Source organism: Amycolatopsis sp. NPDC051758, assembly GCF_044453095.1.
Classification (GTDB): domain Bacteria; phylum Actinomycetota; class Actinomycetes; order Mycobacteriales; family Pseudonocardiaceae; genus Amycolatopsis.
Genome location: NZ_JBITCJ010000002.1, coordinates 1047872 through 1158839, shown reverse-complemented (window position 1 = coordinate 1158839; position 110968 = coordinate 1047872). Strand labels below are relative to the sequence as shown.

Annotated in this window: 111 protein-coding genes (1 of these 111 only partly in view); 57 read left to right on the top strand and 54 right to left on the bottom strand. The window is 71.9% G+C overall.

All coding sequences use genetic code 11. From position 1 onward, the window contains the following. The first annotated feature begins 230 nt into the window (after nt 1-230). The 10 genes from ACIA5G_RS14390 (at nt 231) to ACIA5G_RS14345 (ending at nt 12103) form a co-directional block, all read left to right on the top strand. The gene (locus ACIA5G_RS14390) at nt 231-956 is read left to right on the top strand and encodes a YcnI family protein (RefSeq protein ID WP_395923319.1); all 726 of its coding nucleotides are present in this window, start codon (nt 231-233) and stop codon (nt 954-956) included. A 27-nt stretch (nt 957-983) separates the two neighbouring features. Next, entirely contained in the window at nt 984-1703 is a 720-nt protein-coding gene (locus ACIA5G_RS14385) for a transposase (RefSeq protein ID WP_395923318.1), read from the top strand. A 466-nt stretch (nt 1704-2169) separates the two neighbouring features. Next, nucleotides 2170-2988: a hypothetical protein gene (locus tag ACIA5G_RS14380; protein WP_395923317.1), complete on the top strand. Its 819-nt coding sequence runs from the start codon at nt 2170-2172 to the stop codon at nt 2986-2988. A 132-nt stretch (nt 2989-3120) separates the two neighbouring features. After that, the gene (locus ACIA5G_RS14375; RefSeq protein ID WP_395923523.1) at nt 3121-3954 is read left to right on the top strand and encodes an IS630 family transposase; all 834 of its coding nucleotides are present in this window, start codon (nt 3121-3123) and stop codon (nt 3952-3954) included. A gap of 218 nt (nt 3955-4172) precedes the next feature. Further along, on the top strand, nt 4173-5138 hold the full coding sequence (locus ACIA5G_RS14370) for a PDR/VanB family oxidoreductase (RefSeq protein WP_395923316.1): 966 nt from the start codon (nt 4173-4175) through the stop codon (nt 5136-5138). Beyond that, entirely contained in the window at nt 5139-5642 is a 504-nt protein-coding gene (locus tag ACIA5G_RS14365) for a hypothetical protein (RefSeq protein WP_395923315.1), read from the top strand. Between the two features lie 210 nt (nt 5643-5852). Next, nucleotides 5853-8165 (top strand): YncE family protein, encoded by a 2313-nt coding sequence (locus tag ACIA5G_RS14360; RefSeq protein ID WP_395923314.1) that lies wholly within the window; start codon nt 5853-5855, stop codon nt 8163-8165. Nucleotides 8166-8235: 70 nt separating this feature from the next. Further along, nucleotides 8236-9006: a DUF1775 domain-containing protein gene (locus ACIA5G_RS14355; protein ID WP_395923313.1), complete on the top strand. Its 771-nt coding sequence runs from the start codon at nt 8236-8238 to the stop codon at nt 9004-9006. Next, a complete protein-coding gene (locus ACIA5G_RS14350) occupies nt 9003-10664 on the top strand; it encodes a copper resistance protein CopC (protein ID WP_395923312.1) in 1662 nt (553 codons plus the stop codon). The genes ACIA5G_RS14355 and ACIA5G_RS14350 overlap by 4 nt, the downstream gene beginning before the upstream one ends. Nucleotides 10665-10693: 29 nt before the next feature. Continuing rightward, a complete protein-coding gene (locus ACIA5G_RS14345) occupies nt 10694-12103 on the top strand; it encodes a PepSY-associated TM helix domain-containing protein (RefSeq protein WP_395923311.1) in 1410 nt (469 codons plus the stop codon). On the opposite strand, the gene ACIA5G_RS14340 is transcribed toward ACIA5G_RS14345, so the two are convergent. After that, nucleotides 12027-12815 (bottom strand): AraC family transcriptional regulator, encoded by a 789-nt coding sequence (locus ACIA5G_RS14340; RefSeq protein WP_395923310.1) that lies wholly within the window; start codon nt 12813-12815, stop codon nt 12027-12029. The genes ACIA5G_RS14345 and ACIA5G_RS14340 overlap by 77 nt on opposite strands. 110 nt (nt 12816-12925) lie before the next feature. On the opposite strand from ACIA5G_RS14340, the gene ACIA5G_RS14335 reads away from it, so the two are divergent. Continuing rightward, a complete protein-coding gene (locus ACIA5G_RS14335) occupies nt 12926-13855 on the top strand; it encodes an NADP-dependent oxidoreductase (protein WP_395923309.1) in 930 nt (309 codons plus the stop codon). Nucleotides 13856-14045: 190 nt separating this feature from the next. Continuing rightward, entirely contained in the window at nt 14046-15659 is a 1614-nt protein-coding gene (locus ACIA5G_RS14330) for a long-chain fatty acid--CoA ligase (protein ID WP_395923308.1), read from the top strand. 6 nt (nt 15660-15665) lie between these two features. On the opposite strand, the gene ACIA5G_RS14325 is transcribed toward ACIA5G_RS14330, so the two are convergent. Next, nucleotides 15666-17450: a helix-turn-helix domain-containing protein gene (locus tag ACIA5G_RS14325; protein WP_395923307.1), complete on the bottom strand. Its 1785-nt coding sequence runs from the start codon at nt 17448-17450 to the stop codon at nt 15666-15668. Between the two features lie 142 nt (nt 17451-17592). Here ACIA5G_RS14325 and ACIA5G_RS14320 point away from each other — a divergent pair, with 142 nt between their 5' ends. The 3 genes from ACIA5G_RS14320 (at nt 17593) to ACIA5G_RS14310 (ending at nt 21619) form a co-directional block, all read left to right on the top strand. After that, complete coding sequence (locus tag ACIA5G_RS14320) at nt 17593-18981, top strand: MFS transporter (RefSeq protein ID WP_395923306.1); 1389 nt, start codon at nt 17593-17595, stop codon at nt 18979-18981. 158 nt (nt 18982-19139) lie between these two features. Beyond that, nucleotides 19140-20633: a tannase/feruloyl esterase family alpha/beta hydrolase gene (locus ACIA5G_RS14315; protein ID WP_395923522.1), complete on the top strand. Its 1494-nt coding sequence runs from the start codon at nt 19140-19142 to the stop codon at nt 20631-20633. Between the two features lie 164 nt (nt 20634-20797). Beyond that, nucleotides 20798-21619: a lysostaphin resistance A-like protein gene (locus tag ACIA5G_RS14310; RefSeq protein WP_395923304.1), complete on the top strand. Its 822-nt coding sequence runs from the start codon at nt 20798-20800 to the stop codon at nt 21617-21619. On the opposite strand, the gene ACIA5G_RS14305 is transcribed toward ACIA5G_RS14310, so the two are convergent. The 3 genes from ACIA5G_RS14305 to ACIA5G_RS14295 form a co-directional block, all read right to left on the bottom strand. Then, nucleotides 21603-22277, bottom strand: coding sequence for a response regulator (locus tag ACIA5G_RS14305; RefSeq protein WP_395923303.1), 675 nt, complete (start codon nt 22275-22277; stop codon nt 21603-21605). The genes ACIA5G_RS14310 and ACIA5G_RS14305 overlap by 17 nt on opposite strands. After that, the gene (locus tag ACIA5G_RS14300; RefSeq protein WP_395923302.1) at nt 22274-23419 is read right to left on the bottom strand and encodes a sensor histidine kinase; all 1146 of its coding nucleotides are present in this window, start codon (nt 23417-23419) and stop codon (nt 22274-22276) included. Before ACIA5G_RS14300 ends, ACIA5G_RS14305 begins: the two co-directional genes overlap by 4 nt. A 95-nt stretch (nt 23420-23514) precedes the next feature. Further along, nucleotides 23515-25071 carry an alpha/beta fold hydrolase gene (locus tag ACIA5G_RS14295; RefSeq protein ID WP_395923301.1) on the bottom strand — a complete coding sequence of 519 codons (1557 nt, stop codon included), beginning with the start codon at nt 25069-25071 and terminating at the stop codon, nt 23515-23517. Nucleotides 25072-25264: 193 nt separating this feature from the next. On the opposite strand from ACIA5G_RS14295, the gene ACIA5G_RS14290 reads away from it, so the two are divergent. After that, entirely contained in the window at nt 25265-26950 is a 1686-nt protein-coding gene (locus tag ACIA5G_RS14290) for an ArnT family glycosyltransferase (RefSeq protein WP_395923300.1), read from the top strand. 60 nt (nt 26951-27010) lie between these two features. On the opposite strand, the gene ACIA5G_RS14285 is transcribed toward ACIA5G_RS14290, so the two are convergent. Together ACIA5G_RS14285 and ACIA5G_RS14280 are read right to left on the bottom strand one after the other, a co-directional pair. Then, a complete protein-coding gene (locus ACIA5G_RS14285; RefSeq protein ID WP_395923299.1) occupies nt 27011-28225 on the bottom strand; it encodes an epoxide hydrolase family protein in 1215 nt (404 codons plus the stop codon). Nucleotides 28226-28337: 112 nt separating this feature from the next. After that, a complete protein-coding gene (locus ACIA5G_RS14280; protein WP_395923298.1) occupies nt 28338-29189 on the bottom strand; it encodes a PaaX family transcriptional regulator C-terminal domain-containing protein in 852 nt (283 codons plus the stop codon). A 118-nt stretch (nt 29190-29307) separates the two neighbouring features. On the opposite strand from ACIA5G_RS14280, the gene ACIA5G_RS14275 reads away from it, so the two are divergent. The 8 genes from ACIA5G_RS14275 to ACIA5G_RS14240 all read left to right on the top strand — a co-directional run bounded on the left by ACIA5G_RS14275 (nt 29308) and on the right by ACIA5G_RS14240 (nt 39471). Beyond that, on the top strand, nt 29308-30609 hold the full coding sequence (locus tag ACIA5G_RS14275) for an MFS transporter (RefSeq protein ID WP_395923297.1): 1302 nt from the start codon (nt 29308-29310) through the stop codon (nt 30607-30609). Nucleotides 30610-30963: 354 nt separating this feature from the next. Beyond that, nucleotides 30964-31668 (top strand): hypothetical protein, encoded by a 705-nt coding sequence (locus ACIA5G_RS14270; protein ID WP_395923296.1) that lies wholly within the window; start codon nt 30964-30966, stop codon nt 31666-31668. Nucleotides 31669-31874: 206 nt separating this feature from the next. Next, the gene (locus ACIA5G_RS14265) at nt 31875-33083 is read left to right on the top strand and encodes a serine/threonine-protein kinase (RefSeq protein ID WP_395923295.1); all 1209 of its coding nucleotides are present in this window, start codon (nt 31875-31877) and stop codon (nt 33081-33083) included. A 116-nt stretch (nt 33084-33199) separates the two neighbouring features. Then, nucleotides 33200-34939 (top strand): BCCT family transporter, encoded by a 1740-nt coding sequence (locus tag ACIA5G_RS14260; protein ID WP_395923294.1) that lies wholly within the window; start codon nt 33200-33202, stop codon nt 34937-34939. 115 nt (nt 34940-35054) lie between these two features. Next, the gene (locus ACIA5G_RS14255; protein ID WP_395923293.1) at nt 35055-35768 is read left to right on the top strand and encodes a GntR family transcriptional regulator; all 714 of its coding nucleotides are present in this window, start codon (nt 35055-35057) and stop codon (nt 35766-35768) included. Between the two features lie 35 nt (nt 35769-35803). Next, nucleotides 35804-36964: an NAD(P)/FAD-dependent oxidoreductase gene (locus ACIA5G_RS14250; RefSeq protein ID WP_395923292.1), complete on the top strand. Its 1161-nt coding sequence runs from the start codon at nt 35804-35806 to the stop codon at nt 36962-36964. Between the two features lie 68 nt (nt 36965-37032). Beyond that, a complete protein-coding gene (locus ACIA5G_RS14245) occupies nt 37033-38535 on the top strand; it encodes an AbgT family transporter (RefSeq protein WP_395923291.1) in 1503 nt (500 codons plus the stop codon). A 93-nt stretch (nt 38536-38628) separates the two neighbouring features. Continuing rightward, nucleotides 38629-39471 (top strand): SAM-dependent methyltransferase, encoded by an 843-nt coding sequence (locus tag ACIA5G_RS14240; protein WP_395923290.1) that lies wholly within the window; start codon nt 38629-38631, stop codon nt 39469-39471. 3 nt (nt 39472-39474) lie between these two features. On the opposite strand, the gene ACIA5G_RS14235 is transcribed toward ACIA5G_RS14240, so the two are convergent. After that, complete coding sequence (locus tag ACIA5G_RS14235) at nt 39475-40116, bottom strand: TetR/AcrR family transcriptional regulator (RefSeq protein ID WP_395923289.1); 642 nt, start codon at nt 40114-40116, stop codon at nt 39475-39477. A 107-nt stretch (nt 40117-40223) separates the two neighbouring features. Between ACIA5G_RS14235 and ACIA5G_RS14230 the strand changes: the two genes are divergently transcribed. Genes ACIA5G_RS14230 through ACIA5G_RS14215 form a run of 4 tightly spaced genes read left to right on the top strand, consistent with a single transcriptional unit; the run spans nt 40224 to nt 43133 of the window. Beyond that, the gene (locus ACIA5G_RS14230; protein ID WP_395923288.1) at nt 40224-41351 is read left to right on the top strand and encodes a medium chain dehydrogenase/reductase family protein; all 1128 of its coding nucleotides are present in this window, start codon (nt 40224-40226) and stop codon (nt 41349-41351) included. Continuing rightward, on the top strand, nt 41348-41968 hold the full coding sequence (locus ACIA5G_RS14225; RefSeq protein ID WP_395923521.1) for a TetR/AcrR family transcriptional regulator: 621 nt from the start codon (nt 41348-41350) through the stop codon (nt 41966-41968). Before ACIA5G_RS14230 ends, ACIA5G_RS14225 begins: the two co-directional genes overlap by 4 nt. A gap of 22 nt (nt 41969-41990) precedes the next feature. After that, nucleotides 41991-42584 (top strand): ABC transporter permease, encoded by a 594-nt coding sequence (locus ACIA5G_RS14220; protein ID WP_395923287.1) that lies wholly within the window; start codon nt 41991-41993, stop codon nt 42582-42584. A 12-nt stretch (nt 42585-42596) separates the two neighbouring features. Beyond that, nucleotides 42597-43133, top strand: a complete 537-nt coding sequence (locus ACIA5G_RS14215; protein WP_395923286.1) for an SRPBCC family protein — start codon at nt 42597-42599, stop codon at nt 43131-43133. 47 nt (nt 43134-43180) lie between these two features. Here the strand turns inward: ACIA5G_RS14215 and ACIA5G_RS14210 are convergent, their stop codons facing one another. The 4 genes from ACIA5G_RS14210 to ACIA5G_RS14195 all read right to left on the bottom strand — a co-directional run bounded on the left by ACIA5G_RS14210 (nt 43181) and on the right by ACIA5G_RS14195 (nt 46707). Then, nucleotides 43181-44122 carry a sigma-70 family RNA polymerase sigma factor gene (locus ACIA5G_RS14210; protein WP_395923285.1) on the bottom strand — a complete coding sequence of 314 codons (942 nt, stop codon included), beginning with the start codon at nt 44120-44122 and terminating at the stop codon, nt 43181-43183. A gap of 10 nt (nt 44123-44132) precedes the next feature. Further along, nucleotides 44133-45323, bottom strand: coding sequence for an NAD(P)/FAD-dependent oxidoreductase (locus ACIA5G_RS14205; protein ID WP_395923284.1), 1191 nt, complete (start codon nt 45321-45323; stop codon nt 44133-44135). Nucleotides 45324-45577: 254 nt separating this feature from the next. Continuing rightward, complete coding sequence (locus tag ACIA5G_RS14200) at nt 45578-45958, bottom strand: VOC family protein (protein WP_395923283.1); 381 nt, start codon at nt 45956-45958, stop codon at nt 45578-45580. Then, nucleotides 45955-46707: an ArsR family transcriptional regulator gene (locus tag ACIA5G_RS14195; protein ID WP_395923282.1), complete on the bottom strand. Its 753-nt coding sequence runs from the start codon at nt 46705-46707 to the stop codon at nt 45955-45957. The genes ACIA5G_RS14200 and ACIA5G_RS14195 overlap by 4 nt, the downstream gene beginning before the upstream one ends. A 49-nt stretch (nt 46708-46756) precedes the next feature. On the opposite strand from ACIA5G_RS14195, the gene ACIA5G_RS14190 reads away from it, so the two are divergent. Next, a complete protein-coding gene (locus ACIA5G_RS14190) occupies nt 46757-48040 on the top strand; it encodes an APC family permease (protein WP_395923281.1) in 1284 nt (427 codons plus the stop codon). Here ACIA5G_RS14190 and ACIA5G_RS14185 read toward each other — a convergent pair. Next, complete coding sequence (locus tag ACIA5G_RS14185) at nt 48032-48415, bottom strand: DUF6223 family protein (RefSeq protein WP_395923280.1); 384 nt, start codon at nt 48413-48415, stop codon at nt 48032-48034. The two genes, ACIA5G_RS14190 and ACIA5G_RS14185, sit on opposite strands and share 9 nt — an antisense overlap. 186 nt (nt 48416-48601) lie before the next feature. Here ACIA5G_RS14185 and ACIA5G_RS14180 point away from each other — a divergent pair, with 186 nt between their 5' ends. Both ACIA5G_RS14180 and ACIA5G_RS14175 read left to right on the top strand, forming a co-directional pair. Continuing rightward, a complete protein-coding gene (locus ACIA5G_RS14180; RefSeq protein ID WP_395923279.1) occupies nt 48602-49717 on the top strand; it encodes a sensor histidine kinase in 1116 nt (371 codons plus the stop codon). Further along, entirely contained in the window at nt 49714-50373 is a 660-nt protein-coding gene (locus tag ACIA5G_RS14175) for a response regulator (protein WP_395923278.1), read from the top strand. Before ACIA5G_RS14180 ends, ACIA5G_RS14175 begins: the two co-directional genes overlap by 4 nt. 9 nt (nt 50374-50382) lie before the next feature. Here ACIA5G_RS14175 and ACIA5G_RS14170 read toward each other — a convergent pair whose 3' ends face one another. From ACIA5G_RS14170 to ACIA5G_RS14140, 7 genes are all read right to left on the bottom strand, one after another. Then, on the bottom strand, nt 50383-51333 hold the full coding sequence (locus ACIA5G_RS14170; protein WP_395923277.1) for a hypothetical protein: 951 nt from the start codon (nt 51331-51333) through the stop codon (nt 50383-50385). Nucleotides 51334-51404: 71 nt separating this feature from the next. Next, nucleotides 51405-52280: a helix-turn-helix domain-containing protein gene (locus ACIA5G_RS14165; RefSeq protein ID WP_395923276.1), complete on the bottom strand. Its 876-nt coding sequence runs from the start codon at nt 52278-52280 to the stop codon at nt 51405-51407. A gap of 91 nt (nt 52281-52371) precedes the next feature. Beyond that, complete coding sequence (locus tag ACIA5G_RS14160; protein WP_395923275.1) at nt 52372-53607, bottom strand: RNA polymerase sigma factor; 1236 nt, start codon at nt 53605-53607, stop codon at nt 52372-52374. After that, entirely contained in the window at nt 53604-53918 is a 315-nt protein-coding gene (locus ACIA5G_RS14155; protein ID WP_395923274.1) for a YciI family protein, read from the bottom strand. The genes ACIA5G_RS14160 and ACIA5G_RS14155 overlap by 4 nt, the downstream gene beginning before the upstream one ends. Before the next feature lie 3 nt (nt 53919-53921). Further along, nucleotides 53922-54260 carry a YciI family protein gene (locus ACIA5G_RS14150; protein WP_395923273.1) on the bottom strand — a complete coding sequence of 113 codons (339 nt, stop codon included), beginning with the start codon at nt 54258-54260 and terminating at the stop codon, nt 53922-53924. 174 nt (nt 54261-54434) lie between these two features. Then, entirely contained in the window at nt 54435-55322 is an 888-nt protein-coding gene (locus ACIA5G_RS14145; RefSeq protein ID WP_395923272.1) for a lysostaphin resistance A-like protein, read from the bottom strand. A 66-nt stretch (nt 55323-55388) separates the two neighbouring features. Next, on the bottom strand, nt 55389-56306 hold the full coding sequence (locus ACIA5G_RS14140) for an alpha/beta hydrolase family protein (protein ID WP_395923271.1): 918 nt from the start codon (nt 56304-56306) through the stop codon (nt 55389-55391). A gap of 77 nt (nt 56307-56383) precedes the next feature. Here ACIA5G_RS14140 and ACIA5G_RS14135 point away from each other — a divergent pair, with 77 nt between their 5' ends. Beyond that, nucleotides 56384-56926 (top strand): helix-turn-helix domain-containing protein, encoded by a 543-nt coding sequence (locus ACIA5G_RS14135; RefSeq protein WP_395923269.1) that lies wholly within the window; start codon nt 56384-56386, stop codon nt 56924-56926. A gap of 2 nt (nt 56927-56928) precedes the next feature. Here ACIA5G_RS14135 and ACIA5G_RS14130 read toward each other — a convergent pair whose 3' ends face one another. Further along, nucleotides 56929-57543: a TetR/AcrR family transcriptional regulator gene (locus ACIA5G_RS14130; RefSeq protein ID WP_395923267.1), complete on the bottom strand. Its 615-nt coding sequence runs from the start codon at nt 57541-57543 to the stop codon at nt 56929-56931. A gap of 84 nt (nt 57544-57627) precedes the next feature. Between ACIA5G_RS14130 and ACIA5G_RS14125 the strand changes: the two genes are divergently transcribed. Further along, nucleotides 57628-59127 carry an FAD-dependent oxidoreductase gene (locus tag ACIA5G_RS14125; RefSeq protein WP_395923265.1) on the top strand — a complete coding sequence of 500 codons (1500 nt, stop codon included), beginning with the start codon at nt 57628-57630 and terminating at the stop codon, nt 59125-59127. Here ACIA5G_RS14125 and map read toward each other — a convergent pair. The 7 genes from map to ACIA5G_RS14090 are packed head-to-tail and all read right to left on the bottom strand — an operon-like array spanning nt 59124 to nt 64421. Then, nucleotides 59124-59948 (bottom strand): type I methionyl aminopeptidase, encoded by an 825-nt coding sequence (gene map / locus ACIA5G_RS14120; protein ID WP_395923263.1) that lies wholly within the window; start codon nt 59946-59948, stop codon nt 59124-59126. The two genes, ACIA5G_RS14125 and map, sit on opposite strands and share 4 nt — an antisense overlap. A gap of 54 nt (nt 59949-60002) precedes the next feature. Further along, nucleotides 60003-61304, bottom strand: coding sequence for an aldehyde dehydrogenase family protein (locus ACIA5G_RS14115; protein ID WP_395923261.1), 1302 nt, complete (start codon nt 61302-61304; stop codon nt 60003-60005). Nucleotides 61305-61307: 3 nt separating this feature from the next. Further along, nucleotides 61308-62798, bottom strand: coding sequence for a CoA transferase (locus tag ACIA5G_RS14110; RefSeq protein WP_395923259.1), 1491 nt, complete (start codon nt 62796-62798; stop codon nt 61308-61310). Then, complete coding sequence (locus ACIA5G_RS14105) at nt 62795-62944, bottom strand: 3-hydroxyacyl-CoA dehydrogenase NAD-binding domain-containing protein (protein WP_395923258.1); 150 nt, start codon at nt 62942-62944, stop codon at nt 62795-62797. The genes ACIA5G_RS14110 and ACIA5G_RS14105 overlap by 4 nt, the downstream gene beginning before the upstream one ends. Then, nucleotides 62941-63120 carry an acetoacetate decarboxylase family protein gene (locus ACIA5G_RS14100; RefSeq protein WP_395923256.1) on the bottom strand — a complete coding sequence of 60 codons (180 nt, stop codon included), beginning with the start codon at nt 63118-63120 and terminating at the stop codon, nt 62941-62943. The genes ACIA5G_RS14105 and ACIA5G_RS14100 overlap by 4 nt, the downstream gene beginning before the upstream one ends. Nucleotides 63121-63177: 57 nt before the next feature. After that, nucleotides 63178-63870 carry a nitroreductase gene (locus tag ACIA5G_RS14095; RefSeq protein ID WP_395923255.1) on the bottom strand — a complete coding sequence of 231 codons (693 nt, stop codon included), beginning with the start codon at nt 63868-63870 and terminating at the stop codon, nt 63178-63180. 5 nt (nt 63871-63875) lie between these two features. Beyond that, a complete protein-coding gene (locus ACIA5G_RS14090) occupies nt 63876-64421 on the bottom strand; it encodes a DUF4863 family protein (protein ID WP_395923254.1) in 546 nt (181 codons plus the stop codon). A gap of 119 nt (nt 64422-64540) precedes the next feature. On the opposite strand from ACIA5G_RS14090, the gene ACIA5G_RS14085 reads away from it, so the two are divergent. After that, nucleotides 64541-64852: a hypothetical protein gene (locus ACIA5G_RS14085; RefSeq protein ID WP_395923252.1), complete on the top strand. Its 312-nt coding sequence runs from the start codon at nt 64541-64543 to the stop codon at nt 64850-64852. On the opposite strand, the gene ACIA5G_RS14080 is transcribed toward ACIA5G_RS14085, so the two are convergent. Beyond that, nucleotides 64824-65978, bottom strand: a complete 1155-nt coding sequence (locus ACIA5G_RS14080; RefSeq protein WP_395923250.1) for an acyl-CoA dehydrogenase family protein — start codon at nt 65976-65978, stop codon at nt 64824-64826. The genes ACIA5G_RS14085 and ACIA5G_RS14080 overlap by 29 nt on opposite strands. A 13-nt stretch (nt 65979-65991) precedes the next feature. Next, nucleotides 65992-66846 carry a 3-hydroxybutyryl-CoA dehydrogenase gene (locus tag ACIA5G_RS14075; RefSeq protein ID WP_395923248.1) on the bottom strand — a complete coding sequence of 285 codons (855 nt, stop codon included), beginning with the start codon at nt 66844-66846 and terminating at the stop codon, nt 65992-65994. A 105-nt stretch (nt 66847-66951) separates the two neighbouring features. Between ACIA5G_RS14075 and ACIA5G_RS14070 the strand changes: the two genes are divergently transcribed. The 3 genes from ACIA5G_RS14070 (at nt 66952) to ACIA5G_RS14060 (ending at nt 70858) form a co-directional block, all read left to right on the top strand. Beyond that, nucleotides 66952-67611: a TetR/AcrR family transcriptional regulator gene (locus ACIA5G_RS14070; RefSeq protein WP_395923246.1), complete on the top strand. Its 660-nt coding sequence runs from the start codon at nt 66952-66954 to the stop codon at nt 67609-67611. Nucleotides 67612-68393: 782 nt separating this feature from the next. Then, entirely contained in the window at nt 68394-69554 is a 1161-nt protein-coding gene (locus ACIA5G_RS14065) for an MFS transporter (protein WP_395923245.1), read from the top strand. Nucleotides 69555-69661: 107 nt separating this feature from the next. Next, nucleotides 69662-70858, top strand: coding sequence for an MFS transporter (locus ACIA5G_RS14060; protein ID WP_395923243.1), 1197 nt, complete (start codon nt 69662-69664; stop codon nt 70856-70858). A 22-nt stretch (nt 70859-70880) separates the two neighbouring features. Here ACIA5G_RS14060 and ACIA5G_RS14055 read toward each other — a convergent pair whose 3' ends face one another. Together ACIA5G_RS14055 and ACIA5G_RS14050 are read right to left on the bottom strand one after the other, a co-directional pair. Further along, the gene (locus ACIA5G_RS14055; RefSeq protein WP_395923241.1) at nt 70881-71387 is read right to left on the bottom strand and encodes a roadblock/LC7 domain-containing protein; all 507 of its coding nucleotides are present in this window, start codon (nt 71385-71387) and stop codon (nt 70881-70883) included. Continuing rightward, a complete protein-coding gene (locus ACIA5G_RS14050) occupies nt 71384-71752 on the bottom strand; it encodes a hypothetical protein (protein ID WP_395923239.1) in 369 nt (122 codons plus the stop codon). Before ACIA5G_RS14050 ends, ACIA5G_RS14055 begins: the two co-directional genes overlap by 4 nt. 216 nt (nt 71753-71968) lie before the next feature. Here ACIA5G_RS14050 and ACIA5G_RS14045 point away from each other — a divergent pair, with 216 nt between their 5' ends. The 5 genes from ACIA5G_RS14045 (at nt 71969) to ACIA5G_RS14025 (ending at nt 74761) form a co-directional block, all read left to right on the top strand. Then, nucleotides 71969-72544, top strand: a complete 576-nt coding sequence (locus ACIA5G_RS14045) for a TetR/AcrR family transcriptional regulator (RefSeq protein WP_395923237.1) — start codon at nt 71969-71971, stop codon at nt 72542-72544. Then, the gene (locus ACIA5G_RS14040) at nt 72541-72972 is read left to right on the top strand and encodes a DUF3237 family protein (RefSeq protein ID WP_395923236.1); all 432 of its coding nucleotides are present in this window, start codon (nt 72541-72543) and stop codon (nt 72970-72972) included. The genes ACIA5G_RS14045 and ACIA5G_RS14040 overlap by 4 nt, the downstream gene beginning before the upstream one ends. Before the next feature lie 8 nt (nt 72973-72980). Further along, the gene (locus tag ACIA5G_RS14035; protein ID WP_395923235.1) at nt 72981-73886 is read left to right on the top strand and encodes an alpha/beta hydrolase fold domain-containing protein; all 906 of its coding nucleotides are present in this window, start codon (nt 72981-72983) and stop codon (nt 73884-73886) included. 163 nt (nt 73887-74049) lie between these two features. Further along, complete coding sequence (locus tag ACIA5G_RS14030) at nt 74050-74511, top strand: DUF5994 family protein (protein WP_395923234.1); 462 nt, start codon at nt 74050-74052, stop codon at nt 74509-74511. Nucleotides 74512-74566: 55 nt separating this feature from the next. Continuing rightward, nucleotides 74567-74761, top strand: coding sequence for a hypothetical protein (locus ACIA5G_RS14025; RefSeq protein WP_395923232.1), 195 nt, complete (start codon nt 74567-74569; stop codon nt 74759-74761). Here ACIA5G_RS14025 and ACIA5G_RS14020 read toward each other — a convergent pair whose 3' ends face one another. The 13 genes from ACIA5G_RS14020 to ACIA5G_RS13960 all read right to left on the bottom strand — a co-directional run bounded on the left by ACIA5G_RS14020 (nt 74762) and on the right by ACIA5G_RS13960 (nt 86822). Beyond that, entirely contained in the window at nt 74762-76990 is a 2229-nt protein-coding gene (locus tag ACIA5G_RS14020; RefSeq protein WP_395923230.1) for a molybdopterin-dependent oxidoreductase, read from the bottom strand. Beyond that, on the bottom strand, nt 76987-78048 hold the full coding sequence (locus ACIA5G_RS14015) for an LLM class flavin-dependent oxidoreductase (protein ID WP_395923229.1): 1062 nt from the start codon (nt 78046-78048) through the stop codon (nt 76987-76989). The genes ACIA5G_RS14020 and ACIA5G_RS14015 overlap by 4 nt, the downstream gene beginning before the upstream one ends. Further along, a complete protein-coding gene (locus ACIA5G_RS14010; RefSeq protein ID WP_395923228.1) occupies nt 78045-78398 on the bottom strand; it encodes a 4Fe-4S binding protein in 354 nt (117 codons plus the stop codon). Before ACIA5G_RS14010 ends, ACIA5G_RS14015 begins: the two co-directional genes overlap by 4 nt. Beyond that, nucleotides 78395-79879, bottom strand: coding sequence for an FAD-binding protein (locus tag ACIA5G_RS14005; protein ID WP_395923226.1), 1485 nt, complete (start codon nt 79877-79879; stop codon nt 78395-78397). The genes ACIA5G_RS14010 and ACIA5G_RS14005 overlap by 4 nt, the downstream gene beginning before the upstream one ends. Then, complete coding sequence (locus tag ACIA5G_RS14000) at nt 79876-80595, bottom strand: ABC transporter ATP-binding protein (RefSeq protein WP_395923225.1); 720 nt, start codon at nt 80593-80595, stop codon at nt 79876-79878. The genes ACIA5G_RS14005 and ACIA5G_RS14000 overlap by 4 nt, the downstream gene beginning before the upstream one ends. Continuing rightward, nucleotides 80592-81560, bottom strand: coding sequence for an aliphatic sulfonate ABC transporter substrate-binding protein (locus tag ACIA5G_RS13995; RefSeq protein WP_395923224.1), 969 nt, complete (start codon nt 81558-81560; stop codon nt 80592-80594). Before ACIA5G_RS13995 ends, ACIA5G_RS14000 begins: the two co-directional genes overlap by 4 nt. A gap of 9 nt (nt 81561-81569) precedes the next feature. Then, complete coding sequence (locus tag ACIA5G_RS13990; protein ID WP_395923222.1) at nt 81570-82400, bottom strand: ABC transporter permease subunit; 831 nt, start codon at nt 82398-82400, stop codon at nt 81570-81572. Beyond that, nucleotides 82397-83365 (bottom strand): ABC transporter substrate-binding protein, encoded by a 969-nt coding sequence (locus ACIA5G_RS13985; protein WP_395923221.1) that lies wholly within the window; start codon nt 83363-83365, stop codon nt 82397-82399. Before ACIA5G_RS13985 ends, ACIA5G_RS13990 begins: the two co-directional genes overlap by 4 nt. A 137-nt stretch (nt 83366-83502) precedes the next feature. After that, entirely contained in the window at nt 83503-84207 is a 705-nt protein-coding gene (locus tag ACIA5G_RS13980) for a DsbA family protein (RefSeq protein ID WP_395923220.1), read from the bottom strand. A 3-nt stretch (nt 84208-84210) separates the two neighbouring features. Continuing rightward, nucleotides 84211-84639 (bottom strand): cupin domain-containing protein, encoded by a 429-nt coding sequence (locus tag ACIA5G_RS13975; protein WP_395923218.1) that lies wholly within the window; start codon nt 84637-84639, stop codon nt 84211-84213. A gap of 10 nt (nt 84640-84649) precedes the next feature. Beyond that, the gene (locus tag ACIA5G_RS13970; protein ID WP_395923216.1) at nt 84650-85072 is read right to left on the bottom strand and encodes an RrF2 family transcriptional regulator; all 423 of its coding nucleotides are present in this window, start codon (nt 85070-85072) and stop codon (nt 84650-84652) included. Between the two features lie 8 nt (nt 85073-85080). Then, nucleotides 85081-85716: an alpha/beta hydrolase gene (locus ACIA5G_RS13965; RefSeq protein WP_395923215.1), complete on the bottom strand. Its 636-nt coding sequence runs from the start codon at nt 85714-85716 to the stop codon at nt 85081-85083. Then, on the bottom strand, nt 85713-86822 hold the full coding sequence (locus ACIA5G_RS13960) for an LLM class flavin-dependent oxidoreductase (protein WP_395923213.1): 1110 nt from the start codon (nt 86820-86822) through the stop codon (nt 85713-85715). The genes ACIA5G_RS13965 and ACIA5G_RS13960 overlap by 4 nt, the downstream gene beginning before the upstream one ends. Nucleotides 86823-86983: 161 nt before the next feature. On the opposite strand from ACIA5G_RS13960, the gene ACIA5G_RS13955 reads away from it, so the two are divergent. After that, a complete protein-coding gene (locus ACIA5G_RS13955; protein ID WP_395923212.1) occupies nt 86984-88120 on the top strand; it encodes an acyl-CoA dehydrogenase family protein in 1137 nt (378 codons plus the stop codon). A 4-nt stretch (nt 88121-88124) separates the two neighbouring features. Here the strand turns inward: ACIA5G_RS13955 and ACIA5G_RS13950 are convergent, their stop codons facing one another. Continuing rightward, nucleotides 88125-88877, bottom strand: coding sequence for an SDR family oxidoreductase (locus ACIA5G_RS13950; protein ID WP_395923211.1), 753 nt, complete (start codon nt 88875-88877; stop codon nt 88125-88127). A 122-nt stretch (nt 88878-88999) separates the two neighbouring features. On the opposite strand from ACIA5G_RS13950, the gene ACIA5G_RS13945 reads away from it, so the two are divergent. Beyond that, entirely contained in the window at nt 89000-89341 is a 342-nt protein-coding gene (locus ACIA5G_RS13945; protein WP_395923210.1) for a winged helix-turn-helix transcriptional regulator, read from the top strand. Nucleotides 89342-89348: 7 nt separating this feature from the next. Here the strand turns inward: ACIA5G_RS13945 and ACIA5G_RS13940 are convergent, their stop codons facing one another. Beyond that, nucleotides 89349-89996, bottom strand: a complete 648-nt coding sequence (locus ACIA5G_RS13940; RefSeq protein ID WP_395923209.1) for a phosphate signaling complex PhoU family protein — start codon at nt 89994-89996, stop codon at nt 89349-89351. A 36-nt stretch (nt 89997-90032) separates the two neighbouring features. Here ACIA5G_RS13940 and ACIA5G_RS13935 point away from each other — a divergent pair, with 36 nt between their 5' ends. Both ACIA5G_RS13935 and ACIA5G_RS13930 read left to right on the top strand, forming a co-directional pair. Then, nucleotides 90033-90524: a GNAT family N-acetyltransferase gene (locus ACIA5G_RS13935; RefSeq protein WP_395923208.1), complete on the top strand. Its 492-nt coding sequence runs from the start codon at nt 90033-90035 to the stop codon at nt 90522-90524. 18 nt (nt 90525-90542) lie between these two features. Next, on the top strand, nt 90543-91145 hold the full coding sequence (locus tag ACIA5G_RS13930) for a flavin reductase family protein (protein ID WP_395923206.1): 603 nt from the start codon (nt 90543-90545) through the stop codon (nt 91143-91145). Nucleotides 91146-91151: 6 nt separating this feature from the next. Here ACIA5G_RS13930 and ACIA5G_RS13925 read toward each other — a convergent pair whose 3' ends face one another. From ACIA5G_RS13925 to ACIA5G_RS13915, 3 genes are all read right to left on the bottom strand, one after another. Further along, nucleotides 91152-92273 carry an LLM class flavin-dependent oxidoreductase gene (locus ACIA5G_RS13925; RefSeq protein WP_395923205.1) on the bottom strand — a complete coding sequence of 374 codons (1122 nt, stop codon included), beginning with the start codon at nt 92271-92273 and terminating at the stop codon, nt 91152-91154. Continuing rightward, nucleotides 92266-93327, bottom strand: a complete 1062-nt coding sequence (locus ACIA5G_RS13920) for an LLM class flavin-dependent oxidoreductase (RefSeq protein WP_395923203.1) — start codon at nt 93325-93327, stop codon at nt 92266-92268. Before ACIA5G_RS13920 ends, ACIA5G_RS13925 begins: the two co-directional genes overlap by 8 nt. 118 nt (nt 93328-93445) lie before the next feature. Then, nucleotides 93446-94846, bottom strand: a complete 1401-nt coding sequence (locus tag ACIA5G_RS13915) for a PLP-dependent cysteine synthase family protein (RefSeq protein ID WP_395923202.1) — start codon at nt 94844-94846, stop codon at nt 93446-93448. Nucleotides 94847-95040: 194 nt separating this feature from the next. Between ACIA5G_RS13915 and ACIA5G_RS13910 the strand changes: the two genes are divergently transcribed. From ACIA5G_RS13910 to ACIA5G_RS13895, 4 genes are read left to right on the top strand one after another with little or no spacing between them, the layout of a single operon-like run. After that, the gene (locus ACIA5G_RS13910) at nt 95041-95979 is read left to right on the top strand and encodes an ABC transporter permease (protein ID WP_395923200.1); all 939 of its coding nucleotides are present in this window, start codon (nt 95041-95043) and stop codon (nt 95977-95979) included. Continuing rightward, complete coding sequence (locus tag ACIA5G_RS13905; RefSeq protein ID WP_395923198.1) at nt 95979-96974, top strand: ABC transporter permease; 996 nt, start codon at nt 95979-95981, stop codon at nt 96972-96974. The genes ACIA5G_RS13910 and ACIA5G_RS13905 overlap by 1 nt, the downstream gene beginning before the upstream one ends. 10 nt (nt 96975-96984) lie before the next feature. Further along, on the top strand, nt 96985-98667 hold the full coding sequence (locus tag ACIA5G_RS13900) for an ABC transporter substrate-binding protein (RefSeq protein ID WP_395923197.1): 1683 nt from the start codon (nt 96985-96987) through the stop codon (nt 98665-98667). Next, complete coding sequence (locus ACIA5G_RS13895; protein ID WP_395923196.1) at nt 98664-100382, top strand: ABC transporter ATP-binding protein; 1719 nt, start codon at nt 98664-98666, stop codon at nt 100380-100382. Before ACIA5G_RS13900 ends, ACIA5G_RS13895 begins: the two co-directional genes overlap by 4 nt. A 37-nt stretch (nt 100383-100419) precedes the next feature. Here the strand turns inward: ACIA5G_RS13895 and ACIA5G_RS13890 are convergent, their stop codons facing one another. Further along, the gene (locus tag ACIA5G_RS13890; RefSeq protein WP_395923194.1) at nt 100420-101685 is read right to left on the bottom strand and encodes an LLM class flavin-dependent oxidoreductase; all 1266 of its coding nucleotides are present in this window, start codon (nt 101683-101685) and stop codon (nt 100420-100422) included. Next, nucleotides 101682-102677: an LLM class flavin-dependent oxidoreductase gene (locus tag ACIA5G_RS13885; protein ID WP_395923193.1), complete on the bottom strand. Its 996-nt coding sequence runs from the start codon at nt 102675-102677 to the stop codon at nt 101682-101684. Before ACIA5G_RS13885 ends, ACIA5G_RS13890 begins: the two co-directional genes overlap by 4 nt. Before the next feature lie 114 nt (nt 102678-102791). On the opposite strand from ACIA5G_RS13885, the gene ACIA5G_RS13880 reads away from it, so the two are divergent. From ACIA5G_RS13880 to ACIA5G_RS13850, 7 genes are all read left to right on the top strand, one after another. Next, complete coding sequence (locus ACIA5G_RS13880) at nt 102792-102980, top strand: hypothetical protein (RefSeq protein ID WP_395923191.1); 189 nt, start codon at nt 102792-102794, stop codon at nt 102978-102980. A 138-nt stretch (nt 102981-103118) separates the two neighbouring features. After that, nucleotides 103119-103604, top strand: a complete 486-nt coding sequence (locus tag ACIA5G_RS13875; protein ID WP_395923190.1) for a GNAT family N-acetyltransferase — start codon at nt 103119-103121, stop codon at nt 103602-103604. Next, entirely contained in the window at nt 103601-104467 is an 867-nt protein-coding gene (locus ACIA5G_RS13870) for an amino acid ABC transporter permease (protein WP_395923188.1), read from the top strand. The genes ACIA5G_RS13875 and ACIA5G_RS13870 overlap by 4 nt, the downstream gene beginning before the upstream one ends. After that, a complete protein-coding gene (locus ACIA5G_RS13865) occupies nt 104464-105231 on the top strand; it encodes an amino acid ABC transporter ATP-binding protein (RefSeq protein WP_395923187.1) in 768 nt (255 codons plus the stop codon). The genes ACIA5G_RS13870 and ACIA5G_RS13865 overlap by 4 nt, the downstream gene beginning before the upstream one ends. 8 nt (nt 105232-105239) lie before the next feature. After that, nucleotides 105240-106178 (top strand): ABC transporter substrate-binding protein, encoded by a 939-nt coding sequence (locus ACIA5G_RS13860; protein WP_395923185.1) that lies wholly within the window; start codon nt 105240-105242, stop codon nt 106176-106178. A gap of 146 nt (nt 106179-106324) precedes the next feature. Continuing rightward, a complete protein-coding gene (locus ACIA5G_RS13855) occupies nt 106325-108724 on the top strand; it encodes an ABC transporter permease subunit (protein WP_395923184.1) in 2400 nt (799 codons plus the stop codon). Between the two features lie 27 nt (nt 108725-108751). Continuing rightward, on the top strand, nt 108752-109726 hold the full coding sequence (locus tag ACIA5G_RS13850) for a glycine betaine ABC transporter substrate-binding protein (RefSeq protein ID WP_395923182.1): 975 nt from the start codon (nt 108752-108754) through the stop codon (nt 109724-109726). A gap of 37 nt (nt 109727-109763) precedes the next feature. Here ACIA5G_RS13850 and ACIA5G_RS13845 read toward each other — a convergent pair whose 3' ends face one another. Beyond that, a complete protein-coding gene (locus ACIA5G_RS13845) occupies nt 109764-110300 on the bottom strand; it encodes a hypothetical protein (protein ID WP_395923180.1) in 537 nt (178 codons plus the stop codon). Nucleotides 110301-110404: 104 nt separating this feature from the next. Next, on the bottom strand, nt 110405-110968 hold the 3' portion of the coding sequence (locus ACIA5G_RS13840) for a GlxA family transcriptional regulator (protein ID WP_395923179.1). The gene runs 408 nt beyond the window's last position; only the last 564 of its 972 coding nucleotides appear in the window; its start codon lies off the right edge, out of view; it ends in the stop codon at nt 110405-110407.

Genomic DNA, 110968 nt, shown 5'->3' with positions numbered 1-110968 from the left:
GGTCGGTGGTGTGACACCTTTTCCGGCTGCGCGTGACCTCCGGGCGTGACCCCCGGCAGATCACCGGACGCGCCGGCGGCAGGGGAACTTCCGGTAATGGGGTGTCAACAACGGCGTGATCCACTTGTCACGTGTGCCCGCACCATTGGCCGGACCGCGGTCTCCGTTCCGCGGTCCGGTTGTGCCGGCGGTGTTCCGGTCACGACGGTGGAATCCCAGAAGGGACGAACATGCGCGCACCTTCGCTGCGCATCGGAACGCAAAAGCCGTTCCGAGCCCCGCGCCTCGTCGCAACTGTCCTCGCCGGGGTCGCGGTGACGCTGGCCTGGCCGGCGGTCGCGGCCGCCCACGTGTCCGCCACGCCGGACACCGTCGCCCCCGGGGAGCCGGCCACGATCTCCTTCCGCGTGCCCAACGAACGCGACGACGCGACGACGGTGCGGCTGGAGGTGCTGTTCCCGGCTCAGCCGGTGATCAGCTCGGCCACCCCGGAGAACCTGCCGGGCTGGAAGATCGGCGTGCACGAGCAGATGACCGCCCAGCCCGCCGGCGGCGACGAGATGGCCGGGAAGCCGGTGACGTCGATCGTGTGGGAGGGCGGGACGGTGCCGGCGGGCACCTTCCAGCAGTTCCCGGTGCGGATCGGGGAACTGCCGGCCGGTGGCACGCTCACCTTCCAGGTGCTGCAGACCTATTCGTACGGACAGGTCGTCCGCTGGGCTGACCCCGCGCAGCCGGGGCAGCCCGAGCCGGAGCACCCCGCGCCGGTGGTCACCGTGGCGCCCGCGGTCACGGCCGAATCGTCCGATGTGGACATTCTCGGCCGCGTGCTCGGCGGTGCCGCGCTCGCGGTCGCGCTGGTGGCCGCAGGTGCGGCGTGGTTCCGCAAGCGACCCGGCGGCCACCGGCCCGAGGTCGTCGACGAGACCCCGGAACGGGAGAAAGTCCAGCTGTAGGTCCGACCGAACCGGATGGGGATGGTTATGGCAGAGCGTCAGCAGGGCTCCGGCGGTGCCCGCAGTTTGTCCCCGGACGCCCTGGAACAGCTCCGGCGGAAGGCCGTGGCCGCGGTCGAATCGGGGGCCTCGCAGACGCGGGTCGCGAGCATGTTCGGGGTGTCCAGGAAAGCGGTCGGCACCTGGGTGCGGGCCTACCGGTCCGGCGGTGAGCCGACGCTGCGCCCCCGGCCCCGCGGCCGGCGCGCGGGGGAGCAGCTGGCGTTGTCCGCGGCCCAGCAGGGCCGGGTGGTCGACGTCCTGGCGGCCGGGCCGCCGGACGCGGCCGGGCTGCCGTGGCTGTTGTGGACGCGCCGGGCGGTCGCCGAGCTGATCTCCCGCGAGTTCGGGGTGGTGCTGGCGGGGACGACGATCGACAAGTACCTGCTCCGGTGGGAGCTGCTCGGCCGCGACGGCGGGTTCGGCCAGCCGCGGGGCTGTCCGCCGGGAACGCTGCTGGTGACGTGGACCCGACCGTGCTCGCCCACGGGAACCGGCGAGCTGCACGCGCTGGTCGCGGTGAGCGGCCGCGGTGTGCTGTTCTTCCTCGCCGCGGCGCAGCCGTTCGCCGGGGTCGCCGAGTTCCGGAACCGGCTGCGGATGCAGTTCGGCCGGGACGTCCGGCTGGTCGCGCACGACTGGCCGGCCGCTCGACCGGCCCTGCTCGACGAGCGCGAACCCGAAGGGGACGTTGTGGTGCCGGCCTGAGTCCGGCACGCGAGGCCTGCCGATCCGGAATTCCGGATCGGCAGGCCTTTTTTGTGCGTGCTGGGGTGTTGCCCGGGCGTAAACAGTTTCTCGATTTCCCGGATCGCAGCAGGTGATCTCGCGCAGTCGAAGTGCCATGCCTTCTCTTAAAGGGTTACAAGACATTCGGGTCTTCGTGTTCACAACCTCGGGCCGCCTTCGGCCGGCGTGTCCGGTATTTGCCCTCGGCCGCCGGCCGGGCATTTCCGTGCGGATTGTGCAGAAGTGGACGTCTGTGCTGGTCAGCGCGCTGTCGTCGGCTATGGAAACATCGGCGCAATGCAGCGTTGTGCTCGGTTTCCGCCATGCTGGTCAAAGAACCGGTAAACCTGTCACGATGCCGTCGTCGGCGTTTTCCCAGCCTGGCACATCCGGACGCGGAATACCTGAGACCGGGCCAAGAGTCCGGTTCCCGAGGAGGCGGCAAGTGCGAACCAGAACCTTGCTCACCGGCAGCACGCTGACGCTCGTTCTGCTGGCCGGGACACCCGCGTTCGCGGCGGAGTCCCCGGTGACGGCGCCGGGGTGCTCGTCCACGGTGACCGGGACGCCGGGGCAGCCGGTGGCGCTCGCCCCCGCGTCGGTCGCCCAACCCGTCGTGTCCGCACTCTCCGGCCTGGATCCGCTGGGTGTGCTGACGGGTACGTTCCGCACGGTCTGGGCGACCACCGCGCCCATCCCGGTGGGCACCGTCCCCACGGGACAGGGGGAGATCCCGGGCGGCCGGATCGCCGACGCGGTGCTCGCCCGGCTCGGCGAGATTCCCGTGCTGGCCCCGGTTCTCACGCCGTTGGTGTCCACCGTGCGCACCTCGCTCGCCTCGCTCTGCGGCATCCTCGTGCGCGGCCAGGCGCCAGGTGCTCCCGAGACCACCGCACCCGGGACGCCCGCGGGGCCGCCCGCCGGACCCGGCGCTCCGGGGGGCAGCGGCACCCCGGTGGCGGGGCGGCAGTGGACGGTCGCGGGGGTGCCCGGGCCGGTGCGGGGCGGCGGCGCGGTGTTCGGCACCCCGATCCCGGGACAGCTGCCGGGCGCCGGTTTCCCGGGCTCGGCCGGTTCCGGGGTCCCGCAGGCGGGCAGTGCGGCGCCGGTGGTGGTCGAAGCCCGGCGGTCGCTCGGGTCGGCGGAAGCGCTGCCCGAACCGCGGCCTGACGACCTGTCGTGGCCGGTCCTGGCGGCGATCCTCGTGCTGGCGGCGGTGAGCGCCCAGCTGGTGCGCCGATGGGTCCTGCGCACCTCTCGCTGACCCGCCTCGCCGCGGAGGGCGCCGTTACCCCCGGGTTACGGGCTTCGTCGCGGGAGTGGCGAGCGGTGACACCCCGTTTACGAAAGGAACTTTCCCACGAACAGCGCAACTGCGACCATTCGGGACTTGAACGTGACCGGCCGTGACGCGCGCAGCCTCCCCGCCGACGCTCTCGAGGCTCTCCGCCGTCGAGCGGTCGCGGCGGTCGAAGCGGGCGTGACGCGCGCGGAGGTCGCCCGGCTGTTCGGTGTCTCCCGCAAGACCGTCGGCGCCTGGGTCGCGGCCTACGAGCGGGAGGGCACCGAAGCGTTCCGGCCGCGGCGCCGGGGGCGGCGGCCCGGTGAACAGTTCGCGCTGTCCGCCGAGCAGCAGGCGTGGGTCGTGCGGACGATCGTCGACGGTCCGCCCGACCGGCTCGGGCTGCCGCAGCGGCTCTGGACCCGGCAGGCGATCGCCGAGCTCGTCCGCCGGGAGTTCGGCATCCTGATCAGTTCGCCGACGGTGTCCCAGTACCTCGACCGCTGGGGCCTGGTCGAGGAGCGCCGGCTGCTGGAGATGCGGCGCAGCCGGGTGCTCTCGGACCGCCCGCGGGAACCACGGCCCGGCGCCGAGCGGCTCGCGAACGCCGAGATCCTCTGGCTGGCCTGGACGCGGCCGCGCACGCCGGCGGATCCGCGGCGAGGCCCGGTGGCGGACCGGCAGAACCTGCTGACCGGCTTTCGTGACCACTTCGGCGACGTCAACCTCCTGCTCGCGCTGTCCCACCGCGGGATGGTCTATTTCCAAGCGCGGCGGGGAGCCTTCGACTCGCCGCAGGCGAACGAGTTCCTGGCCCGGCTGGCGGAGCAGTTCGGCCGGGGACTCGACGTTGTCGTCTGCGACTGGCCCGTCCGGCACGACGAGATCCTGCGCGGCTGGTCGGAGCCCGGTCCCGGCCGGCTGTCCGTGCGCTTCGCGCTCGACTGAAAACCTTTTTCCGAAACGAACGGCTTCGGCTCCTTGCGGCGCCGCCGAGAATGGGTAGTATTTGACCACAGCTCCTGCTCCCGGGGTCGCGAAAAAGTTCACCGCCCCCGCCGTGTGCCGTGAAAACGGTGATACACGGAATTCATTTCCCAGCCATGCCGCTGTTTCCGGCGGTGGTTTGACTTGTTTCCGAACCGACGCGGACAAGTGGGAGAGCCATGACCGTCAACACCCTTCCTTCGGCCGACCTCGACCTCGAAGTGCTGCTGGCGCACAAGGAGACGATCGCCGACGGCGTCGTCCGGCTGGTGTTCCGCCACCCCGCGGGGGACCAGCTGCCGGCGTGGGCGCCGGGCGCGCACGTCGACCTGCTGCTCCGGCCGGACCTCGTCCGCCAGTACTCCCTCTGCGGTGACCCCGGTGACCGCTCCGTGCTGGAGGTCGCCGTGCTGCGCGAGCGCGACGGCCGCGGAGGTTCCGCGTTTGTGCACGACGCGCTGCTCGCGGGGGACCGGGTCCGGATCCGGGCTCCCCGCAACAACTTCCCGTTCGTGCGCGCCGAGCGCTACCTGTTCGTCGCGGGCGGGATCGGCATCACGCCGTTCGTCCCGATGCTGGCGGCGGCCGAGGCGAGCGGCGTCGACTGGCAGCTGCTGTACGGCGGGCGGTCACGTTCGTCGATGGCGTTCGCCGCGGAGCTGAGGCAGCGGTACGGCGACCGGGTGCTGGTGTGGCCGCAGGACGAAGCGGGACTGCTGAACGTGCGGGGGATCTTGGGGGCCGCGGAACCCGCGACCACGGTCTACTGCTGCGGGCCCGAGCCGCTCCTGGCCGTCGCCGAAGAGGTTTGTGCCGGCCTGCCGGGACTCGCTCTCCACCTGGAACGCTTCGTTCCCAAGGAGAACACCGGCGCGGCGACCGGGTTCGACGTCGAGCTGGCCCGGTCGGGGCTGACGCTGACGGTGCCCGCCGACCGGTCGATCCTCGAAGTGGCCGAAGACGCCGGTGTCCCGGTGCTGTCGTCCTGCCGCGAAGGCACCTGCGGCACGTGCGAGACCACGGTGCTCGGCGGGGTTCCCGACCACCGCGACTCCCTGCTCACCAGGGAGGAGCGGGCGGCGAACGAAACCATGATGATCTGCGTGTCGCGGGCCCGCGGCCGGAAACTGGAGCTGGACCTCTGAATGCCTGCGACAACGAAGAAACTCGGTACCTGGGCGGCCACGCTGCTGGCCGCGGCGTCCTGCGGCTGGGCTTTGTGGACGGTGGCCGGCGACCTCGGCGAAAGCCCGCCCCGGGCGGCCCAGGTCGCGGCCCCGCGGCCGGCGTCCCCGCCCGCGTGGCCGGTCACGCCGCCTGCTTTGCCTTCCGCGGTACCACCTCCGACGTCACCCTCGGCGGTTCCCGGGCCGGAGCCCACCGGTTCCGCCCAGCCGGTTGTCGGCCCGGGAACTCCCGTGGTCACGACCTCGCCCGGCTACCCGGCCCCGCCTGTGGAGTTCCCGTCCCTGCCGGAGGAGCCGCCGTCGGTGCCGCCGACGCCAACGCCGTCCGAGCCGGAATCCCCGTCGCCGCCACCAACTGAACCTCCGCCGACCGAGCCCGCCCCACCGCTGCCCGCACCGGAATGCGATACGAGCGGGCTGCTGGGTCCGCTGCTCTGCACCGTGCTGAGCCTCCTCGGCTGATCTTCGGCCATTGCCGGGAAGCATTCAAGACAAACTCCTTCCATTCTTTTATCCGCCCGATTCTTCACTTCGGGAAGCCGTTTCCCGGCCGGACTATTTCACTTCCCGTTAACAGGAAAAATCGTTTTGTCCCGCCTTGTTCGTGATTCACTTTCTTCCGTTCGGGCGGCCCGTTTCCCGCCGGGCCGAGCAGAAACAGAAAGGAAGCCCATGTCCCCAGAAGCTCCGCCAGGAGCCCGTACGAGGCGGCGGCGTGCGAAGGCGGTCGTCGCGCTCGCTGTTGTCACCCTCGCCGCCTCCGCGGTGGCCGCGGTCCCGGCCTCGGCGCAGCAGCCCATCGGGGTCGGTCCGGTGCCGATCACGTTCCACATGAAGGACGACAACGGCAAGTGGTTCGACTCCGGGCTGAACCTGTTCGGTGACCAGTCGCTGGCCGTGGCGGAGATGCCCCGCCTCGGCACGCTGGGCGGCCTCACCACCGGGGGCGAGCTGTCCAGCCTCCTGAACTCCGATCTCACCGGCGCGGTCGGCAACCTGGCGCAGAACCTCCTCGGCCAGGTCCCGCTGCTCGGTTCGCTCGGCGGCGAACTGGGGAAGGCGCTGAACCTCGACAGCACCCTCTCGGCGGTCAAGTCGATCGGGACCACCAACCGGCAGGCCGCGCCGGCGGCCCTCAAGGCGGAGAACCTGCTCGGGCAGTTCTCCCAGCAGCTGACCACGATGCGGGCCGACCAGCCGCTCAACCTGAGCTCGCTGCCGATCGGCCTGGACCTGCAGGGCGCGCTCAACGACCTCGCCCAGTTCGCCGTCAAGGGCCCGCCGGTGACGGTGAACTTCGTGGTCGACCCCAAGGAGTCGACCGGTGCCCGCGACCCGATGGGCCTGATCGCTCCCGAAGGCGCGGAGGGCTTCCCGTACGACATGCCCGGCGGCGCGTTCTTCGGCCAGCGGTCGATCCAGCTCACCGAGCCCGGCCTGTACGCGTTCACCGACATGGTGACCCCGTACATGCTGGGCGCGGTGGTCGTCGACGACCCGCTCACCATCGGCCTCGACTTCGGCAAGGCGTCGATGGTGAACTCGCGCAACCTGGTCGTCCCGACCAACTCCGACATCGTCAACCGGCTGGTGAACACGTTCTTCAACATCACCAACCCGAACAACTGGCAGCAGTTCAAGCCGGACTCGGAGAACAAGTTCAACGCGATCCAGCCGCCGGTGCCGATCCTGCAGTACGACGCCGCGGGCAACCCGGTGCTGATCCCGAACCTGGACGCCTACTTCGACAAGAAGTTCTCGTACCCGAAGACGCTGTCGAAGGGCAATCAGCTCCCGGCGACGCCGGGCGTCGGCGAGGTGTGGGTCGACACCGAGGTCGAGGAGTGGGCCGGCAAGAAGGCGGTCGGTTCGGCCACCAAGGTCAACGTCACCAACTGGACGGTCGACCGCAAGATCGGTGCTCCGTCGATCAACATGAACAACCCGCACAACATGTGGACCGACAAGGACTACAAGTACCTCTACCAAACGGAGTGGTTCTCCAACAAGGTCGACGTCTTCGACCGGGAGACGGGCGAGTTCGTCCGGCAGACCCAGGTCGGGCAGAACCCGGCGCACGTGATGACCGAGCCGGGCAGCGACAAGCTGGTCATCGGCATCAACGCCGGCAACGAGGTCGTCGAGCTGGCACCGGGCGGCACGAGCGTGCTCCGGAAGATCACGGTCAGCCCGACCGGTGAGGTCCGGCACCCGCACGCGCACTGGACGAGCGCGGACGGCAAGACCGTCGTCACCCCGAACGTGCTGACCAACAACGCGTCGGTCATCGACATGCCGACCGGCACCGTCCGGACCGAGAAGACGGGCCAGTTCCCGATCGCCTCGAGCATGACCCCGGACTCCTCGAAGTTCTACACGGCGGACTTCCTCGGCGAATCGATCACGTGCGTTTCGCTCGCGCAGGCCGCCTGCGTGGACAACGGGCAGAAGGTGCACAGCAAGACGATCGACCTGTGGGCGAACTACAGCCCCCAGGACGGCCCGAAGAGCGGCGCGCCGTTCGGTGGGCTGACGATCCAGCTGCCGGTGAGCCCGGACGGCAAGGCCATGCTCGCGGCGAACGTGCTGTCCCAGACGGTCACGGTCATCGACCCGAGGACCGACAAGATCGTCAAGGACCTGCCGTGCACTGCGGGGTGCCACGGCATCAACTTCGGGGCCAAGAAGGGCGGTGGTTACTACGCCTACGTGTCGAACAAGTTCTCCAACGTCATGCAGATCATCGACGTCGACCCGAACGGTGACGGCGCCATCGACGACGCCAAGGTGGCGGGCCAGCTGACGCTGGACCCGACCGCGACGACCAAGATGGACGGTTCGATCGCCGGGAAGGCCGGCTACGGCGGCCAGGGCGTGCTGGCGGTTCCGCTGGTCTACAACGGATGGGCCCAGCAGAACCAGGGGAGCTGGCGGTCGCAGCTGACCTGCCGGCAGCTCGACCCCATCGGCAAGTCCACCTGCTGACCCCGCACGATTCCCGTGGTCCGGGGCCGGGACGGCACCCGGCCCCGGACCACGGCGTTCAGGAGACCCCATGTCGCACGGCCGAAAAGCCTTCTCCCGCACCATGTCCGCGTTGCTCACGGCCGTGCTCGGCGTGCTGGCGCTGTCGGCGCCCGCGGCGGCCCAAGTGTCCATAGTGCCCGACCGGGTCGCCGGCGGTGGCACGCAGACCTTCGCCTTCCGGCTGGCCAACGAGCGGGCCGACACGAAGTCCACCCGGCTCGAACTGGTCTTCCCGCAGAACCCGCCGGTCGCCTACGTCGAGGTCGCTCCGGCGCAGGGCTGGACCGCCACCGTCCGCCCGCGGCCGCTCGACCCGCCGCTGCAGGCCGGCGGCAAGGTGATCAGCCAGGCCGCCGGAACGCTCGTGTTCGAAGGCGGGGCGGTCGCGCCGAAGCAGTTCGAGCAGTTCCTCGTCACCATGGGCCCGCTGCCCGCCGACGGACGGCTGTCGTTCCAGGCGACGCAGACCTTCGCCAACGGCGCGGTTGCGCACTGGAACGAAACGACCTCGCCCGCACCGGCGATCACCTTCGGGTCCGGACCCGCCCCCGCGCCCGAACCCGCTGCCGCGCAACCGGTTCAGGGTGCTGGAGTAGCGGCTCCGGTGGATGAGGCGGCACCTGACCCGGGCGCGGTCGGCGGGCCTCCGTTCGCCGTGTTGTGGGCGGCGGTGGGACTCGCGTTCGTCGTGATCGCGGTGGTCGGGTTCCGGGCGCATCGCCGCAAGGTGAGCACGGCAGCCGGCGAACCCGAGCCCGAACTCGAACGCGCGGAGGAGACCCAGGTGGGTGCCGAATGACGAAAGTGCTGGAGCGTCCCCGCGCAGCGACCGCACCCCCACCCCGCGTGGCCGGGCGGCTCGTCGCGCTCCTGATCCTGGTCGTCGCGTGCTGGGGCACTCTGTTCGCCACCACCCCGGCGGCGACCGGCGACCCGGTGCTCGTGACGACGTCCCCCGGCAGCACCGAGGTGGTCAAGTCGCCCGACACCGTCGTGCTGACCTTCGACCGCGCGGTGCCCGCCGCCCTGGCCACCGTGCGCATCCTCGACCCCGACGGCAGCCAGGTCGTCTTCGAGCGGCCGGTCCACCCGGACGGCCGGGCGGACACGATCTCGGTGCCCATGCCCGCGGAGCGGCACGAAGGCACCTACGCGGTGGCGTGGACGCTGCCATCGAGCCGCTTGCAGCCCGTCAGCGGCTCCTTCACCTTCGACGTCTCGTACCCCATCCGGCCCGACGGTGTGCCCGAGATCGAGACGGCACACGACCCGGTGGTCACGGCCGTGTACCTGACGACGCGGACGGTGGCGATCGCGGCCATGGTCGTGCTCGCCGGCGTGGCGTTCTTCGTCGCGGCGATCGGGCCGGTCGCCGCGCGGACCCGGGCCGCCCGCCGGCTGGTCAAGACCACGTGGTGGCTGGTGGTGGCGGGCACGCTCGGCGCTCTCGTGTCATTCGGGCCGTACGCCGCTTGGGTGCCGGTGCGCGACGCGTTCGACCCGCGGCTGCTGTCGGCCACCTTCGAATCCGACGCGGGCGGGGCGCTGCTGGCCCGCCTGTACGTGCTCGTCTCCGCCACGCTCGGCCTTGCGCTGCTGATGAAGAGCCCGTCCGCGGCCACCGCCGGGGAGCGGCGGCTGCGCGGTGCCGGGGTGCTGGGCTGCGCGACAGCCGTGCTCGCCACCTGGACCTTCGCCGATCCACGGCCGCCGGGCGCGCCGTCACCCCTTGCGCTGGCCGTGGACGTCGCCCTCCTCACCGCACTCGCCCTGCCGGCCGGTGGCCTGCTGCTGTTCCGGCTGCCCGCCGTCCGTGGCACGGTGTCCCGGTTCGTCCGGCCACTGCTGGGGTGCGCCGCGTTGCTTGCCGTGGCCGGTACCGCCCAGCTCTGGTACGGCCACGACTTCGGCCGGCTCCCAGCCGGCGCGCTCGCACTGGCGTTGGTGCTCGGCGGTTTCGCTTGGCTCGGCGCCCGTCGCGCGGGCGGGCCGGTTGCGCGGCAGCGCCGGTTCAGCCGCCGGATCGCGGGTGCCGCGGGGGCGGTCTCGGTGCTCGTAGTGGCCACCGCGGCGCTGCTGGCGCTCGCCCCCGTGCACGCGCTGGCGGTCGCCGGTGAGGCGCCGGCGGCCATCCGGCACCAGGTCGCACCGACCCGGCTCGCGTACGACACCGGCAAGCCGGACGGCCAAGGCTCGGTGGACCTGGTCCTCATCCCCACCGCGGACCGGCTCGACGCGCGCGTGTCGGTGCTCGGCCCGCACCGGGAGCACACCACCATGACGGCCGCGCTCGTCCGCGGGGACCGGACGACGCCGCTGCCCGTGAACCAGGCCGGAACCGGCTACTGGACGGGACAGGCGACCGTGCCCGCACCCGGCCGGTGGGAGCTCGCGCTGACGCTGCGGGCCGGCGACGGGAGCACCCAAACGGTCAAGCAGCCCATCGACGTGCGATGAGCGTCGTATCCAGCCGCCCAGGAGCCGCCTTGTCCGCCACCCCGACCGTTCCCGCGCACCGCGCCCGCCGGCCGTCACCCTCGCCGCGGCTGAGCACCGTGCTGCAGCTCGTTTCCCGGCGGCTGCACTTCCTGGCCGGCATCGTGGTCGCGCCCTTCCTCGCGGTGCTGTGCCTGACCGGGCTCGTCTACGTGTTCAGCCCCCAGATCCACGACAGCCTCTACCGGACCGACCTGCACGTGAACGAGGTCGGCGACGTGCGGCGCCCGCTCGCCGAGCAGATCCGGGCAGCGCTGACGGCGCACCCGGAGGCGACGCTCAAGTCGGTCCTCACGCCGCCCGCGGCGGACCGCACGACCCGCGTGGTGCTCTCGGTCCCCGGTCCGGCCGGCACCCCGGACCGCACGGTGTTCGTCGACCCGTACACCGCGTTGATCAACGGGGAGCTGGCCACGGCCGAGAACCGGCTGCCCGCCAACACCTGGTTGCGCCAGCTGCACGGCAACCTGCAGCTGGGCACGCCGGGCCGGCTCTACGCCGAGCTCGCCGCGAGCTGGCTGCCCCTCATCCTCCTCGGCGGCCTGGTGCTGTGGCTCGCTCGCACGCGCCGCAAACGCCGCCTGCGCGACGTGCTCCTGCCGTCCGCCCGGGACAAGACGGGGTGGGCGCGGCTGCGCGCGGTGCACGGCTCCGCCGGGCTATGGCTCACCGTGGGCCTGCTGCTCGTCGGCGTCACCGGCCTGGCCATGACCCAGTTCGCGGGTGGCCGCGCGGACCGGGCGGCCGACCCGATCCGCCTGCGGGCCCCGGTGCTCACCGCGGCCCCGGTGCCGGTTCCTCCCGGCGCCCAGCCGATCGGCCTCGACCGCGCGACGGCGGCCGCCGAGGCGGCAGGGCTGAGTGGCGAGCTGGCCGTGAACCCGCCGTTGGCGCCGGGAGCGCCCTTCACCGTCACGGAGATCGCGGAAGGGCTGCCGCTCCACCGGGGTGCCGTCGCGATCGATCCGTACACGGCAGCGGTGACCGAAAAGCTCGGCTGGGACGACTACTCGCTGGTCGCCAAGCTCAGCACCCTGGGCACCGAGTTCCACACCGGCACGCTGTTCGGGCTCGCGAACCAGCTCGTGCTCGCGGCGCTGGCGGTGGCGACGCTCGTCCTGCTCGCGCTCGGGTACCGCATGTGGTGGATCCACAACCCGTACCGGGGACGGTGGACGTCGTTGCCGCGGCCGGTGTGGAAGCAGCTGGCGGGCTGGCCGCTGATCGCCGTCCTGCTCGGTGTTGCGCTGCTGGCGTGGCGGTTGCCCGTGCTCGGTGCGAGCCTGCCCGTGTTCCTGGCCGTCGACGCGGGCTTGAGCCGGCTCAAGTCCGACGCGGGTCGTGGGCTGCGCGCACGGTTGAGCGGTAACGACCGGGTGTCTGGCCGACCAGGTCGGTGAAGGCGTCGATGAAGCTGCCCGGGTTCGCCCAGCCCAGCCGGATCGCCGTGTCGGTGACCGAGGTGCCGTTGCCGAGTTCGAGCAGCGCCCGCTGGACGCGCAGCAGCGTGCGCCACTGGTGAAAGCTCATCGATAGCTCACTGCCGAACAGCCGGCTGAGAGTTCGTTCGCTCGAGCCGGTCCGGCGCCCGAGCTCGGCCAGCGTCGCCGGGCCGGCCGGGTCGGCGTGCAGCAGGTCGGTGACGGCCTTGAGGCGGGGGTCGGCCGGCTCCGGGAGGCGCAGGGGTTCCTGCGGCGCGCGAGCGAGCTCCGAGACGACCACCTCGAGCAGCAGCCGGGCCCGGGGACTGTCGTCCGGGTCGTGGTCGCCGATCTTCGCCAGGTAGGCCTCACGCAGCAGCGCGCTGGCCACGAACACCGAGGGCTCCGCCGGCAGCTGCTCGGCCGACGCAGCCGGAACCGTGAGCAGCCGGATGTCGGTCTCGCCGTGCGAACGGCTGCTGTGCACGAAGAACGGTGGCACCCAGGTGATGCGGTTCGCCGGCGCCACCCAGGTGCCGGCCTCGGTCGTGGTGACCAGCGCCCCGGAGGCGGCGTACCTGAGCTGACCGAAGTCGTGGAAGTGCGCCGCGACGTCCTCGCCGTGGGCCAGGGGCCCGCAGACCGCCGGATCACCGGCCCGGACGACGGGCTCGTGGACAAGTCCGGTCATGCCACTCACCCTAGCTCGCTCCGGACATGATCCAACTCTGGCGGGTTATCGGAATTTCCTGGCGCGACAACGGTGGTACGGGGTGCACGGTGGCGGCCATCGTTGAGCTCATGCGAGCCATCACCCAGCACACCCTCGGGGGCCCCGAGGTCCTCACCATCGTGGACGCGCCCGAGCCCCGGGTCCTGCCGGCCGAAGTCCTCGTCCGCGTCAAGGCGATCGGGCTGAACCCCCTGGAGCCGCGCCTGCGTGCCGGCGAATTCCCGTTGCTCGGCCAACCGCCGTTCATCCTCGGCTGGGACATCAGCGGCGTCGTCGAAGCGGCGCCGCAGACGTGGCGGTTCCGGCCCGGCGACGAGGTGTTCGGGATGCCGCTGTTCCCGCGGGCCGCGAGCGCGTACGCCGAGTTCGTGGCCGCGCCGGCGTTGCACCTGGCGCGCAAGCCGGCGGCACTCTCGCACGTCGAGGCGTCGGCGCTGCCGGTTGCCGGGCTGACGGCGTGGCAGGGCCTCGTCGACCTCGGCGGCGTGTCCGAGGGTGACCGCGTCCTGGTTCACGGCGGTGGGGGCGGGGTCGGCCACCTCGCGATCCAGATCGCGAAAGCGCTCGGCGCGCACGTGATCACGACGGCCGGCGGGAGCAAGCGGGAGTTCGTCGAAGGATTCGGCGCCGACGAGGTGATCGACTACACGGCGGTCGACTTCACCGAGGTGGTCCGCGACGTCGACGTGGTGCTCGACACGATCGGCGGCGACACCGTCGAGCGGTCCCTCGGCGTGCTCCGCCCGGGAGGGCACCTGGTGACGGCGGTCGCCGAAGAGGATCTGGCGCTCGCCGCCCGGTACGAGGCGGCCGGCCGGCACTTCAGCGGCATCGCGGTCGACCCCGATCCCGTCGCCCTGCGCGGTCTTGCCGACCTCGTCGACCAGGGCAAGCTCCGCGTCCACGTGCAGGAGACGTTCCCGTTCGACCGCATCGCCGACGCGCACCGGCTGATCGAGCGCGGTCACCTCCGGGGCAAGGTTGTCCTCACCGTCTGAGTGACCTGGGCGCTCGACGGAAAACGCCCGGACACGCGCCGGCCCTTCACCCTCGACCGGCTCGGCGCCGGCGCGCTCGCAGTGTGAGGAATCGCCGCCGGAGTGGCCGATCAAGTGGAAGGTTCGTCCCTCTCTTCGCTCCGGAACCGCCCCTAAGGTGACTCGCAGCGCCGATTCCCGAAGGAGGCACATGGACGGGTTGATGCAGCCGAGGCCGCTCACCATCGCCCACATCCTGGAGCGGGCCGAGCGGCTCTACGCGCACAAGGAGGTCGTGACGGCCGGTGCCGAGCGGCTGACGTACGCCGAGGTCGCCGGCCACACCCGGCGGCTCGCCACGGCGCTCGACACGCTCGGCGTCCCGGTCGGCGCGCGGGTCGCGACGTTCGCGAGCAACAGCCGGCGGCACCTCGAGGTCTACCTCGGGGTGCCGGCCACCAAGCGGGTGCTGCACTCGATCAACATCCGGCTGTCCGCGGAGCACCTCGAGTACATCGTCAACCACGCCGAGGACGACGTGGTGTTCGTCGATCGTGGGCTGCTGCCGCGGATCTGGCCGAGCGTCGGCCGGCTCCCGGGGGTGCGGCACTGGGTGGTGCTGCCCGACGGCAGTGACACCGAGATCCCCGCGGACCCTCGTGTCCTGGACTACGACGAGCTGATCTCCGCGGCCGATCCGTTCGCGGGCTCCTTCGAGGACACGTTTGTGCTCGCGGACGAGAACCTGGCTTCCGGGCTGTGTTACACCTCCGGGACGACCGGGCCGCCGAAAGGTGTGCTCTACAGCCACCGGTCGACGGTCCTGCACTGCCTGGGCACGCTTGCGGCCGGGCTCATCGGCCTCCGCGAGAGCGACGTCGTGCTGCCGATCGTGCCGATGTTCCACGCCAACGCCTGGGGCCTGCCCTACGGCGCGATGATGGCGGGCGCTTCGCTGGTCCTGCCCGGCGCGTCCGCGGAACCGGCGCACCTGCTGAAGCTGATGGAGGCCGAGCGGGTGACGGTCGCCGGCGCCGTTCCGACGGTGTGGACGAGCCTGGCCCCCGAACTGCGGCACTACGACCTGAGCGCGACGCGGTTCCTGCTCGGCGGCGGCTCCGCCGTTCCCTCGGCGCTGTCGGAGGTCTACCGCGCGGCGGCGGGCGTGCCCATCACCCATTCCTGGGGGATGACGGAGGTCAGCCCGGTCGGGGTCATCGGCGGGACGCGCACCCAGCACCGGGACGCGACCGCGGAGGAACAAGTGGCCGTGCGAGCCGCCCAGGGCCAGCCCCTGCCGCTGGTGAACATCCGGATCGTCGACGTCGAGACGGGCCGGGAGCTGCCGCGCGACGGGCACGCCGTCGGCGAGCTGCAGGTGGCCGGTCCCTGGGTGGCGGGTGGTTACTTCCGGGTGGCCGCCGAGGACAGCTTCACCGGCGACGGCTGGCTGCGCACCGGCGACCTGGCCACCATCGACCCCCACGGTTACCTGCGGCTCGTGGACCGGATGAAGGACCTGATCAAGTCCGGGGGTGAGTGGATCTCCTCGGTCGAGCTCGAGGCCGCCCTCGCCTCCCACCCCGACGTGGTCGAGGTCGCCGTGATCGCCCGCCCGGACCCGCGGTGGATGGAGCGTCCCGTCGCCTACGTCGTCCTGCGCGACGGCAGTGCCGCCACGGCGGACGAGCTCTTGTCGCACATCACGCCGATGGTCGCGAAGTGGTGGCTGCCCGACGAATTCGTCTTCATGACCACCCTGCCCAAGACGGGCACCGGCAAGCTCTCGAAGACCGCCCTCCGGGATTCGACGAGGATCGCCTGAGGCACTTCACGACGGGGTCGCCCGGAGCTGGTGCAGCCGGAGCCCGAGCTGCAGTTCCAGGTCGTTCTCGCGGCGCCAGTCGGTGCCGAGCACGGTGCCGGCGCGGTCGAGCCGCTTGAGCAGGGTGTTGACGTGCAGGTGCAACGCGCGGGCGGTCGCCGCGACGTTGGTGTGGTGGACGTAGTAGGCACTGAGGGTGTCGACGAGATCGGTGCCGCGGCGCCGGTCGTGCTCGAGGAGCGGGCCGATGGAGTCGGTGAGGAAGCGGTCGAGCTCGCCCGCGCGTTCGGGGTCGAAAAGCATGGCGTACAGCGCATAACGGCGGGTGGTGGCGCCCAGGTCGGTGTGCCCGAGCGCGCGCATCACCGCACCACAGCGGCTGGCCAGGGCGAAGGCGCGGGCCCAGTCGTGGCCGGTCGCCCGTTCCCCGACCACGGTGACCGGGCCGCCCAGGGTACGCCGCAGTCCATTGTGGACTTCCGTGACGGTCTGCTCGTCGTCTTCGCCGGGCAGGATCATGGTCGCCCGGCCGAGGTGTTCACCGGCCAGCCCGGCGCGGTCCCGGGCGATGTCGTGCAGGTGGCGCGAAAGATCGGTGGACGACAGCGTGGGGGAGTCCGCGACGAGGACCAGGTCCAGGCGGTCGGCGTCGATGTTGCGGGCCCGGGTGCGGGCCCGCTGGGCCGGGTTGATCCCGGGGCTGCCGACCATGAGCTCGGTCAGGAGCTCGCCGCTCAGCCGCTCGCCGGCCTCGGCGACGGCCCGCTCCTTGAGGATGAGCAGCCCGAGGATGTGCGTGGCCCGCTCGAGGGTGCGCAGGTCCATGGCGTCCGGGACGTCGTCGCCGTCAGCGGCCTGGCGGCTCCACACCAGTGCGCCGAGGTAACTGTCACCCGCCTGGATCGCCGCCACACTGCGGGTGGTTCCCCCGGCGCCGGCGGAGGTCGTGCAGCGGCCCGAGCGGCGCGCGTCCTCGACGGCTTCGGCCAGCTCGGACTCCGACGGGCTCGGGCACGCACTCGACGCCGAGTCGCGGTGCACGAGCGCGGGGCCCGTCCGGTCGAGGAAGGTGACGCTCCCGCCGAGGTGGTCGGCCAGCAGCTGCGCGACTTCACCCGGTGTCCCGCCGGCCAGCACAACGCCGGTCAAGGCTTCGTGCATTGCTTGGGCGCGCTCGGTTTTCCGGTAGGCGACCTGCAGCTCGTGCAGGGCGGTCCGGCTCGCTTCGTAGAGCCGGGCGTTGTCGAGGGCGACCGCGGCGTGATCGGCGAACGCGTTCAGCAGCGCGATTTCGTCGGCCTGGAACGAGCGCTCGGAGCGGTCCGCGGCGAACAGGGCGCCCACCGCTTCGCCCCGGATGACCAGTGGCACACCGAGAAGCGCGACGAGCTCCTCGGTGACGACCAGGCGGTCGAAGTTCGGGTCGTGCTCGATGAGGGTCGAGGTGGCGTAGTTGCGCACCCAGTGCGGGCTGCGGGAAGCCAGGACCTTGCCCCCGAGTCCCACGTTGGTCGGGATGGCCGCGGCGAGGAAGGTCGGGGAGACCGTGCCCTCCGCCGCCCGCGCCGACAGCCTGCCGTTCGAGCCCACCAGCGAGAGGTAGGTGAAGTCCGTGCCGATCAGCTCGTGGGCGTGGTGGACGATCGACTGCAGGACCTCGTCGAGCTCGCCCAGCGCGGTGAGCGATTTGACGGTGGCGTACAACGACGCCAGCTCACGCTGCCGGCGCACGAGTGAGCCTGCCTCCGCTTCGACCGCCACGGTTGTGCTCGACGCGGTTGTGTTGGACACAGTGTCATCCTCTCGGCGCCAGGTGGGCGAAAGAACCACCGGTTCGGGGAGAGGAGTGGATGGTCCACACCTCAACCGCAGCGTAACTGCGTCTTAACATGACCGCCATCACTTGCCGGCGCTACCCACGAAGGCGGCACTCATGGCAGCCCCGCTCACCCAGCCCGAAGGGCAGTCCGGCGATGTTGTCGCCGGCCCGTCCACCACCCGACGCCGTGCCTTCCGCAAGCTGCTGGCCGCGGGGCTCATCGGGAGCTCGATCGAGTGGTACGACTTCTTCCTCTACGGCACCGCGGCCGCACTGGTCTTCCCCAAGGTGTTCTTCCCGCACTCCTCCGCGCTGACCGGGACCCTCCTCGCCTTCAGCACGTTCTGGGCGGGGTTCGTGGCGCGTCCGATCGGCGGGGTGCTCGCCGGGCACCTCGGGGACAAGTACGGGCGCAAGCCGGTCGTCGTCGCCTGCCTGGCGATCATGGGGGCCGCGACCTTCCTGATCGGCTGCCTGCCCACCGCGGCCTCCGTCGGCGCGCTGGCCCCGACGCTCCTGGTCATCCTGCGCTTCATCCAGGGGCTCGCGACCGGCGGCCAGTGGGGCGGCATCGTGCTCCTGCTCACCGAGTCCGCCGGCCCCAAACGCCGCGGCTTCGCCGGCACCTTCGGCCAGACCAGCGTTCCGGTCGCGGTGATCCTCTCGAACCTGATCTTCGTGGCCGCCAGCGGCCTGATGCCCGACGACGCCTTCCTCTCGTGGGGCTGGCGCATCCCGTTCCTGCTCAGCGTGGTGATGTTCTCGGTCGTCCTCTACATCCAGGCCAAGGTGGAGGACACCCCGGAGTTCCGTGAGCTGCAAAAAGAGGCGTCGACCCCGGAGACGGCCGTGGTCCGGGCGCCGCTGGCCCAGGTCCTGCGCAGCCGGTGGGGCACCATCCTGCTCGGCTGCGGGCTCCTGTCCGCCACCAACAGCCTGTTCTACGTCAGCATTTCCGGGCTCCTGAGCTACGGCACCGGAACGCTCGGGCTCAAGCGTGATTCCCTGCTCGCGGTCGTGCTGCTCGCCTCGGTGGCGATGCTCGCGACCATCCCTTGGTCCGGGCACCTCTCGGACAAGATCGGGCGCCGGCCGCTGATCCTGATCGGTGGTCTCGGTGTCGCCGTCTGGGGCTTCCCGTACTTCGGGCTCGTCGGGTCGGCGTCCCTGCCGCTGATCTTCGTCGCGGTGACGGTGGGTTTTGTGTTCCAGTGCCTCACCTACGGCCCGATCGCGAGCTTCCTCGGCGAGCTCTTCGCGCCCGGCGTCCGCTACTCGGGCGCGTCGCTGGCCTACCAGCTGTCCGCGATCATCGTCAGCGGTGGCACGCCGTTCCTGATGACCGCGCTCATCGCGAACACCGGGAGCACGGTGCCGGTCGCCGCCTACATCACCTTGATGGGGCTGATCACCTTCGCCAGCGCGTGGTTCCTGCCCGAGACGAACACCGCCGAGGTCCGCGCCGATCCGGAAGCCATCCCGGGCGCGCACCTCTACCGCTGAGAGACGGAGCCAGAGTGACACCTTCGAGAATCCGCCGGCTCGCCGTGGCGGTGCTGCTGGTCCTGGCGGCGACCGCACTGGCCGGGCCCGCCGCGGCGACGCCGGCGACCGCGCCGGGGTGCGCGGGGCTGGCCCAGCTGAAGATCCCGGCCTCGGTCATGAGCTTGCCGACCACCGGCGGCCGGGTCACCTCGGCCGTGGACACGACCGCTGTGGTGAGCGGCAAGACGATCCGGTTCTGCCAGGTCGACGCCGACCTCTTCCCCGTCGACCCGGCCGCGCCGGCCATCAAGATGCGGGTCGACCTCCCCGCCGGGTGGAACCACCGGGCCCTGATGTTCGGTGGTGGTGGTTACAACGGCACCATCCCGGACCTGGCGTCGAACGTGCCGTTCGGGCCGGCCGACCAGCCGGTGCCCCTCGCGCGCGGGTATGCGACGTTCGCCAGCGACTCCGGTCATCAGCAGAACCCGGCGGTCCCGCCGTCGCTGGACGGGTCGTTCGGGGCGAACGACGAGGCGTTGAAGAACTTCGCCGCCGGTGACGCGCTGAAGAAGACGCTCGACGCGAGCCTGTTCCTCATCCGGCACGGCTACGGCGCGAAGCCCGCCGAGGTCTTCTTCTCCGGCGGCTCGACCGGCGGCCGCGAAGCCCTCAACGTCGCCCAGCGGTGGCCGGCCGCGTTCGACGGCGTGATCTCCGCCTATCCGGCGTGGAACAACCTCGCCGAGATCCTCGACCTGGGGTACCTGGCGCAGGTCCTGTCGCGCCCCGGCGCCTTCCCCGGCGTCGAGAAGCAGGCGCTCCTTTACACCAGCGTCATCACCGCATGTGACGGTCTGGACGGGCTGAAGGACCAGGTCGTTTCGAACCCGGGCAGCTGCCGGTTCGATCCTCGGGTGCTGCGCTGCCCGGGTGGCGCCGATGCCGGTCCGGCGTGCCTGTCGGATCCCCAGATCGGGGCCGTGACGGCGATGTCGACCCCGTTCCGGTGGCCGTACCGGATCGCCAGCGGGGAAACGCAGTACCCGGGATTCCCGTTCCTGGCGGGGGCGGACATGCGGACCCCGTTCCTCGGGTTCGGCACCACCGCGCCGGCCGACCCCATGCCGGTGACGAGCGGGTACGGGATGCAGTACTGGGACCAGTGGGTCAAGTACTTCCTGACCCGGAACCCGGCCCAGAACTCCCTCGACGTGGATCCCCGCCACCCAGGGAAGTGGCTCGGGCGGATCAGCTCGCTGTCGACGATCGAGGACCGCAACAACGCGGACCTCCGCCCGTTCGCCCGCGCGGGCGGCAAGCTGATCCTGGTGCACGGCGCGTCGGACGAGCTGGTTTCCCCGTACTCGACCAGCGACTACTACGAGCGGGTCCGCGACGTGGTGGGGCCCCGGGTGACCGACGCCTTCATGCGGTACTACGTCGTGCCGGGGGCGAACCACGCCAACTTCGGCACCCCGGCGTTCGCGGCCGCTTGGGACTCGCTCTCGGCACTCGAGCGCTGGGTCGAAACGGGACGGTCGCCGGCGAACCCGGTGGTGACCGACGTGAACCACGACCGGACCCGGCCGCTCTGCGCGTATCCGTCCTGGCCCCGGTACCGAGCCGGCGATCCGGACCTCGCGGCGAGCTTCGTCTGCACCCGCTGACCACGGCCGAGCGTCAGGAAGCACTGCGCCTGACGCTCGGCCGGTGCCGTTGTGTCCTGTCCCTCTCGAGAGCTACCGCAGGTGTCCGTCCCGGAGTGACGCGGCAGCCCGTACCGCGCTCGTAATCTCGCCGTACTCCAGAAAGCCCGGCGAGAGGACCTCCGATGACCAGCCTCACCGAGCGGAAGCCGCGGCTGCAGCGCTTCCGGTTCCCCGTCCTGCTCGTCGCCACCGCCGTGCTGCTGGTCGCGGCCCGCGGGCTCGACGCGCTCGTGGCGGGTGTGCCGGTGCTGCGTCTCCTGGTCGGGATCGGCGCGGCCGCCGGGGCCGTCTTCGCCTACATCCGGGTGGTCCGCCGGGTCGAAAACCGGGACGAGATAACGGAACTGGCCACCTCGGGGCACTGGCGGGGCCTCGGTCGCGGCGCGCTCATCGGAGCCGGCGCCTTCCTCGCGACCATGCTGCTCGCGTTCGTCTTCACCGACGCCGACGTCTCCGGCGGCTCGTTCTGGGCCTGCCTGGGTGTCGCCGGTTCGATGGCTTCGGTGGCGGTGACCGAGGAACTGCTGTTCCGCGGTGTGCTGCACCGCATCCTCGAGCAGCGGGTGGGCAGCGTCATCGCGATCGTGGTCTCGTCGCTGCTGTTCGGCCTCACCCACCTGATCAACGGAAACGCCACCCTGTGGGGCACGCTCGCCATCGCGGTCGAGGGCGGCGCCATGCTCGCCGTCGCCTACACCGCCACGCGGTCGCTGTGGCTGCCGATCGGCCTGCACTTCGCCTGGAACTTCCTCCAGGGCGGCGTGTTCGGCACCGCGGTTTCCGGCGCCGCGAGTGAACCCGGCCTGCTCCGCACCGTCCTTTCCGGACCGGCGGCGCTCACCGGCGGGGAGTTCGGCCCGGAAGCAGGCCTGTTCGCGTTGCTGTGCTGCGGGGTGACGACGGCGCTGCTGCTCCGCCGCGCGAAGCTCATCCCGCGGCGCTGACGAGCCCGGTCCGGTAGGCCAGCACCACGGCCTGGACCCGGTCCCGCAGGTCGAGCTTGGTGAGGATCCGCGAAACGTACGTCTTCACCGTCTCCACACTCAGCACCAGCTCGGCCGCGATCTCGGCGTTCGACAGGCCGCCGGCGATCAGCTTCAGCACCTCCAGCTCCCGTCGCGCGAGCCGGTCCAAGGGGCCGCCGGCGGGCGCCGCCGGCTGGATCCGCTCGGCGTACCGGCCGATCAGCGTCCGGGTCACCGCGGGGGAAAGCAGCGACTCGCCGCGCGCGACCGTGCGCACCCCTTCGACGAGCTCGTCCAGCGGCGCGTCCTTCAACAGGAACCCGCTCGCCCCGGCGCGCAGCGCGTCGTAGACGTACTGGCCGACGTTGAACGTCGTCACCACCAGGATCTTCGCCTGGCCCGCCGTGTCGGGACCGGCCACACGGCGGGTCACCTCGATCCCGTCCAGCAACGGCATCTGGATGTCCATCACCACGACGTCCGGGCGCAGCCGGTCGATCTGGGCGAGTGCCTCACGGCCGTTCGCGGCCTGCCCCACCACCTCGAGGTCCGGCTGCGCACCGAGCACCGTCGCGTACCCCGCGCGGATGAGCTCCTGGTCCTCGCAGATCAGGACCCGGATCGGGCCGTCGGTCATCCGTTGCTCCTCAGGGGAATTTCGGCCGTGGGAATCTGGGCGCTGACGCGGAACCCCTCCGCCGACGGCCCCGCGGTGAACCGGCCGCCGAGCGCGCCGACCCGGTCCCGCAGCCCGGCCAGCCCGCGTCCGCCGGAGCCGAGCACACCGGGCCCGGTCGCCGGGCCCTCGGTGGTCACCGCGATCTCGAGGACGTCCGCGCCGTAGTCGACGCGCACCGTCGCGGGCCGCCCGGCGGCGTACTTGGCCGCGTTGGTCAGCGCTTCCTGCACGATCCGGTACGCGGTGAGCTCGGTTTCCGCCGGCAGCGCCGGGCGTTCGCCTGCTTCGACCAGCTCGATCGCCCGGCCTGGCTGCTCGACGAGGCCGCGCAGCGCGCCCAGCCCCGGGGTGCGCGCGCCGGTCGCTTCGAGGACGCCGAGCAGGAACCGCAGTTCGGTGAGCGCGTCGCGACCCGAGCCGGTGATGGTGGTGAGCACTTCGGGGACCCGCTCGGGCGGGAGGAAGCGGGCGGCGTCGGCCTGGACCACCATGGCCGTCACGTGGTGGGTGACGACGTCGTGCAGTTCACGGGCGAGCCGCGCCCGCTCGTCGGCTGCCGCGGCCCGGGCGGTGAGCCGCCGCCGTTCGGCTTCCTGCCGTCGTCGTTGCCGCACCAGGGTGCCCAGCAGCCAGAACAAGACCAGCACCGCGTAGTAGACGGCGAAGGTCAGCAGGCCCGAGGGGGACCCGCGCAAGATGAGCAGGACCGTGAAGACGACGTACCCCGCCGACGCCGCCACGGACAGCGCCCGGCGGAACCGCTCTTCGCGCGCTCCGGCCGAATAGAGCGCGAAGTACAGCGCGAGGCTGCCGATCGTGGGGGAGTACGCGAGCACTTCGTGCGCCGCGAAAAAGATCGCGATGACCGCCAGGGTCGCCGCGGGCCACCGGCTGCGCACCGCCAGCGGGAGCGTCTGGCCCAACACCAGCACCACCGCGAAGAAACCGCCGTCGTGCCTCGGCAGGTCGCCGAACTGGGCGCCGAGCATCTCGAGCCCCGGCACGAACGCGGCGGCCGTGACGGCCACGGCGAGTGCCCCGTCCCGGGCCGCCGGCGTGACGGCCGCCCACCGGTTCCGGAGACGTCCCAGCTTCGGCATGGGCGGGAGCCTAGCGAGGCCGGGCTCCGCACGGGCGCCCCGGCGGGAACAAAGCGGGCGGGCGGCCTCCCGAGGGGGAAGGCCGCCCGCGCCGCTCAATGCTGTGTGACGTCCGTGCAGTCGATGTCCCGGTCCGGCAGCCGGCCGGTGTCCAGGAAGCCGATGGTCGCGGTGTCGGCGCACGCCGAACCTTCGTGGTAGACGTAGTGCCCGCCGTTGTCGACGCCGACGAAAGCCGCGCGGTTGCCCAGGACGTGGCGCAGCCCGAGGCCGGAGTCCCACGGTGTCGCGTGGTCGCGGCGGTTCTGCAGGATCAGCGTGGTGCGCGGGCCCTGGCCGGTCACCGTGACGGGTTTCTCGATCGGCTGCGGCCAGAACGCGCACGGCCAGATGTTCGCCGGCATCCCCGCGGTCAGCGGCCAGGCCGTGCGGTCGGCGGCCGTGCGGCGGGCGTAGCTGCCGACGTCGTGGGACCACTCGGCGTCACCGCAGGTGAGGGCCAGGAACATGGTCGCCTGGTTGTCCGCGGGAACACCCGGGGCGGCCGGGGCCTCGGCGAAGACCTGCTGGAGCACCTTGCCGTCGGCGTCGGTGAGGCGGCCGTCGGCCAGGTCCGCGGCGGCCTTCCAGACCTGCGCGAGCACCGGCAGCGTGTTGTTGTGGATCAGCAGCGCGTAGGTGACGCTGCGCAGCATCGCCCCGGTCAGCGCCTGCGGAGTACCGGGGACCGGCGCCGGCCGCCGGTCGAGCCGGTCGGCGAGCGCCAGGTAGGTCCGGGTGACCTCGCCGGCGGTGGCGCCGAGCCCGAGGGTGGCGTGCTGCCCGGCGGCGACGGCGGCCGCGTCGGGGAAGTGTTCGGCCATGCCCTTGCCCCAGCTCTCGGCTTCACCGGCCCAGACGTGGGTGGGGTCGACGTTGCCTTCGAGGATCATGCGGTCGGTCCGGTCGGGGTACAGCGAGCTGTACACGGTGCCGAGGTAGGTGCCGTAGGACTGGCCCCAGTAGGAGATCTTCGCTTCACCGAGTGCTTCGCGGACGCGGTCGAGGTCGCGGGCCGTGTTGGCGGTCGTGAAGTACCGCAGGTTGTCCCCGGCCTTGGTGGCGCACTGCTGCGAGGTGGCGCGGGCGGCCTGGATGTTCGAGTCGATCGAGCCGTCGGCGGCGGGGTAGGGGAAGAGACCGGCAACACTCGGGTTCTGCAGGCCGCAGCTCTGCGGGGTGCTGGTTCCGACGCCACGCGGGTCGAAGCCGACGAGGTCGTAACCGTCCAAGACGGACTTCGGCAGCGAGGGCGCCATCGCGCTGGGTGTGTCGAGCCCCGCCAGTGCCGGGCCGCCCGGGTTCAGCAGCAGGACGCCGTGCCGTTTTTTGCTGTCGGTGCTGGCCAACCGGGAGACGGCGACCTCGATCGACGTGCCGTCGGGGTGGCCGTAGTCGAGCGGGACCTTCACTTTGGCGCAGGTGAGCCGGGGATCCCGGGGGGTGCCCGGTGACGGTGCCGGGCACGGCCCCCAAGCCAGGGCCGCGGCGGCCGGGGCGTCTTCGTCGTCCGCGCTGTCGCAGGCGGCCACCCCGAGCACGGTCAGTGTGGTGACCGCCAGGGCCGCGGCGAACCGGTGGCCGCGTGATCCGGACCTGCGTATGTTGGTCATGGTGGTAACCCCTCCGATTGTTCGGCGCCGGCGGGCTTTTCCGCACCACCGGCCGCAGTGACGGCGCCGAAGGTAACGGGAACGGGACCGCGGAAAAGTCACCCCGGAGTGAGCAGTTCCGGTAGCTCGCCCGGGGGACAACCGCTCGGCCGCCGCACTGTCCGATGTGGACCGACGAGGAAGGGGCGCCGGGTTGCCGTCCCTCACGAGCCGGGTATCGACGCCGGGTGAGGCGACCCCGGAGGAACGTCCGCCGGGCCGGCTCGAGTGGCTGCGGCGGCATCGGCGGTGGGCGTTCGCGCTCGTCGTGGTCGCGCTCCTGGCCGAAATGGCGTTCGTGATGATCACGACGGCCGTCGAGCAGTCGCCGACGATCGACGAGCCCGTCTACCTCGGCACGGCGGTCGTCTACCTGGACCAGCACAGCCTGCGGTACAACCCGGAGCACCCGCCGCTGGGCAAGCTGCTCGTCGCCACCGGCGTGGCCTTCGCCGGTGTCCACCTCGACCTGGCCTTCACCGGCGACCAGTCCCAGCTCGGCCGGCACGTGCTCTACGAGTCGGGCCACGATCCCGGCCGGCTGCTGCTCCTGGCTCGGCTCCCGGTGATCGTGCTGACCCTGCTGTTCGGCCTGGTCGTCTTCCTGTTCGCGCGTGATCTGGCCGGCCCGGCCGGCGGGTCCGTGGCGCTGGCCCTGTACGCGTTCTCGCCCGACGTCATCGCGAACGGGTCACTGGCGACGCTCGACGTGCCGGTCGCCGGGTTTGTGCTGACGTCGGTCTGGCTGCTGTGGCGGGCCCGGCGCCGCCCCGTCTTCCACCTTCCGTTGGCGGGTCTTGCCTTCGGCGCGGCTCTCGCCACGAAGATGAGCGCGCTGGCCGCGGTTCCGGTGGTGCTGCTTCTCGTCGTGCTGTCCGTCCGGCACGCACGCCGCACGGGCGCGTTCGACTCGCCTCGAATCCTCGGGCCGCTCGTGGCGGCCGCCGGCGTCGCGCTGATCACGATCGCGGTGGTGTGGGCGTCCTACCTCGCCGTGGATCCCCGGCTGCGCTGGGAGCCGCCGCCGGACCTGCCCGCCATCCACGGCCTGCGCGCACTCGCCGACTGGCTGCCGTTTCCGAAGCAGTACCGGGACGGGATGCACCTCCAGTTCGCCTTCGAAGACCAGACGTGGGGCGGCTTTCTGCTCGGCCGGCGGTATTTCGGTCCCCTGTGGTACTACCTGCCGGCCGCACTGCTGGTGAAGACGCCGCTGGGCGCGCTGGCGCTCGGATTGGCCGGGGCGGCCGTGACGGTGATGGTTCCGAAGCTGCGTCCGGCCGCGCCGTACGTCCTCCTGCCCGCGGCGGTGCTGCTGGCCGCGGCCATGACCGGCAGCCGGGACCTGGGTGTCCGGTACGCGGTGTTCATGCCGATGTTCCTGGCGGTCGCGGCGGCCGGCGTGCTCGCGATACGCCGGAAGTGGGCGTACATCGCGGCGACGGCCCTGGTCGTCTTCACCGCCGTCAGCTCGCTTCGGACGTTCCCGTACTACCTGCCGTACTCCAACGAGGCGTTCGGCGGCCCGGCGGAGACCCACCTGCGCCTGCACGACTCGAACGTCGACTGGGGCCAGGACCTGGGCCGGCTGGCCGACCGCCTGCGGCAGGACTACCCGGGCGAGCGGATCTGGCTCGTCTACAAGGGAAGCGGCGTGCCGTCCGCCTACGGGATCACCGCGGCCGACCCGCTCTCCGTGCCGCCCGCGTCGGTGCGCGGACTGCTCGTGGTGTCGGATTCCGCCATCGTCAAGGCGGACGACCGGCTGCGGGCGCTGATCGCCACGAGCACGCCGATCGACGACGTCGGCCACGCCATCACGATCTACCGCCGGCCCTAGCCCGCCCAGTGGTGCCGAGCGGCCCGGAGCGGACCACCCGGCACCTGTCCGAGACGACGTCTAGCGCAGTGAGCGGAACGCGGCGCGGAGCTCGGCGGAGAACAGCGCCGGCTCCTGCCAGGCGGCGAAGTGGCAGCCCCGGTCCAGCTCGTTGAAGTACATGAGCCCGGGGTAGGCCCGCTCGGCCCAGCTGCGCGGGGCCCGGTAGATCTCCTTGGCGAACACGCTGACGGCGGCCGGGATGGTCACGTTCTTGACGCCGAAGAAGTCGAACGTGTTCTCCCAGTACAGCCGGGCGGAGGAAATTCCCGTGTTCGTCAGCCAGTAGAGCGTGATGTTGTCGAGGATCTCGTCCCGTGTCAGGTTGCCGACGGGGTGCCCGGCGAAGGCGTCGGCGATGTCCTGGTAGCTGGCCGCGTCGTGGTTGATCATCCAGGAGGCCAGGCCGACGGGGGAGTCCACGATGCCGTAGAGCGCCTGCGGCTGCGTGATCATTTCGATCCCGTAGCCGAGGCCCTTGGTGTAGAAGGAGTTCAGCTGCTCGTACGTGCGAGTTTCTTCGGCTGACATCCCCGCCGGCGGCGGGTCACCGGCCCCCAGCACGTTGCGCGCGAGCGTCGTCGAGACCTCGGGCGGCACTACGCCGGCCATGTTGGTGTGCATGCCGAGCAGCTCCGGCGGCGCCTGTGCGGCCATCACGTCGGTGACGATCGCGCCCCAGTCGCCGCCCTGCGCCACGAACCGGGTGTAGCCCAGGCGTTTCATCAGCTCGGTCCAGGCACGGGCGACGCGGTCCGGGCCCCAGCCGGTTTCGTGCGGCTTGCCGGAGTAGCCGTACCCCGGCAGCGACGGGATCACCACGTCGAAGGCGTCCGCCGCGGTTCCGCCGTGGGCGGTGGGCTCGGTGAGCGGGCCGATGATCCCGAGCAGTTCGATGAGCGAGCCCGGCCACCCGTGCGTGACGACGACCGGCAGCGCGCCGGGGTGCGGCGAACGGACGTGGACGAAGTGGATGTCCAGCCCGTCGATCTCGGTCACGAAGTGCGGCAGCGCGGCCAGCTTCGCCTCGCACCGGCGCCAGTCGTAGCCGGTCGCCCAGTAGCGGGCGAGCTCCTGCACCACGGCCAGCTGCGGGCCCTGCGAATGGTCCTTGACGAGTTCCTGCTCGGGCCAGCGGGTGGCCGCGACGCGGGCACGCAGCGCATCTACTTCCGAGTCAGGGGTGGTGGGGATCGTGAAGGGGCGGATCGCCGAGTTCTCGGCCATGACAGCCATGAGAGCCTTCTTCGGGTTGACGGATGACACCCCAGCCTGCTCGCCCTCGGGCGCCCGGCGCGCCCGTCGTTCGGCGCAACAACCGGCCGTTTTCGACGCCGGCCGGGCGGTGTCAGCGCTCGTCGGCCTGTTCGTCGGTGATCGTGTCGAGGAGACCGGCCGCGATGGTGCGCGCGGCGGTCTTCAACTCGGCGCTGAGGGCGTAGAACAGCTCCTGCGCGGGTTCGGCCGGCCAGTCGGCGGGCAGGTGCTCCCGGGGCAGGCGGGGGTCGTCGCGGATGGTCCGCAGCCAGTCGGACTCCAGGAGCAGGTCGCGGGCGAGGCTGTCCGGCGCCTGGGCTTCCGGGTCCTGCCAGCGGGCCAGGAAGGCCTGGTAGTGCTCCGCCAGCCGGTCGATGTTCCAGGCCTCCTGGACGATCTCGGCGACCTGGGTCGGGGGCAGCGGGCGGGCCTGGAACACCCGCACGTGGCCGTCGGCGTCGAGACCGTCGAGCAGCGGGGCCGGGTCGACCTGCCCCGGCGCGATCCACAGGCCGCCCTGCAGGCTGCCGAAGCCCGCCCACAGCAGGCGTGAGCGCAACGCGTGCCGCTGGCGCTGCCACGACTCCGGCATCGAAAAGCCGAGCAGGGTCCAGGTGCCGTCCCACTGCCGGTTGACCGCCCCGGCCCGCCAGATGCGCCGCTCGCCGTCGTGCAGGATCGCCCGCGACCGATCGGTGAGCCCGAGGTAGACGTGGCGGCCGCGGCGCACCCGGCTCAGCAGGCCACGCCGGGCCATCCGGCTCAGCGTGGAGCGGGTGGCGTGCTCGGAGATCCCGGCGCGTTCGAGCACCTCGAGCACGCTCGCGGTGGCGACGTGGATCCCGCGGTCGAGGACGTGGCCGCCGAAGAACGTGAGCAGCAGCGTCTGCGGGCGCGGTGTGTCGACACCTTCGACATCGAGGGGAACGGCCAGGTCGGTCACCTCGCGAGCATAAGCCCGGCATGATGTTGGGCAAAGTATTGACCGCAGTCATCAAAGTGCTTAACGTTCGTCGGGCGTGACGCGGGTCACGCGGGCCGGCGACGAGGCAGGACACGCGATGGCAGAAAACCTCCGCTCGCGGGCGCAGCTGCGCCGCGCGGTGCTCTCCAGCTACTTCGGCAGCGTGATCGAGTACTACGACTTCCTGCTCTACGCCACCGCGTCGGCGGTGGTGTTCAACAAGGTCTTCTTCTCGAACCTGGATCCGGTGGTCGGCACGATCGCCAGCCTCGGCACCTTCACCACCGGGTACCTGGCGCGGCCCATCGGCGGGATCATCTTCGGGCACTTCGGCGACCTGCTGGGGCGCAAGCGGATGCTCGTGATCACGATGACGATGATGGGTGTCGCCAGCACGCTGATCGGCCTGCTGCCCACCTACGCGCAGATCGGGATCTGGGCGCCGGTCCTGTTGATCGTGCTCCGCGTGCTGCAGGGCATCGCCGTCGGCGGGGAGTGGGGCGGCGCGGTGCTGATGTCGGCCGAGCACGCGACCAGCCGCCGCGGGCTGTGGGCGAGCTTCACCAACGCCGGCGCCCCCAGCGGCATGGTCGTCTCCACACTGCTGCTCACGCTCATGGGCGCGGTGACCACCGACGCGCAGTTCCTCGCCTGGGGCTGGCGCGTGCCGTTCCTGCTCAGCGTCGTGCTGCTGGCCATCGGCCTGTTCGTCCGGCTGAAGGTCGACGAGACGCCGGTCTTCGCCGCCACCCGCGAGCGGGCCGGCGCACCGCTGCTCGAGGTGCTGCGCCGCCACCCGAAGAACCTGGCGCTGGCGATCGGCGTGGGTTTCGGCGCCTTCGTCGCGCAGGGCACGCTCACCACGTACCTCCTTTCCTACGCCGTGCAGGCGGGGTTTTCCCGCCAGACCGTGCTCAACGCGATCACGGTGTCCTCGGTCGGGGCGGTGTTCGCCATCATCGGCTACTCGGCGCTGTCCGACCGCATCGGTCGCCGCCCGGTCGTCATCGCCGGCGCGGTGGCCACCGCGGTGGTCGGCTTCCTGCTCTTCCCGCTGATCGACAGCGGCTCGGCGGTGTTGCTGACCCTCGCGGTCGTGCTGGGCCAGTCGGTCGCCCACCCGGCGATGTACGGGCCGCTGGCGGCGTTGTACACGGAGCTGTTCGCCACCCGCACCCGCTACACCGGCGCGTCCCTCGGTTACCAGATCGCCGGTCTCGGCGCGGGTGTCGCGCCGGTGGTGTTCGCGGCGCTGGCCGGCTCGGGCACGGGCGTGATCTCCGCGGTGATCGCGGCCTGCTGCCTCGTCACGGTGGTGTGCGTGCTCGTCCTGCGCGAAAGCCACCGCGTCGACCTGACGGACCCGGCCGAGGCGCGACCGGTGCGAGCCGACCGGTGAGGTGACGCGAAGGCCCAGGGCCGCAGCTGGGACGTCGCGCGGGATCCAGCCGAGGCCGACCCCGGCGGCGAGGGTGCACAACCCGAACGTGACGACCACAATGGACACTCCCGTCACGAACACGGGAAGGTGGCTGCGGACCGAGATCCGTCCGCCCGAGCGCTGCGCGGCCCAGTCCCACACCAGGAACGGCACCACCACGGCAGCGGGAGCCTTCACCGCGGCGGCCGCCAGCACGTATCGGTTCCGTACGTCCGACTGCGTATCCCGGTGTCGCTTCTGCGCCGACGCGGACGGGTGTGCCGCTGCGGCAAGGTCGGTCGGCAGGATTTCCCGACCACCAAGGAGCTTCTCGTGTCCCTACCCACATCCGGAAGCACGGCTCGCGCGGCCTCGGGCGGCCGGGCGATCATCGGTTCGGCCGTCTTCCTCATCGCCTACCTGGCGGTGAGTTTCGCCGACAGCGCGCTGAGCGACCGCAGCCTGCCGCTGCCCGACGCGCCGGCGGCCGACGTCGCCGCCTACTACGCCGCCAATCCCGCTGCGGCGGTGGCTGTCGCGTTGCTGCAGGCCGTCTCCGTCTTCGGGTTCGCCGTTTTCGCCCGTGCCGTCGTACGGACCTCGGCCGCCGGCCCGTCGGCGGCGCGCCGGCTCACCGGCGTCTCCGCGGTCTCAGTGCTGGCGATGCTGGTTTCGTGCGCGCTCACCGTCGTCCTGACGATCGTGGCCGCATCGGCATCACTCGACACCGTTCAGGTGCTGAGGTTGGGCAGTTTTTACGCCGGGGGTGTGACGAACGTCGTCACCCTGGGGATCTTCGTTTTCGCCGCCGCAAAAGCACTCGCGGGGCTCGTCGGCTCGCCGACCCGCTGGTTCGGGTACGTCGCCGGCACGTTGGCGATGCTTTCGGTGCTCTCGCTGGTGTTCTACTACGCGAGTGTGTTCCTGCCGGTCGGCCGGGTCCTGTGCATGGTCTGGACCGTGGTCGCCGCGGTGGTCGTCGCCCGTAGCCGGACCGTGGGTGCGGGGCGTGGCCCGGCGCACCCACGGTCGGCGTGAGGTCCTGGCGCCATCGCGCAGAGGGGGCGCGCGGTGGAACCCAGAACCGGGGCCCGGCCGCGAGGGGGGAGTTCCGGTCAGGCCCGCACCCCAGGAATTCCCGGCGCGGTCACCGCGTGAAACCTGGCATTCCGGTGAACGTGGTGAACCCGGCCGGCCCGGCAGCCGTGTGTGCGGTGGCCGTGGTGACGAGTTCCGGAGGGTGCATGGCGGACGACGGAGACCTGGTCGCCGGACGCTACCGCCTCCGGGAGAAGGCCGGCCGCGGCGAAGTGTGGCGGGCGCGCGACGAACAGCTGGATCGTGACGTCGCGGTGAAGCAGCTCGTTCCCGGCCAGGCGTCGCTGCGCGAGGCCCAGGCGGCCGCGAAGCTGGCACATCCCCATGCGGTCACCGTGTACGACGTGCTCGAACACCAGGGGAAACCGTTCCTGGTCATGGAGCTGCTCCCGACCTGCCTGGCGGAGGCGCTGGTCGATCGCGGGCCGCTGCCGCGCGGCATGGTCGCCGACGTCGGACGGCAGATCGCGGCGGCGCTGGCCGTCGCCCACGGGGACGGGATCCTGCACCGGGACGTCAGTCCGGCCAACGTCCTCCTGACCCACGACGGCACGGCCAAGATCGCCGGCTTCGGCGTCTCCCGTGGCCTGGGAACACCGGCCTACCTGGCGCCCGAGGTCGCCGGCGGCGCGGCCGCGACCGCCCGGTCCGACGTCTACTCGCTCGGCGCGACCCTGTACACGGCGCTCGAGGGGCACCCGCCCGTCGGCGCGGTCGAGGACGACACGGCGGAGGTCGTCACGCCGGCCCGGACCGGCCCGCTGGCGGACTTCCTGCTGCAGATGCTCCGGCGGGATCCCGATCGGCGGCCGGCCATGGCCGAAGCCGCGGACGTGCTCGCCAAGGTGACCGCGGGCGTCCGGAAACCGGTCAGACCGGCGCCGGTCGCACGCCGGCGGACCGGGAAGCGCCGGTTCGTGCTCGTGGCCGCCGCCGTCGGCGTCATCGGCCTCCTCGCGGGTGGCACGGCGATCGCGCTGACGGTGACCGGCGCGGCGGACCGGCCGGTGGTCGCCGCACCGGGGAGCCCCACGCCGGCCGCCGGTGCGGCCGGCTGCGCGGCGACGGCGCAGGTGACCCAGTCCTGGTCCGGCGGTTTCAAGATGCTCGTCACCGTGCGGAACACCGGACCCGTGGGGATCACCGGCTGGGCCGTGACCTGGCAACCCGGCGGCGATCGCCGGGTGGACGACCTCTGGGACGGCAAGATCGAGCGTTCGGGCACCTCGGTGACGGTGGTCAACGAGACCTGGAACGCCACGGTGACCGTCGACGGCGCCACCACGTTCGGCCTGGTCGCCCGCACCGCCGGAGCCGACCGCGCCCCCGAGCCCCTCACCTGCTCGGCACGCTGAGCGACGCCCGAGCGCCCGAGGTTCTGCCGCGCACCCGGTCAGTGGTTAGGGTGCGGGAGGACAAACAGGTCAACTCGGGCGAAAGGGGATCGCGCTTTCCTCGGCGCGGCTGGACGATGAGTTCGCAGGATGGCAAGCCAGCGGAAGAAGAGGCGGCGACAGCGGCCTCGACGGACCTCGCCAACGCACCGGACACGACCGGTCCGGGCCGCCCGCCCGACGAGCACGTCCCCCTCGCCGCCGACCGGCCGGCCGACACCGACCGCGTGGTCTTCGGTGTCGCGGCGGTGCTCGCGCTCGCGATCATCGCGTGGGGCGTGCTCGCTCCCGGTAGCCTCGCCAGTGTCGCGTCCACCGTCCTGAACGACGCCGTGATCCCGTACGGCGGCTGGGCTTTTGTGCTCACCGCCAGCGGGTTCGTCCTCTTCGCCGTGTGCCTGGCGATCAGCCGCTACGGCCGGATCCCGCTGGGGCGGGACCTGGAGCTGCCCGAGTTCCGGACGTCGTCGTGGATCGCGATGATGTTCAGCGCCGGGATGGGCATCGGCCTGATGTTCTTCGGTGTCTACGAGCCGGTTTCCCACCTCGCGAGCCCGCCGCCGGGCACCGCGGCGCCCGGTTCCGACGAAGCCGTCCACACCGCTATGGCGACGACGTTGTTCCACTGGACCGTGCACCCGTGGGCCATCTACGCCGTGGTCGGGCTCGCGATCGCCTACAGCACCTTCCGCAAGGGCCGCAGCCAGCTGATCAGCTCCGTGTTCGCGCCGCTGCTCGGGCAACGGCGGTCCGAAGGCCCGCTCGGCAAGGCGATCGACGTGATGGCGATCTTCGCCACGCTGTTCGGTTCGGCCGCCTCGCTCGGCCTCGGTGCGCTGCAGGTCGGCGGCGGCATGGGCGCCGTCGGCTGGATCGACGACCCGGGCAAGGGCCTGCTGGTCGCGATCATCGCGATCCTCACCGTCGCGTTCATCGCGTCGGCGGTTTCCGGGGTGGCCAAGGGCATCCAGTGGCTGTCCAACATCAACATGGTGCTCGCCGCGGTGCTCGCGGTGTTCGTGCTGGTGGTCGGGCCGACCGTGCTGATCCTCAACATCGTGCCCGGCGCGATCGGGGACTACTTCCGCGAGTTCGCCGAGATGTCCGGGCGCACCGGGATGACCGGTGGTGCGCAGATGCAGACCTGGCTCGGCGGCTGGACGGTGTTCTACTGGGCGTGGTGGATCTCGTGGACGCCGTTCGTCGGCATGTTCATCGCGCGGATCTCGCGCGGCCGCACCATCCGGCAGTTCATCTTCGGGGTCATCGCGATCCCGAGCGTGGTGAGCCTGGTGTGGTTCGCGATCTTCGGCGGCGCGGCGATCAGCCGGCAGCGGGCGGGCACGGACATCGCGGGCGCGGCCAACGCGCAGTCGGCGACGTTCGAGCTGCTGGAGACCCTGCCGTGGTTCGTGCCGATCGCGATCCTGGTGATGCTCCTGGTGTCGATCTTCTTCGTCTCCGGCGCGGACGCCGCGTCGGTGGTGATGGGCACCCTGTCCCAGCGCGGCAGTGTGCACCCGCGCAAGGGCGTGGTGGTCTTCTGGGGCGTGCTGATGGGCGCGGTCGCGGCGGTCATGCTGCTGGTCGGCGGGAACGAGGCGCTGACCGGGCTGCAGAACCTCACCATCCTGATCGCGGTGCCGTTCCTGTTCGTGATGGTCGGGCTGTGCGTGTCGCTCTGGATGGACCTGCGGCACGACCCGCTGATGCAGCAGGAGGACGCGATGATGCGTTCGCTGAAGGAACTGCACGAGGAACGCACCAACGGCGGCGCCGGGCACCGCCGGCTCCTGGGGCGCGGCCGCCGGTCCTGACCGGCAGGTGAAGGCCGTCTTCCCTCGGCTCGGCCGGGGAAGGCGGCCTTCTTGCTGCCCGCGGTAGTCAGAACTGGCACTTGACCGGACATTTGCTCAATTGTACGGTCAATTCATGCCTGAGGCCCTGCACCTGCAGATCAAGCGGGTGATCGAAGAGCAGATCCACTCCGGGGCGTTGCCCGCCGGAGCTCGGCTGCCGACCGAGAAGGACCTGTGCGAGCAGTACGGCGTCAGCCGTGCAACCGCGCAGCGTGTGCTCAACGACCTGGCCAAAGCGGGCCTGGCCGTCCGGCGGCGACGGCACGGCACGTTCGTCGCGGACGGCGTGCGGCAGGTCAACCTGCTCAACTTCGTCGTGCCCGGGACCGCCGAGAAAGGTGCTCCGGGGCGCCACGAGGTGGTGTCCGCGCGGATCACCACGGCCGGCGACGCCGTTCTCGCCCTGCCCGGCGCGGAACCGGGCACCGCGGTGGTGGAACTGGTCCGCCGCAAGCTCGACCTGCGCGAACGGCCGCAGTCGATCGAGCGGCACGTCGTGCTCTTCTCGGTGGCTCCCGACCTGCTGGACGAGGACCTCGAACACCTCGTCAGCCTGGCGTACCTGCGGCGCCGGGGCGTGCCGGTCGACACGATCCGGCTCTACCTCGACCCGGTGAGCCTCGACGAGTACGACGCGAACTTGCTGGACACCGAGCCGGGCACGGCCACCATGCGGCGACGCCGGGAGCTGCGCGTCACCGACGGGAGCGTGGTCGAGGTGGTCACCGCGCTCATCCGCCCGGGCACCGCCGAGTTCTTCGTGGAGCTGCCCGCCTCGGCCGTGTGAGCACCACTGTCCACTTCGGAAAGGGAGGTTCGGGGATGAAGGTCATCGTGGTCGGCGCGGGTGTGCTGGGGGCCGGGGTCGCCCGGGCGCTCGCGGTCGCCGGTGCGGAAGTGCTGCTGCTGGACCAGCGGGGGCCGGGCACCGGGACGACGTCGACGACGTTCGCGTGGACGAACGCGAACCGGAAGCTCGACCCGGCCTACCACCGGCTGAACGTCGCCGGGATGACCGAGCACGCGGAACTCGCCCGGCAGCTGCCCGGCGCACCGTCGTACTTCCCCAGTGGCGCCGTGCATTGGTCGAATGCCGCGAGCGCGCCTTGGCTCACCGGCAACGTGAACCGGTTGCTGGCCCTCGGATATCCGGTGCGCCGGATCGAGCGTGCCGAAGCGACGCGGATCACCGGCGCCCTCCGGATCCCGGCGGACGCGGTGTCGTTCGCGCACTTCCCCGGCGAGGGGTACGTCCTGCCGGACCGGCTGCTGGCGAACCTGCTCGCGGACGCCGAGCGGCACGGCGCGACGGTCTCGATCGGCGAGGTCGTCACGATCGACGACGGTCCCGGCGGGGTGTCCGTCACGCTGGCCGGTGGTGAGGTCCACACGGCCGACCGGATCGTCCTGGCCACCGGCCGCTGGAGCGAGCGGCTCGCCGCGAACGCCGGGATCGACCTGCCCATGCTGACGGGCGTCGAGCGGGGAGCGCCGACGGTCGGGCTGCTCGGCTACGTGCGGGCGCCCGGGATCGACCTGCGTTGTGTGGTCCACTCGCCGACGCTCAACCTGCGCCCCGCGGCCGACGGCCAGACCGTGGTGCAGGCGCTCGACCTCAACGCCGCCGTCGACCCCGCCGACCCGCCGGCCCCGGACGGGCCGCTCGCGCGCACGCTCGCCGAGCGCCTCTCGGCCCTGCTGCCCGAACCGGCGCCGGCCCCGGAAATCGACCTGCGGGTCGGGCTGCGCTCGCTGCCCGCGGACGGCCACACGATCGCCGGGTTCGGCTCGCCGCGGGTCTACTGCCTCGTCACGCACAGCGGCGTCACCCTCGGGCCGCTCCTGGGCCGCCTGGCCGCGACCGAGCTCGTGACCGACCGGGGCCAGCACCTCCTCGACCCGTTCCGGCCCACCCGGTTCGCCGGGCGGCGGCGTGCGGACTTCGAGGCCGACCAGCACGCCACCCGGCTGGGTGAGCAATAAGTCCCCACCACGGAAGGCCGATCGGGATGACGGAAGAACCACCACGCACCACTGCTCCCCGGACCGGGATGACCGTTCTCTTCCGCGTCATCGGCGCGATCGAGCGTGCGGGGAACAAGCTCCCGCACCCGTTCTGGCTGTTCTGGATCCTGGCCGCGGTACTGGCGGTCACCAGTCTCGTGCTGGCCCTGCTCGGTGTCCACGTCACACTGCCGAAGACCGGCGAGGTCGTCGAGGTCAAGAACCTCCTTTCGCTGGACGGGATCGGCTTCGCCGCGAAGTCCGCATTGGACAACCTCGCGAAGTTCCCGCCGCTGGCGGTCATCCTCGTCATGCTGCTCGGGGTGAGCGTCGCCGAGAAGAGCGGCCTGCTCGAGGCCCTCCTGCGGATCACCGTGGTCCGCCTGCCCGGGCGCTGGGTGACGTTCGCGATCGCGTTCAGCGGGATGATCGCGCACATCATGAGCGACTCGGCGTACCTCGTGATGATTCCGTTGGGGACGCTCGCTTTCCGCGCGGCCGGCCGCAGTCCCGTGCTCGGCGTGATGGTCGCCTACGTCGCGGTGTCGGCGGGGTTCAACGCCAGCCCGCTGGTCACCCCGTCCGACGCCATCCGGTCGTCGCTGACCGCCGCGGCGGCGAAGACCGTCGACCCGGGTTACGTGGTGACACCCGTGGCGACCTACTTCTTCTCCGCGGTGTCGTCGGTGTTCCTGGCGGGGCTGATCACCCTGGTGGTCGAGCTCGTCCTGGCCAAGCGGCCCGAGTTCGCACCGTCCGAAGAGGACGGTGACCCGGCGCCGGCCATCCGGCTCACCGCCGTGGAGCGGCGGGCGATGAAGGTGACCGCCGGGCTGTTCGTGCTGTTCGTGGCCGTGGTCGCGGTGCTGCTGGTGCTGCCGGGCTCACCGCTGATGGGCGCCGGCGGCAGCATCGTGCAGTCGGCGGTCGTGGTGAACATCAGCGTGTTCATCGCCCTGCTGTTCGCGTTCCTCGGCTTCGGTTACGGCCGCGTCACCGGGACCATCCCGTCGCTCGCGGACATCCCGGTGATCATGGCCGGGGGAGTGGCCAAGATCGCTCCGGTGATCGTGCTCTTCTTCGCCGTCTCACAGTTCCTGGCCTACTTCACGTGGACCGGCATCGGATCGGTGGTGGCGGTCGGGGGTGCGGACCTCCTGCGCTCGCTGAACGCGCCGCACCTGGTGGTGCTGCTCGCCATCGTGCTGGCCGTCGCCCTGCTGAACATGCTCGTCACCAGCGGGTCGGCGATGTGGGCCATCCTCGCGCCGATCCTGGTGCCGATGATGATGTACCTGCAGGTCCGCCCGGAAGCGGCGATGGGCGCGTTCATGATCGGCGACTCGGTGACCAACGCGGTGACGCCGATGAGCCCGTACTTCGTGCTGGCGCTGGGATTCGTGCAGCAGTACCGGAAGAACGCCGGGATCGGCACCCTGATGTCCTTCACCGTGCCGATCGCGTTCGTCTTCCTGGTCGCCTGGTCCGCGCTGTTCGCGCTCTGGTACGGCCTCGGCATCCCGCTGGGGCCCGGCGTTTCCCTCCGGTAGCGCCGGCCGTTCGGCGACCGGCCGCCGCGCCGCCTTCACGGCGCCGGGCCCGTCGACTACCCTGGGTGCCACTTTCGTCACCGGAGTGAGGAGATGGTCGTGTCAGCCGAGGCGGGGGCCGGTGCGAACACGCCGGTCGGGGTGGATCCGAGCCGGGCCAGCATCGCGCGGATGTACGACTACGTGCTCGGCGGCAAGGACCACTACCAGGTCGACCGGGACGAGCTGGAGCGGCTGCGGCAGGTGATGCCCGAGGTTGCGGACATGGCGCTGGAGAACCGCCGGTACCTGGTCCGGGTCTGCCGGTTCCTCGCCGAGCGGGCGGGGGTCGACCAGTACCTCGACTGCGGGTCGGGCCTGCCGACGACGGAGAACGTGCACCAGGTCGTGCAGCGCGTCGAGAAGCTGTCCAAGGTCGTCTACGTCGACAACGACCCGGTGGTCGTCGCGCACGGCCACGCGCTGCTCGAGGAGAACGACCGGACCCGGTTCATCGCCGGTGACATCTTCGAGCCCAAGACGATCCTCGGCCACGACGTCGTGCGGGACCACCTCGACTGGTCGCGGCCGATCGCGCTAATGTTCGTGGCCACGCTGCACCACTACAAGGGCGACCGGCACCGGCCGGCCGAAATCATGCGCGAGTACATCGACGCGCTTCCGTCGGGGTCCTACGTCGCCCTCTCGCACCTGTTCGACCCCGGCGAAGGGGGTGACCACGAGACGATGGAAGCGTTCCAGCAGGCCATCGCGCGTGGCTCCCTCGGCGGTGCGACCGCGCGGACCGAGGCGGAGATCCGGGAGCTGCTGCCCGGCCTGGAGCTGGTGGACCCGGGGATCACGCTGCTCGCGAACTGGTGGTCGGACGGGCCGAACCTCAAGCCCCTCAACACCGCCCAGCGGCTCATCGCCGGCGTCGTCGCCCGCAAGCCCTGAGCGCTACGCGGCCGTGCCGCTCTCGCCGGTGAGGTGGGCGAGCGCGGTGACGAGCCGCTCCGCGATGTCCGGCGGCCAGCGGAAAGCGGGGGAGACCGCTCGCTGGTGGGCGAGTCCGTGCAGCCCGAGCCACAGCGCGACGGTGTCGGCGGTGAGGTCAGTGCTGGTGGCGCAGCCGGCGTTCACGCAGTCCTCGAGGGCGCCGGCGAGCATCCGCGTGCTCGCGTCGCCGAGCGTGGCCAGGTCGTTCTCGGTCAGTGAGCTCTCGTTCAGGTCGGGCATCCAGAGCCCGCCGAACATGGTGCGATACCGCCCGGGATGGGCCTGGGCGAACTCCAGGTAGGTGTCGCAGAGGGCGAACAGGCGCTGCCGGGGACCGGTGGCGGCGTCCATCGCGGTGCGCAGCTCGACGTTCAGTTCGGCGAAGGCGTTCTGCACGACGGCCAGCATGATGGCGGGCTGGTCGGGGAAGTGGCGGTAGATCGAGGGTGCGGCGATCCCGACCTGCCGGGCGACCGACCGCAGGGTGACGGCGCCTTCGTCGCCGGTCTCGTCGAGCAGTTCGACCGCCGCCGCGACGATCTCGTCACGCAGGCGGGCGCCTTCCCCGCGGCGGTTTCGGGTGCGTGTCTTTTCGCTTTCCACGCCGTGAGCTTACAGCACAAAACTTATCGGTGTTAGCTCTTGCGCCCGATAAGCTAACGCTCGTAGTCTTACACCTGTTAGCTCAACGAGCCGAGAGGGAGCCCGCCATGGGAAACACCACCGTCACCACCACTGCCACCGAGGTCGTCCTGCCGGGCAAGGTCGAGGTGGACGGCCTGCAGCTGCGCACCCGCGTGCTCCCGGCGCCGGCCGCGGGCCAGGTCGTACTGAGCATGGACGCGACCGGCGTGTCGTTCGCCGAGCAGCAGATGCGGCGCGGCAAGTACTACAACCAGCCACCGTTCCCGTTCGTGCCCGGGTACGACGTGGTCGGCACGGTCGTCACGATCGGCCCGGACGTGGACCCCGCGCTGATCGGGCGCCGGTTCGCCGCGGTCACCAAGACCGGTGCCTGGGCCAGCGCGCTGGTGCTCGACGCCGCCGACCTGGTCGCGGTGCCGGACTCCGTGTCGGCGGCGGCCGCGGAGACCGTGGCGGTCAACGGCGTCACGGCCTGGCAGATGCTGCACCGCTCCACCAAGGTGCGGGCGGGCGGGACGATCGTGGTCCTGGGCGCCAACGGCGGTGTCGGCTCCACGCTCGTGCAGCTGGCCCGCCACGCCGGGATCAAGGTGATCGGCACGGCGTCGCCCCGTCACCACGCGGCGTTGCGCGAGCTGGGTGTCACGCCGGTCGACTACCACGCCCCGGACCTGTACGGGCAGATCCGGGAGCTGGCACCGGAGGGTGTGGACGCGGTCTTCGACCACGTCGGCGGCGCCGGGGTGGTGCAGTCGTGGCGGCTGCTGCGCCGGGGCGGGACGCTGGTGTCGTACGGAACTGCGGCGACCAAGGACACGGACGGCAATTCGCAGGCACCGGTGCTGAAGCTGTTCGCGCGGCTGGCGCTGTGGAACCACCTGCCCAACGGCAAGAGCGCGCGCTTCTACAACTTCTGGGCGGGAAAGCGTCGGCTGGACGCCTTCCGGGCCCGGCTGCGCGAGGACCTCACGCAGGTGCTGCGGCTGGTCGCCGAAGGCGCGCTGCACCCGCAGATCGCGGCGGAGTTCCCGCTGTCGGACGCAGGTTCGGCGCTGGCGCTGGCCGAGTCGCGCACGGTCGCGGGCAAGGTCGTGATCGTGGCGGACACGCCGGCCGTGAACCCGGCGGCCGGGCAGTTGCAGGTTTGCTCGGGGAGCGCGGCGGTGGCTGAGCGGTCGCGGGCTTGTCCGTGAACCCGGCGGCCGAGCCGCCCCGGCCTCGCGCGAGGAACCGGCGCGGCGAGGGCAGCCGGCTCCGGGCCGAGATCCTCGCCGCCGCGACCGAGCTGGTCGACGCCGGTCGTGACCCCCGCTCCTTGACCCTGCGAGCGATCGCCCGCACGGCCGGGATAACCGCCCCCTCGATCTACGCCCACTTCCTCGACCCGCCTGCCATCGTGCTCGGCGTCGTCCGCCAGGCCTTCGCCGAGCTGGCCGGGCGGATCCGGGCCGCCCTCGACAACACCGGCGGCGATTCCCGGCAACGGCTGTACACCGTCTGCCGCGCCTACCTGGAGTTCGCCCGAAGGCATCCCGAGCGGTACCGCGCCATGTTCGGCGGCACCTGGAACTCCACCGCCACCTCGGCCGAGCTGGCCGAACTCGGCGCGGAAGCGTTGCACCTCCTCGCCGGCTGCCTCGCCGACTGCGTTGCCGCCGGGCACTGCACCAGCACCGACCCGGCCGCCGACGCCGTCGCGTTGTGGCTGGGCCTGCACGGGCTCGCCCACCAGCGCGCCGTCCACACGTCCTTCCGCTGGCCCGAAGACATCGTCCAGCGCATCGCTTTTCCCTTGTCCCACCTGGGATGAGCCCACCCTGGAGGAACCAGCCATGACCACCGCCACCCGCGCCGCCCCGGCCGCTCCGGTCGCCCGCACCGGCGAGACCGACAACCGCGCCACCTACCTCAGCTTCGGACTCGCCTACGTTGTCGGGCACGGCGCCGCCGCCGTCTCGAAGGGCGACGATCCGCTCGTCCGGCTGCCCGGGTGGCTGCCGATGACGCTGCTCGGCGCCGGCCTCGCCGCCGGCACCGTGTACGCCACCCTCACCGCGGGGCGCGCCCAGCGCGGAGCGAGCAAACCCGACCTGCTGAGCGGCAGGCTCCTCGGCCTGTCCTGGATCGGCGGCTTCGCCGCGCTGTTCCTCGCCATCACCGGCCTGACGTCCACAGTGGACGCACCCGGGCTGGCCACGATGCTCTGGCCCGCCGGTTCCGGTCTGGTCGTCGGTCTGCTCTACCTCGGCGAAGGCGCCGTGCGCCGCAACGTCCTGCACTACGGCCTCGGCATCTGGCTCGCCCTCGTCTCGACGGTCTCGCTCGGCTTCGGCACCCCCGGCCTCTTCTGGGTCCTCGCCGTCGCGGGCGGCGGCGGTTACGCGATCGCCACCGTCCTCGAACACCGCCGTCTCACCAACCGCTGAAAAGGACTGATCATGATGAACGCACGAACCTTCGGTGTCGCAGCTTTGGCCGCAACGATGATCCTTTCGGTACCGCCCCTGGCGGCGGCCGGCGAGACGAACAGCCGGACCTTCCAAGAATGCGGGGGTGTGACGGTCGACCGGACCGCGCCGGTGATCAGCCGCGCCAGTGTCCTCGTCAAGGCGCCGCTCGCGCAGGTGTGGCGGCTGCACACGGACATCAACGCGTGGCAGAGCTGGATCCCCGAGATCACCCCCGCGCACAAGGTGACCCCGGGACCACTGCGGTCGGGCTCGGTCTTCACCTGGTCCCCGCAGAACATGCACGTCGAGTCGACGATCAAGACGGTCACACCGCTGCGGTGCACCGCGTGGGGCGCGCCCGTCAACGGGATCACCGGTGTGCACCTCTGGACCTTCAAGCAGACCGCGGACGGCGTGCTCGCCACCACCGAAGAGTCCTGGGCCGGCCCTCCCGTCGAAGCCGACGTCCCGGGCAGCCAGGCCGGCCTCGACCAGGGCCTCAACGACTGGGCGAACCGGCTGTAGGACACGGTCGAGGCTCGATCCGGCTGTCACTGAGCACCGGCCGGCGGTCACCACGCTTCGATCAGCGGGACGGCACGCTCCTGCCGGTGCCACTGCTCGGTGAGGCGACCGAGCCGGTCCGGGGTGGCGATGCTGCGCACGCCCGCGATCTTGCCGGCCCGCAGCTCCAGCACCACCACGCCGGCAACCCGGTCGCCGACCGTGGCGAGCACGGCCGGGCAGCCGTTGACCACGGCGGCGTGGATCGAGGGCGAGCCACCGGCGAGCCGCCGCTTGGCCGGGGACGGCTTGAAGCCGGCCCGCAGCGCGGCGGCGATCCGCGCCGGGGTCGGGTAGTGGACCGGCTTTCCGGCCAGTCCCAGCCCGGCGCCGTCGGAGCTGCCGGTCGCGTCGTCGGTCAGCAGCACGACCAGCCGTTCGGTCCGGCCCGAGGCGGCGGCGTCGACGAACGCCTCGACGATGCCGCGCGCCGAGGCGTGGTCGAGGCCGGTGCCGTGGCCGGCGCCGGCGATCCGGCGCCGCGCCCGGTGGGTGTGCTGCTGGCTCGCCGACTCGGTGATGCCGAGGATGCCGGCTATCTCGGCGTGGCTGTACACAAAAGCCTCGCGCAGCACGTAAACGGCGCGTTCGACCGGCGACAGGCGCTCCATGAGCGTGAGCACCGCCAGGGTCACCGATTCGCGCTGCTCGGCGGTGTCGGCCGGGCCCAGCATCGGGTCGCCGTCGAGGAGCGGCTCGGGCAGCCATGTTCCGGCCGCGCGTTCGCGCCGCACCTTCGCCGAGCGCAGCCGGTCGAGCGCCAGGTTGGTGACGATCTTGGTCAGCCACGCTTCGGGCACCTCGACGTACTCCCGGTCGGCGGCCTGCCACCGCAGGAACGCGTCCTGCACCGTGTCTTCGGCGTCGGCGGCCGAGCCGAGCAGCCGGTAGGCGAGTGAGGCCAGCCGGTTCCGGCTGGCCTCGAACCGCGCCACGGTGACGGTGTCCATGGACACGACCCTAGGCGGCGACCGCGTCGGGCGAGTGCTCCCGGCCGGTGGCCGAGCGGTACCGGTGATCCGGCCGGCCGAACGTCGGGTGGCTCACGCTCCAGGCGGCGGTCCCGAGGATCGCCGCCTTGAGCCGGGCGGCCGCCCGGCCGTGCAGGGCCCACGGCTTCCCGCGCGCGTCCGTGCCGACCAGCTGGAAGATCCCGTCCTTCCGGCCGAGGCTGATGTGGTTGCCGACGTACGACAGCGAGGTCGCCGGGATCCGGCGCCCGGTCCGGTCCCCGATGATCGCGGCCGTCGCCTGCATGCTGGTGGCTCCCGCGGAAGCGCAGGACATCGGCAACGGCCGGCCGTTCTCGCCGATGACGAAGGCGCTGTCGCCGGCGACGTAGACGTCGGGGTGCGAGACCGACCGCATCCGGCGGTCGACGGTGATCTGGCCGTTGGCCACCACCTCGAGGCCGGCGGCAGCGGCAATCGGGTGGACGGCGAAACCGGCGGCCCACACGGTCGCGTCGGCGGCAAAAGTGGTGCCGCCGGCGGCGATCACCGCCGCCTCCTCGACCCGTTCGACGGTGGTGTGCTCGTGGACCGTGATGCCGAACCGGTCGAAGACACGCAGCAGGTGCCGGCGTGCCTTCGTGCCCAGCCAGCCGCCGAGTTCGCCGCTGGTGACGAGGCTGATACGAAGTCCCGGCCGGGACTCCGCGATCTCGGTGGCGGCCTCGATCGCGGTCAGGTTGCCGCCGACCACCAGCACCGTCCCGTCCTCGCCCAGCTCGTCCAGGCGTGCGCGCAGGCGCAGCGCGGACGGCCGCGCGGCCACGGGGAAGGCGTGCTCGGCGACCCCCGGGACGCCGTGGTCGGCGGCGGTGCTGCCGAGCGCGTAGAGGAGGGTGTCGTATTCGAGCCGGCCGGCGCCCGAGCCGTCGGTGACCGTGACGGCCCGGCGCTCGACGCCGAGGCCGGTCACCCGCGCCACCCGGAGCCGGATTCCGGTGCCCGCGAACACTTCCGCGAGCGGCCGGTGGCGAAGGTCCTGCCCGGCGGCGAGCTGGTGCAGGCGCAGCCGCTCGACGAAGTCGGGTTCGGCGTTGACCACGGTGATCTCGAAGTCGGCGGGGTGGAGCCGGCGGGCCAGGCAGCCGGCGGAGAAGGCGCCGGCGTATCCGGCTCCGAGGACGACGATGCGGTGCGGCATGGCTCGCTCCTGTCGGGTTCGTGTGCCCCTTGACCGAGACAGCCCCCGAATTCCTGACAGCGGTGACCAGTGACTTGGGTCACTCCCGGCCGCGGCGCCTTCCTCGAAGAAGTCGACGATTCCGGGATGCCCACGGCTGCCTCCCAGCCGGCCCGTCTTCTCCAGCCGCCGGCGCGTGATGGCGCACCCGTAGGTCTCTTCGCCGCCGATGATTTCGAGCACGCAGCCCTCGAGCGGGCACCACCGAGTAGGGGTCAGCGGGCGGGCTGGAACAGCTCGACGAGGTTGCCGGCGGGATCGGCGAGCAGGATCTGCCGTCCGCCCGGGCCGCTGACGAGGTCGCTGCGGAAGGTGAGGCCGGCGCCGCGGAGGCGGTCGATCTCGGCGTCGAGGTTGTCGACGATGAGGTGGATGCGGTTGCGGCCGGCGGTGGTCGCGTCCGCGGGCGTGGCGCGGGCGCCGGAGCTGGGCGGTCCCGACAGCAGCAGCCGCAGTGGGCCGCGGACCACGTCGGCGAAGGCCGGGGCGGCGCTCATCCGCAGGGTGAAGCCGAGGTGGGTGGTGTAGAAGTCGACGGCGGCCTGGACGTCGTCGACGAGGTAGCGGACGCCGGCGAGCTGGTCGGGTGTGGTCATGGCTGAACCTCCGGACGTGGCGTGGCGGCGAGCACGGGCACCAGGTGGCGGACCCGGGTGTCGATGTCGGCGGCGATGCGGGCGAAGTCCGGGTAGGTGCCCGCCGCCGGGTCGGGGATGCTCCAGTGGACCGGCCGGGCGTCGAAGCCGGGGCAGACCTCGCGGACCTTGTCGCACAAGGTGATCACGTGGTCGAACCGGCGACCGGCCAGGGTGTCCAGGTGGCGGGGACGCTGGTCGGCGAGGGTGATGCCGTACTCCTCGCGCAGCACCCGGACCGCGTGCGGATGGATCTGCGGCTTGGGGTTGCTGCCGGCGCTGGTCACCTCGACCCGTCCTTCGCTGCGGTGGCGCAGCAGGGCTTCGGCGATCGGTGAGCGGGCGCTGTTCCCGGTGCACGAGAACAGCACACGAATCCCGGCCGGCAACCGGGCGGGCACCGGAGGCGGACTCAGGTGCAGCGCGGGGTGCAAGGCCGCGCCCGTGGCCGTCAACGCGTCGGCGCAGCGGTCCAGATCCAGGTGGTAGTAGCTGTCGCGGGCGTCGAAGGTGCTGCGCCGCGCGGTGACCAGGCCGTCGTCGCGCAGCAGCCGCAGGTGGTAGGAGACCAGGTTCTGCGGCTGCCCGGTCCGCTCGGTCAGTTCGCGGACCCGCTGGTCGCTCCCGGCGAGCTCGGCCAGCAGCCGCCACCGCAGCGGGTGAGCGGCCGCGCGCACGAACGCGGGGGCGGCTTGACCTGACGACGCCATGCCCCGCAGGATACATCAAAACAGTTTGATGGAATATCGGAGGCGAGCGATGCGATCCGAGAGCGCCGGTGTGCTGGCGCGGCGGCTGGGCACCGGGGACGCGGTGGTCATCGGCCTGGGCTCGATGATCGGCGCCGGGGTGTTCGCGGCCTTCGGTCCCGCGGCCGCCGCGGCCGGCGCCGGCCTGCTGATCGGCTTGGCGATCGCCGCGGTGATCGCCTACTGCAACGCCACCGCGTCCGCGCAGCTGGCGGCGGCCTATCCGACGTCGGGCGGCACCTACGTCTACGGGCGCGAACGGCTCGGCGACTGGTGGGGGTTCACCGCCGGCTGGGGGTTCGTCGTCGGCAAGACGGCGTCGTGCGCGGCGATGGCGCTCACCTTCGCCACCTACGCCGTGCCCGGGCCGTGGTGGGCGCAGCGCGCGGTCGCGGTGGCCGGTGTGTTCGGGCTGGCCGCGCTGAACTACCGCGGTGTCACCAAAACGGCCCTGCTGACCCGGATCCTCGTCGCCACCAGCCTGACCGCGCTGGCCGTGGTCGTGCTCGGGATCGTCGTCGGCGGTCATACCAGCGCAGCGAACCTAGACGGCTGGGCGAGCCCGGGACCCGGCGGCGTCCACGGCATCCTCCAAGCGGCCGGGTTGCTGTTCTTCGCCTTCGCCGGCTACGCGCGGATCGCCACCATGGGGGAAGAGGTGCGCGACCCGCGGCGCACGATCCCCCGGGCGATCCCGATCGCCTTGTTCATCACCGTGGCGGTTTACGCGGTGGTGGCCGTGGCGGTTCTGCTGGCCGCCGGGCCGCAGCGGCTCGCCGCCACGACCGCACCGCTGACCGCCGCGGTGCAGGCGGCCGGCGTCGGCGGGCTGGGCCCGGTGGTCCGCGTCGGCGCGGCGCTGGCCGCGCTCGGCGCGCTGCTGGCGCTGATCGCGGGCATCGGCCGCACCAGCCTGGCCATGGCCCGCCGGCGCGACCTGCCCGGCCGGCTGGCCGCCGTCCATCCCCGGTACCAGGTCCCGCACCACGCCGAAATCGCGCTCGCGGTGGTGGTCGGCATCCTGGTGGTCACCGTCGATCTCCGTGGTGTGATCGGCTTTTCTTCGTTCGGCGTGCTGGTCTACTACGCCATCGCGAACGCCGCGGCGTTCACCCAGCCCCGCGAGCAGCGCCGGTGGCCCCGGTGGCTCAACCTGCTCGGCGTCCTCGGCTGCCTGGTGCTGGTGGCGACGCTGCCGTGGCCGTCGGTGCTGGCCGGGGTGGTGATGTTCGCCGTCGGGCTGGCCGGCCGCGCCGTCGTCCTGGCGGCGCGCGCCCGGAGCCGGTCAGCGTGAGGAGGTCGCAGCCGGGACGCGGCGGGCACGGGCCAGCGTCAGCCCTCCGAGGACGACGGCCGTGAGACCGGCGACCACGGCCGCGGCGCCCCCGACCACTCCGTTGCCGGTGCCCGGACCACCGTCGGCGACGGCCAGGTTGAGCACACCGCCGGCCGCGGCGATCAGTCCCGACACCAGCGCCACGACGGCTCCCTTTCGCCCGCCGGCGGCCCGGCGGACGGTGCGAACCAGCGCCCGGCCGCCGATGATCGCGCCCGCCAGTCCCAGCAGCGCGGCCGCCGTGGCCCAGAGCCGGGCCGCGGTCAGGGTGTACACGTCGACAGCGGCCGGCGCCGGTGCGGCAGAACCGAAGATGGTGTGGGTGACGGACATGGGGGCCTCCTCGAGTGGGTGTCGCCTGATCCTGGCCGCCGGACCTGCCCATGGTCGTCCGGCAGGCGCAGGCACTTCGCGCTGCCGCGGTCGCCGTAGGAGCCGGGAAAGTACTGCGTGCGCGGTAGTTCGCGGATCATCCGCGTGCCGGAGTCGCCCGGCCGGACCTCCGGCTACGGTGCAGGCATGAGCACGGCACGGATCCGGCTCGGGGACGGGCTGATCGCCGCCGGAGTGGCGACGGCCCTGCTCGTCGCCGGCCTTTACGGGCACCACCCCGCCACGGGCCTCGTCCCGCTGGGCTACGCGCTGCTGGCGCTCGGCGGCTTGGCGCTGGCCGCGTACCGCCGGGCTCCGGTCACCGTGCTGGCCGTGACTGCGTTGTGCGCGCTGGGACACCAGGCCGTCGGGGTCGATGTCCCCGCCGTCGCTTATCTGCTCGCGGTGTACGCCGCGGTCCGGGCGGGCCACCGCGTCATCGCGGTGGTGAGCGCGGTCGTCATGCTGGTTGCGCTGCCACTCGCGCTCCTCGCCGCGCCCGGCGAGCTGCCCGTGAGCGAGGCGATCACGCACACCCGCGACGTCCTCCAGATCGCGTGGCTGATCGCCGCCGGCGCCGCGGGGGAAGCGGTGCGGCAGGCCGAACGCCGCGCGGACGAGGCCGAGCGCACCCGCGAGGAGACCGCCCGGCGGCGGGCCGACGAGGAGCGGCTGCACATCGCGCGGGAGCTGCACGACTCGCTCACCCACCAGATCTCCGTCATCAAGGTGCAGGCCGAGGTCGCCGTCCACCTCGCCGGCAAACGAGGGGAGCAGGTGCCGGACGCGCTGCTGGTCATCCGGGACGCCGGCCGTGAGGCGGCACGCGAACTGCGCGCGACCCTGGAGGCGTTGCGCGACGACAAGAATCCCCCGCACGGGCTCGACGACGTCCCGGAACTGGTGCGGCGAGCCCGGGCAGCCGGTCTGGACGCGACGCTGACGATCGAGGGACAGCGCAATGACATTCCCGCCGCGGCGGACCGGACCGGCTACCGGATCGTCCAGGAGTCGTTGACCAACATCGCCCGGCACGCCGCGGCCGGGACCGCGTCGGTCCGGATCGGCTACCGCCCCGGCACCCTCGACATCCGCGTCGACGACGACGGCAAGGCCACCCCGGAGACCGCGCCGGTCCCCGGGGTGGGCCTGCTCGGGATGCGCGAACGAGTCACCGCTCTCGGCGGCCACCTGCGGGCGGCGCCGCGCAGCGAAGGCGGCTTCACCGTCCACGCCGAACTTCCCGTGGATCCCGCGTCGTGATCAGGGTCCTGCTGGCCGACGACCAGCCGCTCATCCGCAGCGGGTTCCGCGCCCTCCTCGACAACGAGGACGACATCACCGTCGTCGCCGAAGCAGCCGATGGCGGCGAGGCCGTGGCGCTGGCCCGGCAGCACCTGCCCGACATCGCGCTCATCGACGTCCGGATGCCGGTGGCCGACGGCATCGAGGCGACCCGGCGCATCGCCGCCGAGCCGGCCCTGGCCGGGGTGCACGTCGTCATCCTGACCAACTACGGCCTGGACGAATACGTCTTCGACGCGCTGCGCGCCGGTGCGGCCGGGTTCCTCGTCAAGGACATCCAGCCGGCGGACTTCCTGCACGCCGTGCGGGTCGCCGCCCGCGGTGACGCCCTGCTCGCCCCGTCGATCACCCGCAAGCTGATCGACCGGTACGTCACCCAGCCCCTCGCGACCGATGCCCCGGCGGGGCTGGCGCACTTGACCCACCGGGAACGCGAGGCCGTCACCCTGGTCGCACAGGGGCTGGCCAACGACCAGATCGCCGCGCGGATGGTGATCAGCCCGCTGACCGCGAAGACCCACATCAACCGGGCCATGACCAAGCTCCACGCCCGCGACCGCGCGCAGCTCGTGGTCCTCGCCTACGAATCCGGTCTGGTGGTGCCGCGAACGTAGCTCGGTGTGTCACCGGCGGCCGGACAGCCGGGTCCGCAGCAGGTTGGGGTCGGTCCGGGTGAGGTAGGCCGCGCTCAGCACGAAGACCTCGCTGCCGCGGATCGCGATCGACGTCGGGTTCTGCAGCCCGTCAGTCCCGTCCAGCACGGTCGAACTGCGGCCGTCGGCGGTGATGCGGACGACCTCGTTGGGGCTGTCGAGCGCCGCGAGGATCTCGTCGCCGCGGCCGGTGAAGGCGAAGTCGTCCACCCCGGTGACGCCGGTGGCGGTGGTCCGCGGTGTGCCGGCGCGGTCGCCCGGCAGGATCGGGATGCGCACGATGGCGCCGTGGTCCAAATTGGACACCCAGAGCGCGCCGTCGTGGACCTTGGCCCCGTTGGCGCCGAGGAAGCCGGCCGGGGCCAGTTCCGCGGCGGTCGACCAGGCGGCCGGTTTCCCGCCGCCGAGGGGAATCGTCCACACGGTGCCGAGCACCGAGTCGGTGACGTAGAACCGGCCGCGGTGTTCGTCCAGCGCCAGTCCGTTGGGCAGGCCGTTCCCCGGCAGGGCGGCGATGCGCTCGGGCGTGCCGTGCGGGCGCAGCCGCCAGAGACCGGTGAGGTCGTCGGTGCCGGTGGCATACAGGACGTACAGGGTTCCGTCGCCGGTCCGGACGATGCCGGTGGTCAGCGGGAAGCCGAGGGCGGGGGTGTGGACGCCGCCGTCGGCCGGGGCGGGCAGGGTCGCCAGGATCCGGGTCCGGCCGGCCCGGTCCACCCGGGCGACCTGACGTGCGGTGGCGAAGGTGACGTCGGCGGAGCCGTCGGGTTCGAGGACGACGTTTTCGGGCTGCCGGCCGGCAGCCAGGTCGAAGTGCACGATGCCGGCGGCACAGTCCGCCGGGGTCGCCGAAGCCGGTGTGGCGGTGACGAGTGCTGCTCCGACCGTCACGGCGGCGAGCGTGACACGCTTGTTCTTCATGACTTCCTTCGTTTTTCGGGCGCGTTCGACGAACACGTCTGGGGTGAAACCTGGTGGTGTCGCGGAAAAAGTCAGTTCCGCGTGACGCGGATGGACTGCTCGGTGTCCGTCGTGGTGGTGCCGCGGGCGAGGAGCAGGAGTGCGTGCGCCGAGGCCGAGCCGGGCTCCGCCGTCGCGACCACGACCCGCTGCCCCTGCTCGGTGTGCAGGGTCTGCTGGGTGACCGTCATGGCGCCGACGACGGGGTGGTGCATGGCGTAGACCCCGACGTCGCAGGCGCGGACCCGGTGGTCGGACCACAGTGTGGCGAATTCGGGGCTCCGCATGGACAGTTCGCCGATCAGGGACGCCAGCAGCGGGTCGCCGGGATGTTGCCCGGCCGCCAGGCGGAGGTTGCCGACGACGTCCCGGGCCTTGGCCGGCCAGTCGGGGTAGAGCTCGCGGGTGTGCTCGTCGGTGAAGACCAGCTTCGCCATGTTGGCGCGGGCTTTCGGGTCCGGCTCGCCGGGGTCGAGGTGCCCGGCGTACAGCGCGTGCCCGGTCCGGTTCCAGGCGAGGACGTCGCTGCGCCGGCCGAGCACGACGACCGGCACGTCGGTGAGTGCCGCCACCAGCTGGCGCACCGCCGGGGTCAGGCGCTCGGGCGCCGGCCGGCGCGGCGAGGGACGGCGGGCGCCGGCGAGGTTGTGGAGGTGACGGCGCTCGGCCTCGTCCAGCCCGAGCGCTCCCGCGATCGCGTCCAGCACCGCGGCCGAGGCGTTGAGGGAGTAGCCCTGCTCCAGCCGCGCGTAGTAGGAGGAACTCACGCCGGCCAGCTGCGCGAGCTCCTCCCGGCGCAGGCCCGGCACCCGCCGCCGGTCCCCGTGCGTGGTCAGCCCGACGTCCTCGGGCCGCAGCCGGGACCGGCGGGTCTGCAGGAACTCACCGAGCTGCCGTCGTCCGTCCATGTGCTCCAGTGTCGGACGTCCCGGCGCCGGGAGCCACACCCTGGCGTGAGCAGGCATCGCCGAGGTGACCCCGGCCCGCGGGGACGACGAGTCACGGCCCCAGCTCTTCGATCCGCCGGCCGAGGTACCGGCGTTCCGCGTCGGTCGGGGCCAGCTCCCGCGCTTCCCGGTACGCCGCCACCGCTTCCTCGGCCCGGCCCAGGCGGCGCAGGAAGTCCGCGCGGGTTGCCGGGAGCAGGTGGTAGCCCGCCAACCGGCCGCCGTCCGCGAGGTTGTCGGCCACGGCCAGGCCGGCCGCCGGGCCGTCGGCCATGGCCACCGCCACCGCTCGGTTCAGCTCGACCACCGGGGACGGGGTGAGCCGCGCGACCAGCTCGTACAGCCGGGCGATCCGGGCCCAGTCGGTGTCTTCGGCGCGTTCGGCCGTCGCGTGGCAGGCGGCGATCGCCGCCTGGAGCTGGTACAGGCCCGGCCGGCCGAGCGTGAGCGCGTCGTCCAGCACCCGGACGCCCTCGTCGATCAGGTCGCGGTCCCAGCGGGTGCGATCCTGGTCGGCGAGGGTGACCAGGTCGCCGGCGTCGTCGGTGCGGGTCGCCCGGCGGGCGTCGTGGAGCAGCATCAACGCCAGCAGCCCGCCCGCCTCGGGCGCGTCCGGCAGCAGCCGGACGACAACACGTGCGAGCCGGATCGCCTCCGCGGTCAGGGCGTGGCGCACCAGGTCGGCACCCGCGCTGGCCGCATAACCCTCGTTGAACAGCAGATAAAGCACACCGAGCACCCCTGAGGTCCGCTCAGGCAGCAGCTCGGCCGGCGGGACGCGGTAGGGGATGCGGGCGTTGCGGATCTTGCGCTTGGCCCGCACGATCCGCTGCGCCATGGTCGGTTCGGGCACCAGGAACGCGCGGGCGATCTCCGGTGTCGTCAGCCCGGCGAGCGTCCGCAGCGTCAGCGCCACCTGCGCCTCCAGCGGCAGCGCCGGGTGGCAGCAGGTGAACATCAGCCGGAGCCGGTCGTCGGGGACGTCGTCCGGTTCCGGTGCCTCGGCGTCGTTCGCCGCCGTGACGGCGAGGTTCCGCAGCCGGTTCGTTTCGGCGGCGCCGCGGCGCAGTTTGTCCAGCGCCCGGTTGCGGGCGGCCGTCGTCAGCCACGCCCCGGGACGGCGCGGCACACCGTCCCGGGGCCAGGTGGCCAGCGCCTTGGCGAACGCCTCCTGGGCGCACTCCTCGGCCAGGTCCCAGTCGCCGGTGACCCGGATCAGGGTGGCGACGACGCGGCCCCACTCGGTGCGGAAGGCTTCGTCGACCGCCGTGGAGACGGACTCGGTCACCCCCACACGGGCCGCAGCTCGATCGCGCCGAACTTCGCCACCGGGTGCGCCGCGGCGACCTCGATCGCTTCGGCCAGGTCGGCGCACTCGAGGATGTCGTACCCGGCGATCTGCTCCTTCGTCTCGGCGAACGGGCCGTCGGAGACGAACGTGCCGCCGTCACGCGGCCACAGCGTCGTCGCGTCGCCGACCGAGCGCAGCTGGTGGCCTTCGAGACGCCGTGACCCGGCTTCGGCGACCCAGTCGTCCGGGCGGTCTTCCGCGGTGCCGACCAGTTCGGGGTCGACGCACACCCACATCAGGAACTTCATCACTCAGTCCTCCCGGAACGGCCGGATCTCGATGGGGAACCGCCCCGCGGCCGGGTGCGTGGACGCGATCACGATGGCTTCGTCGAGGTCCTCGCACTCGACCACTTCGCAGCCGGCGATCCATTCCTTCGTCTCGGCGAACGGGCCGTCCGAGGTCAGCCGCTGCCCGTCCCGCACCCGCACGGTGACGGCTTCGGCCGGCGGCCGCAGCAGCGTCCCGGCCCGGCGGGCGCCGCGGCTCTCGACGTTGCGCAGCCAGGCGACGAACTCGGGCTTGGCGTCGATCTCGGGCGGGCTGAACAGCTCCGCGCCGTCGTCGCAGATCATCAGCATGTACCGCAAGGCTCCTCCTGGTCGTCCGGTGCAGCTTGGCACCCACCCGACGCCGCCGGGGCCCGGAATCGACACGGCTCCGGAAGATTTTTCCGGCGACCTGTCGATCCGGGTGCAGGGCGGCGTCGTCAGGTCGGACAACCCCGCGACGGAGGAGCAGCCATGATCCCGATCAGCCAGACCTCACAGCTGTGGACCGCCACGCATCGGAGCGAGGGGGACCGCCGCCGGGCCGAGGAGCGCCTCGGCCGGCTGGCCGCCCGCTGGGCGCGCCGGCGGCGTCAGCCTGAGCAACCCGGACACGACGACCGTCTGCACCACCAGCACGAGCGCCTGCGTCAGGGGTGAAGTGACGGTCAGCAGCGCGATCGTCGTGTTGACGCCGAAGTGGACGGCGATCGACGCCGGCACACCGCCGCGTTCGTAGGCGTACCCGGTCAGCAGCGCCATCGGAAGGACACTGAGGGTGAACAGCAGCCCGCCCCAGCTGAACAGTCCGAACGCGGACTGGACGGTGCCGGGGATGAAGAACAGCGGCAAGTGCCACACGGCCCAGATGACACCGAGCAGCAGGCCGGCCTGGAGGCGGCTCATCGACGCGCGCAGGCGGGGGAACGCCGTGCCGCGCCAGCCCGGTTCTTCGGCCAGCGGGCCGCCGATCAGCATGCCGACGAGGAACGCAACGGGTCCGCCGGCGGTCGTGATCAGGTGCTGCCCCGCGGTCAAGCTCGGCGCGGGACCACCGAGGGCGTCCGCGAGGAACGCGGCCGCCACCACGGTGGCCGAGGCCAGCACCAGCAGGGGCAGCACCCAGAACCACCGCACACCCGGCCGGGAGCTCACCGCGTGGACCGGCCCGGGTTCCCGGCGGCGGGCCCGGCGCACCCGGACCACGATCGCGCCGAGCACCGGGCCGAAGCCGCCGAGCAGGTAGGGGATGACGGTGGGGGAGCTCATCGGCGGTCCGCCGAGCAGGATCGCGACGGTCCAGCACGCCCAGCTCGTGATGAACGTGACAACCCAGAAAAGAGCCAGCCCGCTTTTCCGGCGGACGGGGGAGGAGACGGTCACGATTTTCCTTTCGTGCCAGCAAATGGGCAGCGTGAAGCCCGGGAGCAATGCGGAATTCGGTTCTGGTCAGGCCCGTTCGGCGGGGGACGTTTCCCGCAGCCGGCGGGCGAGCCAGCCGGACACCTGGGCGAGCAGGTCGGGGTCGACCGGGCGGCGCAGCTGCCGGCGGTAGGACCGCACCGACGCCGGGCCGGGGTCGCGGCGCAGCAGGTGCGTGAGGTCGGCGATCCGGTGGACCTCGGCCTCGCCGGGCACCAGCCGGCGGATCTCGTCCAGGTCCGCCGGGTCGACCTGGACGTCCTTGCCGCCGGTGACCGCCAGCACGGGAACCCGGATGTTCGCCAGGTCCGCGCGCGAGTCGTGGGTGAGCAGCTCGCGCATCCACCGGGCGTTCACCGGCATCCCGGCGACCCGCGTGACGTCCGTGCCGGTCGCCTTGATCCGCGCCAGCTGCCGCCCGGCGAACGCCCGCACGACCGGCCGCACGAACGCGGGCAGCTCGCGGACGATCATCCGGCCCTGCCGGCGGAGGGCGTCCTCGCCGAGGCGGGCGAACCCGGCCAGCAGCACCACCGCGGCGACGTCCGCGTTCGCGCCGAGGGACATGGCGTGGACGGCCCCTTCGCTGTGGCCGGCCACGCCGACGGCGTCCGCGCGGATGTCGGGTCGCCCGGCCAGGGCGCGCACCGCGGCGGCAGCGTCGCGGCGGTTGTCGGTGAACCCGGTCGCGCGCCAGTCGCCGGGTGTGGCGCCGACCCCGCGCCGGTCGTAGCGCAACGTCGCGATTCCGTGCTGCGCGAGCGCGGCGGCGAGGGCCGGCCCGAGGCCCATGCGGAGCCTCGCGGTGTTGCCGTCCCGATCGAGCCGCCCCGATCCGGGCAGCAGCAGGACGGCGGGGTGCGGGCCGGCGCCCGCGGGCAAGGTCAGGGTGCCGGCCAGGCACCGCCCGTCGTCCGCCGTGACCTGCATGTCGACGTCCCGCATAACAGTCTCCCCATCATTATCGATCATGCGATCATTCTCATCTGTGAGAACAGTATCGCATGTGAGAACATTCGTCCATGGCTACCGCGGACCTCCTCCTGCACCCCGTCCGGATGCGCATCCTGCAGGCGCTGTTCGACGCCGACCCGCTGACCACCGCGCAGCTGCGGGCGCGCATCCCGGACATCGCGCCGGCGACGATGTACCGCCAGATCGCGACGCTGGTCGAAGCGGGTGTGCTGGAGGTGGCGGAAGAACGGCGGGTGCGCGGCACGACGGAGCGCAGTTACCGGGTGCGCGAGGAGGAGGCGGTGGTCGACCCCGCCGCGCGTGCGGCGATGTCGCGGGAGGACCACCTCCGGGCGTTCACGACGTTCGCGGCTTCGTTGATGGGGGACTTCGACCGCTACCTCGCCCACGAGAACGCCGATCCGATTGCGGACGGCGTGGTCTACCGGCAGGCGGCGGTGTGGCTGAGCGACGACGAGTTCGCCGTGATGATCGAGGAGATCGAGAAGGCGGTCGTCTCGCGGATGGGCAACACCCGGGACGGCCGCATCCGCCGGGTCATCAGTCTTGTCGCCGTGCCGGACGAACCCTCGGCGGGCACCGGGTCCTGAGCTCAGCCCGCCTGACGAGTCCGCACGAGGGGCAGGAAGAGCTCGTCGACGATCGACCGGATCCGGGCGGGCTCCGGCGGTTCGAGGGCCATCAGCAGGTCGTGGCGCACCAGGTCGAACGGCATTTCGAGCACCGCGGCCGGGATGCGCTCGACGTTGATCTCGCCGCGCTCGTGGGCCCGCCGGTAGATGGCCCGGACGTCCGGGAGTGACCGGTCGGTCATGACCTGGTCGCGCACCTGGGCGGGGCTCAGGCCGGTGTCGGCCAGCAGTCCCGAGAAGGCGGCGGCCGCGGCGATGGCGAAGAAACCGGCCAAGGCTTCGCTCAGGGCGGTCAGCTGGGCGAGCAGGTCACCGCGCAGGGTGCCGGTGTCGGGGACGGCGACCGGGTGGGTGCCGCGGTGGTGCTCGATCGCGGCGAGCACCAGCTGGTCCTTGTTGGCCCAGCGGCGGTAGAGCACGGCCTCGCTGGTGCGCGCGCGGCCCGCGATCGATTCCATCGTCAGACGGGCGTAGCCGACCTCGACCAGCTCGTCCCAGCCGGCGGTGAGCAGCGCGGACTCGAGCTGCTTGCCTTGCCGGCGACGGCGGACGGGTTCGGGTGCCGCGGTGACCACCGGCTCACGATAGAAAGGCTTTCCTTTCTTGGCAAGTGCGCCTACGCTCGCTAGAAAGGGATTACTTTCTTGAGCTGAGGTGTCATGATCGAGACGACCACCACGGTGCTGATCACCGGCGCCGGCCCGACCGGGCTGACGCTGGCCTGCGAGCTCGCCCGCCGGAACGTCCCCTTCCGCCTGGTCGAGGCCGCTCCCGGCCCGCAGCCCGGCTCCCGGGGCAAGGGCCTCCAGCCGCGCACCCTCGAGGTGTTCGACGATCTCGGCGTCGCCGATCGGGTGCTCGCCCACGGCCGGATGGCGATGCCGATCCGGTCGACCGCGCCCGACGGCCGGGTGACCCTGGGCGGCGCCGCGCCCGAGGCGTTGAGCAACCGGCCCGACATCCCTTATCCGGCGAGCCTGATCACGCCCGAATGGCGGGTCGAGGAAACCCTGAGGCTGCGGCTGGCGGAGTTCGGCGGCGCGGTCGAGTTCGGCACCGCGCTCGGCTGCTTCGAGCAGTCGGACGACAGCGTGTCGGCGCTGGTCGTCAAGGACGGCGAGCCCGAGACGGTCACCGCGCGCTGGCTGGCCGGCTGCGACGGCGGCCACAGCGTCGTCCGCAAGCAGGCCGGGATCACCTTTGCCGGCGAGACCCGCGAGGCGGTGCGGATGATCGTCGCCGACGTCGAGGTCGACGGCCTCGATCGTGCCGCCTGGCACGCGTGGCAGCACGAGGAAGGCCTGTTCAGCCTCTGTCCGCTGCCTTCGACGAACGTTTTCCAATATCAGGCGAGCATCGCGCCGGGACAGGACCCCGAGGCCGGCCTGGCGAACCTGCAGGCGATCCTCGAGCGGCGGACCGGACGCACCGACATCCGCCTCCACGAGCCGGAGTGGTCCTCGTTGTGGCGCGCCAACATCCGCCTCGCCGACCGCTACCGCGAGGGCCGGGTGTTCCTGGCCGGCGACGCGGCGCACATCCACTCGCCCGCCGGTGGCCAGGGGATGAACACCGGCATCCAGGACGCGCACAACCTCGGCTGGAAGCTCGCAGCCGTCGCGAACGGAGCCTCACCGGCGCTGCTCGACAGCTACGAGGCCGAGCGGCGACCGGTCGCGGCCGGTGTGCTCGCGTTCTCGAACGCGCGCCTCGCGCAGGCGATCGAGCGGAAGGGGATGCCCATCCGCCGTGACGCGAGCACCACGCAGCTCGACGTCCACTACCGCGGCTCGACCTTGGCGCGCGACGACCGTGACGAGACGGCCCGGCTCCGCGCCGGCGACCGCGCGCCCGACGCGACCGGGCTGGCGACCGTGGACGGCGAACACCGGCTGTTCGAACTGACTCGTGGCGGGCGGTTCACGTTGCTGAGCTTCGGGGTCACGCCTGCGCCGGAAGCCGGTGACCTCAGGACCCTCCGGGTGGTCGACCACCCGGCCGGCCCCGGCGAAGTCGCCGACACCGGAGGTCGCCTTGCCGACGCCTACGGCGCGACCGAGGGCACGCTGGTGCTGATCCGTCCCGACGGCTACGTCGCGCTGATCTCCGATGCCGGTGACATCTCCGCGGTGTCGGAGTTCCTCACGGCGATCGGCTAGGCGTCCTTTGTGGACAGGCGGTCGGCGGAACTGCCCGGCGCCGCCGGGGTCTCCGATTCGCGCCGGGTGAGCACCAGGGGAGCGTCCTCGGTGATGGCCACCGTGTGCTCGGAGTGGGCCGTGCGCGAGCCGTCCGCCGACCGGATCGTCCAGCCGTCCGGGTCGTACACGATCTTGTCGGTCGTGCGGGCGAGCCAGGGTTCGAGCGCGAGGGTCAGGCCGGGCTGGAGCTTCATGCCGCGGCCGGGCCGGCCCTTGTTGGACACGTGCGGCTCGCCGTGCATGGTGCGGCCGATGCCGTGCCCGCCGAACTCGGTGTTGACCGGGTAGCCGTAGCCGGTGGCCACCGCGTAGATGGCCGCCGAGATGTCACCGAGGCGGTTGCCGGGGCGCGCCACCTCGATGGCCGCCTCCAGCGCTTCTTCGGTGGCGCGGATGATCCGCAGGTCCTCCTCGGCGGCGGTGCCGACGATGACGGTGCGCGCCGAGTCGGCCACCCAGCCGTCGATGCCGACCGCGAGGTCCGCGGTGAGCACGTCGCCGTCGCGCAGGGTGTAGTCGTGGGGGAGGCCGTGCAGCACGGCGTCGTTGACCGACAGGCAGATGACGTTGCGGAACGGGCCCTTGCCGAAGGACGGGGCGTAGTCCCAGTAGCACGACTCCGCGCCGCGCCGCTCGATCATGCCGCGCGCGTGGTGCTCCAGGTCCATGAGGTTGACCCCCACGTCGGCGAGCCGGCCGACCTCGGAGAGCACCTCGGCGACGAACCGCCCGGCCACGTGCATCCGTGCGATCTCCGCAGGCGTCTTCAGCTCGATCACGACTACCTCACATCGTCAGTTCCGGTATAGTTATACCGGAACCGTAGCACCGGGTCACAGCGGCTTGTCGAGCACCGCCTTCAAGTTGCTGAAGGTGTCGATCGAGTACTTCCCGTGGTAGCGCCCCGTCCCGCTCTCACCCACCCCGCCAAACGGCAGGTCCGGCGCGGTCAGGTGCGCCACCGGCAGGCCGAACCCCACCGCACCCGACGACGTCTCCGCCAGGATCCGCTGCTTCGTCTTTTCCGAGCCGGTGAACGCGTACAGCGCCAGCGGCTTGTCGCGGTCCGTGATGAACGTCAGCGCCTCGTCCAGGGAAGCGACCCGCAGGACCGGCAGGATCGGCCCGAAGATCTCCTCGCCCATCACCGGGGAGTCCGGTGCCACGTCCGCGAGCACGGTCGGCGCGATGTACTTCGTGTCCCGGTCCGTCGTCCCGCCGGTCACCACCCGGCCGCTGCCCAGCAGGCCCGACAGCCGGTCGAAGTGCCGGGTGTTGACGATCCGCCCGTACGCGGGGCTCTGCGCCGGGTCCGCGCCGAAACGCTCGCGCAGCACCTCCGCCAGCAGCGTCTCGAGCCGCTCCGCCGTGTCGCCGACGGCCAGCACGTAGTCCGGCGCCACGCACGTCTGGCCCGCGTTCATGAACTTGCCGTAGACGATCCGCTCGGCCGTGACCCGCAGGTCGACGTCGGTGTCGACGACCACCGGGCTCTTGCCGCCCAGCTCGAGGACCACCGGGGTGAGGTGCTTCGCCGCGGCGGTCATCACGATCCGCCCGACCGTGCCGTTGCCGGTGTAGAAGATGTGGTCGAACCGCTGCTCGAGCAGTTCGGTGGTCTCCGGGATCGCGCCCTCCACCACCGCGATCGCCGAAGTGTCCAAATAGGAGGGAACGTGCCGCGCGATCGCGGCCGACACGGTGGGCGACAGCTCACTCGGCTTGACAACGGCGGCGTTGCCCGCGGCCAGGACCCCGACCAGCGGCGCCAGCACGAGGTGCAACGGGTAGTTCCACGGCCCGATGACCAGCGCAACCCCGAGCGGCTCCCGCACGACACTGCCCGCACCCGGCAGCAGGTACCCGGGCAGTGGCGCGGATTCGGGCGCGACCCACGTGTCGAGGTGCGCGAGGGTGTGGTCGATTTCGTTGGTCACGAACGTGATCTCGGCGCTGCGAGCTTCGGCCGCGTTCTTGCCCAGGTCGGCGTGCAGGGCCGCGAGGAAGTCGTCGGCCTGCTCCTGCAGCATCGCCTTCAACGCGGTCAGCTGGGCCCGCCGCCACTCCAGCGGCTTGGTCACCCCGGACGAGAACGTCTGACGCAGCCGGGAAACGACGTCGGAAATAGCACTCATCGGTTACCTCCGGGGTAGCCATTCGGGGCGACCGGAGCCGCGGGGAACGAGGATGGTGGAAAACGCGCCGGGGGTGCCGGACATCCGCACCTGGTCGGTCACGCCCTGGTAATGCCCGAGCGGTGTCTCGGCGGTGAATGTCTCCGGGTCGAGGTAGGCGTGCCGTTCGCCGGTCCCGGCGGTCGCGCGGGCGTACTCCTTGTCGAACACCCCGAGGCTGATGATCCACAACGCGATGCGCGTCAGCGAGATGTGGACGCGGTAACTGCCGCCTTCGATGGCCCGGCGCATCAGCGCGGCACAGATCCCCGCGGTGGCCAGCCACGGCACGAGGTAGTCGTTCACCACGCCGATGTGCGGCAGGACGGGCTGGTCGGGTGAACCCTCCAGCGTCATCATCCCGCTGACACAGCCCGCGGTCTGGTCGAACCCGACCCGCTGCGCCCACGGGCCGTGCTCACCGTGCAGCGAAACGGTGGTGTGGATGATGCCCGGCCGGATCTCCGCCGCCCGCTGCGGTGAAAGCCCCAGTCCGGCGACGAACCCGGGCCGCCGGTTCGCGTAGAAGACGTCGGCGCCGCGAAGCAGCTCGTGCACCTTCGCGGGGCCGTGCAGATAGTCCACAGTGGCCGACCGGACACCGACGTTCGCCGTCAGGTAGACAACCGGGTTCTCCCACTCGGTGGGCCGCCACAGGTTCAACGCGTCGGCGCCGTGCTGGGCCAGCGACCGCCCGATCCCGGCACCGGCGATGACGTGGCCCAGGCCGAGCGCGCGGATCCCGTCGAGCGGCTGGGCGGCGCCCGCGGGCAACGGCTCCGGGGCGGAGTCACCGATCTTCTCGATCTCGATCAGCGGCAGCCCGGCCAGCACGTCGCGGTACTGCCGTGTTTCCAGGAACTCCTCGGTGCTGCGGACCATCGGCATCACGATGCCCGCGTCGGCGCCCGCTTCCTCGAGCTCGGCGGCGTCCCAGCGGGCGATGGCGCCGGCGAGCGCCGTGGCGTCGTCGTAGGTGCGCAGGAGCTTGAGGGTCCGGGACTTCAGCTTCGGGTAGATGTTGAGCGGCATCACCCACCGGCCGTCACCCGCGCGGTAGAACTTCAGCGACAGCGGGCTGTCCGGGTCGGCGGTGTTCGCCGGCGGGAGGCCGTTGACCAGCTCCCACTTCTTGTCGTAGAACGGGCACAGCCGGTGCGGCGCCCGGCGCAGGTCCATGCTGATGTCCTGGCCGGCGCCGCCGCGGTGGCGCCACAGCGCGGCCAGGGCGACGGACTTCGCGACCAGCCCGATCGCGGGCGCCGCACCCAGCCGTACGGCACTGGGCACGATCGGATCGGCGCCGGTGAACTCCACCCGACCACCGGAGTCCTTTGCGGACAGACCCACTCCGGCGAGGACCTCGTTCAGCGCCGCGTGGATGTCGAAGGTGTCCTGCTCCTCCGAGGAAATCGGGTTCGCCAGCGCGGCGCGGATCCGGTCGGTGACGCTCATCGGCCCAGCGCCTTCAGTACGGCGATCTGCGCGGTGTCCTCGACTCCGGGCGCGGGGTCGCTGACAACGACGTCCAGCCCGTGTGCGGCCGTCAGGCCCGCCCAGGAGACGCCGATGACCCCGCCGCCGACGATGGTCGCTTTCATCCCTGCTCCCGGGCGAGGTAGATCTCCAGCACCCGGAGGTCGGCGAGCGCAACCCGGATCGAGCCGTGGTCCAGGGTGCCGACCAGTGTGTCGGAGTCGACGAACAGCCGGGGTTTCCCGAGCTTCTTGGGGTAGGCCGCGACCTCGGGCCCGCTCGCGATGGCTTCCAAGATCACGATCGCAATCTACCTCCGGATCCCGGCGGGCGCATCAGGTGAGCGCGGCCTGCCGTGTCAGGCGGATTCGTCGCCGTGGAAGGTCGTGAAGCCGGCGACCGGCTCGCGTGGCGTCCGGTGTCGGCTGAGGCGGTGTTCGTGGTCGGCGTGCCCGAGGGCGAGCCCGCAGACGACGATCCGGTCGTCCGGGATCGCCAGGTGCCGGCGCAGCACCGGGTGGAAGTCGAGGAACGAGGCCTGCGGGCAGGTGTCGAGCCCCGCGTGCCGGGCGGCGAGCATGAGCGCCTGCAGGAACAGCCCGGCGTCGACGAGCGCGCCGGCGAGCGGGCGCCGGCTGACGGTCAGGATCAGGCCGACCGGGGCGCCGAAGAAGTCGTAGTTGCGGCGGTGGTGACCCAGCCGCCCTTCGGTGTCGTCTGCCGCGATGCCGAGGGTGTCGCGGTAAAGGCTTTCCCCGAACTTCCGCCGCCGGGACCGGAACGGCTCTTCCCAGTCCTCGGGCGCCGGTTGGTAGGGAAACTCTCGTTCGACGCGGCCGTCGCCGTGCAGCGCCTGCCAGAGCGCCTCGGTCAGGCGGCGTTTCGGCTCGCCGGTCAGGACGTGGACGTGCCACGGCTGGCAGTTCGAGTTGCTGGCCGAACGGGCGGCGAGCGCCAGCAGACGCTCGACCTCCGCCCGCGGCACCGGCTCGGGCCGGAACGCGCGCACGCTGCGGCGGGTGAGCAGCGCTTCCTCGACGGTCGCCGCCATCGGCTTCAGCGCCCGTACCCGCCGGGCGCCGCGGACTCGAGGTCCTCGGGCGCGGTGATGTCGTAGGAGATGCGGCCCGCGGGCAGGTAGAACAGGGCGATCAGGCCGCCGCCCACCACCTCGGGATAGTGGTGACTCCCCGGCTCCGGCGACGTCCACCCCGGTCCCTGCCAGCCGCGCGGGCCGCGCAGGAGCGCACCCGGATCCAGCGGGACGACCATGTTGATCTCGCCGTATGGGTGCTGGTGGTACTCGCCGCGGAAGACCGGAACGCTGTCCAGGTAGACGGCGGTGATGCTAAACCAGCTCAGCCGCTCGCACGGCTCGGCGATCCGGCTCCGCCGGTAGTGCGGGCCGCCGACCTCGACGTTGGCCGCCCAGCCGTCGGCGACGCCTGCCTTGACCAGGCGGGCGAGGTCGTCCCACAGCTCGGAGCCGGGGCCCCGGTTCTCGTTGAGCCAGGTCTCCAGTTCGGCGCCGGCCGTGCGGTTCTTGATCTCGTCGACGAACGGGATGCTGCGGGTGATCAGGTCTTCTGCGGTGGCGCCCATGTCCGTCTCCTCCTGGCGTGGTTACCGGTCATGAGGACGGTAGGCCGACGGATGTATTACAGTCAATAGTTGTAACGTAACTGGAGTGGGGCGGCGCCGAGATCGCGACGCTGGCCGTGGTGCTGGCGGCGGTCTACGTCGGCGCGGGCGCAACCCGGGACGAGCTGGACGCCGCCGCGCGCGACGAGCTGGTGCGCAGCGGGCGCGCCGAGACGTTCGTGCCGACGTCACAAGGGGTGCTGCACGTCCGGCTGTCCGGGCCCGCGGACAGCCGGCCGGTGGCCGGCGACTGGATCTTCCGCGTCGCCGGGCCGTCGCAGGTGCTGGGCATGATCGCCGACGCCTACCCGCCTGGCCCGGCCCGCGACGAGATGGTCGCCGTGAACAACATCGGCCTGCTCCTCAGCCGCGGAGCAGGTGACGCGCCATGACAACACGCTGGATCTGGTTCGTCCCTTCATAAATCTGCGTGATCTTGGCGTCCCGCATCATGCGCTCCAACGGAAAGTCCCGCGTATATCCGTACCCGCCGAGCAACTGAACCGCATCAGTGGTCACACGCATCGCAACATCCGACGCATAACACTTCGCCGCCGCACCGAAGAAGGAAAGATCCGAATCGTTCCGCTCGGACTTGGCCGCCGCCGCGTACACCATCTGGCGCGCCGTCTCGACCGCCATCGCCATGTCCGCGAGCATGAACTGGATGCCCTGGAACTCCGCGATCTGCTTGCCGAACTGCTTGCGCTCCTTGACATACGCCACCGCGTGGTCAAGCGCGCCCTGGGCGATGCCGACCGCCTGGGCCGCGATCGTCACCCGGGTGTGGTCGAGCGTCCGCAGCGCGATCTTCAGGCCCTCACCGGGCGTGCCCACCAGCCGGTCACCGGGAATCCGCACCTGGTCGAACAGCAGTTCGCGCGTCGGCGATCCCTTCACGCCCAGCTTCTTCTCCTTGGCGCCGAAGGAGAAACCCGCGTCCGACTTCTCGACGACAAACGCGCTGATGTTGGACCCGCGCTTGCCCTCGGGGTCGGTCACCGCCAGCACCGTGTAGTAATCGGAGATCCCGGCGTTGCTGATCCAGGACTTCTGGCCGTTGAGGACCCAGTCGTCGCCCTCGGCGGTGGCGCGGCAGCGCATCGACGCCGTGTCCGAACCGGCGTCGCGCTCCGAGAGTGCGTAGGAGAACGCGGCCTCGCCGCTCGCCAGGGGAGTGAGGTACTTCGTCTTCAAAGCCGCGTCGCCCGCGAGCATCAGAGGCAGGCTGCCGAGCTTGTTCACCGCCGGGATCAGCGACGACGACGCGCAGACGCGGGCGACCTCTTCGATCACGATGCAGGTCGCGAGGGCGTCGGCGCCCGCGCCGCCGTACTCCTCGGGGACGTGCGGGGCGTGGAAGTCGGACGCCACCAGCGCGTCGTAGGACGCCTTCGGGAACTCTTCGCGCTCGTCGGCGTCGGCGGCGTGGGGCGCGATGCGCTCTTCGGCCACCGCGCGGACGGCTTCCCGGATGGCCTCGTGGTCTTCGGTGGTGGTGAACAGGTCGAAGGTCATGAAATTCGCTCTTTCAGGCGTAGGTGTAGAAGCCGCGGCCGGATTTGCGGCCGAGCAGGCCGGCGTCGACCATGCGGGCGAGCAGCGGCGGCGGGGCGTAGAGCGGCTCCTTGAACTCCTCGTACAGCGACTCGGCGACCGCCTTCGTCGTGTCGAGGCCGATCAGGTCCGCGAGCGCGAGCGGGCCCTGCGGGTGCGCGGCGCCGCGCACCAGGCCCTCGTCGATGGCCTCACGGCTGGCGAAGCCGGACTCGAGCATCCGGATGGCCGCGAGGATGAAGGGGATCAGCAGCGCGTTGACGACGAACCCGGCGCGGTCCTTGCACAGGATCGCCTGCTTGCCGAGCGCGTCCTGGGCGAACGCCCGCGCCCGCTCGACCGTGCTGTCGGCGGTCAGCAGGCTGGGCACGAGCTCGACCAGGGGGAGGACCGGCACCGGGTTGAAGAAGTGCACCCCGATGACCTGGGCCGGGCGCTGGGTCGCGGTGCCCAGCTTCATGATCGGGATGGACGAGGTGTTCGACGCCAGGATCGCGTCCGGCGCGGTCACGATCTTGTCGAGCTGGGTGAACAGCTCGGTCTTGACCTGCTCGTTCTCGACGATCGCTTCCACGACGAAGGTGCGGTCGGCCAGGTCGTCGAGGGATTCGCTGACCCGGATCCGCCGCAGGACCTCGCCGGCGTCGGGGATCTTGCCCTTCTTCTCCGCTCGGGCCAGTGAGCTTTCGAGGCGCTTGCGTCCGGCGGCCGCGGCGGCCGGGTCCGCCTCGACGACCACCACGTCGAGGCCCGCACGTGCGCACACCTCGGCGATCCCCGCCCCCATCTGCCCGCACCCGACCACGCCGACGCGTTCCATCACCGCCACCTCTCTGAGACTGAGTACCCTAACTACGGTACTGAGTACCGTCCAGTAGGTGAAGGGATATGACGATCGCCACGCCTTAGGCTGAGCCACGACGGGAGGAGTGCGATGTCCGCGAAGGAGCGCCTGATCGAGGCGGCGTTCGAGCTGTTCGGCGAGCGCGGTTACGACCAGACGACGGTCGACGACATCACCGAACGCGCCGGTGTGGGCCGCACGACGTTCTTCCGCGCGTTCCGGGCCAAGGAGGACGTGATCTTCCCCGATCACGAGGTCCTGCTCGGCGCCATCGAGGCCCGCTTGTCCGGCTCCACCCCGCGCACGGCGCTGCTCGCCGTGACCGAGGCGTCCCGGCTCGTCCTCCAGCACTACCTCGCCGAGGGGGAGCGGGCCCGCACCCGCTACCGGCTGACCAGCAGCGTCCCGGCGCTGCGCGACCGCGAGATCGCGGGAGTCCAGCAGTACCAACGCCTCTTCCGCGGGTTCCTGCACCGCTGGATGGGCGGGACCGCGGAGACCGCGCTGCGCGCCGAGCTGATGGCCGGCGCCGTCGTGACCGCGCACAACCACGTGCTGCGGCGATGGCTGCGCGGGCAGGCGAGCGCTCCGGAGCAGGAGTTCGACGCCGCGATGGCCGAGACCGTCGCCCTGTTCACCCGGTCCGACGGCGACGAAAGCTCCCTTGTGGTCTTCCGGACGACGAAGGATCTCGGCGCTTTGCTGCCGGAGCTGCAGGAGCTGCTCGGACCCGGTGACGTCAAGTCCTGAGCGACACCAGGCCGATGGGCGGTCGGCGCGGGGGAGTGGTGGTACGCCGGAGGACGCGCTCGACACCGGCGTGCAGGGCCGGAGCCCGAAGCCGTGACTCTGGAGGTGTTCGGGGAGGAACTGCGTGTCCTTTGTGGATATCGGGGAGCGGTCGACGTGGGCTCGGCAAATCGAATCTGTCGATGACGTCCGGAATCGGCTGCCGGCAAAGCCGATTCCGCGGCCAACCCCGGTTGAAGGACGGCGCAGGCACGAAATCCGGAGAAACCGAGATGACGGCGAACGCGCCTCCCGGTAACCGGAACGTCGGCGTCAACCCCTTCCGGAGCCACGATTGCCAGCGTCCACGCCGACTCCGTCACCCTCCGTGCCGGATCGGGCGAGAGCGGTTACTCAACCGCAACCTACGTGTCATGCTCCGGCTCTGGTTTTGCACGGTCCGCTCCGGTTAAATTGTTTCCGGGGAACCCGAGGTGGGTTTCTTGCTACCGGCGAACAGCTCAGCGACTTCTATTTTGGCGCGGCGAAAATGCCGCGTTGTCGTCCGACCCGTCCAAAACACGTGCGGGCCGGACGAAAACGTCTCGGGTGCTGGTCAAGAATGGTGCCGCCACCCGGCCTTCTGTTCATCCCGGCGGAATCTCCGCCCCTCGAATCGACCCCTTCGGTCGTTCAGCGGAAGTTCACGCCCACGTCAATGACGGACGGATCTGACTCACTCATGCCGCAACGCATGGCTTGACGGAGCTCGACGCTCCGGACCTCGAGGCCGAGGAGGAGCGATGTCCCGTGCCCCCGCCGTTTCCGCCGCCGTGATCTTCGTATTGGCCCTCAACCTCCGGCCGGCGGTGACCAGCCTGGGCGCGGCCCTGCCGGACATCTCCGTTGCCGCATCCCTGGTCGCCGCCATCCTCGTCGCGCTGCCCCTGTGGGCGATCGGTCTCGGCGGCTGGGCGACACCCTGGCTGTGCGGGCGCGTCGGAACACATCGGACCGTCACCGTGTCCCTGGCCGGGCTGGCCGTGTCGCTGTTCGGGCGGGTCCTCGGCGGACCGATCCCGCTGCTGGCCGGGACCACCCTGGCGTGCCTGTCCATCGCGGTGCTCGGCACCATGCTCCCGTTGCTGGCCCAGGGGTCTTCCGCCTACCCGCTCGGGCTCGGCATGGGCAGCACGGCCGGGGCGCTGCTGACCCCGATGGCGGTGCTGTCCTCGTCCTGGCGGATCGGTCTGGGCCTGTGGGTGGTGGTGGCCCTGCTCGCCCAGCAGGTCTGGCACCGCACCCCCGGCGAATTCGTCGCACCACGCCGAGCGGGAAAACCGGAACGGGCCGTCGCCCTCACCATCCACTTCGGACTCATCTCGACGGTGACGTTCCTCGTCATGGGCTGGCTGCCCGGCATCCTGCGTGCCGCAGGGGTTTCACCGGCGACCGCGGGCGCCTGCCTCGCGTTGTCGATGGCCATGGGACTGCCGATGATGTGGCTGGTTCCGGGCTGGACCCGCCGGTGGCGCAACCAGACGCTGCTCGTCGTCGTCCTGGCCACGCCCAACGTCATTGGCGTGGCCGGCCTGCTCTTCGCCCCGGCGGCCGCGCCGTGGGTGTGGGCCGGGGCCACCGGCCTGGGCATGGGCTCACTCGCGTTCGTCCTCACGACGATCTCGTTGCGCAGCAAGGACAGTTCGCTGTCGCTGTCCGCCGTGGTCCAGGGTGTGGGGTACGTGATCGCCGGCTTCGGCGTGCTGGCCTGCGGCTGGCTGCACACGCACACCGGGAGCTGGCGGACCCCGCTGGTGCTGGTCCTGGTGATCCTGCTCGCCCAGGTGCTCAGCGGCCACATCTCGGTGGTGCACCGGGCCGTGGTGATCCCGTTGACGCTCCGGCGGGTCGTCCCCGACGTCACGCTGCGGCCCCCGCGGGACATCCCCGACGTCGGGGCCTGACCCGGGACGGTAAGTCCGAAATGCTCTGGTCAACCGGCGAATTCACGACGCGACATTGATCACTCCGGCCGCCGGACGGCCGCCTCGGTCGCGCATGATGACCGGACATGGTCGAAGACTTCCGCCTGCGTTCGGTCGCCGCGGCGGCGTACGGGCCGGCAGCCCTGTTCGGGCTGTCCGAGGGGGCCGTGCTGCCGGTCGTCGCGCTGAGCGCGATCGACCGCGGGGCGAGCACCCCGACGGCCGCGCTGATCACCGCGCTGCTCGGGGTCGGGTCGCTGGCCGCGAACATCCCGGCCGGGGTGCTCGCGACCCGGATCGGCGAACGCCGGTCGATGCTCCTGGCGGCGGCCATCATGGTCACGGGCGTCCTGACCTGCCTGGCCGACCTGGGCCGCGGGCCGTGGTCGCTGCTGCTCTACGGCTTCGGCATCCTGCTGATCGGGGTGGCGAGCGCGGTCTACAGCCTGGCCCGCCAGTCGTACCTGACCGAGATCGTCCCGCTGCACATGCGTGCCCGGGCGTTGTCGACGCTGGGCGGGAGCATGCGCGTGGGCATGTTCCTCGGGCCGTTCGCCGGGGCCGCGGCGATGCAGGTCGCCGGGCTGCCGGGCGCGTACTACGTGAGCCTGGCCGCGATCGTGGCCGCCGGCGTCCTGGTGTTCCGGGTGCCCGACCTGGAGGTCACCGCCGACGACCGGGCCGACGCGTCCGCCGTCACGACGCGCGGGATGCTCAAGCAGCGGTGGCGGGTGTACGCGACGCTGGGCGCCGGGATCCTGTTGCTGTCGGCGATCCGGCAGACCCGGCAGACGGTGGTGCCACTGTGGGCGGCGCACCTCGGGCTGTCGCCGACGACCAGCTCGATCATCTACGGCGTCGCCGGAGCCGTCGACGCGCTGACGTTCTACCCGGCCGGGAAGGTGATGGACCGCTACGGGCGGCGCTGGGTGGCGGTGCCCGCGACACTCGTGCTGGGGGTGTCGTTCGTCGTCATGCCGTTCGCGGGCGGCGCGGTTTCGCTGACGGTGGCGGCGATGGTGATGGGGTTCGGCAACGGCATCGGGTCGGGCATCGTGATGACGCTCGGCGCCGACGTGTCGCCGCGGGTGGGCCGGCCCACGCACCTCGGGATCTGGAACGAGCTCGCCGACATCGGCTCCGGCGTCGGTCCCCTGATCCTGTCCGCGGTGACCGCACTGGCCGGCCTCGGCGCCGGGATCGTGGCGAGCGGCCTGGTCGGTTTTGCCGCGGCCGGGGCGTTGTGGCGGTGGATACCGCGGCGCGCCGGCCCGGACCGCTGAGGCCGGGTCCGGCGCGAAGCCGTTACGGTGCCGGCTGTGCCCGGTGTGCACCTCCCGGCGCGAGGACGGCCTGTCGCAGCAGCGTCAGCGCTTGTTTGGCGGCCAGGGTGAACAGTCCCATGGTGATCTCCGGCTGGCCGAACACGACGAGCAGGAGTGATCCTTCGACGGGGAAGACGCAGACGTAGCCCGAGCTGCCTTCGAACATCGCACAGCGGGATTCGCCGATGCCGGCCTGGGCGGTGAACTGCGCGGCGAGCCCGGTCGCCGCCGCCGACATGGCGGCGACGCTGTCGGCCTCGACGGTCTCGATGTCCTTGGCCAGGACCAGGCCGTCGTGGGTGGCCACGAGCAGCCCGGCCACCTGGTCGACCTGCTCCCGGATCTTGCGCAACGCTTCGAGTGTCTGGTCCGAGTCGAGCGGGGGACGCTGGACCGTCCGATCCGGTGGCGGGCCGGGGTTCGCCGACGGCTGGCGCACCGGAAGCGGTGCGCGGAAGGACTGGTTGTGGGTGTCGGCACTCGTCATACGGACAGGCTGGTCTCGATGCGCTTGATGCTGTGGCGGGCGAGCGCGAGGTTCGCTCGTTCGCGGTCCAGCACGAGGTAGAGGAACAGGGTGGAGTTGCCGCGGGCCGACAGCGGCCGGATCACGTGGTACTGGTGGTGGAGGGTGATGAGGATGTCCTCGATGCTGTCGTCGAGCCCGAGGGAAGCCATCACGCGCAGTTTCGCGCGGACGACCTCGGTGTTGCCGGCCGCGGCGATGTCCAGGTCCAGCCAGTCGCCGCCGCCCAGCGAACCGAGGGACATCCCGCTGTCGTAGTCGACGAGCGTCACGCCGACGGCGCCGGGGATGTTCATCGCTTCTTTCAAGGCCAGGTCAATCGTCATGAAAAGGTTTTCTCCCGTCCGGGCTGGTCACTTGCCGGGTGACGTTAAGTGTCCGCGGTGGTTCTGAGTACGCCCGTTCGGAGCAACCTGGCCGGGCTTTATTTTCCGATTGGTGACAGCCGCCGTGCCGGAATTGAATCTGCAATTTGCAGTCCGCAAATAGCCGGGCCGGACGGCGGACTTGCAAGTTCTTTGACACCTGTCTATAAAGTTCGGATGGGCAGCACCACCACCGACGGGCGTGAGCTCCGGGCCGAGCGTTCGCGCGCGGCGTTGTTCGCGGCGGCCGTGCGGCTGGTGTCCACCCGCGGCAGCGCGAACGTCCCCGTCACGGACCTCGCCGAGGCCGCCGGGGTCAGCCGCCAGCTCGTCTACCTGCACTTCGGTGAGCGGGACGCGCTGCTGGTCGCCGCGGCGACCGACCTCGCCCGGCGGGAACTGCGGCTCGGCGAACGGTCCGGCCGGGCCGCGGTGCTCGCCACCGCCCGGCACTTCGCCGACCATCGCGCGTTCTACCGCGCGCTGCTCACCGGCCCGTGCGCGTTCGCGCTGACCACCGCGCTGAGCGACCTGCTCGCCCCGGTCAACCGGCACGTGGTCCGGGAGCTCTTCGGTGACCGGGTGCCCGAAGGGACGGTGGACGACCTTGCGGTGTTCCTCACCGGCGGCGCCGGCGCGCTGATCAACGCCTGGCTGCTCGGCGACGAGGACCCGCTCGATCCCGAGGTGCTGACCGACCGGCTCGTCCGGCTCCTGCACACCCTCGGCGGACTTCCGGAAGGGGACGCATGACCCACCCCGAGCTTGTGCTGGACCTGGTGGCGAAGCTGGAAGTGCTGATCGCCGAGCCGATCGACGCCGGCGTGACACCCGCCGGGCACCGGCGCGTCATCCCGATCACCGGCGGCCGCGTGACGGGCCCGCGCATCACCGGCGAAGTGCTCGGCATCGGCGCGGACTGGAGCGCCGTGCGAAGCGACAACGTCCCGGTCGTGACGGCGCAGTACCTGATCCGCACCGACGACGGGGTGGTGCTCACCGTGACCAACACCGGCGCCTTCACCGCGCAGGGCATCGTCACGACCCCGCACATCGAAGCGCCCGAAGGCCCGTACGCGTGGCTCAACGACGCCGTCCTCGCCGGCACCCTCGTCCCGCTGCTGGACGGCGCCCGGCCGCTCGGGGTTTCCCTCGAATTCCACCAGATCCGCGTGAAGTGAGGTCGCCCGTGTCGATCCTGTCGAAGCCGTTCGTCGCCGACGGAGTGGCCCGCCTGATGGCGGCGGGCGCCGCGCGTGCGATGAAACCGCGGCCGCTGTTCCCCGAGATTCCCGGCCGCACCGCCGAAATCACGGTCCCGACCCGCCACGGCCCGATGCCCGCGACGCTCTACCGGCCGCCGGAGGGCGGCTCGGCACGGGGCGTCTACGTCAACGCCCACGGCGGCGGGTTTGTGGTGGGCGGCCCGATCGGGGACGACCCGCTGTGCCGCTACCTCGCCGAGCACGCCGGGGTGTTCGTGGTCAACGTCGACTACGCGCTCGCGCCGGACCGGCGGTTTCCCGTGCCGTGCGAACAGGTTCACGACGCGCTCGAGTGGGCGGCCTCGCCCGGGCGCGAATGGGCGGGCGCCCGGCTGTGTGTCGGCGGGCAGAGCGCCGGCGGCTCGCTCGCCGCGGCGGCGTCCCGGCTCGCGCTGCGCGCCGGCGGGCCCGGGATTGCCTTGCAGGTACTGCATTACCCGCCACTCGACCTGGTCACCCCGGCCGCGGACAAGCCCGCGCCGCCGGGCCGGCGGGCGGTGATCCGGCCGTGGATGGGAGAAGTCTTCGACACCGCCTACATCCCCGACGCCGCCCGCCGGACGGACCCGCTGGCGTCCCCGGCGTGGGGCGGCAACGGCGACGGCCTGGCCGGCATCGCGCCCGCGCTGGTGATCACCTGCGAACTCGACCGGCTGCGCGCCGAAGCCGTCACCTACGCCGCCAAGCTCGCCGAGGCCGGCGCGCTGGTGGAGCACTACGACATCCAGGGTGTCGACCACGGGTACGACCTCATGAGCGGAGACCCCGAGCTGGTCCGGCGGGTGTACACGTTCCTCGCCCTGCACGTCGAGCGTGCGGTGACCGCCTGAGCGGCGGGCGGCGCCCGGTCCCGGTTGGTGCAGGCGCGGTGACGCCGTGCAGTCATCGTGTACTGTGGGTGGCATCCGAGAGCATTTCGCGCGCGAGTGGTCGAACCTGCGCCGTCCTCGGCCCAGTCCGGCCGGTACACTGGCCGGGGACGGGAGCACCGACATGCCGTCGGGCCCGAAAACCAGTTCTTCCTCTGCACCGGCCACCGAACCACGTCTGCGGCTGAAGCCGGCGGGGCCCACCACGGGACACGTCGACGGCGGGTGGTGGCCGCGGACCCGTGACCTGGACGCCGAGCTGCCTGCGCTGCTCACCGAGGTGGCCGCGCGGATCGGGCGGATCGACCGCGTCACCTACCACCTCGCGGACTGGCCGGCCCCCGATCGCCGGCTCACCTTCGACGGCCACGTCGTGCGGCTCGAGGGATTCCGGTCACAGCAGCCCGGCCACCTGACGGTGATCGGCTGGGACCGGGACCGGCTGACCTTGCAGGTCGTCTCGCCGGAAACCACGTCCGACGACGCGGAGCACGCCCTGGCGAGCGCCGCGGACCCGGACGAGAACGAAGCCGGCGCGCAGCCGCTCGCGGCCCGCGAGGCCGACGGCGTCCCGCAGCCGGTATGACCCCCGCCGCCCACCGGCGGCACCACGAAAGGACCATCTGATCACTACTTCAACCGTGGACAGCTCGCTGTTCAGCCACCCCGTCGTCGAGGAACCCCGCCCCGGCGCGCCCGCCACACCCCAGGACAACCGGTACGGCAGCCTGTTCCTCCAGCCGTTCTACACCCCGGCACCGGCGTCCGACGGCCCGACCGACCCCGCTCCGCGGCAGCGTTCCCGCGCGGCCCACGACCCCTCCGGGCGCCGCTGATCACGACGGCGCGCGGCGTGGCGGCCGCAGCGCGGTGACCTCCGGGACCGGGCCGTCGAACCGCTCGATCTCCACCACGGCGTGCTGACCGGTGCACCCCTGCGACAGCCGTGACGACGGCACGTCCGCCGTCAGCACGTTCGGGTTGCCGTGCGCGCACAGCGGGCCGGCCGGGTGGCCGGCGACCGGGTCGAACCAGGCTCCCGTCGGGAGCTGGGCCACCCCCGGGCGCAGGGCGTCGTCGAGGACCGCGCCCGCCAGGCATGCCCCGCGCGTGTTGAACACCCGGACCACGTCACCGGAGGCGATGCCTCGGGCCGCGGCGTCGGCCGGGTTGAGGCGGATCGCCTCGCGGCCCGCCACCTTCCCCGCGCGGCTGACCTCGCCGGCGTCGAGCTGGCTGTGCAGCCGGGTCCGCGGCTGGTTCGCGATGAGGTACAGCGGCCCGGTTTCCGTCGGCGGCAACCAGACCGGGTGACCCGGGCAGTCGTCGTACCCGAACCCGGCCACGACGGCCGACGTGATCTCGATCCGGCCGCTCGGCGTCTTCAGCGGGTGTGCATCCGGGTCGGCGCGGAAGTCCGCGAACAGTGTGTGGTGCGCCGGCCCCGGTGGAAGCCGCAGTTCGCCGGCCGCCCAGAACTCCGCGAAGGACGGGCTGTCCCGCCATTCGCCGTACAGGTGCTCGAGCCACTGCCGCGGCGAACGCCCTTCGGTGAACGCCGCGTCGACGCCGAGCCGCGCGGCCAGCGCCGCGAAGATCGCGTAGTCGTCACGAGCTTCTCCGGCGGGCTCGGCGATCCGGTGCATTGCGATGAGGTGCGTGTCGCGGCGGCCGGAGCCGAGGTCCTCGCGCTCCAAGGCCGTCGTGACCGGCAGGACGACGTCGGCGTGGCGGGCCGTGGCCGTCCAGAACGGCTCGTGCACCACCACGGTGTCCGGCCGGGCGAAGGCGCGGCGCAGCCGGTTGAGGTCCTGGTGGTGGTGGAACGGGTTGCCGCCCGCCCAGTAGACGAGCCGCGTGTCCGGGTACCGCCGGACTTCACCGTTGTAGTCGTACGAAGCGCCGGGGTGCAGCAGCAGGTCGGCGATCCGGGCGACCGGGATGAACTCCTCGACGGGGTTGACGCCCTGCGGCAGGTGCGGTGTCCGGAGCTCCGGGCCGGTGTCGCCGACGTCGCCCATCGAGCCGTACCCGTGGCCGAACCCGCCGCCGGGCAGCCCGATCTGCCCCAGCATCGCGGCCAGCGCGATGCCCGCCCACACCGGCTGTTCGCCGTGCTCGATGCGCTGCAACGACCAGGTCACCGTGACCAGCGTCCGGTGCGTGGCCATCTCCCGGGCGAGCGCGACGATGTCGGCTTCCGGGATCTGGGTGATCCCGCTCGCCCAGCGCGCGTCCTTGCCGGTCTCCAGGAGGTACCGCTCGAACTCCGGGTAACCGACGCAGTAGCGGTTCAGGAAATCCTTGTCGTGCAGGCCTTCCGTGGCGAGGGTGTGCGCCAGGCCGAGCATCAGCGCGGTGTCGGTCGCCGGCCGGATCGGGTACCACCGCGCGTCCACTGTGGACGGCAGGTCGTCCCGCAGCGGGCTGACGAGCGCGACCCGGGCACGCAGCCGGGCGAGGTGCCCGGGCGTGCCGTGTTCGGTGACCCCGCCGGGGGTGACGAACACGTTCTTCTCCGGCACACCCCCGAAAGCCACGATCAGTTCGGTGTGCTCGGCGATCGTCGGCCAGGTCGACGCCTGGCGCAGCACGGCGTGCGCGTCACCGACGACGTGCGGCAGCAGCACCGACGACGTCCCGTTGCTGTAGGTGTTGCGCGACGCCGTGAAACCGCCGATCGTGTTCAGGAACCGGTGCAGCTGGCTCTGCGCGTGGTGGAACCGCCCGGCGCTGGCCCAGCCGTAGGACCCGCCGAAGATCGCCTGGTTGCCGTGCTCGGTGCGCACCCGGCCGAGTTCGGCGGCGAGCCGGTCGAGGACCTCGTCCCACGGCACCTCGACGAACTCGTCGTGGCCGCGGCGCTCGTCGGGCCCCGGCCCGTCTTCCAGCCAGCCGCGGCGGACCGCCGGGCGGGTGACCCGGCTCGGGTGGTCGAGCGCCGCGGCCAGGTTCCCGAGCAGGGGTGACGGCGCCGGGTCGGCCGGGTGCGGGACCACCCGCAGCCGGCCGTCGGTGTCGACCTCGGCGGAGAAGGCGCCCCAGTGTGACGTGCTCGGCTTCATGCTCCGACGGTAACCGCGCCGGCGCGCTCGCGGACGAGGCGGACCAGCGTGCCGTAGTCCCGGGCGCCGGCCAGCGGTGAGAACCCGCGGATCAGCAGCGTGCCGACACCGAGCCGGACGTAGTCCAGCAGGGCGTCCGCGACCTGTTCGTAGCTGCCGACCAGCGCGGTCGAGTTGCCGGCGGCGCCGGTCGTCTTCGCCACCGCCGTCCAGAGCCGCTCGTCGTGCACCTCGCCGGTCGCCGCGGCTTCGAGCAGGCGCTGCGATCCGACGGCGGCGCTGGAGTCGCGGATGCCCTTGAAGTCGCGCACGCAGTCCTGGGTGAGCCGCAGGACGTCACGCGCCCGGACCCAGGCCTCGGCTTCGGTCGCCGCCGGGATCGGCCGGAGGCTGACGCTGAAGGCGGGCGCGCGCCCGTGCGGTGCGGCGGCCGCGCGGACCTGGTTGATGCGTTCGGCGATCCCGGCGAGGGGCTCACCCCAGAAGGCGTAGACGTCGGCGTGCTTCGCGCCGACGCGGATGGCATCGCCGGACGCGCCGCCGAAGTAGACCGGGATCCGGTCCGGCCGGACGTCCGAGCGGGCGTCGCGGACCTGGTAGAACTCGCCGTTGTGGTCGAACGGCTCGGCTCCTTCCCACGTTTTGCGCACGACCTCGAGGAAGTCGTCGGTGCGGCGGTAGCGGGTGGGCTTGTCGGTGAAATCGCCGTCGCGGGCCTGGTCGGCGTCGTCGCCGCCGGTGATGACGTGCAGGGCGATCCGGCCCGGGTGGAACGCGTCGAGCGTGGCCAACTTGCGGGCCAGCTGGGTGGGCGCGACGAACCCGGGCCGGTGGGCGAGTAGCACGCCGAGCCGCTCGGTGGCGGACAGGACCTGGTCGGCGAGGATGAACCCGTCCGGGCTGCTCGCCGACTGGGCGATGAGCACGCGGTCGAACCCGGCTTCTTCGTGGGTGCGGGCGACTTCGCGCAGGTAGCCGGGCTGGATGATGGGGCCTTCCGGCGCGACGATCTCGCTGGCCTGGCGGCCGGCGGCGTAACCGATGAACTCGACTGTCACGGGATCTCCTGTCCTAGGGCGCGGGCGGCGGCGAAGATGTCGCTCATCCGCCAGCTCTCGTTGGGGTGGGTGCGGCGGGCGCGGCCCCAGCCGGAGTCGCGCCGGTACTGGGCGGGCCAGTCGGTGGCCAGGACGGCTTCCTCGTCGGCCGCGACCGGGGTGCGGCAGTCGGGGTCGACGAACAGCGCGTCGACCGGGCAGTACAGCTCGCAGAGGAAGCAGGTTTGGCAGTCGCCCTGCCGGGCGATGACCGGGGCCGCGTCCGGGACGGCGTCGAAGACGTCACTGGGGCACACCTGGACGCACTTGTCACACTCGATGCAGCGGTCGGCGAGCACAAGTTCGATCACGCGGCGGCCTCCTGCCAGGCGGGGTCGTCGGTGCGCCAGTGCATGCCCCGGGTCTCGGGCCGGCGCAGGGCTGCCGTCTTGACCCAGCGGCCCATGGCCACCAGCGACGCGGTTTCGCGGGCGGTGACGGCGTCGCGGCCGGTGCCGGTCAGCCCGCCTTCGACGACCGTCCACAGGGAATCCAAAGTAGACAAAGAGGCACGGAGACCCGGCTCGTCGCGGAACATGTTCTTGTTGTAGGCGTTGAGCTCCTCCCGCACGACGTCGACCACGCCGGTGGTGTCCACGGTGGCCGGTCGGCCGCTCGGGCGGATCCCGGCGCGCCCCACCGGGTGCAGGGGCGCCGGAGTGGCCGAACGGGCGTGACGGACCGCGGCGCGGCCGGCCCAGGTGCCCGACGACACCGCCCACGCGGAGTTCGGTGAGCCACCTCCGGAGATCGCGCCGACCACCGGCACCCGGCTCGCGACGTCGCCCGCGGCGAACAGGCCGGGCACGTCCGTGGCGCCGTCCGGAGCCGAGACTTCCAGGCCGCCGACCCCGCGGATCGTCCCCTCGCCGAGCAGCGTGACCTCGAACCGGTCGGTGTACGGGTTGATGCCGCGCCGGGCGAACGGTAGCAGGAAGTTCGGCTGCACCACCGGCATTTTCCGGCGCACCCACTCCGGCGTCCGGTCGAGGGTGGCGAACACGGGACCGCGCAGCAGCGCGGCACCGAGGTCCCGGTTGCGGTCCCGGCCCAGCTCGATCTCCCCGCCGTCGGCGTCGGTGTAGGTGCCGAAGAGGTACGACATCGACCGCGCCATCGTCGAGAACGCCGGGGCGAGCGTGTAGTAGTTCGAGAACTCCATACCCGACAGCCGGGCGCCGGCTTCGACGGCCATCAGGTGCCCGTCGCCGGTGTTGCCGCGCGAGCCGAGCAGGTTGGACCGGAACGCCGTCCCGCCGGTGGCCAGCACGACCGCGCCCGCGTGGACCCGCCAGGCGCCGCCGGCTTGACGGCGTACCCCGGCCGCGCCGCCCACCGAGCCGTCCGGGCGCAGCAGCAGTTCCAGCGCCGGGTGGTGGTCGAAGATCCGGACGCCGGCCCGGTGGATCAGGCCGCGCATCGCCCGCAGGTACTCCGGGCCGCGCACGTTGTTGGTCCGGTCGGGCTCGCCGTCGCGGACCGGGAACGGATAGTACTTGTCCAAAGTGGGCAGTCGCTCCCAGGTCGTGCGCAGGACGCGCAACGCCTGTTCGGGGTCGGCGAGGCCACCGGCGTGCGCGTGCCGTTCCGCGACCGCCTGCTCGTGGCGGCCGGGTGGCACGAACCAGTGCGTCACCCCGGCGGTGGCCGTGACACCGCTGGTGCCGCAGTAACCCTTGTCGGCGAGGACGACGGTCCCACCGGCCTGGGCCGCGGCCAAGGCGGTCCAGGTCGCGGCGAGCCCGCCGCCGACGACGAGCACGTCGGCGGTCAGCTCGAGGTCGGGGGTCACCGCGTCTCCGCGAGTTCGGCGTCGGCGGCCACCCCGAGTTCCGCGAGCAGCCGGTAGCGGAGCTCCTCGAACTCGGGGTTGCGGCGGCTGCGTTCTCCCTCGAAGGCGACCCGGTGCTCGGCGGCGAGTGTGCCTTCGCGCAGCGCCACGACCCGGTCAGCGAGCAAGATCGCCTCGTCGACGTCGTGGGTCACCAGCAGGACCGCGGGGCGGTGGACGTCGACCAGGTGCCGGACCAGGGCGTGCATCTTGATCCGGGTCAGCGCGTCCAGCGCGGCGAACGGCTCGTCGAGCAGCAGCAGGCGCGGCTCGCGGACCAGCGCCCGGGCGAGGGCGACGCGCTGGGCTTCACCGCCGGACAGGGTCGCGGGCCAGGCGTCGGCGTGCCCGGTCAGGCCGACCTCGGCCAGCGCCCGGGCCGCGGCCTCGCGCGCCCCGGCGCGGGGGAGGCCGACCGCCACGTTCTGCCACACCGGCCGCCACGGCAGCAGCCGGTGCTCCTGGAACACCACCATCCGCTCGGGCGGGGCGGTCAGCTCACCGCCGTCGGGCTCGTCGAGTCCGGCCAGCAGCCGCAGCAAAGTCGTTTTGCCGCAGCCGCTTTCGCCGATCAGCGCGACGAACTCGCCCGGCGCGATGTCGAGATCGAGTCCGTTGAGGACGGTCCGGTCCCCGAAGCTCTTGGTCAGCGCGCGCACGCGCACGGCGGTCGTCACAGCTTCACCGCATGGTCGGCGATGGTGATCGGGCCGCTGAGGATCTTCCGCTGGGTCAGCCAGTCGGCGCCGCGCTGCAGCTGCGCGATGCCGTCGTCGTTGATGAGCGACAGCTTGGTCTGGACGTTCTTCGCAGCCATCCGGTCCAGGACGGCCTGCGGGTAGTGCGAGACGGCGTTGCCGATGTCGAGGGACTGCTTGTAGTTCTGGTTCTGCCACTCGTAGTCGGCCTGGAACGCGCTGATCACCTTGCGGATCGTGTCGGCGTTCTGCTCGGCGTACTCGCGGCGGACGAGGTAGCTGGTGAAGTCGATCTGGAAGTCCAGCTCGTCCCCGTCGACGAAGATCGCTTTGGCGCCGTACTGGACCTCGGCGATCTCGCGGAAGCCCTGCCAGATGGCCCAGGCGTCGATCTTCCCGGCGCCGAACGCGGCCGAGGCCTCGGGCGGGTTGAGGTAGGTAACCTTGACGGACTCGCGCGGCACGTTGTACTTCTCCAGCGCGGCCACGAGAAGGAACTCGCCGAGCCCGGCTTTGTTGACCGCGACGGTCTTGCCGACGAGGTCCGTCACCTTCTGAATGCCGGTGTTCGCGCCCGCGACGATCGCCGTCGTCCGCGGTGTGGACGCCGCCCAGGCGACGTAGACGAGGTCGGCGCCGGAGAGGATCGCCTGGTCGGCGGGGGTGGTGCTGCCGCCGAAGCTGAAGTCCGCGGTGCCGCCGACCACGGCCTGCAGGGTCGGCGCGTGGTTGGGGAACGGTCCGACCCACTCGACCGTGATGCCCTGGTCCTTGAGCGTCTTCTCCAGCACACCACGGGCTTTCGGCACGGAGATCGTGCTGTAGGTCAGGCGGACCTTGCCCTGGGTGGCGCCGCCGGCCGAGCCGGTGGCGCAGGCGGCGAGCGGGGCGGACAGCGCGGCGAGGCCGGCAGCGGTCAGGAACGTTCGGCGTGAGAGCGTCATGGGGGTTCCTCAGGCGGTCAGGCGGGCGTAGGTGGGGTGCCAGCGCAGCAGGCGGCGTTCGAGCAGGCGGGTGACGAGGTCACAGAGGATCCCGATCACGGCGTAGATGATGACGACGAGCACGATCACGTCGGTCTGCAGGAACTCCCGGGCGTTGGTGGCCATGAACCCGAGCCCGGCGTCGGCGCCGAGGGTCTCCGCGATGACCAGCGCGAGCCAGGCCGCGGTGAGCGACAGCCGCAGCCCGCCCAGGATCGAGGGCAGGGCGCCCGGCAGAACCACCCAGCGGATCTGCGCGGCCCGGCCCAAGCCGACGACGTCGGTCATTTCGAGGAGCTTCGGGTCGATCTGGCGGATGCCGAGCACGGTCGTCAGGTACAGCGGGACCGCGGTGCCCAGCGAGATCAGGAAGATCTTCCCGGCCTCGCCGATCCCGAACCAGACGATGACCAGCGGCAGGATCGCCAGGAACGGGACCGCGCGCACCATCTGGATGCTGCGGTCGAGCAGCGCTTCGGCCACCCGGGACAGCCCGACGAGCAGGCCCAGCGCGAGACCGAGGCTCGCGCCGATGGCGAACCCGGTGGCCGAACGCTGCAGGCTGGCCAGGAGGTTGGTGACCAGCTCGCCGTCGGCGAGGAGGTCCCCGGCCTTGGCCAGGACACTGCTCGGCGCCGGGAGCACCTGCTTCGGCAGGACACCGGTCCGGGCCAGCAGTTCCCAGAGCGCGAGCACGGCCACCGGCGTCAGCCAGGAGACCGCGCGGTACGGGAACCCGCGGCTCCGGGCGCGCGTGCTCGCGGGCAGAGAGGCCGAAGGGACGACCACGGCGCGCGTCACCGCGGATCGATCCCCGAGTCGAGGTACTCGCTCAGCTTCTTGCCGCCGGGGAACAGCCCCTGCTGGACCCAGGTGTCGTAGGTCTTCTGCAGCTGGGCGGCGAGCGCGGCGTCGACCGGGATGCGCTGGTAGGTCGTCTCGTCCGGCCGGACCTGGGTGGCCACGGCAAGCGGCTGGTGCGCGAATCCTGCGTACCACTTGTCGAACGCGTCGGGGTTGTCCTTCGACCAGGTGTAGCTCTTGTCGACGCGGCTCGCGAAGTCCTGGATGGCGGTGCGCTTGCGCGGGTCTTCCAGCGCCTTGTCGGTCGCGGAAAGCACGTTGAGGCCGGAGTTGATGCCGGCGCCGTCGGACAGCACGCGGGCGCCGAGCTCGCCACGGGCGCGGGCCGCGTAGACGCTCCAGGTGGCCCAGGCGTCGATGTTGCCGCTCGAGAAGGCGCCGTTCGCCTCGGCCGGGGCGAGGAAGTTCAGCGTGACGTCCTTGTCCGACAACCCGGCCTGCTTCAGCGCGCCGATCACCAGGTAGTGCGCGACGCTGCCGCGGGTGGTGGGGGAGATGCGCTTGCCCTTGAGATCGGCGACGGTCCGGGCCGGGCTGTCCTTCGGCACCAGGAGGTAGGTGCCCTTGCCGCCGTTGCTCCAGGCCGCGGCGACCTTGATCTTCGAGCCGCCGGCGATCGCGGTGACCGTGGGGGAGTCGTTGGCGCCGCCGATGTCGATCGCGTCGGCGCGCAGGGCCTCGTGCAGGTTGACGGCCGCGGCGAACTGCGACCATTCGATCCGGTACGGCAGGTTGTCGAGCAAGCCGGCGGCCTTCAGCCGGGACTGCGTGGCGCCCGTCTGGTCGCCGACGCGCAGCACCACCTCACCCGAGGCGTCCGATGTGGACGATCCGCACGCGGTGAGCGTGGACAGGCCGAGCAGGGCGGCCACGAGCAGGGCGAGCCGGGGTTTCGAAGGCATGCGGGAACTCCCCAATACGGTGTCGCCGGAGGAAAAACCGGTGGCGCGGACCAAATGGTCACCGGCGTGTGTCTATTCTGCCGAGAGACCGGGGAGAGTCAACGCTCCCGAGCGGGTTCCCACGAGCCGGGAAAGCTCTACTGTGGACAGTCCTCGAGCGGGACGCCGGTGGCCGCGCGCACGGCGTCGGCGTACTCCCGCAGCGGCCGCCAGCCGGGCACGACGAACCGGCCGCCGGGGCCGGTGAAGGTCAGCGTCGGCAGGGCGTAGCGGACGTGGTGCTCGAGGTGCTTCGCGCGGCCGCTGTGCGGCCCGGGCGCGGTGATGTCGAGGACTTCCGGACACGGATTCCGGGTTTCGCGCCAGTCCTCGCGAACGGCCTGGCGGACTTCGTCACTCAGCATGGCGGCGTGCAACGCCGCGAGGTCGAGGCCGGGGACGCCGTCGACGGCGGCGAGCACACGATCGGTGGTGTCGGCCGGGGTGCCGAGGACGAACGTCGTCTCGCGCAGCCGGCTCAGGACGAGGTCGGCGACCGTTTCCCCTTGGGCCTCAGCGGCTTTTGCGGCCAGGGAAGCCGGCCAGCTCGTCCGCGTCACCCAAGCCAGGTGGGGCGGTTTCGGGGCACCGGTGTGCTCGGTGACGCCGTTGATGAACTTCAGGTACCAGGCGGCCTCGGCGGCCGGATCCGGCGCCGGGTCCTCGTCGTCGTCGAAGAGGATGCCGAACACCCGGCGCCACCGGGCGTCCGGGAGTTTTCCGCGCAGCCGGCGGAACTTCGGCTCCGAACCCCACGCCCACGGGCAGGCGGGATCGGTGTACTCGACGACTTCGAGCGCCACGACTCAATCCGTGGGGACGTCGACCGGGGACCAGAGGCTCGGCAGGTTGACCACGATGCCTTCCTGGCTGCTGCGCGCGATGATCACCACCGCCTCTTCCTCGGTCGGGTTCTCTTCGCGGTGCGGCACGTACGGCGGCACGAAGATGTAGTCACCGGGCCCGGTCTCGATGCGGATTTCCTCGTCGCCGTCGGCGAAGACGAACACCGGGTGGCCCGACTTGACGTAGATCGCCGTCTCGGCTTCGCCGTGGTGGTGGTCGCCGGAGTTGGTGGTCGGCGCGACGTGGGTCTCGCCCATCCAGACCTTCGACGACCCGACGGTCTTGCCGGAGATCGCCTCCAGGCGGGTCATCCCGGTCGTCTGGTTCGTGTCGCCGGTGAGGTCCGCGCCGCGGATGTGGCGCAGCGGCTGGTGCCAGAGGTCGGTCATCGGAGTCCCTTCAGGTGGCGACGCGGTCCGCGGCCGCATCGGTGAGCAGGTCGGCGAGGGTCGTCGCGCGCAGGAGGGTGTCGAGGCCGGCCTCGACGCCGGACCAGAACGGCGTGAGCCCGGCGGCGGTGCCGTGGTAGGCCAGGGCGGGACGTGGTTCGCCGCGGACGGAGAGGAACTCGCCGTCGACCGCCACCACGGCGTCCCGCACGGTGATCTCCGCGGCGGCCCTGGCCAGCCAGTAGCCGCCCTCGCAGCCGCGCTGGCTGCGGACCAGCCCCGCCTGGCGCAGGTCGCGCAGGACGGCCTTGATGAACCGCGCCGGGATGTCCTGGGTGGACGCGACGGCTTCGCAGGTGATCGGCCGCGTGGTGTCCGCGGCGAGCTCCAGCAGGACCCTGATCGCGTAGTCCGCCCTGGCCGAGATGCGCATGCCCGCCATCATCCCCGGACCAGGGCCGGTGTGCTCGTTCCGGCCCGCAGCCATTCCAGGAACTGGACGACCTCGGCGGCGACACTGCGGTGGTCGACGTCGTTGAGCACGTCGTGCCGGCCGCCGGAGACGAGCACGAACCGGCCCTGGGGCAGCTTCGCCGTGTACGCGCGGGCGGCTTCGGGGTCGGCGACGCGGTCGGCCCCGCCGTGCAGGACCAGCACCGGAACCGCCGGTTCGGCCACCGGTCCCGGTGCCGGTTCACGCAGCGCGTCACGCGCGAACCGGTCGTCGCCGTCGAGGAGGGCGCGGTGGACCGGGCACGCGGTCCGGGCGTCCAGCTCGTCCGCCCAGTCGCCCGGCCCGTCGAAGGGCAGGCCGCTGGCGATCACCGCGGCGACCTGCTGTTTTGCCGCCAGATCGAGGGCCCGGACGGCACCGGTGTCGTGCCCGAGCAGCACGACGGGCGCCGGACCGGCGGTGTCGGCCGCGTCCGTCGTGACGCGGTAGCCGTCGAAGGCCAGCCGGGCGCCGAGCCGGGCGTAGAGGGCAGGGTGCTCACCCCGGCCGGGCAGCAGCACGACGGTGCCGCGGACCGTGACGCCTGCGGCCGGCGCCCACTGGATCGGTTCGACCAGGGTCATACGGCGGCCGCCGTGGCCGGCTGCCGCTCGCGGCGGGCCAGCTCGGAGCGGACCAGCGGCAGCAGGTGCCGGCCGTAGTCGATCGCGTCGTCCAGGGGGTCGTAACCGCGGATCAGCAGGGTGGTGACGCCGATGTCGACGTAGTCCAGCAGCGCCTTGGCCACCGTCTCGGGCGTGCCGACCAGGGCGGTGGAGTTGCCCGCGGCGCCGGTGGCCGTCGCCGTGGGAGTCCACAGTGCACGGTCGTGCCGCTCGGCCTTCGCGGCGGCGGCCAGGAGCCGGACGCTGCCGACGTTGGTCGGCGCGCCGCCGTCACGCCACTCGCGGGCCGCCTTCGCCGCGCCGGACGCGGTGATCGTGTCGAGGATCCGCTGTGCGCGTTCCCAGGCGAGGTCTTCGGTCGGGCCGAGGATCGGGCGGAACGACACGCTGATCCCCGGGAGTGTGAGCCGACCGGCGGCCTTGGCCGCGGCCCGGACGGCGGTGATCTGCTCGGCCGTCTCCTTCAACGGTTCGCCCCAGAGCGCGAAGACGTCGGCGTGCTTGCCGCCGACCCGGTAGGCCGCTTCCGACGAACCGCCGAAGTACACCGGGATCCGCGGGTTCTGCAGCGGCCGCACCTGCGGGGTGTAGTCGTCGAGCCGGTAGTGCTTGCCGTGGTGGGAAAACGCGTCGCCGGAGGTCCAGGAGCGCTTGAGGATCTCCAGGTACTCGTCGGTGCGCTCGTACCGCTCGTCCTTGCCGAGGTAGTCGCCGTCGCGGGCCTGCTCGACGTCGCTGCCGCCGGTGATGGTGTGCACCGCGACGCGGCCGCCGCTGAAGTGGTCGAGGGTGGCGAACGCGCGCGCCGCCAGCGTCGGCGCGACGAACCCCGGGCGGTGCGCGATGAGCAGGCCGAGGCGCTCGGTGTGGGCGGCCGCGTAGGCCGCCACCTGCTGGCCCTCCGGCCAGCCCGCGCCGTAGCCGATCAGCACGCGGTCGAAGCCGCCGTCCTCGTGGGCGCAGGCGAACCGCCGGACGTAACCCGGGTCGATGACCGGCCCCCTGGCCGGCCGGGTCTCGCTCGCGTCCCGGGTGCCGATCATGCCGACGAACTCGACGGGCATCTGCTTTCCTTTCGCCGCAAGACAAACGCATCGGTAGGGAACGGCACCGGCCCCCGCGCTGTCAATTGGGCATCTCCAGGTGTCCATTTGCTGGACGCCCCTGGCCACCGGCGTTCCGGGCGGCTTATGGTCTCGCCGCACCCGACCCTCCGGAGGAACTCGTGACCACGAGCGTCGCCACCGTGCCCGCGCCCGACCTGGCCGTGTTGCCGTCGATCGTCACCGGGCTGGCCGCGCGCGCCGGCGAGCACGACCGCGAAGGGACTTTCCCGCACGAAGGCGTCGAACTGGTGCACGCGGCGGGATTGCTGACGACGACGGTGCACCCGCGGTACGGCGGTCCGGGCGCCGGCGTGCTCGACACGGCCCGGCTGCTCGCCGAACTCGGCCGCGGCGACCCGTCGGTCGCGCTCGTCACGGCGATGACGCTGTTCGTCCACGCCGGGCAGGCGACCGCGCCGTCGTGGCCGGACGACGTCTACCGCGAGGTGCTGGCGGAGTCGACGCGGCGGCCGGTCCTGATCAACGCGCTGCGCGTGGAACCCGAACTCGGCTCGCCGACCCGCGGCGGCCTGCCCGCGACGATCGCTCGCCGCACCTCGGACGGCTGGCGCCTGTCCGGCCGCAAGATCTACTCGACCGGCTCGGTCGGCCTGCGCTGGATGATCGTCTGGGCCCGCACCGACGAGCCCGAGCCACGGGTCGGCGGGTTCCTGGTTCGCGCCGACTCCCCGGGCATCACGATCGAGCCGACCTGGGACCACCTGGGCCTGCGGGCGAGCGCGAGCCACGACGTCGTCTTCACCGACGTCCCGGTGCCTTCCGGAGCCACCGCGGGACTGTCCACACCGGACAAGCAGCGACCGCCGGTGCTCACGTTCCCGCTGGCGCTCCCGGCGCTTTACCTTGGTGTGGCACGCAACGCGCTGGACTGGCTCACCGGCTTCCTGCGTGAGCGGGTGCCCAGCGGGCTCGGCAAGCCGCTGGCGACGCTGCCCCGGTTCCAGACCGGTGTGGGGGAGATCGCCGCCCGGATCACCGGGGCCCAGGAGATCCTCTTCGGCTTGGCAGCCCGGGTGGACGACGGCGAACCCGGCACGCACGCGGGGGTGGCCAAGGTGCTGGCCACCCGCCTGCTCATCGAAGCGGTCGAGCAGGCCGTTGCGCTCGCGGGCAATCCGGGTCTGACGCACGGCAATCCGTTGCAACGGCACTATCGCGACGTGCTGTGCAGCCGCGTCCACACCCCGCAGGACGACGCGGTGCTGACCGGGCTGGGCCGTTCGATCCTGGGGTGAGCGCTCAGCTCGCCGGTCCGCCGACGAGGACCGACCAGCCGCCGTCGACCCGCAGGACGGTCCCGGTGGCCGGGCGGAGCGCGGGATCGGCGGCGAGCGCCACCGCGGCGGCGACGTCTTCGGGCTCGAGAACGCGGCCCAGCACCGATTCCCGGGCGAGCAGCGCACCGCGTTCCCCGGCCAGCAGCTCGGCGGTGGCCGGGGTGCGCACCGCCCCGGGTGCGACGACGAGCACGCTGACGCCGTCGCGTGCGCTTTCCGCGGCGACGTGCCGGGCGAAGGTGGTCAACGCGGATTTTGCGGTGCCGTGCGCCAGCCGTCCGTCACCGACGTAGTCCGCGGCGGTGCTGCCGATGTAGATCAGGCGGCCTTCACCCTGGCGCCGCATCGGTTCGAGGACACGCTTGGTGAGGTGGAAGGCGCCGGCCAGCTCGCCGGTGACCTTGGCCGCGAACGCCGTCCAGGACAGCTCGGCCAGCGGTGCGAACGGTGGCGGAGCGGTGTTCGCGTTGAGGACGACGGTGTCGATCCGGCCGTGCTCGGCGAGGATCCCGGTCACCAGCGCGTCCACGGCGGCCGGGTCGGTGACGTCGGCTCGGGCGCTCGACGCGTTCCCGATGTCCTGCACCACTTCGGCCGCCGCGGCCGAGTCGGTGCGGTAGTTGACAATCACGTGGTGCCCGCGGGCTCCCAGCTGCCGGGCGACGGCCGCGCCCAGGCCGCGGGCGGCTCCGGTGACGAGTGTGGTCGTGGGCATGGTGTCCTCCCTCGTGAGCAGGTCACTAACCTAGGGAGAGCGCGGGTGCGGGGGAATGCGCTCACCTCCCGGTGTGGTCCTCACCCGCGGGTGAGCGCGCAGGCCGGGAAGGTGGGGGAGACGTGCTGGGTGACGTGTTCCACAAGGACTGCCCGGCTCGTGAGGTGCTGGGCCACCTGGCCGGCCGGTGGGCGATCCTCGTGCTCACCGCGCTGCTGGCGCACCCGCGCCGGTACCACGAGCTGCGCGCGGTGGTGGCGGGGATCAGCGACAAGAGCCTGTCGGCGACACTCCGGTCGTTGCAGCAGGACGGCCTGGTGTGCCGTGAGGTCGGCGAGGGGCAGCCGCCGACGGTGACGTACTCGGTCACGCACCTGGGCCGGGGTGCCGCGGCGGCGTTGACCCCGCTGCTGGACTGGATCCGCGCGAACGCGGAGGAGATCACCGCGCGCCGGACACCCTGACGTTCGGCTACGCGGTGGGCGCCTCGCCCGTCTCGGCGAACTCGAGGCGTTTGGCCACCGACACGGTCTGGTCGGCGAAGCGCTCGTGGAAGCGGGCGATCAGGGCGAGGCTGCTGGCCGCCTGGACCCCGTGCGTCCAGTTCTCGTTCGTGATCGCGGCCAGCACGCGGGAGTGCAGGGCGTCGACGGCGTGGTCGGTTTCGTCCAGCTCGGCGTAGCCGCCCTGGGCGTCACCGAGGATCAGCTCGCCCACGCGGTCGGCCATGCCCGCCGCGATTTCCCCCATTTCGGTGAAGACTCCCTCGAGCTCGGCGGGGACGGCGTGGTCGGGGTGGGTGAAGCGGGCCGTGTCGGCGACGTGGGCGGCGAGATCCCCCATGCGCTCGATCTTCTCTGCGCAGTACACCGCGGCGAGGATCGTGCGCAGGTCTCCCGCGACGGGCGCCTGCAGCGCGAGCAGCGACTGGGCCTGCTCTTCGCAGGCCTCACGGGCGCGGTCCAGCTCGTCGTCGGCGGTCAGGACCTGCTCGGCCAGCGGCAGGTCGGCGGTCAGCAGTGCCCGGTTCGCCTGCCGCATGGACTCGGCGGCCAGCCGGCACATCCCGCCCAGCTGTTCGCCGAGCCGGGCCAGGTCGCCGTGGAAGTTTTCCCGCATCGGGGCAGACTAGCGGCCGCTGGATAGGCTCGGGGAGTGCCCGACCTGATCGCGCCCACCACCCGCCTGCACTCGGCTTGGCTCGACGCCCACGCGGAATGGGGGCCGGGTGTCCACGAGGACGGCTTCGGGTTGCAGCCGACGGACGACGTCGGCTCGCCGGCCGGCTTCTCGGCCTGGGTCACGCGGCTGGCGGCCGACGAGAGCTGCACCTGCTGGTGGATCGTGGAGGACAACGTGGTGCTCGGCGGAATCGCGCTGCGGCACGGGTCCGGTGAGTTCGTGCGGCGGGCCGGTCACATCGGCTACGGCCTGAGGCCGTCCGCGCGCGGACGAGGGCTGGCCCAGTGGGCGTTGAAGCGGGTGCTCGGGGAGGCGCGGTCGCTCGGTGTCGAGCGCGTGCTGCTGGTCTGCGCGGCCGGCAACGTCGCCTCGATGAAGACGATCGAACGCTGTGGCGGGGTTCTGGAAAGCGCTACCGAGCCCGGCGCCGCGCGGCGGTACCGGATCGAGATCACCCGGAACTGACACGGAATCGGGAGCACGATGTACAGCAGCAACACCGACGCCGATCACGACGGGTTCGTCTGGATGGTGAAGAACGCCGTGGTGCCGCGGCCGATCGCGTGGGTCAGCACGGTGAGCGAGGCCGGCGTCGCCAACCTCGCGCCGTTCAGCTACTTCGCGCCGATGACCATGGACACGCCGACCGTGGTGTTCTCGGTGTCCGGCCGGACGGACACCGTGGCCAACATCCTCGCGACCGGCCAGTTCGCCGTGACGATCGCGCTGGCCGGGCAGGAGGAGCTCGTCGCCAGGACCGCGGCCGTGGTGAGCCCGGACGTCGACGAGGCCTCGCACGTCGGGCTGACCTGGGCGCCGGGTGTCGGCATCGCGGTGCCGCACCCGTCGGGCGCCGGGCCGAGCCTGGAGTGCGAGCTGGTGACCGTCCAGGACTTCAAGGGCTCGAAGCTGGTCTTCGGCGAGGTGCTCGGCGTCGCGGTCGACGACCACCTGCTGCGCGAGGACGGCCGGCTCGACCAGGACGTCTACCACCCGGTCGGCCGGCTGGGCGGCGCGACCTTCACGAGGGTCGACAACTGGGTGCGGCACCCGATCCCGTCGCCGGACGAGTTCTTCGCCGGGTGACCCGGTTCAGTCCCGGTACCACTCCTGCGCGAGCAGTTCGTAGGACCGCACCCGGTCGGTGTGCCCGTGGGTGATGGTGGTGATCACGAGCTCGTCGGCCCCGGTCGCCTCCTGCAGCTGCCGCAGCCGGGCCGCCACCGTCGCGGGGGAGCCGGCGAACTGGGTGTCGACGCGGTCGGCGACCAGCGCGCGGTCCTCGTCGCTCCACACGTGTGCGGCGGCCTCCTCCGGGGTGGGGAAGGGGATCGCGCCCTCGGCGCGGCGGACACTGCGGACCCAGAGGCCGTACCCGGCGGCCAGTTCGCGGGCGGTCGTGTCGTCTTCGGCGACGACGACGTCGGCCGACACCGCGACGTACGGCCGGCTCAGGGTTTCCGAAGGCCGGAACGCCTGCCGGTAGGCCTCGACGGCTTCGAGCACGCCGGACGGGCTCACGTGGTAGTTCGCGGCGAAGCGCAGCGCGTTGTGGCCGGCCACGGACGCGCTCTGGCCGCCGCTGCTGCCGAGGATCCAGACTTCGACCTCCGCGCCTTCGCCCGGCACCGCGTGCGCGTCCAGCCCCTCGGCTGACCGGTAGGTGCCGGCGAGCAGCGCGAGGATGTCGTCGACCTGCTCGCCGTAGTCGGGCGACTCGGCGCCGGGCTGCTGCAGGAGCCCGAACGTCAGCCCGATCCGCGGTGACCGCACCAGCTTGCCCATGTCGGGCCGGTCCGGGACGAGCAGGCCGTTGGCCGGCTGGGCCGGTGTCGCCGGCCGCGGGGCCGCGGCGGCGAACTCGCGGATGAGCTGCTTGCCGCTGCGGCCGAGCCCGAGGTCCAGCCGGCCCGGGTGGAGCGCTTCGAGGAGACCGAACTCCTCCACCACGGCCAGCGGCGTGCGGTGCGCGAGCTGGACACCCGCCGACCCGAGCCGGATCCGCGTGGTGGCCCCGGCGACGAGCGCGATCAGCACCGGCGGCGAGGCGCCGGCGACACCCGGGTTCAGGTGGTGTTCGGCGAACCAGTAGCGGTGGTAACCGAAGCGCTCGGCCTGCTGCGCGAGGTCCACCGTGTTGCGCACGGCCTCGCCCACGTCGGACCCGGAGCTCACCGGGACGAGGTCCAGCACCGACAACGGGACTTCAGGCATGACGGTCCTTTCCGACGGGCCACGGCGGATCGGGGATCTCCTGGCGGAGCACGGGCGCGATGTCCGACTGGAACAGTTCGAGGGTATCGCGGTGCTGTCGTGCGGTGAGTCCGTCGCGGTCGGCGTGCAGGTGCATCACCTGGTGCCCGAGTTCCTTGTGGTACCGCAGGACCTTGTCGGTGATCTGAGCCGGGCTGCCGATCAGGGCCGAGCTGCGCTCGGCGAAGTCTTCGAGCGTCCGGAACACCGGTTCCAGGCCGAGCCGGGTCTGCAGGGCCAGCCGGCTCTCGAAGATCGGCCGGTAGACCTCGAGCGCTTCTTGCGACGTCTTGGCGGCGTAGTAACCGGCGGTCCCGGCGCCCACGACGAGATCCGCCGGGGCGTGGCCGTGGTGGACCCACCGTTCGCGGTAGTAGCGGACCAGCTCGGCGTAGGGCTCGACGGGATTGGTGACGTTCGCGGAGAAGAGCGGATCACCCCACTTCGCGGCGAGGTCGACGGACTCTCGGCTGGTCGCGCTGCCGTGCCAGACGCGGATCGGCTGCTGCAGCGGTCGCGGCCAGACCTCGGCGTCGGTGAGCGACGGCCGGAACCGGCCGGACCAGGTGACCTTGTCTTCGCGCCACAGCTTGCGGAACAGCTCGTAACCCTCGGCGTTGCGGTCCCACTGGTCGTCCGGCGTGACGTGGAACAGCTCGCGCTGGGCGGCGCCGTTGCCCTTGCCGATGATCAGCTCGAGCCGGCCGCCGGAGAGGTTGTCCAGGGTCGAGTAGTCCTCGAACGCGCGGACCGGGTCGAGCAGGCTCAGCGTGGTGACGGCGGTGAACAGCCGGATCCGAGCCGTCCGGGCGGCGATGTGGCTGAGCACGACCGGAGGTGCGGAGGAGATGAACGGGCGCTCGTGCCGCTCGCCGACGCCGTACCCGTCGAAGCCCAGTTCTTCGGCCAGTTCGGCGTTCGCGACCACTTCGCGGAACCGGTCGCTGGTCGGGGTCAGGACGCCGGTGACCGGGTCCGGGACGTGGGTGATCAGGGTGATGAGCAGGAACTTCACGCGGCCGCCCCTTTCCTTCCCCGGCCGGGGTCGTCCCAGTGTGCGCCGGAACCGGCCCGCCGGGCGGGGACGGCCAGGGAGTGGGACGGCGGGAGAATCCTTGCTGCGAACGGAATGGTCAGGAGCCGAGCAGTCGTTTGCCGATCGAGCCGGCGACGCGCCCGTCGACGAGGACCCAGGCGGCTTCGTGGGTGCCGAGCCGGGACGCGGCTGCGCGGCGGCCCTCACCGATCCCGATGGCGGGCAGCGGACCCGTGACGTAACCGGCGATCGGGTCGGCCGGCCGGGCCACCCCGGCCCGGACCATCAGGCCGAGCTCGTCGACGTCGAGCGCGCCGGTCACCTCCGCCACCGACGGTGGTCCCGGGACACCCGGCCGGTCCGGGCCGACCGGCCACAGCGGCCCGGCGCCGGGATGCCGATCGGCCAGGGCGAGCGCGTCGCCGACCGTGGCCGTCGCCGCCAGTCCGGGGGCCGGGTTCGCGAACGGTCCGGCGAGGTCCGCCACGGTCGGCTCGTCCCCGCGGTCGTCGAGGAAGCCGAGCCGCCGGAGCCAGTCGTCGTCGTAGTACTTCGACAGGTACGAGCGGCCGGAGTCGGGCACCACGACGACGATCAGGTCGTCCGGGCCCAGCCCGGCGCCCACCCGCAGCGCGGCGGCGACGGCGGTGCCGGCCGAAGCGCCGAGCAGCAGTCCTTCCTCACGGGCCAGCCGTCGTGCGGTCAGGATGGACTCACGATCCCCGATCGCCTCGACCCGGTCGAGCACGTCGCGGTGGTAGGACTGCGGCCAGAGGTCCTCGACGGTGTCCGGGTGCAGGTAGTGCCCGATGCTCTCGACCAGGTAGGGACTGCCGTTGCCGCCCGAATAGACCGAGTGCTCCGGATCGGCCCCGATCACCTGCACCCGGCCGTCGCTGACCTGCTTGAGGTGGGCGCCGGCCCCGCTGACGGTCCCGCCGGTGCCGATCCCGGCGACGAAGTGGGTGACCCGGCCGCGGGTTTGCTGCCAGATTTCGGGCCCGGTCGTCGTGGCGTGGGCGGCCGGGTTGGCGGGGTTGTCGTACTGGTCGGCGAGCCAGCCGCCGCGTTCCTCGGCGATCCGGCGCGCGACCTGCGAGACGTGGGCCGGGTCCTCGCGCGGCACGGCGCCGGGGGTGACCACGACGTCGGCGCCGTAGGCCCGCAGGATCGTGATCTTCTCCCGGCTGCTCTTGTCCGGCAGGACGACGGTCAGTCGGTAGCCCCGCTGGGCGGCCACGATCGCCAGCCCGATCCCGGTGTTGCCGGACGTGCCTTCGACGATCAGCCCGCCGGGCGGCAGGGCGCCCGAGCGCTCCGCGTCGAGGACCATCGAGAGCGCGGCGCGGTCCTTGACGCTCCCGCCCGGGTTGAGGAACTCGGCCTTGACGTAGATCCGCGGCCCGTCCGGCGGCGCGATCCGGGCGAGCCGGATCAGCGGCGTCCCGCCGATCGCCTCGAGCACGGAGTCGAACGCGTCGACGTCATCGGAGGCCATGCGGCACCACCTCGGTTTCGGGTGACTCCACAGCTATCCCGGCGGACCCGGCCGGCGCACGCCCTACCAGTTCGTGGGACGAGTGCGAGACTTGCCGTCCAGATCGTGGGACAGTGGATTGCCCACTGGGTTTAGGAGGCGTCATTCCTTAAAGTTCCCGATCATCACTCGATCGGCTGAATCCTGAAGGTGCCGTGCCCGACCCCACGCTTTTGCCCGCCGGTGTCACCCCGGCCGCGGCGCGCTCGCTCCCGGCCGCTTTGTGGCGTGCCGTCCGGTCCGGCTGGTGGACGTCCACCTGCGCCGTGCTGATCGTGCTCATCGTGCTGCTCGCCGTCGCCGCGGACCTGTTCGTGCTGGTGGAAGGGCAGAGCCTGGCCCCGGACATCAGCACGCTCGGCCCGACCGGCCTGCCCGCGGGGACGCTCGGCGGGGTCAGCGGCGCGCACTGGTTCGGTGTCGAACCGCTCACCGGCGTCGACCTCTTCGCGCTCGCCGCCCACGGGGCTCGGACGTCGCTGCTGGTCGGGCTGGGCGCGACCGTGCTGGCCACCGCGCTCGGCGTGGTCATCGGGGTCAGCGCCGGTTACCTCGGCGGCTGGTGGGACCGGCTGGTCACCTGGACCGCCGACGTCATCCTCGGTTTCCCGTACCTGATCTTCATGATCGCGCTCGGCGCGGTGCTGCCGGTCGACTTCCCGCGGCAGTTCACCCTGGTCGTCGTCCTCGGGCTGTTCGGCTGGCCGCGCGTGGCGCGGATCGTACGGGCGCAGGCCCTGACGCTGGCCAAGCGCGACTTCGTCGCCGCGGCGCGGGTGATGGGTGGCGGCCCGTGGCACGTGTTCACCAAGGAACTCCTGCCGAACCTGTGGGCGCCGATCATCGTCGTGGCCAGCCTGAGCATCCCGTCGATGATCGGCAGCGAGGCCGCGCTGTCGTTCCTCGGCGTCGGTGTGCTGCCGCCCACCCCGAGCTGGGGCCGCACGATCAGCGCGGCCATCGACTTCTTCGAGACGGACCCGATGTACCTGGTCTTCCCCGGCCTGCTGCTGTTCCTGATCACGCTGGCGTTCAACGTCGTCGGTGACGCCATCCGCGACGCGCTCGACCCGCGGTCCGGGGGAGCGGCCTGATGCGCACCGCCCGCTTCGTCGCGACCCGGTTCGCCGGGATGCTGCTGGTCCTGCTCGTCGTCGCCTTCGTGACGTTCGTCGTGTTCTACGTCCTGCCCGCGGATCCGGCACGGATGGCCTGCGGCCGTCCGTGCTCGCCGGAAAGCCTCGAGCTGGCGCGGGAGTTCATGGGCTACAACAGCCCCTGGTACCAGCAGTTCTTCGACTTCCTCGGCGGCATCTTCGGCGGCCGCACCTTCGGCACCGGCGTCACCGCGATCCACTGCACCGCACCGTGTTTCGGGTACGACTTCCAGAACAACGTCGACGTGCTCAGCGAGATCGGCAGCCGGATCGGGGTCAGCTTCTCGGTGGCGCTGGGCGCGGCCGTGATCTGGATCGTCCTCGGCGTCGGGCTCGGGGTGCTTTCCGCGCTGCGCCGCGGCACCGCCGCCGACCGGATCACCATGGCCGTCGCGATGGCCGGGGTGTCCATGCCCGCCTACCTGGCCGGGATGATCGGCATCACGATCTTCGCGTTCGCCCTCGACGTCGTGCCGAAGAACGGGTACGTGCCGCTGACCGAGGATCCCGCGCAGTGGGCGTGGCACCTCGTGCTGCCCTGGCTGGTGCTCGCGTTCCTGCACGCCGCGATCTACGCCCGGCTCACGCGCGGGCAGATGCTGGAGACCCTCGGCGAGGACTACATCCGCACCGCGCGGGCGAAAGGCCTCACCGAGCGCAAGGTGGTGGGCCGGCACGCGCTGCGCAACGTCCTGCTGCCGGTGATCACCGTGTTCGGCGTCGACCTCGGCTCGCTGCTGGCCGGCACCGTGATCACCGAGCGGATCTTCGGCATGGCCGGTGTCGGGCGCCTGCTCGTCGACGCGATCTCGTCGCTCAACCTGCCGGTGCTGCTCGGCGTGACGCTGTTCTCGGCGCTGCTCGTCACGCTCCTGAACTTCCTGGTCGATCTCTGCTACGGCGCGCTCGATCCGCGAGCCCGCCTCGTCTGAAGGGGACACAATGAAACGGGGACACGTGCTGCGGTTCGCCGCGGGGGTGACCGCCGCCGTCATGCTGCTGACGGCGTGCGGCGCCAACGACACTCCGGCCGGACAGGGCGGCGCCGTCAAGCCGGGCGGCAACCTCGTCCTGCTCAACGACTCGCCGTCGATCACGTGGGACCCGGCGAAGAGCTCCAACCTGGTCGTCACCACGCTCGGGCTGATCCACCGCCGCCTCACGTCGTGGGACGTCGCGCCGGGCAAGGACACCACGATCGTGCCGGACCTGGCCACCGACACCGGCCGCCCGAGCGACGGCGGCAAGACCTGGACGTTCACGCTGAAGGACGGCCTGAAGTACAGCGACGGCACGCCGATCACGGCGGCGGACGTCAAGTGGGGCCTGGAGCGCTCCTTCGCGCCCGCGTTCTCCGGCGGGCTGGCCTACCACAAGGACCTGCTCTCGCCGGGCCTGGCGTACAAGGGCCCGTACGACGGGAACAAGGAGCTCGACTCCATCCAGACACCGGACGCGAAGACGATCATCTTCCACCTGGCGCGGCCGTACGGCGACTGGAACTGGGTCGCCAGCACCCCGGCGTTCACCCCGGTGCCGAAGGGCAAGGGCGCCGAAGCGAACTACGGTGACCACTCGATCGCGACCGGCCCGTACCAGCTGCAGAGCTACGAGCGCGGCAAGTCCGCGAAGCTGGTCCGCAACCCGAACTGGGACCGCGCGACCGACCCGACGCGCCAGGCCAACGCCGACACCATCACCTTCGAGCTCGGCCAGGACACCAGCGTCATCTCCAAGCGCCTGATCGACGACACCGGCAACGACCGCAATGCCTTCGGCATGTCCTTCGCCTCGCCGGCCCAGCTGGCGCAGATCCAGGGCAGCGCGTCGGCGAAGTCCCGGCTCGTGACCTCGGAGTCCGGGGCGCTGGCCTACCTTTCGCTCAACGTCCAGCGCGGGAAGCTGACGAACCCGAAGGTGCGCGAAGCGTTCCAGTACGCCGTCGACAAGGCCGCCTACCAGGTCGCCAGCGCGGGCAGCGCCCAGCTGGCCGGCGACGTCGCCACGACGCTGATCACTCCGGGCCTGCAGGGCCGCGAGCAGTACGACCTCTTCCCGGCGCCGCCGTCCGGCGACCCGGCGAAGGCCAAGCAGCTGCTCGCCGAGGCGGGCCTGCCGAGCGGGCTCGACGGGCTGGTCCTGGCCACCCACAACGAGAACGGCTACCCGGAGAAGGCCGCGGCGATCCAGGCCGCGCTGGCGCGGGCGAACATCAAGATCACGATCAAGCCGCTCGACACCGACACCTACACGTCCGAAGTGGACACCAAGGGCCTGTCCGACTACGACCTGACGCTCACCTCGTGGCAGCCGGACATCCCGTCGGCCAACGCGAACATCCAGCCGCTGTTCCAGTCGACCGAGATCGGCAACGGCGGGTACAACGAGTCCCGCTACAGCAACCCCGAGGTCGACCGGCTGATCGCCGAGGCGCAGGCCACCGTCGACCCGGCCGAGGCCGGCAAGAAGTGGGCGGCGCTGGACAAGAAGATCCTCGCCGACTCGCCGGTGGTGCCGCTGATCTACACGCGGAACTCGTTCCTGCACGGGTCGAGCGTCGGGGACGTCCAGATCGGCCGCTTCCCGGCCTACGTCGACTACCGCAAGTTCGGGATCGTCTCGTGACCGGAGCCGGGCTCCTGCGGCTGCACGACGTGGCGGTCTCGTTCGGGGACGTCGAAGCCGTCCGAGGGGTCGGCTACGAGGTCCGTGCGGGCGAGGTCGTCGCGGTGGTCGGGGAGTCCGGCTCCGGCAAGACGGTCACCGCGATGTCCCTGCTCGGCCTGCTCCCGCCCACGGCGAAGGTGTCCGGGCGCGCGGAGCTGGCCGGGCGGGACCTCTACACGATGGCCCCGGCCGAACTGCGGGAGGTCCGCGGCGGCGAGGTCGGCATGGTGTTCCAGGAGCCGATGAGCGCGCTGAACCCGGTGTTCACCATCGGTGACCAGCTCGTCGAGGCGATCCGCACGCACCAGGACCTGACCGCCGCGGCCGCCCGCGAACGCGCGATCGAGCTGTTCGGCCTGGTCGGGCTGCCCGCGCCGCGCCAGCGGTTCCGGTCGTACCCGCACGAGCTGTCCGGCGGGCAGCTGCAGCGGGTCGTGATCGCCATAGCGGTCGCGAACGAGCCGAAGCTGCTGATCGCCGACGAGCCGACCACGGCTCTGGACGTCACCGTCCAGGCCGAGATCCTCGAGCTGCTGCGGGACCTGCGATCCCGGCTGGGCACGGCGATCCTGCTCATCACGCACGACATGGGCGTGGTCGCCGACCTCGCCGACCGGGTCGTGGTGATGCACGACGGCCGGGTGGTCGAACACGGCGACGTCGGTGCGATCTTCACCGCGCCCGCCGAGGACTACACGCGGCAGCTGCTCGGTTCGGTGGTGTCGCTGAGCAGCGCGGCCACGACCGGGCTCGAGCGGGCGCTGGCCGAGAACGTCGAGATCTCGCCGGGGCACGTGGCCGCCACCGAGCACCCGGCGGTCGAGTCGGTCCCGGACGTCCCCGCCGTGGCCCCGCTGCTGCGGGTGGAGGACCTGGCTGTCACCTACCGCGGCCGGTTCCGGGCGCACGCCGTGCGGGCCGCGGAGGGGGTGAGCCTGCACGTCGAGCCGGGGGAGATCCTCGGCCTGGTCGGCGAGTCGGGCTCGGGCAAGAGCACCGTGGCCCGGGCGGTCACCGGCCTGCTCGCCCCGACGGCGGGCGCGGTCCACATCGGCGACGCCGACATCACCCGCGTCCGCGGACGCGCCGCGAAGGCGCTGCGGCGGCGCATCGGCGTTGTGTTCCAGGACCCGCTGTCGTCACTCAACCCGCGGACGACCGTGGGGGAGAGCGTCGCGACGCCGCTGCGGCTGCACCACGCCGCCCGGGGGTCCGAAGTGGACAGTCGCGTCGCCGGGCTCCTGGAGGCGGTCCAGCTGTCACCGTCCCTGCGCTCGCGTTACCCGCACGAGCTGTCGGGCGGGCAGCGGCAGCGCGCCTGCATCGCGCGGGCCCTGGCGCTGCGGCCGGACCTGCTGGTCGCCGACGAGCCGACCAGCGCCCTCGACGTGACGATCCAGGCGCGCATCCTCGACCTGCTGCGGGAGCTGCGGCACGAGTTCGGGTTCGCGTGCCTGTTCATCAGCCACGACCTCGCGGTGATCGAGCAGCTCGCCGACCGGGTGGCGGTGATGCACCGCGGGCACGTCGTCGAGCAAGGGGCGACCAAGGAGGTGCTGACCGCGCCGGCGCACGCTTACACCCGTCGGCTGCTGTCGGCGGCGCCGGTCGCCGATCCCGACGCCCAGCGTCGGCGGCGCGAGGCCTGGCGGCAGTTGCGCGAGGCTCGCTAGCCCGCCTCGACCTGCGCCGCCGCGAGGCCGGCGGCGGTCACGCCAGCTCGAGGTGCTCCCGCAGGGTCGTCCCCTCGTACTCCGTCCGGTAGACACCGCGGTCCTGCAACTCCGGCACCAGCCGATCGACGATGTCGTCCAGGGCGGCCGGGACCAGGTGCGGGCTGATGTTGAAGCCGTCGACGGCGCGCGTGCGGACATAGCGCGCCCACTCGTCGGCCACCTGGCCCGGCGTGCCCACGAAGCCGTGCTGGCGCGGCTGCACCTCGAGGACCAACTGGTGGATGGACAGCTTCTTCGCCTCGGCCAGCTCCCGCCACCGGCGGATCCGGTCGAGCTTGCCGGTTCGGTCGGCGATCGAAATCGTGCCGCGGGACGGGTCCAGCTCACCTTCGACGGGCTCGACGTCCGGCAGGGGCCCGTGCGGGTCGTACGCCGACAGGTCCTGGCCCCAGTACTGCTCGAGGAACGCGACCGCGCGCTGCGGGGAGATCTGGCGCCGCCGGACGTCCTCCGCGCGCTCGGCCGCGTCGGCCGGGGTGTCGCCGAGCACCACCGTCGCGCCGGGCAGGATCCGGACGGCGTCGGCGGGACGGCCGTGGCGGGCGAGCCGGGCCCGCAGGTCCTCGGCATACGCCAGGGCTTTGTCGTAGGCGGTGTTGGCGGAGAAGACGACGTCGGCGTACTTCGCCGCCAGCTCCCGGCCACCCGCGGAGTCCCCGGCCTGGAACAGCACGGGCCGGCCCTGCGGACTCGGCGGCACGGTCGGCGCCGCCCGCAGCCGGACGAGGTCGGTGTGGTGGGAGACGGGCCCGGCCCAGAGCGCGAGGGCCGCTTCGACGAACTGCTCCGCGCGCTCGTAGCGGCGTTCGTGCGCGAGCCAGCCGCCGCGGCGGAAGTTGGCGCCGGTCCAGGCGTTGTCGGTGGTGACGATGTTCCAGCCGGCCCGGCCGCCGGACAGGAAGTCCAAAGAGGACAGCCGACGGGCGAGGTCGGCCGGGAAGTTGTACGTCGTGTTCTGGGTCGCGACCAGGCCGATCCGGGTGGTCGCCGCGGCCAGCGCGCTCAGCTGCGTGATCGCGTCGGGGCGGCCCGCGACGTCGAGGGCGTGCACCCGCCCGCGGTTTTCCCGCACCCGCAGGCCTTCGCCGAGGAAGAAGGCGTCGAACAGACCTCGTTCCAGCGTCCGGGCGACCGACACGTAGGTCTCGATTTCGGTGTGCGGGGCGTTCGACGGGTCGTCCCACAGGAACTGCGGTCCGACACCGGTGTAGAACACCCCGAGGTGCAGTCGCGCGCTCATGCCGCACCGCCGGCCGCGAACAGGCTCGCCGGACGGGGCAGCCCGAGGGACGCCCGCAGTGTCGCCCCCGGTTCCGGTGGCACCAGCAGTCCTTCGGCACGCAGCTGGGGAAGCACCTGCGACGCGAGCACCGGCAGGTCGGCCGGGTCCTCGGGGTGCAGCCGGACACCGTCGACGCTCGTGGCGAGCCAGCCGAGCAGCTCGGTCAGTCCCGGCGCGGATCCGGTGTAGCGCAACCGGTCGGTGCCACGACGGCGGGTGCCGGTGGTGTCGAGCAGCACGTCGACCTCGGCGAACACGAGGGGAGCACCGGATTCGCGGGCGCGCAGGGCCCGGTTCTTGACGTCGTCCAGGCCCGTGCCACCCACGAGCACCACGTCCGGGCGCGCCGCTTCGGCCAGGTCCTCCGGCGCGAGCACCACCGGCCGGCCCTGCGGCGGCCGCGGGGTGATGAGCGGCCCCTTGACCGAGAACCGCGCGCCGGTGAAGTCCACGTGGTGCACCTTGTCCGGGTCGAGGTACCGCCCGGTGGCCACGTCCTTGACGACGGCGTCGTCGTCCCAGGAGTCCCACAGCCGGCGCACGACCTCGACCACGTCGGTGACCTCGTGGTGCAGCGCGTCCGGGCCGAGCGGGGACGCGCCGATCGTGGCGAGCGCCTCGGCCGAGCCGTCGGCGGCGACGACCCAGGCGGCCCGCCCGTGGGAAGCGTGGTCGAGGCCGGCCAGCTGCGCGGCCAGGTGGAACGGTTCGGCCGTCGTGACGTTCGCCGTCGGCGCCAGCCCGATCCGGTCGGTGAGCGTCGAGACGTAGGCGGCGCGAGTGGTCGCCTCGAGCCGCAGCCCACCGGCGGGTGGCAGCGGCGAGTCGGCGAAGGTGACGAACGTGAAGCCGGCGCGCTCGGCACTTCCGACGCCGCCGGCCAACGCGCGGGGCGCGAGCGTGCTGCCACCGTCGATCTCCACCGCGACGTGCAGGCTGCGAGATGTCATGCTTCCACAGCTATCCGGCGGCCCGGCCCGCCGCACCTGCTTTCAGGATGTGGACGCGCTGGGGTGACGGCACCGGTGGGCCGACAATGGCTTCGTCGGCGGAAGGGGTGCACGATGAAGCGGCTGGTTCGCGCCTTCGTACGGGTGTTCACCGGGTTCGGCTGGGTCGTCACACCACCGGCGGGGCCGTACGACGTCGGCACGGTCATCCCGTTGCCGCGCGGAGCCGGCGAGGCCGACGTGCCGAGCGTGCCGCTGAGCCGCCGGGAACGGGAAACCTTCTGGGACATCGTGTCGGGCTGAGCGGTCCAGGATCTGGAACTCGGCGGCGGTGCGTTGACCGGGCTCGGCCCGGCTTCCTAAGGTCGTGACCGTCAACGGAAAAGCGTCCCGGTGCACGGATGCCTTTCCTCCCGTTCTTTTTCCGGAACAGGTACTCCCATGCCCGAATCCGTCTGGGTCGCCCAGTCTGATCCGCGGGTCCGGCCGTTGCTCGCCGATCTGGCCCGCGAATATTCCACCCGTTACCAGCGGGTGCTCACCGACGTCCACTTCGAACTCCGGGAGTACCCGGCCGAGCGGTTCGCCCCGCCGGAGGGCGGGTTGCTGCTGCTCGTCGACGACGGCCACGCCGTCGCGGGGGGCGCTTTCCAGCGCTACGACGAGGAAACCGCCGAGCTGAAGCGGATCTGGACCCACCGCGCCCACCGTGGACGCGGGCTCGCGCGCCGTGTTGTCGGCGAGCTGGAGGCCGAAGCCGTCAGCCGCGGGTACACCCGGATCCACCTCACCACCGGCCCGAACCAGCCCGAGGCGCGGGAGCTCTACCTGGCCACCGGGTACACACCGCACTTCGACGTCCGGGCCGTGCCCACGACGCGGCTGAGGTTTTCGAAGGCGCTTCCCGCCGCGGTGGCCGCGGGATGACCAGTGACGTCGGCACCCGGCCCGCGCCCGCCGCGGCGCCGGAGGAGTCGCTGAAGATCGTGCCTGCGCGGCACCCGATGACCTGGGTGGCCGCCGTCGTCGTGGCGGTTCTCGTTGCGATGGCGGGCCATGCCCTGGTGACCAACAAGGCGTTCGACTGGCCGACGTTCGGCCGGTTCGTCTTCCAGAAATCGATCCTGGAAGCCGTCGCGCTGACGCTCGAACTGACGTTGTTCGGCGTGGTCGCCGGATTCCTGCTCGGCACCGTCCTGGCGTTGATGCGGATTTCCCGGAACCCGCTGCTGCGCGCGGTCAGCTGGACCTACACCTGGATCTTCCGGTCGGTGCCGCTCATTCTCCAGCTGCTCTTCTGGTACAACCTCGCGATCCTCTACAACGAGATCTCCTTCGGCGTCCCGTTCGGGCCGTCGTTCGTGTCGGTCGGGACGATGAGCCTCATCCCGCCGTTCCTCGCCGCCGGCCTCGGGCTCGCCCTGCACCAGGGCGCCTACGCCGCCGAGATCGTCCGCGCCGGGTTCCTCTCGGTGGACGCCGGGCAGCGCGAGGCCGCCGCGGCGCTGGGGATCCCGGCCGGCCGGCAGTTCCGCCGGATCGTGCTGCCGCAGGCGATGCGCACGATCGTGCCGACCGCGGCCAACGAGATCATCGGCCTGCTGAAGGCCACGTCGCAGGTCTACGTGATGGCGCTGCCGGAGCTGTTCTACCAGGTGCAGGTGATCTACACCCGCAGCGGCCGGGTGATCCCGCTGCTGCTGGTGGCGACCGCCTGGTACCTCGCGCTGACCACCGTCCTGTCGATCGCGCAGTACTACGTCGAGCGCCGCCTGGGGCGTGGGGCATGACCGCGGAGTTCATGGTGGACGTCCGGGGTGTGCACAAGAGCTTCGGGTCGCTGACCGTCCTCGACGGTGTTGATCTCCAGGTGCGCCAAGGGGAAGTGACCGTGCTGCTCGGGCCGTCCGGGTCCGGGAAGTCGACCCTGCTGCGGCTGATCAACCACCTCGAACGCGCCGACCGCGGGTTCATCAGCGTCGGCGGTGAGCTGATGGGCTACCGGCGCGCCGGGGACCGCCTGCACGAGCTCAAGGAACGCGAGATCCTCAAGCAGCGCACCAGGATCGGGTTCGTCTTCCAGAACTTCAACCTGTTCGGGCACCTGACCGTGCTGGAGAACGTCGTCGAGGCGCCGGTTTCCGCGCAACGCCGGCCGCGCGCCGAAGCCGAGGCCGCCGCGCGCGAACTGCTCACCCGCGTCGGGCTCGCGGAGAAGGAAAGCGAGTACCCGCGCCGGCTGTCCGGCGGCCAGCAGCAGCGGGTCGCGATCGCGCGGGCGCTGGCCCTCGAACCGGCCGTCCTGCTCTTCGACGAGCCCACCTCGGCCCTCGACCCCGAGCTGGTCGGCGAGGTGCTCGCGGTCATCCGCGACCTGGCGAAGGCGGGCACGACCATGGTCGTCGTCACCCACGAACTGGGCTTCGCGCGCGAAGTCGCCGACACCGTCGTCTTCCTCGACGAGGGCCGCGTGGTCGAACAAGGCCCGCCCGCCGAAGTGCTGGACCACCCCCGTCACGCCCGCACGCGGGCCTTCGTCGAAAAAGTGCTCTAGGGAGAACCATGAGACTGCGTACTTTCCTGCTCGCGTCGGTGTTCGCGCTCGCCGCGTGCGGCAGTCCCGACGCGGCCACCGGCCCGGCGGCCGACCAGCCCGGCGGGGTCAACATCACCGCCGACCAGAACCGCATTCGTGCGCAGAAAGTCGAGACGATCGCCGCGCTCGTGCCGGCGGACATCCGTGCCCGCGGCACCCTGGTCGTCGGCACCACCGGCAACGGCACCCCGCCGCTGTCGTTCCGCGCGGACGACGACAAGACGGTCATCGGGGTCGAGCCCGACCTCGCCCAGCTGGTCGCCGACGTGCTCGGCCTCAAGCTCGACCTGCAGGCCTCGTCGTGGGAGAACCTGTTCCTCTCGGTGGAGAACCGGCAGTTCGACGCCGGGTTCTCGAACATCACCGTGACCGAGGAGCGCAAGGACAAGTACGACTTCGCCACCTACCGCAAGGACACCATCGCGTTCGAGGTCCGCGCCGAGAAGAACACGGCGGTGCGCGAGCCGAAGGACATCGCCGGGCTCACCGTCGGCGTCGGCGCGGGCACGAACCAGGAGCAGATCCTGCTGCGCTGGGACCAGCAGAACAAGTCGGCCGGGCTGGCGCCGGTGAAGTTCCAGTACTACCAGGCGACGTCCGACTACTACCTCGCGCTGCAGTCCGGCCGGATCGACGCCTACGTCGGCCCGAACCCGACGTCGGCCTACCACGTCGCGGTGGACGGCAAGACCAAGATCGTCGGCACGGTCTCCGGGGGCGGCACGATCCCGGCCGACATCGCGGCGATGACCAAGAAGGACAACGGCCTGGTGAAGGCGCTACAGCAGGCGCTGGACACGGTGATCGAGAACGGCCAGTACGCGCAGGTCCTCAAGCGCTGGAACCTCGCTTCGGAGGCGTTGCCCGCGTCGGAGCTCAACCCGCAGGGCCTGCCCCGCAAGTGAGCCGGGGAGTGGACAGGAGCACTGTGGACGTGCTGGGGTTGGGGGCCAGCCGGACCGGGGCGGTCGGTGATTTTCCGCCCCCGTGACGCCCGAGGAGTGCGGCCCTGAGCCTGTCGGAGTACCTCCGCGAGAACTGGATCGACGTCGTGAACGACGCGATCCTGCACGTGGACCTGACCCTGGCGGCGATGGCCCTGGCGGTGCTGGTCGGGATGACGATCGGCCTGCTCACCTACCGGCGGCGGTGGCTCGGCTCGATCGCGACCACGACGACCGCGGCGTTCCTGACCATCCCGTCGATCGCGCTGCTGGGCATCCTGATCGGGCCGTTCGGGCTGGGGTTGACGAACGTCCTGTTCGCGCTGGTGCTCTACGCGCTGCTGCCGATCACGCGCAACACGATCGTCGGGCTGCGCGGGGTCGACCCGGCCGTGGTGGACGCGGCGCGCGGGATGGGGCTCGGCCGGGCGCGGGTGCTGTGGCGGGTGCGGCTGCCGCTGGCGTGGCCGGTGATCCTGTCCGGCATCCGGGTTTCGACGCAGATCACCATCGGGATCGCGGCCATCGGCGCGTACGTCAAGGGCCCCGGGCTCGGCAACGAGATCTTCGACGGGCTCGGCCGGTTCGGCTCGGTCAACTCCCTGAACCAGGTGCTGACCGGGACGCTCGGGATCATGCTGCTCGCGTTGCTGTTCGACCTGGCCTTCGTGGTGGTCGGCAAGCTGACCACCCGACGGCGTCCGCGCCCGCCCAAGGAGGCGCCGGAGGTGTCCGGCGAAATCGCCGGGACCGGCGGTGAGACGATCGAGCTGCAGGAGATCAGCAAGCGCTACCCCGGGCAGGCGGCGCCCGCGGTCGACCGCCTCACGATGCGGATCCCGGCGGGCGAGATCGTCGTGCTGACCGGCCCGTCGGGGTGCGGCAAGACGACGACCATGCGGATGATCAACCGGCTCGTCGAGCCCACCTCGGGCGCCGTCACGATCGGCGGCACCGACGTGGCGGCGCTCGACCTCGACGAGCACCGGCGGCACACCGGCTACGTGATCCAGCAGGTCGGGCTGTTCCCGCACCTGCGCGTGGACGCCAACATCGGCGTGGTGCCGCGGGTGCTCGGCTGGACGCGGCGGCGCATCGCCGGCCGCGTGCGCGAGCTGCTCGACGTGGTCGGCCTGACCCGCGAGCACGGCCTCCGGTACCCCCGTGAGCTTTCCGGCGGCCAGCAGCAGCGCGTCGGCGTGGCGCGGGCGATGGCCGCGGACCCGCCGGTGATGCTGATGGACGAACCGTTCGGCTCCACGGACTCGATCACCCGCGCCCGGCTGCAGGACGAGTTCCTGCGCCTGCAACGGGAAGTGCGCAAGACGATCGTGTTCGTCACGCACGACTTCGACGAGGCGCTCAAGCTCGGCGACCGGATCGCCGTGCTGCGGCCGCGTTCGGTGATCGCCCAGTACGACACCCCCCAGGCGATCCTCGCCGCGCCCGCCGACGACTACGTCGCGGCCTTCGTCGGCTCGAAGCGGAACCTGAAGCGGCTCGCGCTGATCCGCGTCGGGGACCTGGAGCTCCGGACCGCGTCCGAAGTGGACGGACTGCCGCCGGTCCCGCCCGACGCCACCCTGCGGGACACGTTGGACACCATGGTGCGCACCGGCAGCACCGCGGTGGTGGTGACCGAGGACGGCACCGGGCGCGCACTGGGGGTCTGCGACGTGCCCCGCCTGGTCGCGGCGCTCCGGCCCGCCGACGACGCGCCCCCACCCGCGATCCCGGACGTCGAGGAGCCACCCGGCCAGGCCACCACGACGCCTCCCCGGCCACGCCGCCGCCGGCTGGGGCTGCTGGTGCGCCCGGTGCTGCTCGCCGTCGCCCTGCTGGCGCTCTTCCTGCTCGTGCGCGCGCAACCGCTCGACTCGATCGAACAGCGTTACCTCAACGCCGGGGAGATCTTCGCCGAGCTGGGCGCGCACGTACGGCTCACGCTGATCTCGACGGTGTGCACCATCGCCCTCGCCCTCCCGCTCGGCATCCTGCTCACCCGCCCCGGCACCCGGTGGGCCCGGCCGATCGGGCTGGGCCTGGGCAACCTCGGCCAGGCGATCCCGTCGATCGGGCTCGTCGTGCTGCTCGCGCTGTGGACCGGCACGGGCACCACGACGGCGGTCGCGGCGCTGGTCGTCTACGCGACCCTGCCGGTGCTGCGCAACACGATCGTCGGGCTCGACGGGGTCGACCCGACCCTCGTCGACGCCGCACGCGGCATGGGCATGACCGGAGCGGCGATCCTCTGGCGGATCGAACTCCCGCTGGCCGTCCCGGTGATCCTCGCCGGGATCCGGACGGCGCTGGTGCTCACCGTCGCGAGCGCGACACTGGCGACCTTCATCGACGGCGGCGGTCTCGGCGGCGGGCTCGTCGCCGGGATCGGCCTGTACCGCCCGATCCTGAGCCTGACCTTCGGCATCGTCGTCGCCGCGCTGGCGCTCTTCGCCGACTGGCTGGGCCTGGTCGCGGAGGAGGTCCTGCACCCGCGCGGCATGTAGTTCGACCGACTCGAGGAGGACCAGCTCATGCGGATCTCTCAGCGCACGACCGCCGCCGTCGTCGCCTTCGCCGCGGCGGCGGCACTAGCCGCCGGGTGCACGATCGGGAAGGACCAGACCGGCGCCCAGGTGGGCGAGGGGTCCATCAAGAAGATCGACGCCCTGAGCGGCGCGCAGGTCCGCGTGAGCTCCAAGGAGTTCGACGAGCAGCTGCTGCTCGGCCAGATCGCCCTGGTCGCGCTGCAGGCGGCCGGCGCGAGCCCGCAGGACAAGACCAACATCACCGGCTCGAGCAACGTCCGCCAGGCGCTCACCAGCGGCGCGGTCGACCTGTACTGGGAGTACACCGGCACCGCCTGGATCAGCTACCTCAAGCAGACCAAGCCGATCGCCGACCCGCAGGCGCAGTACGACGCGGTCAAGCAGGCCGACGCCGCCAACGGCGTCACCTGGTGGGCCCGCTCGCCGGCCAACGACACCTACGCCCTCGCCGGCAACCCGGCGACGGTCGCCAAGACCGGCGTCAAGACGATCTCGGACTACGCGGCGCTCGTGAAGCGGGACCCGGCGGCGGCCTCGACCTGCATGGGCCCGGAGTTCAAGAGCCGGGACGACGGGTTCCCGGGGCTGGAGAAGACCTACGGGTTCACCCTGCCCGAGCCGCAGGTGCACCTGCTCAACGACGCCGTGGTCTATCCCGGCATCGGCAAGGGGGACCCCTGCGGCTTCGGCTCGGTCGCCTCCACCGACGGGCGCGTGGCCGGGCAGAAGCTGACGGTCCTCGACGACGACAAGCACTTCTTCCCGACCTACAACCCCGCCATCTCGATCGCCGCCGCGGTGGCGCAGAAGTACCCGCAGCTGGAGCAGGTCTTCACGCCGATCGCCGCGAAGCTCGACACCGCGACGCTCACTGACCTGAACAAGAAGGTCAGCGTCGACGGCCAGAAGCCCGCGACGGTGGCCCACGACTGGCTGAAGGCGGCGGGCTTCATCGCCTGATCCAGGGCGCCTGATGGGGGCGCAGGCTGTCGAGGGCTCAAGCCGTGACGCGCTCACGAAGTCCGGCGGCGAGACCCGCGACGGTCAGCAGGTCCAGAAACCCGCCGCCGTACTCCGCGAGCCGGGGACGGCGGGCGCCGGACAGGCGGAAGCGCAGGTGGACCTGGGTGGCGCCATCGCCGTCCGCGGTGAGGCCGATGGCCCAGCTGATCTCGAGCCGGCCACGGGTGGAGCGGTGGACGAGCGTGTGCGGTGCGTCGTGGATGACGATCTCGAACGTCGCGTCGCGGCCGCCCCAGTCGTCGATCACGTCGCCGGGACGGAGGTGCTGGAGGGCGGGGTCGAGGTGGCGCAGGGCGCGGCGGCGCCGGGGGAGGAGCGCTTCGAGCCAGGTGGGCAGGTACCAGCCGGCCCGGTTCTTGCCGAGCTGGGCGAACCACGGCCAGACCCGCTCCGGCGGCGCGCGCAGGGTGAAACCGCGGTCCAGCACAACATCGGGACGGGGAACGAGCTCGTCGCCGGGGACGGTCGCGGTGCGCTCCGCCGGGCGGGGTGCGACTCCGAGGCTGACCACAGCTGACCTCCGTATCGGATGAGACCGTAGCACCCGCGGTGAGCTGCGCAGACGAGCAAATCCCGCGCGGCGAGCGTGCCGGCCGCCTGCCGGCGAACGGGCCCTCACCCGGCGTTGACCCGGCGTGCGGTGCTGAACCGGCGCTGGTAGGCCGCCGGGCTGATGGACAGTTTCCGCGCGAACACCCGCCGCAGGCTCTCGTAGCCGGGGAACCCGGCGAGCGCCGCCGCCCGGGTCGCGTTGTGGCCCTGGTCGAGCAGGGCCCGGGCCAGGTCGAAGCGGATGTTCTCCACGTACCGCGCCGGTGTGGTGGACAGTTCGTCGTGGAAGAGCCGGGTGAGCTGCCGCGTGCTCACGTTGAGGTGCTTCGCGAGTGACGTGAGCGAGTGGTCTGCCGAGGGGTTCGCCGTCACCAGGTCGGTGATCGTCCGCAGGGCCGGGGACCGGGGCGGCGGTCCTTGCAACGGCGCCGAGAACTGCGACTGCCCACCCGACCGCTGCAGGTAGACCACCAGGGTGCGGGCGACGTTGCGGGTCAGCTCGGGGCCGTGGTCCTCCTCTACGAGAGCGAGCGCGAGGTCGATGCCCGCGGTCACCCCCGCCGAGGTGTACGTCGTGCCGTCGCGGACGTAGATCGCGTCGGGTTCGACGCGGCACGTCGGGCACCG

Excerpts from the sequence above, each read along its gene's own strand:
- ACIA5G_RS13850 (WP_395923182.1), top strand. The coding sequence starts at position 108,752 with ATGCGGATCTCTCAGCGCACGACCGCCGCCGTCGTCGCCTTCGCCGCG.
- ACIA5G_RS14135 (WP_395923269.1), top strand. The coding sequence starts at position 56,384 with ATGGCTACCGCGGACCTCCTCCTGCACCCCGTCCGGATGCGCATCCTG.
- ACIA5G_RS14260 (WP_395923294.1), top strand. The coding sequence starts at position 33,200 with ATGAGTTCGCAGGATGGCAAGCCAGCGGAAGAAGAGGCGGCGACAGCG.
- ACIA5G_RS13970 (WP_395923216.1), bottom strand. The coding sequence starts at position 85,072 with ATGCGCATCTCGGCCAGGGCGGACTACGCGATCAGGGTCCTGCTGGAG.
- ACIA5G_RS14265 (WP_395923295.1), top strand. The coding sequence starts at position 31,875 with ATGGCGGACGACGGAGACCTGGTCGCCGGACGCTACCGCCTCCGGGAG.
- ACIA5G_RS14105 (WP_395923258.1), bottom strand. The coding sequence starts at position 62,944 with ATGAAAGCGACCATCGTCGGCGGCGGGGTCATCGGCGTCTCCTGGGCG.
- ACIA5G_RS14365 (WP_395923315.1), top strand. The coding sequence starts at position 5,139 with ATGCCTGCGACAACGAAGAAACTCGGTACCTGGGCGGCCACGCTGCTG.
- ACIA5G_RS14320 (WP_395923306.1), top strand. The coding sequence starts at position 17,593 with ATGGCAGCCCCGCTCACCCAGCCCGAAGGGCAGTCCGGCGATGTTGTC.
- ACIA5G_RS14190 (WP_395923281.1), top strand. The coding sequence starts at position 46,757 with ATGCGATCCGAGAGCGCCGGTGTGCTGGCGCGGCGGCTGGGCACCGGG.
- ACIA5G_RS14230 (WP_395923288.1), top strand. The coding sequence starts at position 40,224 with ATGGGAAACACCACCGTCACCACCACTGCCACCGAGGTCGTCCTGCCG.
- ACIA5G_RS14310 (WP_395923304.1), top strand. The coding sequence starts at position 20,798 with ATGACCAGCCTCACCGAGCGGAAGCCGCGGCTGCAGCGCTTCCGGTTC.
- ACIA5G_RS13885 (WP_395923193.1), bottom strand. The coding sequence starts at position 102,677 with ATGACATCTCGCAGCCTGCACGTCGCGGTGGAGATCGACGGTGGCAGC.
- ACIA5G_RS14350 (WP_395923312.1), top strand. The coding sequence starts at position 9,003 with ATGACGAAAGTGCTGGAGCGTCCCCGCGCAGCGACCGCACCCCCACCC.
- ACIA5G_RS13890 (WP_395923194.1), bottom strand. The coding sequence starts at position 101,685 with ATGAGCGCGCGACTGCACCTCGGGGTGTTCTACACCGGTGTCGGACCG.
- ACIA5G_RS14055 (WP_395923241.1), bottom strand. The coding sequence starts at position 71,387 with ATGACGAGTGCCGACACCCACAACCAGTCCTTCCGCGCACCGCTTCCG.
- ACIA5G_RS14215 (WP_395923286.1), top strand. The coding sequence starts at position 42,597 with ATGATGAACGCACGAACCTTCGGTGTCGCAGCTTTGGCCGCAACGATG.
- ACIA5G_RS14040 (WP_395923236.1), top strand. The coding sequence starts at position 72,541 with ATGACCCACCCCGAGCTTGTGCTGGACCTGGTGGCGAAGCTGGAAGTG.
- ACIA5G_RS13985 (WP_395923221.1), bottom strand. The coding sequence starts at position 83,365 with ATGCCTTCGAAACCCCGGCTCGCCCTGCTCGTGGCCGCCCTGCTCGGC.
- ACIA5G_RS13925 (WP_395923205.1), bottom strand. The coding sequence starts at position 92,273 with ATGCCTGAAGTCCCGTTGTCGGTGCTGGACCTCGTCCCGGTGAGCTCC.
- ACIA5G_RS14065 (WP_395923245.1), top strand. The coding sequence starts at position 68,394 with ATGTCCCGTGCCCCCGCCGTTTCCGCCGCCGTGATCTTCGTATTGGCC.
- ACIA5G_RS13880 (WP_395923191.1), top strand. The coding sequence starts at position 102,792 with ATGAAGCGGCTGGTTCGCGCCTTCGTACGGGTGTTCACCGGGTTCGGC.
- ACIA5G_RS14185 (WP_395923280.1), bottom strand. The coding sequence starts at position 48,415 with ATGTCCGTCACCCACACCATCTTCGGTTCTGCCGCACCGGCGCCGGCC.
- ACIA5G_RS14285 (WP_395923299.1), bottom strand. The coding sequence starts at position 28,225 with ATGGCTGTCATGGCCGAGAACTCGGCGATCCGCCCCTTCACGATCCCC.
- ACIA5G_RS14195 (WP_395923282.1), bottom strand. The coding sequence starts at position 46,707 with ATGGCGTCGTCAGGTCAAGCCGCCCCCGCGTTCGTGCGCGCGGCCGCT.
- ACIA5G_RS14110 (WP_395923259.1), bottom strand. The coding sequence starts at position 62,798 with ATGAGCGTCACCGACCGGATCCGCGCCGCGCTGGCGAACCCGATTTCC.
- ACIA5G_RS14210 (WP_395923285.1), bottom strand. The coding sequence starts at position 44,122 with ATGGACACCGTCACCGTGGCGCGGTTCGAGGCCAGCCGGAACCGGCTG.
- ACIA5G_RS14125 (WP_395923265.1), top strand. The coding sequence starts at position 57,628 with ATGATCGAGACGACCACCACGGTGCTGATCACCGGCGCCGGCCCGACC.
- ACIA5G_RS13875 (WP_395923190.1), top strand. The coding sequence starts at position 103,119 with ATGCCCGAATCCGTCTGGGTCGCCCAGTCTGATCCGCGGGTCCGGCCG.
- ACIA5G_RS13905 (WP_395923198.1), top strand. The coding sequence starts at position 95,979 with ATGCGCACCGCCCGCTTCGTCGCGACCCGGTTCGCCGGGATGCTGCTG.
- ACIA5G_RS14250 (WP_395923292.1), top strand. The coding sequence starts at position 35,804 with ATGAAGGTCATCGTGGTCGGCGCGGGTGTGCTGGGGGCCGGGGTCGCC.
- ACIA5G_RS14020 (WP_395923230.1), bottom strand. The coding sequence starts at position 76,990 with ATGAAGCCGAGCACGTCACACTGGGGCGCCTTCTCCGCCGAGGTCGAC.
- ACIA5G_RS14205 (WP_395923284.1), bottom strand. The coding sequence starts at position 45,323 with ATGCCGCACCGCATCGTCGTCCTCGGAGCCGGATACGCCGGCGCCTTC.
- ACIA5G_RS14090 (WP_395923254.1), bottom strand. The coding sequence starts at position 64,421 with ATGGGCGCCACCGCAGAAGACCTGATCACCCGCAGCATCCCGTTCGTC.
- ACIA5G_RS14355 (WP_395923313.1), top strand. The coding sequence starts at position 8,236 with ATGTCGCACGGCCGAAAAGCCTTCTCCCGCACCATGTCCGCGTTGCTC.
- ACIA5G_RS13860 (WP_395923185.1), top strand. The coding sequence starts at position 105,240 with ATGAGACTGCGTACTTTCCTGCTCGCGTCGGTGTTCGCGCTCGCCGCG.
- ACIA5G_RS14180 (WP_395923279.1), top strand. The coding sequence starts at position 48,602 with ATGAGCACGGCACGGATCCGGCTCGGGGACGGGCTGATCGCCGCCGGA.
- ACIA5G_RS14240 (WP_395923290.1), top strand. The coding sequence starts at position 38,629 with ATGGTCGTGTCAGCCGAGGCGGGGGCCGGTGCGAACACGCCGGTCGGG.
- ACIA5G_RS14200 (WP_395923283.1), bottom strand. The coding sequence starts at position 45,958 with ATGACCACACCCGACCAGCTCGCCGGCGTCCGCTACCTCGTCGACGAC.
- ACIA5G_RS14370 (WP_395923316.1), top strand. The coding sequence starts at position 4,173 with ATGACCGTCAACACCCTTCCTTCGGCCGACCTCGACCTCGAAGTGCTG.
- ACIA5G_RS13865 (WP_395923187.1), top strand. The coding sequence starts at position 104,464 with ATGACCGCGGAGTTCATGGTGGACGTCCGGGGTGTGCACAAGAGCTTC.
- ACIA5G_RS14330 (WP_395923308.1), top strand. The coding sequence starts at position 14,046 with ATGGACGGGTTGATGCAGCCGAGGCCGCTCACCATCGCCCACATCCTG.
- ACIA5G_RS14300 (WP_395923302.1), bottom strand. The coding sequence starts at position 23,419 with ATGCCGAAGCTGGGACGTCTCCGGAACCGGTGGGCGGCCGTCACGCCG.
- ACIA5G_RS13930 (WP_395923206.1), top strand. The coding sequence starts at position 90,543 with ATGTACAGCAGCAACACCGACGCCGATCACGACGGGTTCGTCTGGATG.
- ACIA5G_RS14220 (WP_395923287.1), top strand. The coding sequence starts at position 41,991 with ATGACCACCGCCACCCGCGCCGCCCCGGCCGCTCCGGTCGCCCGCACC.
- ACIA5G_RS14295 (WP_395923301.1), bottom strand. The coding sequence starts at position 25,071 with ATGACCAACATACGCAGGTCCGGATCACGCGGCCACCGGTTCGCCGCG.
- ACIA5G_RS14030 (WP_395923234.1), top strand. The coding sequence starts at position 74,050 with ATGCCGTCGGGCCCGAAAACCAGTTCTTCCTCTGCACCGGCCACCGAA.
- ACIA5G_RS13915 (WP_395923202.1), bottom strand. The coding sequence starts at position 94,846 with ATGGCCTCCGATGACGTCGACGCGTTCGACTCCGTGCTCGAGGCGATC.
- ACIA5G_RS13975 (WP_395923218.1), bottom strand. The coding sequence starts at position 84,639 with ATGACCGACCTCTGGCACCAGCCGCTGCGCCACATCCGCGGCGCGGAC.
- ACIA5G_RS14080 (WP_395923250.1), bottom strand. The coding sequence starts at position 65,978 with ATGACCTTCGACCTGTTCACCACCACCGAAGACCACGAGGCCATCCGG.
- ACIA5G_RS14315 (WP_395923522.1), top strand. The coding sequence starts at position 19,140 with ATGAGCTTGCCGACCACCGGCGGCCGGGTCACCTCGGCCGTGGACACG.
- ACIA5G_RS14095 (WP_395923255.1), bottom strand. The coding sequence starts at position 63,870 with ATGGCGGCGACCGTCGAGGAAGCGCTGCTCACCCGCCGCAGCGTGCGC.
- ACIA5G_RS14170 (WP_395923277.1), bottom strand. The coding sequence starts at position 51,333 with ATGAAGAACAAGCGTGTCACGCTCGCCGCCGTGACGGTCGGAGCAGCA.
- ACIA5G_RS13940 (WP_395923209.1), bottom strand. The coding sequence starts at position 89,996 with ATGCGGGAAAACTTCCACGGCGACCTGGCCCGGCTCGGCGAACAGCTG.
- ACIA5G_RS13995 (WP_395923224.1), bottom strand. The coding sequence starts at position 81,560 with ATGACGCTCTCACGCCGAACGTTCCTGACCGCTGCCGGCCTCGCCGCG.
- ACIA5G_RS14050 (WP_395923239.1), bottom strand. The coding sequence starts at position 71,752 with ATGACGATTGACCTGGCCTTGAAAGAAGCGATGAACATCCCCGGCGCC.
- ACIA5G_RS14305 (WP_395923303.1), bottom strand. The coding sequence starts at position 22,277 with ATGACCGACGGCCCGATCCGGGTCCTGATCTGCGAGGACCAGGAGCTC.
- ACIA5G_RS14255 (WP_395923293.1), top strand. The coding sequence starts at position 35,055 with ATGCCTGAGGCCCTGCACCTGCAGATCAAGCGGGTGATCGAAGAGCAG.
- ACIA5G_RS14070 (WP_395923246.1), top strand. The coding sequence starts at position 66,952 with ATGTCCGCGAAGGAGCGCCTGATCGAGGCGGCGTTCGAGCTGTTCGGC.
- ACIA5G_RS14340 (WP_395923310.1), bottom strand. The coding sequence starts at position 12,815 with ATGACCGGACTTGTCCACGAGCCCGTCGTCCGGGCCGGTGATCCGGCG.
- ACIA5G_RS14165 (WP_395923276.1), bottom strand. The coding sequence starts at position 52,280 with ATGGACGGACGACGGCAGCTCGGTGAGTTCCTGCAGACCCGCCGGTCC.
- ACIA5G_RS13900 (WP_395923197.1), top strand. The coding sequence starts at position 96,985 with ATGAAACGGGGACACGTGCTGCGGTTCGCCGCGGGGGTGACCGCCGCC.
- ACIA5G_RS14045 (WP_395923237.1), top strand. The coding sequence starts at position 71,969 with ATGGGCAGCACCACCACCGACGGGCGTGAGCTCCGGGCCGAGCGTTCG.
- ACIA5G_RS14245 (WP_395923291.1), top strand. The coding sequence starts at position 37,033 with ATGACCGTTCTCTTCCGCGTCATCGGCGCGATCGAGCGTGCGGGGAAC.
- ACIA5G_RS14115 (WP_395923261.1), bottom strand. The coding sequence starts at position 61,304 with ATGAGTGCTATTTCCGACGTCGTTTCCCGGCTGCGTCAGACGTTCTCG.
- ACIA5G_RS14275 (WP_395923297.1), top strand. The coding sequence starts at position 29,308 with ATGGCAGAAAACCTCCGCTCGCGGGCGCAGCTGCGCCGCGCGGTGCTC.
- ACIA5G_RS13960 (WP_395923213.1), bottom strand. The coding sequence starts at position 86,822 with ATGCCCGTCGAGTTCGTCGGCATGATCGGCACCCGGGACGCGAGCGAG.
- ACIA5G_RS13950 (WP_395923211.1), bottom strand. The coding sequence starts at position 88,877 with ATGCCCACGACCACACTCGTCACCGGAGCCGCCCGCGGCCTGGGCGCG.
- ACIA5G_RS14390 (WP_395923319.1), top strand. The coding sequence starts at position 231 with ATGCGCGCACCTTCGCTGCGCATCGGAACGCAAAAGCCGTTCCGAGCC.
- ACIA5G_RS14335 (WP_395923309.1), top strand. The coding sequence starts at position 12,926 with ATGCGAGCCATCACCCAGCACACCCTCGGGGGCCCCGAGGTCCTCACC.
- ACIA5G_RS14140 (WP_395923271.1), bottom strand. The coding sequence starts at position 56,306 with ATGCGGGACGTCGACATGCAGGTCACGGCGGACGACGGGCGGTGCCTG.
- ACIA5G_RS13870 (WP_395923188.1), top strand. The coding sequence starts at position 103,601 with ATGACCAGTGACGTCGGCACCCGGCCCGCGCCCGCCGCGGCGCCGGAG.
- ACIA5G_RS14385 (WP_395923318.1), top strand. The coding sequence starts at position 984 with ATGGCAGAGCGTCAGCAGGGCTCCGGCGGTGCCCGCAGTTTGTCCCCG.
- ACIA5G_RS14155 (WP_395923274.1), bottom strand. The coding sequence starts at position 53,918 with ATGAAGTTCCTGATGTGGGTGTGCGTCGACCCCGAACTGGTCGGCACC.
- ACIA5G_RS13965 (WP_395923215.1), bottom strand. The coding sequence starts at position 85,716 with ATGACCCTGGTCGAACCGATCCAGTGGGCGCCGGCCGCAGGCGTCACG.
- ACIA5G_RS14360 (WP_395923314.1), top strand. The coding sequence starts at position 5,853 with ATGTCCCCAGAAGCTCCGCCAGGAGCCCGTACGAGGCGGCGGCGTGCG.
- ACIA5G_RS14060 (WP_395923243.1), top strand. The coding sequence starts at position 69,662 with ATGGTCGAAGACTTCCGCCTGCGTTCGGTCGCCGCGGCGGCGTACGGG.